Consider the following 114,352-nt stretch of genomic DNA (forward strand, 5'->3'; position numbering starts at 1 on the left):
GCCGGCCTATGGTGCCCCGCGCGGCCCCCGCTGCGGTCCCCCCCGCCTCGCCGGGCCCGCACCCCACGCCACCACGGGGGGGGGGGGGGCCCCCGGGGGGGGGCCCCCCACCCGACCTCCTTCGAACCACTTTCCCTTCCTCTGGAGACGTACTGATGCCTCTACGCGGCCGATTGCTCCATCGGCGCATACCCAAGCGAACATTCGGGCCGATCGTCGTGGGCCTCGCCCTCGCCCTGTCGGCGTCGACCGTCCAGGCGGTGCCCGCTCTCGCGGAACCCGCCGCCGGCACCACCCAGCGGCCCGGCGTCCAGGACTTCGGCGACCCCGTCGAAGGAACCGGGGCCACGGCCAGGAAGCGGCCGGCCAATGCCACGGCGAAGGCCGCGGTCAAGGAGCTGGACAAGCCCGTCTGGCCGGGCGCCGGCAGTGCCGAGGTCGCCGTGCCCGCGACCGGTGCGGCCGCTGCCGTCCGGGTGGGCGGACTTCCGGTCACCGTCACCGCCCCGAAGGCGGCGGCGCAGCGCTCCGCCGCCTCCCCGGCGGCCCGCCAGGGAGCGGACAGCCGGGCCGAGCGGCCGTCGAAGATCAAGGTCGACGTCCTGGAGCCCGGCCGCGCCGCGCGCCTCGGCGCCGGCGCCCTGCTGCGCGTCCAGCGGACCGACCGCGCCGCCGACGGCGGCCAGGTCCGGCTGAGCGTCGGCTACTCCGGCTTCGCCGAGGGCTTCGGCGGCAGCTACGGCTCCCGCCTGCGGCTCGTCGAGCTGCCCGCCTGCGCGGCGGTCGCCGACCCGGGCACCGCCGCCTGCCCCGACCTGCCCAAGCCCCTGAAGACGCTGAACGACACGCGGACCGGGACGGTCTCGGCGGACGTCACCGTCCCCTCGGACGCCCCCCTGTCGGCCGCGAAGACCACCGCGGACGCCGTGAGCGGCACCATGGTGGCCCTGGCCTCCGGGAACTCCTCCGCCCAGGGCGACTACGCGGCCACGCCGCTCGCCCCCTCGGCGAAGTGGAACGTCGCCGCGTCCTCCGGCGGCTTCTCCTGGTCGTACCCCCTGCGCACCCCGCCGACCCCGGGCGGCCTGGTGCCGACCGTCGGACTCGGCTACTCCTCGCAGTCCGCCGACGGACGCACCTCCGACACCAACAACCAGGGCTCCTGGATCGGCGAGGGCTTCTCGTACGAGGCCGGCTACATCGAGCGGCGCTACAAGCCCTGCTCCCAGGACGGCCAGAAGACGTCCGCCGAGCAGTGCTGGGCCTTCGACAATGCCACCGTCATGCTCAACGGCACCTCCACGGAGCTGATCCGGGGCGACGCCGACGGGAAGTGGCGCTTCGCGGCCGACGACGGGGCCACCGTGGAGAAGGCCGTCGGCGCCCCCAACGGCGACGACAACGGTGAGTACTGGAAGATCACCACGACCGACGGCACCGAGTACTACTTCGGCAAGAACCGCCTGCCGGGCTGGACGACCGGCAAGGAGGAGACCTCCTCCGTCTGGACCACGCCGGTCTTCGGCGACGACTCGGGCGAGCCCTGCTACAACGCGACGTTCGCGAGCGCCTGGTGCCAGCAGGCCTGGCGCTGGAACCTCGACTACGTCAAGGACCGCCAGGGCAACGTCATGTCGTACTACTACGGCAAGGAGGTGAACCACTACGCCCTCAACGGCAAGACCGACGTCAACGGCACCCCCTACACCGCCGGCGGCTGGGTCAAGCGCGTCGACTACGGCCAGCGCGAGGCGAGCCTCTACACCACGCCCGCACCCGCCAGGGTCGTGTTCGGCACGAAGGAACGCTGCCTGCCGACCACGGACTTCACCTGCGCGCCGGCCGACTTCAAGCCCGCCAACGCGGCCCACTGGCCGGACGTCCCGATGGACCGGTACTGCGCGCCGAGCACCAAGTGCAACGCCACGCAGGTGGCGGCGTCCTTCTGGACCCGCCAGCGGCTGGTCTCGGTCACCACGCAGATCCGCAAGGACGCCACGACCTACGAGGACGTGGACGCCTGGCTCCTGACCCACCAGTTCACCGACAACGGCGACCAGTCGAAGACCCTCTGGCTGTCCAGGATCGACCACGAGGGCCGCAAGGGCGGCGTGGCCAAGGTCCCCTCGGTCGAACTCATCGGCACCCAGCTGGCCAACCGCGTGGACGGCATCGGCGAGAGCATCGCCCCCTTCCACCGCTTCCGGCTCTCCACGATCCTGAGCGAGACCGGTTCGCAGCTGGACGTCAACTACGCCCCGGCGGATTGCGCCAAGGCGTCCCTGCCCGCTCCCGGCTCGTCCACCCGGCGCTGCTACCCGGTCGTCTGGTCCCCGCCGGGATACATCGACCCGATCACCGACTGGTTCCACAAGTACGTGGTGTACCGGGTCATCGAGACCGACCGCACCGGAGGCGCCCTCGAGCAGGTCACCCAGTACGACTACGAGGGCGACGCGGCCTGGCGCAAGGCCGAGCCCGACGGCCTCACCGAGGACAAGTACCTCACCTGGGGCGGCTGGCAGGGCTACGGCAAGGTCAAGGTGACGACGGGCGGCGCCGACAGCCGGCCCACCCGGATCGACTACACCTTCTTCCAGGGAATGGACGGTGACAAGAAGGCGGACGGGACCGTCCGCTCGGAGACCCTCACCGACTCCGAGGGCGGCACCTACACCGACCACAAGGAGTTCACCGGCCAGGAGCTGGAGGTCGCCACCTACGACGGCGACAAGCTCGTCTCCAAGACCATCAACACCCCGATGCGGCACTACACTGCGACGGACACCAACCCCTGGGGCACCACCCACGCCTCCTTCACCAAGGTCGTCAAGAGCCGCGGCTACACGGTCACCGAAGGGGGTGACGGGCGCCGCGAGACCGAGACGAACACCAAGCACGACCTCGACAACGGCGGCCGGGTGTACGAGTCCGAGGACCTCGGAGACCTGTCCACGACCGCGGACGACACCTGCACGCGGACGTCCTACGTGGACAACGCCACCGCCAACCTCCGCTCCCTGACCTCGCGGGTCGAGACGGTCTCCGTCAAGTGCGCGACCACGCCCGACCGCAGGACCGCGGTGATCTCGGACGAGCGGACCTCGTACGACGGCCTCGCCTTCGGCGCCGCCCCCACGGTGGGCAACGCCACCAGGACCGAGCGGATGACCTCCCACAACGGGACCACCGCCACCTACCAGGTCACGGGCACGACCACCTACGACGGCTTCGGCCGGCCGACGTCCCAGACGGACGCCGCGGGCGCCGAGACGAAGACCGCGTACACCGACGTGAACGGCCTCATCTCCCAGGTGAAGGTCACGAACGCGCTCGGACACGTCACCACCACCGACTACGCCCCCGCCTGGGGCCAGGCACGGGGCCAGACCGACCCGAACGGCCGGCGCACCGACCTCGACCGGGACCCGCTCGGACGGCTCACCTCGGTCTGGCTGCCGGACCGCTCCAAGTCCACGGGCATGACCCCGAGCATCAAGTACTCGTACGCCTTCCGCCTCGACAAGCCGGTCTACGTCAAGACCGAGAAGATCGAGAGCGACGGCTCGTACGGAGCCGAGTACCAGCTGTACGACAGCATGCTGCGCCCCCGCCAGCTCCAGACCGAGGGCCCCGACGGCACCCGCATGGTGGCCGACACCTTCTACACGCCCACGGGCAAGATCGAGAAGGTCAACGCCACGTACAACGCGGCGGGCGCCGCCTCCGGCGAACTGCTGATCGTCCGCAACGGCGACGTCGGCGCGCAGACCCGGTACGAGTACGACGGCCTGGGCCGGACCACGGCGGAGATCTTCGCGGTCTCCGGCGGCGAGCAGTGGCGCACGACGTACATCCACGGCGGCGACCGCGTGCACATCGACCCGCCGGTGGGCGGCACGCCGACCACGACCCTGACCGACGCGCAGGACCGCGCCACGGAGGTGCGCCACTACAAGGGCGCGTCCCCGGTGCCGTCGGCCCCGGCGACGGGCTACGACACGACCAGGTACGCATACACGCCCGCCGGCGCCCTGAGCAAGCTCACCGACGCCGCCGGCAACACCTGGACGTACACCTACGACCAGCTCGGGCGCCTCAAGGAGGCCGTCGACCCGGACTCCGGCAAGCGCTCGACGACCTACGACGCGGTCGACCGCCCGGTGTCCGTCACGGACGCCCGCGGCAAGACGGTGTCGACGGTCTACGACAAGCTCGGCCGACCGGTCACGACCTGGGAAGGCGCTCCGGACACCGGAACCAAGCTGACGGAGCAGCGCTACGACAAGGCCGGCTGGCTCGGCCGGCAGTGGGCCTCGCAGCGCTTCGTCAACGCGACGGAGTACTTCGCCACGATCGTCCAGGAGATGGACGAGTTCTACCAGCCGATGAAGACGGCCTACACGGTCCCCGCGTCCTCGGGCACGGGCCTGGCGGGCACCTACGTCTTCGGCAGCGCCTGGAACCGGGACGGCACCAAGCAGAGCGACTCGCTCCCGGCGGCCGGCGGGCTCACCGCCGAGACGCTGGCCTACGGCTACGACGCCATCCAGCGCCCGACGACCATGACGGGCACGACCCCCTACGTCACCAACACCATCTGGTCCGGCCGGACCCTGCTCCAGCAGCTGGAACTCCACACCGGCGGCAAGCAGACCTGGCAGACCTTCGAGTACGAGGCCGGCACCGACCGCCTCAAGCGGGCGACGGTGGACGTCTACGGCTCCACCACCGGCCCCGCGAAGCTGTCCAACTACTCCTACGACCAGATCGGCAACGTCCGGTCCATCGCCGACACCGCCGGTGCCGGCGCGCCCGACCTCCAGTGCTTCGCCCACGACTACCAGAACCGCATGACGGAGGCGTGGACGCCCGCGACCACCAAGGAAGCGGCGGAAGCGGCGGGCACCGTCGGCAGCCAGGTCCCGGTCTCCGGCTCCGGGCCGGCCGCCTGCGCCCAGGCGCCCGGCAGCACCGCCCTGGGCGGTCCGGCGCCGTACTGGAACTCGTACACCTTCGACGCGGTCGGCAACCGCCTGTCCGAGACCGCGCACCACACCGGTCTCGACGCGACGAAGGACGTGAAGCGCACCTTCACCTACAAGGCGGGCACGCACCAGGTCCAGAGCGTCCTGGAGAAGACCCCGACGGGTGAGCAGCAGTACTCCTACGGCTACGACGCCGCAGGCAACACCACCACCCGCACGATCGGGGGCGACACCCAGACCCTGCAGTACGACGCCTTCGGCAAGGTCATCCGGAACAGCGAGCCGGACGACGTCACCACCCCCGCGCAGAACGAGGCGTCGGAGACGACCTTCCTGTACGGCGCCGACGGCAGCCGCATCCAGCGCAAGGACGCGACCGGCACCACGGTCTACCTGCCGGGCATGGAGCTGCGCCTCGACGCCGGGACCACCACGGCGAAGGCCACGCGGTACTACTCCTTCGCCGGCCAGACCGTCGCGATGCGCGACTCCGCCGGCAAGGTGTCGTTCCTCGCGTCGGACCACCACGGGACGGGCGAGCTGGCGATCGACGCCGTGACCGGCGCGGTCACCCAGCGGCGCAGCGACCCGTACGGCAAGGACCGGGGCACCCCGCAGGGGACCTGGCCGGGGGAGAAGGGCTTCGTCGGCGGCACGATCGACGCGTCGACCGGCCTGACGACCATCGGCGCCCGTGAGTACGACTCGTTCCTGGGCAAGTTCATCACCCCGGACCCGGTCGTCGACACCAACGACGCCCAGCAGCTCAACGCCTACGCCTACGCCCACAACCGCCCGGTGACCTCCAGCGACCCGACGGGCCTGTACGACCCGGAGGAGCGGGCCCACTGTCAGAGGCACCCGAGCAGCTGCTCGGGCGGAAAGGTCAAGACGGACCAGACGCCGGACGAGAAGGAGGAGGCCGACGCCACGGACGACGTCAACAACGCGCAGAAGGACGTCGACGCGGCGGAACAGCAGGTCAGCGGCGCCAAGGAGAAGGTCAAGGGCGCGGCCAAGGAGATCACCAAGATCCTCATGGACCAGCTCGGCATCACCGCCGGTCTGGACTGCTTCGCCAGCGGTGACCTCGGCGCCTGCGGCGAGACGGCCCTCAACATCGCGGGCAGCTTCGCGGGCGGCATCGCCGGCAAGATCCTTGCCAAGTACGGCGCTCCGTGGCAGTGGGGCAAGGCTGCCCAGCTGATCAAGCGCGTGGTCGGCCTCGCGGGCGACCTGGTCGACGGCGCCAAGGCGTGGTGGGACGCTTCGAAGACGGTCAAGAAGGCCAAGGGAGCCCTGGACAAGGCGAGGAACAGGCTCAAGGGCCTGTGTCCCACCCGGCACAGCTTCCTACCCGGCACTGCCGTTCTCTTGGCTGACGGACGTACGAAGAAGATCGAAGACGTCGACGTCGGCGACGAGATCACCACGACGGATCCGTCCACCGGCAAGACGGTGACGCGCACGGTGGTCGGCACCATCGTCACCGAGGACGACAAGGACTTCGTCGACCTCACCGTCACCGCGAAGGACGGAAAGAACTCGTCCCTCGTCTCGACGGTCACCCACCCCTTCTGGGTGGAGAACGAGAAGCGCTTCGTCGAGGCCGGCGACCTGAAGCCCGGCATGCTCCTGCGCACCCCGCAGGGCCGGACCCTCCCGGTGACGGACCTCCGCTTCTTCACGGAACGCCAGCGCACCCACGACCTCACGGTCGACGACGTGCACGCCTACTATGTGCTGGCGGGGCCGATTCCGGTACTGGTCCATAACTGCAACGGAAGGGACCCCAGTACTGGAGGGCTCGATGACGACACCTACGACCGGATAGATGCTGCACACGGCCCGGACGTGGCCGACGGTGTCGATTACCAGGTGCAGAGGATGCATGACGGATCCTCGACTGCCGCAGATCACGATCTCCCTGGTATCGGGCACGACCCTGATGCGCTGGCTTCCTACTTCGCGTCGTGGCGAGGCAAAATGACGCACAAGGATACCAAGACCGGATCGAGTGTGGCGTACGACTCCAGTCGGGGCGTGTTGATTGTGCAGACCGGCCGCAACATCCACGGCTTCAAGTACAGTCAGGGCGCCTTCGAGAGCGGGAGGTATGTGACGCCATGAGGATAAAGGTTGCAGCCACGGTGACTCGCGGCGGAGCCTTCTTGCGGCTGACACCGGTGCAAAAGCAGTTGATCTGCGAAACGCTTATGTTCCACGCGGACCGCCCCGACGGCGATAGTTCTTCGATTGTCCGTATCGGTGTCGATCGGGAAAGCGCCGCGGAGATGATGAAGAAGGTCTCCGGGCCGAATGCAGAGTTCCGGCTCGATGAGATTCACGTGCTGTTTGCGGCACTGACTTCCGCTCCGGTCATGATTCCTTCCGAAGAAGCGTTCCATGAAAGAGTCGGCTTCTTCCGGGAGCAGGCATTCGCTTTGGCCGGCGGGTTGGTGAGTGCCCTCGGGCCCGCGCCCGAGGGGGGCGGAGAGCTTTCCGGGCGCGCTTGACCGGGGGCTCTGTCCCCATGCGGTCCCGTGAGGGCACGTAAACGCACATGGGGAGCCCCGCCAGGCACGCCCTGGCGGGGCTCCCGCGGTTCGCGGCTGCCGCCGCCCGCCACCCCGGTTTGACCTCGTCAAGCCGGGGCCCGTACGGTAGACCGTCGGCGTGTCTGTGATGCGCCGCGCCTCTGAGCATCCCCCTCCCGCCTCGCGGGAGAGGCCGCTCGTCCGATCCGGTTCGCCGTGGGCTCCTGCAGCTCGCGCGTGGGCGGCTGGCGTCAGAGGTCCCCATTACCGAGTGAGAGAGAGATCCGCGTGTACGCCATCGTGCGCAGCGGTGGTCGCCAGCACAAGGTTGCTGTCGGCGACATCGTTGAGGTTGACAAGATTTCCACCGCCAAGCCCGGCGACACGGTCGAGCTCTCGACCCTGCTCGTCGTCGACGGCGACGCCGTGACCAGCGACCCGTGGGTCCTGGCCGGCATCAAGGTCCAGGCCGAGGTCGTGGACCACACCAAGGGCGCCAAGATCGACATCCTGCGCTACAAGAACAAGACCGGCTACCGCCGTCGCCAGGGTCACCGTCAGCAGTACACGGCGATCAAGGTCACGTCCATCCCGACGGCCGCGAAGTAAAGAGGGACTGAGCAATGGCACACAAGAAGGGCGCATCGTCCACCCGGAACGGTCGCGACTCCAACGCCCAGCGGCTCGGCGTGAAGCGCTTCGGCGGTCAGGTCGTCAACGCGGGTGAGATCCTGGTCCGCCAGCGCGGCACCCACTTCCACCCGGGCTCGGGTGTCGGTCGCGGTGGCGACGACACGCTGTTCGCCCTGCAGGCCGGTTCGGTGCAGTTCGGCACCTTCCGCGGCCGCAAGGTCGTGAACATCGTCCCGGTCGCCTGATCGGACGCTTTGCGGAGGCGGACCTCACTTCCCGGCAGGGAAGCGGGTCCGCCTTTCGCGTGTTACTAGATAGACAATCCCGTACATAGCTTTTCTGTACATCGCATTTCTGGAGGCACAGAACCATGACCACCTTCGTGGACCGCGTCGAGCTGCACGTCGCCGCGGGTAACGGGGGCCACGGCTGCGCCTCCGTCCATCGCGAGAAGTTCAAGCCGCTCGGCGGCCCCGACGGCGGCAACGGCGGACGCGGCGGCGACGTGATCCTGGTCGTCGACCAGTCGGTCACCACCCTGCTCGAGTACCACCACTCGCCGCACCGCAAGGCCACCAACGGCAAGCCCGGCGAGGGCGGCAACCGCGCGGGCAAGGACGGCCAGGACCTCGTCCTGTACGTGCCCGACGGCACCGTCGTCCTCGACAAGCAGGGGAACGTCCTCGCGGACCTCGTCGGCCACGGCACGACGTACGTCGCCGCCCAGGGCGGCCGCGGCGGCCTCGGCAACGCGGCGCTGGCCTCGGCCCGCCGCAAGGCCCCCGGCTTCGCGCTGCTCGGCGAGCCCGGCGACCTCGACGACATCGTCCTGGAGCTGAAGACCGTCGCCGACGTGGCGCTCGTCGGCTACCCCAGCGCCGGCAAGTCCTCGCTGATCTCCGTCCTCTCGGCCGCCAAGCCGAAGATCGCGGACTACCCCTTCACCACCCTGGTCCCGAACCTCGGCGTGGTGACGGCCGGTTCGACCGTCTACACCATCGCCGACGTCCCCGGCCTCATCCCCGGCGCCAGCCAGGGCCGCGGCCTGGGCCTGGAGTTCCTGCGCCACGTCGAGCGCTGCTCGGTCCTCGTCCACGTCCTCGACACGGCGACGCTGGAGTCCGACCGCGACCCGCTCAGCGACCTCGACGTCATCGAGGAGGAGCTGAAGCAGTACGGCGGCCTCGACGACCGCCCGCGCATCGTCGTCCTCAACAAGATCGACATCCCGGACGGCCAGGACCTCGCGGACATGATCCGCCCGGACCTGGAGGAGCGCGGCTACCGCGTCTTCGAGGTCTCCGCGGTCGCCCGCACCGGTCTGAAGGAGCTCTCCTTCGCCCTCGCCGACATCGTCGGGAAGGCCCGCGCCGCGAAGCCGAAGGAGGAGGCGACCCGCATCGTCATCCGTCCGAAGGCCGTCGACGACGCAGGCTTCACCGTCACGTACGACGAGCAGGAGGAGGTGTACCGGGTGCGCGGCGAGAAGCCGGAGCGCTGGGTCCGCCAGACCGACTTCAACAACGACGAGGCCGTCGGCTACCTCGCGGACCGCCTCAACCGCCTCGGCGTCGAGGACGCCCTCCTCAAGGCGGGCGCCCGCGCCGGCGACGGCGTCGCCATCGGTTCCGAGGAGAACGCGGTCGTCTTCGACTGGGAGCCCACCCTCATGGCCGGCGCCGAGATGCTCGGCCGGCGCGGCGAGGACCACCGCCTGGAGGCCCCCCGTCCCGCCGCCCAGCGCCGCCGCGACCGCGACGCCGAGCGGGACGAGGCGCAGCGCGAGTACGACGACTTCAACCCGTTCTAGCGGGACCGGCCCCCGGCGGGGGCCCGTTCCCGTCCAGCGAGGAACCCCCGCTCGGCCAGGCCGGGCGGGGGTTCCTCGCTGTGTGTGGGGGGGCGTCAGCCGGCGCGGATGTCGCGGAGCCGGGTGATGCGGGGGGCGCCGTCCAGGCCCATCGTCACCGAGACCGGGGTGCCGGTGCCGACGGTCAGGGCCGCCGCCGTGCCGACCGTGAGCAGGGGCGTCCGGGTGCCCACCGCCGAGGTCCGGCCGCCGGAGATCTCGTACGCCAGGTCCTCCCTGAGACCGGCGGGGACGGCCATGACGCCGCCGCCCGCGGCCGCCGTGCGGCCGTCGACCAGGCTGACCCGGCCGTATCCGGCCATCTGCGGCTTCGCCACGGTGGTCCACCGCTTGGCGCGTCCGGCGGCCAGCCGCTCGATGATCACCTCGTCGCTGGCGACGCTCCGGTAGCCGAGCAGCACCGAGCCGTCCGGCGCGGTGATCGCGTCCGGGACGTCGCCGGGCTGGTGGGCGAAGCGGCGGGTGCCCTTGCGCAGGTCGCCGGACGGGGTGCGCTGGCTCCAGTGCTCGACCCAGTTGGCGGAGGTGCCGAAGAGGTGGATGAGACCGCGCCCGTCGACCGTCGCCGTCAGTCCCTCCTGTATGCGTCCGGCCGGCAGCGTCGTCCAGGGGCTCCACGTGCCGTCGGTCCCCAGGACCCGGGTGCTGACGCTCTTGGCGCCGTTGCGCGCGAAGACGTGGACCCGGCCGTCGGAGCCGAGCACCGCCGTCGGAGGGCCCGTCAGCCGGCTCCGCCACGTGCGGCTCTCGGGGGAACCGAGGCCGACCCAGGAGCTCTCGAACGCGCCGCCCGCGGTCTGCTGGCGCAGCATCACGATCTCGCGCCGGTTCTCCCCGGCGGCCCCCTCCAGGGCGGAGAAGCGCAGGGCGAAGACCAGGTCCCTGCCGTCCTTCGTCCGCACCACGGATATGGAGGGGGCGAGCGGGCCGCCGCCGAGGTCCTCGGGCGGGCTCTGCCGGCCGGAGAGGTCCCCCGTCCAGCGCGCCAGCCGGGTGCCGAGGACGCCGTACACGGTCAGCGCGCCGTCGGTCCCGGCCACCGCCTTGGGGCCGGAGTTGGGGTAGCGCCGGTGGGTGGAGCGCGCCCACCCCTTCATCGACCGGAGGACCGCGTCCTGGCCGAAGGCGTAGTCGCCGCAGCCGGACGCGTTCCCGCACTCCCACGAGGGGTCGCCGCCGTAGGCGTTGAGGTACAGCGCCTTCAGCGCGACGGTCGCCGGCGGCAGGTTCTTCGGCCAGCGCTGGTTGTAGTAGCCCCGGAAGGACTCCGTCTGGAAGGCGGGCGCCTGCGTGCCCCGCCCGGTCCGCCCGCCCCACTCGGCGAGCGCGCGCCAGGCGAACAGGCCGGCCGCGGTGTGGTCCGGGTGGTCGGAGAAGCCGGGCTGGTCGCTGCCGCGCGGATGGCGCTCGTCGTGGACCTGCGTGTCCGGGTCCGGGTCGAGGGTGCGGACCAGGGTGGGCCTGCGCCGGGACAGCAGGAAGACGAGCGTCTCGATGAGGTCCTTGCGCGTGTACGTGTACTTCTGCCGCACCGTGGACTCGGGCGCCGGCTGGGTGGGGAGCGACACGCCCGGGGTGCTCCACAGCTTCGTCAGGTTGACGACCCGGTCGCCGTTCTTGGCGTGCATCCGCAGGTTGAGGAAGATCAGCTCGGCCGACCGGCCGCCGTACTCGAGCCGGTTGACCTCGGCGGACCGGCCGCCCGGCAGGAGGAGCACGGAGCGTTCCCACGGGGTGAACAGCCGGGCTCCCAGCATCAGCGCGTAGGCCTGGCGCAGGCCCTGCTGGCGCGAGGATATGTAGGCCGGTATGTCCGGTTCCGGGGTCGGCCGGCCCGGGACGCCGTTCACGCCGAAGGAGCCGCCGTCCGTCACGTACACGGAGGTCACGGGAATGCCCGCGGAGATGTTCTGGACGACGTCCGGGTTCATGAAGAACAGGTCGTCGTCCGGGTGCGCCACGATCTGCACGACCGCGGGCGCGCCGGCCGTCGCGAAGCCCTCCCGGGTCTCGGCGGCGGCCAGCCGGCGGACCGGCGTGCGGCCCCCGGCGTCCCCCGTCGCCTGGGCCGGGACGCGCGGGGCCGGGGCCGGGGCCGTCGTGCTCCCGCAGCCGCTGACGACTCCGGCCACCGTGGCGGCGGCGGTCGAGGCCAGCAGTGTGCGCCGTGACAGCGTGGCGTCGGCGAACGAACTCCAGCGTCCCATTTCTCCCCGTTGCTTCCTGTGTGGTCCATGGCAAGGATCCCTTGAGGAAGAGGGTGAAAAAGCCATCAGGGGTTCACTTGGGCACGTGATTGCGGTCACGCTGTGATCGCCGGGGGGTGACTTGCCAATGCTTCTGCCCCCTTGACACTATGTGGCGCTGACTGTCAGTCCAGAGTGGAAGCGCGGGATTCGTCGTGAGTGACTCACTGCTGCCCTATGCGGTGGGTGCCGCCAACCGAGCCCGCCGGGTCGCCGTCCGGATGCGCCGCCGCGTCGAACGCCTCCACACGGCCCCCGCCTTCGCCAGCGGGATCCGTCCCCGCCCGGCCCTCAAGGCCGTCCACCTCTCCGTCCTCGGCGGACGGACCCTCAACGTCGCCCTCCTCGCCCCGCCGGCCGTCGACGTCACCGCCGCCCGCCTGGAGTTCGCGCGCGGCGGGCGCCACCACCGGCTCGACCTCGACGTGGAGCCGCAGGGCGACGGCACCCGCCTCCTCACCGCCACCACGGCCCTGCGGTACACGGACCGCACCGACCTCCCCGACAGCCCCGGCGACCACGGCCCCGGCCGCGCCGGCGTGGCCCTCGCGGGAGGCCTCTGGCGCATCGGCGTGGTGCTCACCGGCGCCGACGGGCGCGAGGTGCGCGCCGGAGTCGGCGCCGTCGCGCTTCCCGCGACCGACGGCCCGACGGCCCCCGTCTCGCCCTCCCCCGACAGCGGCGCCCACTTCCGGATCATGCGCTCGGTCGACGGCTTCGCCGTCCTGAAGGTGCGCGCCCCCGTGCACCAGGCCGAGCTCGACCGCTTCGACCTCCGCTGGGACCGCATCGTCGTCCACGGCCGGCTCATCGGCCGCCAGGGACCGACCTCCGCCTACACCGCCCAGGCCGTCCGCCGCGGCGGCGGTACGGTGGTCCAGGCCGCCCCCCTGGAGTGGGAGGGCGACTCGTTCACCTTCGACGTACCCCTGGCCGAGATGGTGGCCGGCGGGCGCTCGTACCGCTGGGACATGCAGCTCCAGCACGGGCGCACCGGCCTCAAGATCGGCCGCAGGCTCACGGACGTGAGGCGGCGCCATCAGGTGATCCGCACCACGTTCAGGATCATCGCCCTGGAAGACGGCACGCTCCTCCGAGCGCATGCCTACATCACGTCGGCCGGAGCGCTCGCCGTTTCCTGCGTCGCGTTCGAAGGCGCCCCCGACGGCGCAGAGGAAGTCGCATGAAGATCACCATCCTGCTCACCTGGGGCGATGCGATGGGCGGCACCGAGATGGCTGCCTACACCCAGGCCGCCCAGCTGATGCCGCGCCACGAGGTCGAGATCCTCAGCGTCTTCAAGACCGCTGAGGAGCCCTTCCTGCCGGAGGCCAAGAGCCTGCCCGTCCGCTACCTGGTGGACCGCACCGGCCGCGCCCCGCGCCCGGTCCGCGAGACCTCCCTCACCCCGGAGGAGTGCGCGGCCCTCGCCAAGCTGCCCAGCGACCTCATCGCGCCGTCCTGGGAGCCCACCTTCGACCGGCTCTCCGACATCGAGATGACGGCCGCCCTCTCGGGCCTCGACACCGACGTCCTCGTGACGACCACCCCGGCCCTCATGGCCGCGGCCGTCAAGCTCGTCCCCTCCTCGGTGGCCACCGTCCACCAGGAGCACCGCGTCTCCCAGCTGCGCGGCGCCACCGGCGAGCCGCTGCTCACCCACGCCCCGCAGCTCGACGCGCTGGTCTCGCTCACCGAACTGACCACCGACTGGTTCGCCGAGTCCCTCGGCGCCTCCGCGCCCAAGCTGGCCACGATCCCGAACGCGATGCCCGACGGCTACCGTCCGCGCTCCGACCTCGGCTCCAAGACCATCGTCGTGGCCGGCCGCATGGTGCCGGAGAAGCAGCTCGACCACGCCGTCCAGGCCTTCGCCGAGCTCGCCGACGCGTACCCGGACTGGCGGCTGCGGCTCTTCGGCGACGGCCCCCAGCTGGTCAACCTGCGCCGCCTCGTCGAGAGCCTCGGCGTGCACGACAGGGTCGAACTCGTCGGCCGCAGCCAGCAGATGGCCGAGGAGTGGGCGAAGGCGGCGATCTGCCTGATGCCGTCCCGCGTCGAGTCCTTCGGGCTCGTCATGCTGGAGGCGTTCACCGCCGGCGTCCCGGTCGTCGCGTACGACGCGCTGACCGGCCCCTCCCAGATCGTCCGCCACGAGGTGGACGGCCTCCTCGTGCCCGCCGACGACGTCGCCTCGCTCGGCGCGGCCATGTCCCGGCTGATGGGCGACGACGAGCTGCGCGCCGCCTACGGCGCCGCCGCCCGCACCGGAGCGCGGGAGCGTTTCGCCCCCGAGGTCGTCAACGCGCAGTGGGACGAGCTGTTCACCGCCCTCCGGGCCGAGCCGGAGGCGGCCCGCGCCGCCGCCCGCGCCGACCGGACGGCCCGCCGCATCGCCGCCGGGGGGAGCAAGAGCTTCGCCGTCTCCGCCCCGATCAGCAAGCTCGCGCCCTCCGCCGACGAGCAGAAGGCCCGTGAGGTCATCCTCCAGGCCCAGGACCGCAAGTCCCTGGTGCGCTCCGCGGGCCGCCTCGCCGAGGTGCGCGACGACGTCCCCGCCTGGCGCATAGGGCAGATCAACCTGGAGATCAGCGCCGAGGCCCTCGAACGGCACGACGTGCCCTTCGTCCTGCTGCACGACCCCTCGACCGTCAGCCACCGCCTCGCCGTCAAGGACACCGACCGCGAGCGCGCGCTGCGGGCCCTCGGCACCGAGCTGCACGGCAAGCCCGTCTACGCCGAGCTGGTCGCGCCGAAGACCGCCGCCCCCGGCGCGCGCCTCGCGGAGACGCTGACCGCCGCCCCCGAGGTCGCCGCCGTACGGATCTTCAAGCCGATCGTCAGCGACAGCCGGATCCTCCGGTACGGCCCGGTCTACGGCTGCAGCGTCGAGTTCTGGCCCCAGGAGGAGGCGGAGCCGCGCTGGTACACCGCGCCCCGCGGCACCACCCTGGTCGGCCCGCGGCTCCCCTCGCTCGACGGCACCGCCCGGATCACCGTCGGCGACCGCGAGTACCCGACGGTCGAGGTCCTGACCAAGCGCCTCATGTGGGACGTCGACTTCCCGATCGACGCCGTCTACACCTGGGTGGACGACACCGACCCGGCGTGGCGCGCGAAGCGCGACGCCGCCCGCCAGGAGGCCGGGCTCGCCACCGACGACGCCCAGTCCGGCGACGTCCGCTTCCGCAACCGCGACGAGCTCCGCTACTCGCTCCGGTCGCTCTCGACGCACGCCCCCTGGATCCGCAAGGTCTTCCTGGTGACGGACGACCAGGTGCCGTCCTGGCTGGACGCCGAGCACCCGGACATCCAGGTGGTCAGCCACCGCGAGATCTTCGGGGACCCGTCCTGGCTGCCGACGTTCAACTCGCACGCCATCGAGTCGCAGCTGCACCGCATCGAGGGGCTCTCCGAGCACTTCCTCTACATCAACGACGACGTCTTCTTCGCGCGTCCGCTCGCACCGAGCAAGTTCTTCCAGTCGAACGGCAACTCGCTCTTCTTCCGCTCGCCGACGGCCGTCCCGCCGGGCGAGGTCACCGAGGAGACCGAGGGCTACTTCGTCGCGGCCAAGAACAACCAGGCGCTCCTGGAGGAGGCGTTCGGCCGGGTCGCCACCCACGGCTTCCTCCACACGCCGCACCCGCTGCGCCGCAGCGTCCTGGAGGAGATCGCCGAGCGGTGGCCCGAGGAGACCGCCCGCACGGCGGCCACGCCGTTCCGCGGCCGGACCGACCTGTCGATCACCTCGTCGCTCCACCACCACTACGCCTACCTGACGGCGAAGGGCTCGCCGGGCGGCATCTCCGCGGCCTACGTCAACATCGGCGACTACAAGCACCACATCGCGCTGAGCCGGCTGCTGGCCGCGCGGCACCGCGACGTCATCTGCATCGGCGAGTCGGCCGAGGCGGAGGTCCCGCTCGACGAGCAGGACCGGGTGCTGCGGGCGTTCCTGGAGGCGTACTTCCCGGTCCGCTCCCCGTACGAGCGCGACTGACCCCTCCCGAGCGCGCACGAAGGGGCGCCCGGACCTCCCCGGTCCGGGCGCCCCTTCGCGCGTCCTGCCGCGCCGCTACTTCTCGTACGGGCTCGGCACCGGGAAGTACGCCTCCAGGAAGGGGGTGATCAGGTCCTTCTGCTCGCCCACCTCCTGCTCCGTGGAGACCGTGTCGTTGACGCAGAAGACGCTCTTGTCCCGCGCCGCGAGGAGCCGGCCGAGCCGGGTCTCGGTCCACGGGTGGGTCAGGTCCAGGTAGGAGTACGGCAGCTGGGAGGGGACCGCGCGGCCGGTGTGGAAGGCGTAGTAGTGGTGCAGCGAGGACGCGATCGAGATGTCGTCGATGCTGCGGAACCTGCTCGCCTCCGTGTGCCGGTACTCGGCGGCGAACTCCGTCTCGATCTCGGTCAGCACGGTCCGGCTCAGCGGATGCGGCATGTGCTTCATCTTCTGGACGAGGACGGCGCCGTACCGCTCCTGGATCAGGCGGCGGTTGTTCTTGCCGGCGGCGGCCACCGGCGGGTCGTCGACGGTCCGCTCGCCGAGCGGCACCAGCGCCGGCGACGGGAAGAACTTGGTGATGCCGTTGGCGTGGAAGAAGTCCCCCGGCGTCACCTCGTTCCCCAGCATCACGTCGTCGTTGAAGTAGAGGAAGTGCTCGGAGAGCCCCTCGATGTGGTGCAGCTGCGACTCGATCGCGTGCGAGTTGAAGGTCGGCAGCACCCCGGGGGAACGGAAGACGTCCTTGTGCGAGACGACCTTCAGGCCCGGGCGGTCCGTGTCCAGCCAGTCGGGGGTCTGGTCGTCGGTCACCAGGTAGACGTTCCGCACCCAGGGGGCGTACATGTGCAGCGAGCGCAGCGAGTAGCGGAGCTCGTCGCGGCTGAGGTAGCGGGCGGCGTTCGCCGCCTCCGCGTGGTAGCCCTCGCCGGAGAACTCGGCGCGCCGCCGCAGCCAGGCCGGGTCCGCGCCGTCCACCCAGGTGTAGACGACGTCGATCGGGAAGGTGACCTCGCCGGTGGGCACGACGGCGGTCTCCGCGCGGGCGGGGACCAGCGGGGCCCCCTCCGTGGAGCGGGGCGCGAGGCTCGTGAAGTACGGCTCCGGGACGGGGACGACCTCGCCGGACGGCGGCAGCACCGTGGCGATCCGCCCGGCGCGCGGGGCGGTCAGCTGCCCCTCCTCCAGCGTCCAGAACTCGACGTCGCAGCCGTACGCGTCCCCGAGCGCCAGCTGGTGCGTGGGGTCCGTGCGGTACCAGGTGAGGCGCACCACGGGGGAGGTGCGCACCCGCTGCCAGCTCGCCTGCTCGAAACCGGGCTCGGACGCGCGGGTGACGGGGTTGTTGCCGCTCACCGGCGCCACGTACCCCGGCAGCCGCCTGCAGGCCTCCGCCAGGGCGGCGAGGACGGCCTCGCGGTCCTCCTCGCGCACGGCCACGGCCGCGGCGGTCTCCGACTGGCCGCGGACGCAGAAGTGCTCGACGCCCGCCGCGGCGAGCGCCTCCAGGACGGCGTCCAGGTTGGCCCGGCGGGCCCGCAGCGGGGTGATGCCCTCGGTGACGAGCGCCACCTTCGGCTCCCGGCCGACGTTGATCACCGCGCGGTCGGCGCCGGCGGTGTAGGCGCCGTAGCGCTTGGCGAGCCGGCCGCCGCGCAGCCGCTCGGCGGCCGCGGTGCCGCTGGCGATGCGCATCTTCACCTTGCGGCGCATGTCGGCGTCGACCTGCGCGACGATGGCCCGCCGCACGCGCTCCGGTACGGCTCGGCGGTAGACCCCAAGCAGCCTGGGTGCCTCGGGATTTCGCACGGGGGTCGGCTCCTTGAACGTGACCGAACGGACGGGTGAACCCGTCCAGTATGACGCGTGGTCCCCACCCCTTCGGGAGCGGTGGCCCCCGGCCGCGCGGGCCAGTCGGTACGGTGGAGTGCCGGTGCAGGGGCACCGCGCGGCCGACCAAGGGGTGTGGTTCAGCATGACCTTTCTGATCACCGGTGGCGCCGGATACATCGGCGCGCACGTGGTCCGGGCCATGACGGCGGCGGGCGAGCGGGTCGTGGTCCTGGACGACCTCTCCACCGGCGACGCGGCCCGGCTCCCGGAGGGCGTGCCGCTGGTGGTCGGCTCCACCCTCGACCGCGAGCTGCTGGACCGGACGCTCGCCGGACACGGCGTCACCGGCGTCGTCCACCTCGCCGGGAAGAAGCAGGTCGGCGAGTCCGTCGAGCTGCCGCTGCACTACTACCGGGAGAACATCGGCGGCCTCACCGTCCTCCTGGAGGCGGTCGCGGCGGCCGGCGTGCGCAGCTTCCTCTTCTCCTCCTCCGCCTCCGTGTACGGCATGCCGGACGTCGACCTCGTCACCGAGGAGACCCCCTGCGTCCCGCTCAGCCCGTACGGCGAGACCAAGCTCGCGGGCGAGTGGCTGGTGCGCGCGACGGGCCGGGCCCACGGCATCGCCACCGCCTGCCTGCGGTACTTCAACGTGGCCGGCGCGGCCTCCCCGGAACTCGCCGACACCGGCGTCTTCAACCTGGTGCCGATGGTCTTCGAGCGGCTCGACGCCGGCGAGGCCCCCCGGATCTTCGGCGACGACTACGCCACCCCGGACGGCACCTGCGTCCGCGACTACATCCACGTCGAGGACCTCGCGGACGCCCATCTCGTCGCCGCCCGCAAGCTCGCCGCGTGGGCCGCGGCCGGGGAGCCGCGCGACCTCACCGTCAACATCGGCCGCGGCGAGGGCGTCTCCGTCACCGAGATGGTCGCCCTGATCAACGAGCTCACGGGGCACACCACCGAGCCCCTCGTCACCCCGCGCCGCCCCGGTGACCCGGCCCGGGTCGTCGCCTCCGCCGACCGCATCGCCGCCGAGCTGGGCTGGAAGGCCCGGCACGACGTACGCGACATGATCGAATCCGCCTGGGCGGGGTGGACCGCCCGCCGCGGCGCGGCCGTCTAGGCTCCGCCGGGCACCGGACGGCCCCCGCGCACGCGCCGCGCGTACGGACACGGGGGCCGTTCGTCGTGCGGGAGCCTCCCCCCGGGCACGTCCCGTTCACCTCCCGGCGATCTGATAGGCCCATGCGAGACCAGCTCGGCCAGATCATCCGCTTCGGCGTGGTGGGCGGGATCAACACCGGCACCTTCTTCGGCTGCTACCTGCTGCTCCACCCCTGGATGCCGTACTTCGCCGCGTACACCCTCGCCTTCCTGCTCAGCATGGTGGGCTCCTTCTTCCTCAACACCTACTTCACCTACCGCACCCGTCCCACCTGGAAGAAGTTCGCCCTCTTCCCCCTCACCAACGTCACCAACTACCTGGTGCAGAGCGCCGGCCTGTACGCGCTCGTCACCTGGGCCGGAACGGACGACCGGATCGCGCCACTCGTGGCCGCCGTCGTCGCCATCCCCTTCACCTACGTGATCTCCCGCCGGATCCTGGTCAGCCGCGGCCCCGGTCCGCAGGACGAAACGGAGGAGCGGCAGCCGTCCCGGCTCGCGTAGATTGCCCCTCGCGACCGTGCCGGGAGCGCACGGAGCCAGAACAGCGAACGAGGACGGCGCAGGTGGCGACGGAGATGGCGACGGTGCAGCAGGACATGAACCGACAGGACGCGACCGCCCCGACCGAGACCGCCCCGTCCGCGACCCCGCCGACCGCGACCGCCCCGTCGGCGGCCCGCCCCTTCGTCACCGAGGCGCGCCGGATCGTCGTCAAGGTCGGCTCCTCCTCCCTCACCACCGCCGCCGGCGGCCTCGACGCGGACCGGGTCGACGCCCTCGTCGACGTCCTGGCCAAGGTCCGCAGCGGCGGCGAGAAGGAGATCGTCCTGGTCTCCTCCGGCGCCATCGCCGCCGGCCTCGCCCCGCTCGGCCTCACCCGCCGCCCCAAGGACCTGGCCCGCCAGCAGGCCGCCGCCAGCGTCGGCCAGGGCCTCCTCGTCGCCCGCTACACCGCCTCCTTCGCCCGCTACGGCGTCCGCGTCGGCCAGGTGCTGCTCACCACCGACGACACCAGCCGCCGCGCCCACTACCGCAACGCCTACCGCACCCTCGACCAGCTCCTCGCCATGGGCGCGCTGCCGGTCGTCAACGAGAACGACACCGTCGCCACCGACGAGATCCGCTTCGGCGACAACGACCGGCTCGCCGCCCTCGTCGCCCACCTCGTCCGCGCCGACCTCCTCGTCCTCCTCTCCGACGTCGACGGCCTCTACGACGGCGACCCCGCCAAGCCCGGCACCTCCCGGATCGCCGAGGTCGGCGGCCCGCAGGACATCGCCCACGTCGAGATCGGCTCGGCCGGCAAGGCCGGAGTCGGCACCGGCGGCATGGTCACCAAGGTCGAGGCCGCCCGGATCGCCGCCGCCGCCGGCATCCCCGTCGTCCTCACCTCCGCCAGCCGCGCCGCCGACGCCCTCGCCGGCCGCGACACCGGCACCTACTTCCAGCGGACCGGCCGCCGCTCCGCCGACCGCCTCCTCTGGCTCGCCCACGCCTCCACCCCGCAGGGCTCCCTCGGGCTCGACGACGGGGCCGTCCGGGCCGTCGTGGAGGGCAAGAAGTCGCTGCTCGCGGCCGGCATCGCCGCCGTCGAGGGCGACTTCGTCGCCGGCGACCCCGTGGAGCTCCGCGACTCCGCCGGCCGCCCCGTCGCCCGCGGCCTCGTCAACTTCGACGCCAAGGAACTCCCCCGGATGCTGGGCCGCTCCACCCACGAACTGGCCAGGGAACTCGGGCCCGAGTACGAGCGCGAGGTCGTCCACCGCGACGACCTCGTCGTCCTCGGCTGAAGCCCGGACCCGGTCGGCGCCGGGCGGCCCCGACCGGGAACCGGAGCGGGAGCCCGGCCGGGTTCCCGGCAGGAAACCCGGCCGGAAACCCCTCCGGAAGCCCTTGCGAAACCGCCGCCGAAACGGCTGAAACTCCTGCCATCCGGAAGGGACCTTTACCAAAACCGCCCCATGCGGCGGCTCGGACTGGTCAACTTTGTCTCGGGGGTAACGAGCAACGCGGGGTACAGCACCACACGCATCACACAGGAGGCCGCCGGTGAGACGAGCGCGCCCAGGGGCACTGCCCCGCGGGACGGCCGAACGCGCCCTGACGAGTGTCGAGGCCGGAGCCGACTTCGACGCCGCACGGGACAGGGCCACGGAGGGCAGGAGCACAGCAGCCGAGCCGGGGACACGGGACGGCGGCGCGGGGGAGCGCCCCCTGTCCAAGCTGTGGCACGTCACCCTCAGCGTGTCCGGCGTCGAGTCACCGCTGAAGGAGGTGCGGCGCGGGCTCGAACAGCTCGCCCACGACCACCCCTTCCTGCTGACCAGCCGCTACGCCAACGACCACGCCGAGATCCGGTACTGGGAGGAGGCCCGCGACCTGCACGACGCGGCCGCCGTCGCCCTCCGGCTCTGGGGCGAGCACCGGCAGACCGCGAAGCTCCCGCCGTGGGAGATCGTCGGCCTGGAGGTCATCGACCGGGAGACCTACCACCAGCGGATCGCGGAGGGCTACGGCCCGCCGCCGGCCGCCCCGGTCGGAGTCCACCCCTACTGACCGGCCGGGGGCCCGGGTCCTGACGGGCCGGGCCCCCGCGGTCCGTACGGTGGCACGGGCGCGTCTCGCACTGCGGGATGCGCCCGTCGTACGTGCGGGCCCGGCCCGCCCGTGCCAGTACCCTGCGGGCATGACCTCGCTCACGCCCCTCGACAACCTGAACCCGGTCACCCGGGCCGCCTACCAGGCCCGTGGCGCCGCCGCACAGATCGCGCCACTGCCGCGCTCGGCCAAGGACGACGCCCTCCTCGCCATCGCGGACGCCCTCGAAGTCCGCACCGCCGAGATCGTCGAGGCCAACGCCGAGGACATCGCCAAGGCCCGCGAGGCCGGCACCAGCGAGTCGGTCATCGACCGGCTCACCCTCACCCCCGAGCGGGTCCGCGCCATCGCCGCCGACGTCCGCCACGTCGCCGCCCTGCCCGACCCGGTCGGCGAGGTCGTCCGCGGCTCCACCCTCCCCAACGGCCTCGACCTCCGCCAGGTCCGCGTCCCCCTCGGCGTCGTCGGCATCATCTACGAGGCCCGCCCCAACGTCACCGTCGACGCCGCCGCCCTCTGCCTCAAGGCCGGCAACGCCGTCCTGCTGCGCGGCTCGTCCTCGGCCTACGCCTCCAACGCCGCCCTCGTCACGGTCCTGCGCGACGCCGTCGGCGGCGCCGGGCTGCCCGCCGACGCGATCCAGCTCGTCCCCGGCGAGTCCCGCGACTCCGTCCGCGAGCTGATGCGCGCCCGCGGCCTGGTCGACGTCCTCATCCCGCGCGGCGGCGCCTCGCTCATCCGCACCGTCGTCGAGGAGTCCACCGTCCCGGTCATCGAGACCGGAACCGGCAACTGCCACGTCTACGTCGACGCCGACGCCGACCTCGACATGGCCGTCGACATCCTGATCAACTCCAAGGCCCAGCGGGTCAGCGTCTGCAACAGCGCCGAGACCCTCCTGGTCCACCGGTCGATCGCCGACGCCTTCCTGCCCCGCGCCCTCGACGCGCTGGCCGAGGCCGGCGTCACCGTCCACGGCGACGAGCGGGTCCTCGCCCACGCCGGGAACACCAAGGCCACCGTCGTCCCGGCCACCGCCGAGGACTGGGAGACCGAGTACCTCTCCTACGACATCGCCGCCGCCGTGGTCGACTCCCTCGACAAGGCCGTCGAACACATCCGCATGTGGACCTCCGGCCACACCGAGGCCATCGTCACCACCTCGCAGGCCGCCGCCCGCCGCTTCACCCAGCTGGTCGACTCCACCACGGTCGCCGTGAACGCCTCCACCCGCTTCACGGACGGCGGACAGTTCGGCTTCGGCGCGGAGATCGGCATCTCCACCCAGAAGCTCCACGCCCGGGGCCCCATGGGCCTTCCGGAGCTCACCTCCACCAAGTACATCGTGACCGGCGACGGTCACATCCGGTAACACCACCCCGCACACCTCCTTTCGGTACGGGCGGGGAGACTTCGCACTCTCCCTGCCCAAAAGCACGTCCCCGGTCTACTCTGAATCCGTGCCGGACGACGTGGGGGGCAGGCCGTCCCCGAACGGCTGGGAGCCCGACGACGAGCGCGGAGGCGCCGACGAGGGCCGCTGGGACGTGGTCCTGGACGAGGAGTTCGTCCGGGCAGCGGCCGTCCACGAGCCGACGGCCGTCGAGCGACTCCTCGCCGCCGCCCAGGCCCGCGCCGAAGCGGAATCCGCCCGCGCCCGCGCGCTCAGGGCCGCCGGCGACGACGACCTCTACGACGAGGGCCGCGACCCCGTCGGCCTCACCTACGAGCCCGACGACGTCGGCGACGACGCCAGCCCCTACGGCCGCCACGGCGGCGCCCTGCGCCCCTACCGGGGCAGTGCCCGCTGGCACCGGCCCGTCGCCTGGCTCCTCGCCCTCCTCATGGGCATCGGCATGGTGGCCCTCGCCTTCAGCGCCGTCTACCGCGGCGCCGCGGCCAACCGGCAGGACCAGGTCCCCCCGGCCTCCACCGGCGTCGACCAGCCCAACCCGGGCCCGCCCGCCGCCTCACCGGTCGCGGGCCCCCCGGCACCCGCCCTCACCGGCACCCCGGCCACCGCCGCCGCCCCGCCGGCCTCCACACGCCCGCCGGCCGTCGGCCGGACGCTCCCGCCGGCCTCCGTCGCGCCCCGCACACCCTGACATCACCCGGGCGGCCGTCCCCGCCGCAGGGGCCGTCACCCCGACGGCGGAAAACTTCCGAACTTGTCGTGTACCTGGGCGTTTACCGAAGCCCCCGCCGACCTACTCTGAAGGTATGGCAGGGCGTGGCGACCCGCCTGAGGGGAATCCCGAGGGGCTCCCCGGCGGTGAGGACGAGTACCGAGCCGTCGTCTTCGACGAGGCGTTCGTCCGCGCTGCCCACCTCCAGGAGTTCTCGGCCCGGGAACGGATGGGCGAGCACGCGCTCGCCGTCCGCGACCGCCCCGGCCCGGCCGGCCGCCGCGCCGGCTCCGGACAGGCCCTCCTCCTGGTCCTGCTGATCCTCCTCGCCTTCGGCACGGCCGCCTATCTCGGCCTGCGCAACCCCTACCAGCCGCCGCTCGACCAGCGCGCCGAGCCGCTGCGCACCACCGTCGTCCCCCTCGCCCCGCAGGGCCCCGTCCCCGGCGGCGACCCCGCCCGGCTCCTCGCCCGCAGCCCCGCCGCCGAGTACCGCACCGGCGCCGCCGGCATCAACCTCCCGGTCGCCGCCCGCACCACCCACTTCTCCGAGGGCCAGGTCGTCACCGCCCTCAGCATCGCCAAGGACTACCTCGTCGCCTCCTCCCTGGAGCCCGAGGTCCTCGCGGGCCGGACGGTCCGGCCCGCCCGCCTGCTGCTCGACCCCGATCAGCTCGCCCAGTTCGACCGCAGCGTCGAGTCGCCCGCCGACGACGGCCGGCACGCCCTCGCCGCCTGGGTCGTCCGCTTCGACCCCCGCCGGGTCTCCGTCGCCGAGCCGGCGCCCCGCGTCCAGGGCACCCTGCGCTTCGCCGAGGTCGCCCCCGACACCCTGGACGTCACCGCCGACCACACCTTCACCTACGCGCTGCGCCCCGCCGCCCAGGGCTCCGGCGAGCCCGCCGCGGCCTCCCTCTTCACGGTCCGCCGCATCCTGCACTTCCGCTTCGACCGCGAGGACCTGCGGATGCACCGGGCCGAACTGCTGACCAGCACCGTCGAGGCCGGACCGCAGGCCTGCGGCGGCGACACCGGCGGCGGACTCGAACCGCTCCTCGCCGGAGCCGAGGCCCCGGCGGGGACGGGACCGGCCCTCACCGACCCCTACGCCGCCGACCGGTCCGGGGCCCCCGCCCTCTGCGGAGCCCTCGCCCCGGCGGCCCAGCCCCGGACCTGACGGCCGGGCTGACGCCCGGGCGCCGACTACCCCTCGGAACCCCCGCCCGGCTCCTTGCCCGCGTCCTTGCCGGGCTCCTTCGGGGCGCCGCCGCCGAACACGGTCCGCAGCCGTCCGCCCAGGTCGCCCGCGAGGTCCCCGGCACCGCCGGCTATGTCCCCGACGAGCTTGAACAGCGGATCCTTGCTGTCCCTCACCGTCTGCGCGTAGTGCCCGGCCGACTCCCGGAAGGAGTCCGTGACCGAGGCGTCCTTGTCCTCCGAGCGCTTCGGGTAGTGCCCGTCCATCAACCGCTGGTGGTCGCGGCTCTCCGACCACTTCTTCAGCTCCGCCGCCCGCACGGTGGTGAACGGGTGCGAGCGCGGCAGCACGTTGAGGATCTTCAGGACCGAGTCCCGCAGGTCACCGGCCTTCTCGTACTCGTCCGCCTGGGCGAGGAACGCGTCCACGTTCATCTCGTGCAGGTGGTTGCCGCCGGCGAGCTTCATCAGCCCCCGCATCGAGGCCCGGAGGTCCTGCCCCACCAGCAGCCCCGCCCGGTCGGCCGACAGCTCCGACTTGCGGAACCACTCGCGCAGCGCGGTCACGATGGCCATCACCGCCACGTTCCCCAGCGGGATCCAGGCCACCTTCAGCGCCACGTTCGTCAGGAAGAGCAGCACCGTCCGGTAGACCGCGTGGCCCGACAGGGCGTGGCCGACCTCGTGGCCGATCACCGCCCGCATCTCCTCCTCGTCGAGCAGCTCGACCAGCCCGGTCGTCAGCACGATCACCGGCTCGTCCAGGCCCACGCACATCGCGTTCGGCACCGGGTTCTGCGTCACGTACATCGGCGGGACCCGGTCCAGGTCCAGGATGTAGCAGGCGTCCCGCAGCATGTCGTTGAGGTGGGAGAACTGCGCGTCGCTCACCCGGACGGAGTCGGAGAGGTAGAGGAGTCTGAGGCTGCGCTCGGGCAGCAGCCCGCTCAGCGCCTTGAACACCGTGTCGAAACCGCTCAGCTTCCGCAGCGCCACCAGCGCCGAACGGTCCGCCGGGTGCTCGTAGGCCCGCGAGGAGATGCCGGGGAACCGCTTGCGCTGCCTGCTCGGCACGCTCCCCCGCTGGTTCCCGCCGTGGTTCTCGGTCATGAACGCCCCCTGCCCATCCGTACGAGTCGGTACTCGTCCCCCTGACGCGTCCCACCCTAGGCGAGGGCGCTACCGTGGGCGGAGGGCCTGTGGACAACTCGGGCCCTGTGGACAACGAGGGAGCACGACCCGCATGCCGGACACCGCCGCAGCCACCGCCGCCCTCACCGGGATCGCCGCAGCCGCGCAGCAGGGCCCGGGCGACACCCTCCGCATCGTCCTGCTGATCTCCATGGTCGGCGGCGCCCTCCTCGCCTGGTTCCTGCTCCGCGGATACCGGAGCGGCGAGAGCGCCGACCGGCCCGCGGACACCCCCGCCCGAGGGGCGTCCGGGGACGCCGGGGACGCCAACGCCTGAGTCGGCGTGAGACAGCCGGGACGGCCCGCATACGATGTGCGCGAAGTCTCCGCTCCCACCCCCGATCGGATAGGTCCCGCCGAAGATGAGCCTCCACAGCACCGCCGCCAACCTCGTCACGCTTGCCTCCGAGGGCGCCGAGCACGGTGGCAACCACGACAGCCTCAACCCGTACGTCACGGGCGGTGGCGCCTTCCTCGCGCTGATGCTGCTGCTCTGGATCACCACCCGCTTCAACCGCGACCGCTGAACCGGACGCCGACCGGGAGGCCGCTGAGCCGGCGTCCACCGCCGTGCCAGTAGGCTCTGCACGCATGGGAGAGCAGGAAGTGCCTACTGGCGGCAGCGGCAAGCGCCGCCTCGGCGTGATGGGCGGGACGTTCGACCCGATCCACCACGGACACCTGGTGGCGGCCAGCGAGGTCGCCGCCCTGTTCCACCTGGACGAGGTGGTCTTCGTACCGACCGGCGAGCCGTGGCAGAAGAGCCACAAGGCGGTGTCGCCCGCCGAGGACCGTTATCTGATGACGGTCATCGCCACGGCCTCCAACCCGCAGTTCTCGGTCAGCCGCATCGACATCGACCGCGGCGGCGCGACGTACACCATCGACACCCTGCGCGAACTGCACTCCCTCAACGGCGACGCCGACCTCTTCTTCATCACCGGCGCCGACGCGCTCTCGCAGATCCTCACCTGGCGCGACGCGGAGGAGTTCTTCTCCCTCGCCCACTTCATCGGCGTCACCCGGCCGGGCCACGACCTCACCGACGACGGGCTGCCCAAGGGCGGAGTCTCCCTCGTCGAGATCCCCGCCCTCGCCATCTCGTCCACCGACTGCCGCGCACGGGTCGCGAAGGGCGACCCCGTCTGGTATCTCGTCCCGGACGGCGTGGTCCGCTACATCGACAAGCGCCAGCTGTACCGCGGCGAGTGAGTCCCGGGGAGGGGCACCGGTGAACGACCAGCAGAACCCGTACGACCCGTACCACCCGCAGCCGCAGATCATCGGCTACGACGCGTACGGGCAGCCGGTGTACCAGCAGCAGCCGGCCCAGGCCCCCCAGCAGCCCGCGTACGACCCGTACGCGGGACAGCAGCAGTCCCCGTACGGCTACGACCCCTACGCCCAGCCCCAGGCCCCCCAGCAGCCCGCGTACGACACCTACGCGGGGCAGGGCCAGGGCTATGCCCAGCAGCCCGGCTACGACCCGTACGAGGCCTACGGAGGCGGGCAGTGTCAGGCCGCCGAGCCCGCGGCGCCCGTCACCGCCGCCCCGGCAGGCGTCCCCGGCCAGCGGCCCGCCCCCGAGCCGCCCGCCGCCGCGCCCGCCGCCCCCGCGGCGCCCCGCCGGGCGGAGGCCGGCGACGACCGGGAGTACCGCACCGAGCAGTTCTCCTTCATCGAGGAGCCCGACGAGGACTCCGAGGACGTCATCGACTGGCTCAAGTTCACCGAGAGCCGCTCGGAGCGCCGCGAGGAGGCCCGCCGCCGAGGCCGCAACCGGGTGATCGCCCTCGTCGTCGTCCTGGTCCTCGCCACCGTCGGCGGCGTCGGCTACCTGTGGTCCGCCGGCATGCTCCCCGGCACCGGCGACTCCGCGCAGAAGGACCAGGCCGCCGCCGGCGGCCCGCAGCGGCGCGACACGATCGTCCTCCACCTCCACGACACCCAGGGCGGCGGCACCTCCACCGCCCTCCTCGTGGACAACTCCACCACCAAGCAGGGCACCACCGTCCTGCTGCCCAACGCCCTCGCCGTCGCCGACACCGAGGGCGCCGCCACCACCCTCGGCAAGTCCGTCGAGGAGGACGGCTCCAGCGGCACCCGCGAGGCCCTCGACACCCTCCTCGGCGCCAAGATCGCCGGAACCTGGCGCCTGGACACCCCGTACCTGGAGAACCTCGTCGAGTACCTCGGCGGCATCGAGGTCGACACCGACACCACCGTCCCCGACCCCCAGGGCAAGAAGGGCGCCGACCCGCTCGTCACCCGGGGGGAGCAGCAGACCCTCACCGGTCGCGCCGCCGTCGCCTACGCCACCTTCCGGGCCGCCGGCGAGGCCGAGGCCAAGCAGCTCCAGCGCTTCGGCCAGGTCGTCAACGGCCTGCTCCGCAAGATGCCCAGCGACGCCGCGAACGCCACGACCGCCGTCGAGTACCTCCAGCAGATCGCCGACCCGTCCCTCCCCGAGAAGGACCTCGGCGCCTCCCTCGCCAAGCTCGCCGAGCACGCCAAGACCGGCGCCTACAAGACGGCGCTGCTGCCCGTCGGCCAGGACGGCGCGCTCGCCGAGGGCACCGGGGACAGCGTGGTCAGGGACATCCTCGGCGGCAAGGTCACCGCCCTCGACGCCAGTGGCGTGCCGCGCGTCTCGATCAAGGACGGAACCGGCGAGGACGCCGTCGAGGCGGCCAAGGTCGTCCTGATCAACGGCGGCTACGCCTTCGTCGGCGGCAGCAGGACCGAGAGCCGGGCGAAGTCCGAGGTCGTCTACGGCGACGACGCCCAGAAGGCCACCGCCGCCGAGGTCGCCGAGACCCTCGGTCTGTCGGCCGGATCCGTCACCAAGGGCAAGCCCGCGGGCACCGCCGCCGTCACCGTCGTCCTCGGCCGGGACTACGAGATTCCGGGCGCCCCGTAATCGTTTGCGGGGTCGTCGGCGGTCCGTGAGACCCTGGAGGGGTACTGGACCGCCGACGAAAGCCTGCTTGTGACCGCCACGGATCGCTCCATCGAGCTCGTCAACGCCGCCGCCCAGGCGGCGGCCGACCGGCTCGCTCACGACATCATCGCGTACGACGTCAGCGACGTGCTGTCGATCACCGACGCCTTCCTGCTCGCCTCCGCGCCCAACGACCGCCAGGTCAAGTCGATCGCCGAGGAGATCGAGGAGCGGCTCCAGAAGGAGCTCGGCGCCAAGCCGGTGCGCCGCGAGGGCGACCGCGACGCCCGCTGGATCCTCCTCGACTACGTCGACATCGTCGTCCACGTGCAGCACAGCGAGGAGCGGGTCTTCTACGCCCTGGAGCGGCTGTGGAAGGACTGCCCCGAGCTGCCCCTGCCCGAGGACGCCCTCAAGACCCGCGGCAAGGCCGCCGAGCACGCCGCGCTGACCGGCGCCGACCTCGACAGGGCGGACGGTGAGCTGAGCTGAGCGCCGCCAAGGGCGGCGCCGGCCGCCGTATCGTCCTGTGGCGCCACGGCCAGACCGCCTGGAACCTGGAGCGCCGCTTCCAGGGCTCGACCGACATCGAGCTCACGGAAGCCGGCGTCCACCAGGCCCGCCGGGCCGCCCGGCTGCTCGCCGCCCTCCGCCCCGACGCGATCGTGGCCTCCGACCTGAAGCGGACGGCGGCCACCGCCGCCGAGCTGGCCGCCCTCACCGGTCTGGCCGTCGCCCACGACGCCGCGCTGCGCGAGACGTACGCGGGGGAGTGGCAGGGGCTCACGCACGACGAGATCGTCGCGCGGTTCGGCGAGCAGTACGCCGCGTGGAAGCGGGGCGAGCCGGTGCGCCGGGGCGGCGGCGAGCTGGAGACCGAGGTGGCCGACCGGGCCGCCCCCGTGATCCTGGAGCACGCCGACAAGCTCCCGCAGGACGGCACCCTGGTCGTGGTCAGCCACGGCGGCACCATCCGCACCGCCATCGGACGGCTCCTCGGGCTGGAGCCCCACCACTGGGAGGGTCTGGGCGGCCTCTCCAACTGCTCCTGGTCCGTCCTGGGCGAGGGCGCGCGCGGCTGGCGCCTCCTGGAGCACAACGCCGGCTCGCTGCCCGAGCCGGTCCTCGGCGACGACACCTGACGCCCCGGACCGGGCCCCAGGGCCCGGATTTCACTTTCCGGCAGGTCACAGGCTAAAGTTCTTCTTGTTCGCAGCGCTGAGCGTGAAGAACACGAGGGGCTATAGCTCAGTTGGTAGAGCGCCTGCATGGCATGCAGGAGGTCAGGAGTTCAATTCTCCTTAGCTCCACAGTCACCGGATCCCGTCCCCCAGCAGGGGGGCGGGATCTGTCGTTTCGTCACTTCTGGGCCGCCGCCCGACCATGGCAGAATCGGGTCCGCCGGAGGGGGGACCGGGTCCGGACGGGAGGGTGGCCTTTGGGTGCGCACAGGCGGAAGTGCGACTGGTGCGGCAGCGGCACGCCCATCGTGCGGGACATGGACCCCGTCAACCCCGACTACCAGTACTGGTGCGAGGAGTGCGCGCGGGCGCTGATCATAAAAGGCGACCCGATCGAGACCTACCGCGAACTCGAGGGGGAGCCGATCTACGGCCGGCTCCTCGACGAGCACTGCACCCTCAAGCGGTTCTACTCCTTCGCCACGGCCTGAGGTGCCACGGTCCGGGGCGCCGCCGACCGTGGCGCCACCCCAGCCCGGGGCTCCCGGTCCGCGACGGCCTCCCGGAGGGCCTCCGGGGCGTCCGCGGCACCCGTCCGGCGCGTCCGCCACACCACCAGCGCGTACCCGGCGAAGACGGCCGTCGCCGTGAGCGGATAGACCGCCGACAGCAGCATCTGGCCCGCGTTCTGGTCGAGTTCGGGACGCCCCGGGTCGTGCGGCACCCACCACAGCGCGAACGACGCGAAGGCGAGCGCCACCGCGCCCGTCACCGGCCACGCGCGCGTGGCGCGGTCGTACAGCAGGATCAGCAGCGGCACGCACCAGACCCAGTGGTGGGACCAGGAGATCGGCGAGACCATCAGCGCCGTGAACGCGGTGACGAGCACGGCCACCGCCTTGTCGCCGCGCACCGCCGCCCGCACCGCGAGCGCCATCGCCGCGCCGCCCAGCAGCACCGCCGCCGCCAGCCACCACGGGCCGGGCGCGTCCGTGTGCATCAAGCGGGCGAGAACCCCGCTGAGGGACTGGTTGGCGGTCTCCTCGGCGTGCCCGACGCGGCCCGTCTCGAACAGCGTCCGCGTCCAGAAGGTCCTCGAGTCCGAGGGCAGCGCCACCACCATGGCCAGCGTGGTGGCCAGGAAGACGCCGGTGGCCGTCAGCGCGGTGCGCAGCCACGGGTTCACGCCCCGGTCCCGCCGCCACAGCAGCAGGCCCGCGGCGAGGAGCAGCACCACGAAGAGCCCCGGTGTGAGTTTCACCGCGGTCGCCAGGCCGATGCCGAGGCCGGCCCAGCGGCTGCCCTCGCGGCGGGTGAAGTCCCACAGCACGGCCACCGCGACCAGCAGGTTGATCTGCCCGTACCGCAGGGTCGTCCACACCGGCTCGCACCAGACCACGGCCGCCGCGACCCACAGCGTCGCGCGCCACAGGTCCGCCCGCCGCGCGGGCGAGGCGAGCGCCGGCCGGACCAGCTGGAGCGAGAGCCGCACCAGGGCCAGCACCAGCAGCAGGTTCCCCGCCGTGGAGAGCGTCCGCATCAGCGGGACGCCCACCAGGGTCAGCGGCAGGAACAGCACGGCGGCGAACGGCGGGTAGGTCATCGCCAGGTTCGCCGAGGTGGCGCGCATCGCGTACAGGTCGCCGCCGGACCGCAGGGTCTCGGCCTCGGCCCGGTAGACCATCACGTCGAGCATGTTCACGTGGGCGACGCGCTGCGCCACCCAGAAGGCCGCGAACGAGACCAGGCAGACCGCCGCGGCGGCGACCAGGGGCCACGGCCGGGCGCGGGACGGGGAGGGGGAAGGTGCGGAGGGGGACACAGGGGGCGACCCTACCCGGAGCCTCCGACGGGACCGCGGAAACGGATTTGGAGTTCTGCCCGGCGGCCGGTTAATGTTCTGTCCGTCGCCGCGAGGAAGCCCGAGAGGGAGCCGGACGGAGACGATCACGAGGGGCTATAGCTCAGTTGGTAGAGCGCCTGCATGGCATGCAGGAGGTCAGGAGTTCAATTCTCCTTAGCTCCACAGAAGGCAGACGGGCCATCCTTACCGGATGGCTCTCCGCGCTTCTGCGGTAGGCTGAACGCCGCACGTGAGGGGCTATAGCTCAGTTGGTAGAGCGCCTGCATGGCATGCAGGAGGTCAGGAGTTCAATTCTCCTTAGCTCCACAGAAGAGAAGAAGCGGGTCATCCGGATCGGATGGCCCGCTTCGTCGTTCCCGGCCGCCCCGTGGACGTCGCTGCGGCCCCTGTGGGCGCTGCGGTACCCTGGCGCCATGCGTGCCGTACGCCTCCTGCTTATCGAGCCGCGCTGACCAGTCCCGACGGGCGGAAGAAACCCCGTCGGAGTCGGCGCGGCGTCCCCTCCTGTGCGAGGGGATTTTTCATTTCGTGGCAGTTCGTGGCAGTGGGCAGAGACGATCGATGGAGCTTCTAGGACCATGACCGAGATCAACACGGCCGCCGAGACGGCGGCCCCGCATCGCTACACGGCGGCCATGGCCGCCGACATCGAGGCACGCTGGCAGGACGTCTGGGACGCCGAGGGCACCTACGAGGCGCCGAACCCCTCCGGCGACCTGGCGGGCGACCCCGAGGTCGCCGCCCGGCCCAAGAAGTTCATCATGGACATGTTCCCGTACCCCTCCGGTGCGGGCCTGCACGTCGGCCACCCGCTCGGCTACATCGCCACGGACGTCTTCGCCCGCCACGCGCGCATGACCGGCCACAACGTGCTCCACACCCTCGGCTTCGACGCCTTCGGCCTGCCCGCCGAGCAGTACGCCGTGCAGACCGGCACGCACCCGCGCGTGTCCACCGAGGCCAACATGGAGAACATGAAGGCCCAGCTGCGCCGGCTGGGCCTGGGCCACGACAAGCGCCGGTCGTTCGCCACGATCGACCCGGACTACTACAAGTGGACCCAGTGGATCTTCCTCCAGATCTACAACTCCTGGTACGACACCGAGGCCGCCAAGGCCCGCCCGATCGCCGAGCTGATCGAGCAGTTCGAGAACGGCACCCGCGAGATCCCCGGCACCACGCGCGCGTGGTCCGAGCTGTCCGCCGCCGAGCGCACCGAGGTCCTGGGCGAGTACCGCCTCGCGTACGCCTCCGAGGCGCCGGTCAACTGGTGCCCCGGCCTGGGCACCGTCCTCGCCAACGAGGAGGTCACCGCCGACGGGCGCTCCGAGCGCGGCAACTTCCCCGTCTTCAAGTCCAAGCTGCGCCAGTGGAACATGCGGATCACCGCCTACGCGGACCGGCTGCTGGACGACCTCGACGGCCTGGACTGGCCCGAGGCCATCAAGCTGCAGCAGCGCAACTGGATCGGCCGCTCCGAGGGCGCCCGCGTCGACTTCCAGGTCGGCGACACCGGTGCCATCACCGTCTTCACCACCCGCCAGGACACCCTCTTCGGCGCCACCTACATGGTGCTGGCGCCCGAGCACGACCTGGTCGAGAAGATCGTCCCGGCCGCCTGGCCCGAGGGCACCCACGACGTGTGGACCGGCGGACACGCCACGCCCGCCGAGGCCGTCGACGCCTACCGCAAGCAGGCCGCCTCCAAGTCCGATGTGGAGCGGCAGGCCGACGCCAAGGAGAAGACCGGCGTCTTCACCGGCGCGTACGCGACCAACCCGGTCAGCGGCGAGCGGGTCCCCGTCTTCATCGCCGACTACGTCCTCATGGGCTACGGCACCGGCGCCATCATGGCCGTCCCCGCCCACGACAGCCGCGACTTCGCCTTCGCCCGCGCCTTCGAGCTGCCGATGCGCTGCGTCGTCGAGCCGAGCGACGACCGCGGCACCGACCCGGCCGCCTGGGACGACGCCTTCGCCTCGTACGAGGCGAAGCTGGTCAACTCCGCCAACGACGAGATCTCCCTGGACGGCCTGGGCGTCGTCGAGGCCAAGGAGCGGATCACCGCCTGGCTGGCCGACCGCGGCATCGGCGAGGGCACCGTCAACTTCCGCCTCCGCGACTGGCTGTTCAGCCGCCAGCGGTACTGGGGCGAGCCCTTCCCGATCGTCTACGACGAGGACGGCGTGGCCCACGCGCTGCCCGAGTCGATGCTCCCGCTGGAGCTGCCCGAGGTCGAGGACTACTCGCCGCGGACCTTCGACCCGGACGACGCCGACACCCGGCCGGAGACCCCGCTGTCCCGCAACGAGGACTGGGTCAACGTCACCCTCGACCTGGGCGACGGGCCGAAGAAGTACCGCCGCGAGACCAACACCATGCCCAACTGGGCCGGCTCCTGCTGGTACGAGCTGCGCTACCTCGACCCGCACAACGACGAGAAGCTGGTCGACCCGGCCGTCGAGCAGTACTGGATGGGCCCGCGCGAGGGCATGCCCACCGGCGGCGTCGACCTGTACGTCGGCGGCGCCGAGCACGCCGTGCTGCACCTGCTGTACGCCCGCTTCTGGTCCAAGATCCTCTTCGACCTGGGCCACATCTCCTCGGCCGAGCCCTTCCACAAGCTCTACAACCAGGGCATGATCCAGGCCTTCGTCTACCGCGACGCCCGGGGCATCGCGGTGCCGGCCGCCGAGGTCGAGGAGCGCGACGGCGCCTACTGGTACGAGGGCGAGAAGGTCAGCCGCGTCCTCGGCAAGATGGGCAAGTCCCTGAAGAACGCCGTCACGCCGGACGAGATCTGCGTCGAGTACGGCGCCGACACCCTGCGCCTGTACGAGATGGCGATGGGCCCCCTGGACGTCTCCCGCCCCTGGGACACCCGCGCCGTCGTCGGCCAGTACCGGCTGCTCCAGCGGCTGTGGCGCAACATCGTCGACGAGGCGACCGGCGAGGTCACCGTGGTCGACACCGCGCCCGACGACGACACGCTGCGCGCCCTGCACAAGGCGATCGACGGCGTCGCCCAGGACATGGCCGGGATGCGCTTCAACACGGCGATCGCCAAGATCACCGAGCTGAACAACCACCTGACCAAGTCGGGCGGCGCGATCTCCCGCCCGGTCGCCGAGCAGCTGGTGCTGCTGGTCGCCCCGCTCGCCCCGCACATCGCGGAGGAGCTGTGGCGCCGCCTGGGCCACGCCGACTCGGTCGTCCACCAGGACTTCCCGGTCGCCGACCCGGCGTACGTGGTCGACGAGACCGTGACCTGCGTCGTGCAGATCAAGGGCAAGGTCAGGGCCCGTCTGGAGGTATCCCCGTCGATCTCCGACGCCGACCTGGAGGCGCTGGCCCTGGCCGACCCGCACGTCGTCGCGGCCCTCGGCGGCGCAGAGATCCGCAAGGTGATCGTGCGCGCGCCGAAGCTGGTGAACATCGTGGCCTGAGTGCCGCGACGGGCCTAGGGGTTTCCCCTACGGGCAGGTTGGGGGTTCCGATGGAACCTCCGGCCTGCCCGTTCCGTTTACCGTGGAAGAACCACAGCCGTGGGAAGCCGACGCAGCCCGAGGAGCGACGCACATGGAAGCCACGATTGTCACGATCCTGGCGCTGCTCTTCCTCTCGTTCGTGGCGCTCGGGGTCTACGCCACGGTGAAGGTGGCCAAGGCGGCCAAGCGCGGCGTCGACCGGACCCTCGACCAGGCCCGCCGCACCGTCGAGGACACCACGCTGCGGGCCAAGAGCTTCGGCCAGGCCGGCGTCGCCGCCGAGCTGGCCAGGCTGCGGCTCTCGCTGCGCACCTCGATGCGGGCCACCCAGGACGCCCTCCAGGCGGGGGCCGTCGAGGACGCCTCGCTGCGGGAGTCCCTCGACCTCTTCGCCCGCCTCAGCGCCCACGGCCGCGAGCTGGACGAGGACCTCAAGCGCCTGGAGCGGGAGCCGGACAGGGCGTACGTGGCCGGCCAGCTGCCGGAGCTCACCAAGCGGACCGAGCGGATCACCGGCTCGGCCGACGCGCTGCGGCAGGCCGCCCGCGACCGGGCCCGGCGCTTCGCCGAGGACGACCTGGAGACGCTGAGCGCCCAGATCGACGTCGAGACGGGCGCGCTGCGCCACTGGACGACCACCGAGGGCCGGGAAGCGACCGGTGCCGGTCCTGAGGCCGCGCAGACGGCCTGGTACGAGTCGGCCCCCGCCCCGCAGGAACGGCCGCAGGCCGGGGAGACGCCGCAGGCCATCACCGCGCCCGACCCCCGGGCGACCCCGTACCCGTGGGAGAAGACGGCCCGTCCCGAGTCCGCCGGCTGACCGCCGGACGACGGACGCCGGGGGCCGAGCGGGTCACCCGAGGGCTCGCAGGGCGGGCTCCGGCCGGGGCCGGGCTGCCGAGCGGCGGTCGCTGCGGGTAACCTCCCGCTCATGTCCCGGCATGTCGCGATCGTCACCGATTCAACGGCCTACCTGCCACCCCAGACGATGGAGCGGCACGCCATCACCGCGGTCCCGCTGACCGTCGTCATCGGCGACCGAGCCCTCCCGGAGGGCACCGAGATCTCGGCCAGATCGCTCGCCGAGGCGCTGCAGAAGCGGCGGGCCGTCACCACCTCCCGGCCCAGCCCCGAGGTCTTCGCCGCCGCCTACCGCGAGGCCGCCGAGGCGGGCGCGCGCGGCATCGTCTCCCTCCACCTCTCCGCCGAGGTCTCCGGCACCTACGACGCCGCCGTGCTCGCGGCCAAGGAGGCGCCCGTCCCCGTACGGGTCGTGGACACCCGCATGATCGGCATGGCCCTCGGCTTCTGCGCCCTCGCGGCGGCGGAGGCCGTGGAGGCCGGCGGCTCGCTGGAGGAAGCGGTCGCCGCGGCCGAGAAGCGCGCCGGGGACACCTCCGCGTACTTCTACGTCGACACCCTGGACTATCTGCGCCGGGGCGGCCGGATCGGGACGGCGCAGGCGCTGCTCGGCTCCGCGCTGGCCGTGAAGCCGCTCCTCGAACTCGACGGGGGCCGCATCGAACTGCGGGAGAAGGTGCGGACCGCGTCGAAGGCGATCGCGCGGCTGGAGGAGCTGGCGGTCGAGCAGGCCGGCTCCGGCCCCGTCGACATCGCCGTCCACCACCTCTCCGCGCCGGAACGGGCCGAGGCGCTGGCCGAACGCCTCCGGGAGCGGGTGCCCGGCATCGCCGAGCTGCACGTCAGCGAGGTCGGCGCGGTCATCGGCGCGCACACGGGGCCGGGGCTGCTCGCGGTGGTCGTCTCCCCGCGCTGAGATCGGCCCTCTCACCCTTGTGGGTGAGGGAGTTGTCCACAGGTGCGGCGCTCTCCCCAGAAGTCGGCGGGCGACGGCACGGGGCTGTGGCGGGTCCTACCGTCGCAGACATGGATCTTCGTACGGCTTCCTCGGCCGCTTCTTCGGCTTCCGGAGCTTCTTCGGTTTCATCGGCTTCTTCGGACGCTTCGGCTTTCCCGGGGGCTTCGGCTGGTCCCGGTTCTTCGGGTCCCTCGGTTCGTTCCTGGGCCAGGCCCGGGGCTGCGGGGCCCCGTCGGGGCGCGCCGCCCGGGAGGGCGCGGCGGCGGGCCCGGGTGCGGCGGGTTCTGGCGCCGCCGGGTGCGGCCGGGGGCGGGGCGGGTGCCGTACGGGAGCGGGGCGACGCGCTGTTTCCGCCGCCGGTCTCGGAGCCGCCGGTCTCGGAGCCGCCGGTCTCGGGGCCGGTGGTCGATGTGCCGGCGGTCGTCGGGGCGGGGGAGCGACGGTGGCGGGCGGCGGTGCGGGAGCGGCTGCCGGTGTGGGTGCAGACGCGGTGCGGGCTGGAGCCGAGGTCGCTGGCGGCGCTCGCCGTGGTGCTGGGGGTGGCGGCCTGCGCGGCGGGCGGCTTCTTCTGGGCGGGGCGGCCGGAGCCGGTGCGGGCGCCGGAGCTCGTCCGGGTCGCGCCGGTGGCGGCTTCGCCCGCCTCGGCGGCGGCCGGTGCCGGTCCTGAGGGGGGCGCTCCCACGAAGGTCGTCGTCGACGTGGGAGGGAAGGTCCGCAGGCCGGGCGTGCTGACCCTGCCGGCCGGGTCGCGGGTCGCGGACGCGCTGCGGGCCGCGGGCGGGGTGCGGGAGGGGGCGGACCTGACGGGGCTCAACCGGGCCCGGGTCCTCTTCGACGGCGAACAGGTGCTCGTCGGGGTGCCCGGAGCGCCGCCTGGCGGGCCGGGGCCGGGCCCCGGGCCGGGTGGGGGTGCGGGCGGGGACGGGGTGCCGTTGAGCCTCAACACGGCGACGGTCGAGCAGTTCGACGGGCTGCCGGGCGTGGGGCCGGTGCTCGCGCGGCGGATCGTGGACCACCGGACGGAGCACGGCGGGTTCCGCGCGGTGGAGGAACTGCGCGAGGTCGACGGGATCGGCGAGAGGCGCTTCGCGGACCTCCAGCCGTTGGTGCGGCCGTGACGCGGGAGGAGGCCGAGGTGGCGGCGCTCGCGGAGGAGGAGGTGTGGCGCGAGGAGCCGGTCGATCTGCGGCTCGTCCCGCCCGCGCTGGCGGCCTGGGCGGCCGCCGCCGTGGCGCTGGGAGTGCCCGGCTGGTGGGTCGTCGCCGGGGTGGGGCTCTGTCTGGCCGGAGCGGCGGTGTCGCTCACGTCGGCGGGTGCCCGGTGGCTGCCCGGCGGACGGGATCCCGCCGCGGGCGGCGGGGGAGGCGGGGGCGGTGGGTCGCCGGGCCGGCGGCTGCGGGCCACCGCGTGGGCGGGGGTGCTGTTGTGCGCCGCGGCGGGCGCCGCCTCGGCCGGGCTGCACGCCGCCGACCTGCGGCGGGGTCCCGTGCCCGTCCTGGCGGGGGAGTACGGCCGGGCCTGGGTGGAGGTGACGGTGACCTCGGATCCCCGGCTCACCAGACCGCGGGTGAGCGGACGGGCCGTGGTGCCGGTGTCGGTGGTGATGGACGCCGAGGTGGTCCGGGTGGAGGGGGCGGGCGGAGCGGTCGTGCGGACCCGTGCGCCGGTGCTGTTGATCGTGCCTCCCGGGGACGGGCGGGACGCCTGGCTGGGGCTGCTGCCGTCCACGCGGCTCCGGGTCGGTGCCCGTTTCGCGCCGCCCAGGGAAGCCGGGGATCCGTACGCGGCCGTGCTCAAGGCCGGGACGGGGCCGCCGCGGATCGTGGGGCAGCCGAGCGGGCTCCAGCGGACGGCCGGCGGGCTGCGGGCCGGCTTGCGCGCGGCGACCGACGGGCTCGCCCCGGACGCGCGTGCGCTGCTCCCCGGGCTGGTCGTCGGGGACACCTCGCGGATCGGCACCGAGCTGCGGGAGGCTTTCGAAGCCACGGACCTCACGCACCTGCTGGCCGTGTCGGGAAGCAACCTCTCGATCGTCCTGCTGCTGCTCGTCGGGCGTCCGGGGCGGGCGCGGCAGGTGGAGCGGGGCGGGCTCGCGCCCCGGGTCGGACTGTCGCTGCGGGGTACCGCACTGGCGGGGGCGGGGCTCACGCTGGCGTTCGTGGTCGTGTGCCGGCCGGAGCCGAGCGTGCTGCGGGCGGCGGCCTGCGGGCTGGTGGCGCTGCTGGCGATCGCCACCGGCCGGAGGAGGTCGCTGCTTCCGGCGCTGGCCACCGTGGTCCTCCTGCTGGTGCTGTACGACCCCTGGCTGGCGCGGAGTTACGGCTTCCTGCTGTCGGTGCTGGCGACCGGGGCGCTGCTGCTGGTGGCGCCCGGGTGGAGCGAGGCGCTGCGGCGGCGCGGGGTGCCGGGCCGGCTCGCGGAGGCGCTGGCCGCCGCGCTGGCGGCGCAGGCGGTGACCGCGCCGGTCGTGGTGGTCTTCGCGGCCCGGATGAGTCTGGTGGCGATTCCGGCGAACCTCTTCGCGGAACTGGCGGTGGCGCCCGCGACGGTGTTCGGCTTCGCCGCGCTCGCGGTGGCGCCGGTGTGGGCGGCGGGCGCGGAGGGCCTGGCGTGGGTGGCGGGCTGGCCGGCCGGCTGGATCGCCGGGACGGCCCGGGCGGGCGCGGCGCTGCCGGGGGCGGAGCTGGCGTGGCCCGGAGGCTGGTGGGGAGGGGCGGCGCTGGCGCTGCTCACGGTGGCGGTGGTGGCCGGGGTGCGGCGGCTGCGGCACCGGACCTGGCCGGTGCTCGCGGTGGTGGTGCTGCTGGTGCTCGTGGTGGTGCGGCCGGTGCCGCTGGTGCGCTGGATCTCCGGCTGGCCGCCGCCGGGCTGGGTGTTCGCGATGTGCCAGGTCGGTCAGGGGGACGCCACGGTGCTCGCGGCGGGCGGGGGCGCGGGGGTGGTGGTGGACGCCGGGCCGGATCCGGCGGCGGTGGACCGGTGCCTGCGCGAACTGGGGGTGAGACGGGTTCCGTTGCTGGTGCTGACGCACTTCCACGCCGATCACGTGGCCGGCCTGCCGGGGGTGTTGCGGGGGCGGTCCGTGGGGGCGGTCCAGGTCACGGGGCTCGACGAGCCGCCCGGGCAGGCGGAGTTCGTCCGGCGCGTGGCGGGTGCGGCGGGGGTGCCGGTGGTGCGGGCGGAGCCGGGGGAGCGGCGCCGGATCGGGGCGCTGGAGTGGCGGGTGCTGTGGCCGCCGGCGGGGCCGGGGCCGGCGGACGGGGGTCCGAACGACGCCAGCGTCACGCTGCTGGTCCGGGGGCCGGGCGGGGTGAGCGTGCTGCTGCTCGGCGACCTGGAGCCGCCGGCGCAGCGGGCCCTGCGGCGGGCGCATCCGGAGCTGGGCGCGGTGGACGTCCTGAAGGTGGCCCATCACGGGTCCGCGCACCAGGACCCCGGCCTGACCGCGACCGTGCGGCCACGGCTGGCGCTGGTCTCCGCGGGCCGGGACAACGAGTACGGCCACCCCTCGGCCCGGACGCTGGAGGCCTTGCGGGCGGGTGGTGCGCGGGTGCTGCGGACCGACCGGGACGGGGCCGTCGCGGTGGCGGGCGCGGGAAGCGGGCTGGTGGCCGTGGCGCGGGGATGGTGAGCGGGGCGCGGGGTGGGAGCCGGGGCGAGGACGGTGACCGGGGCGGCGGCGGGGGGTGGTGACGGGGTGCTGGTCGGGGCGGAGGGGGCTTTCGTCGGGGCGCGGGTTCCTGGCGAGTGCTTCTAAAGGAATGCTTGTAAAGGAACTTTTCTATAGATAGCTTTAGGTCATGCCGGAGAACAGTGCGCCGCACCCCGAGGGCGCGACACCCCACAGCGTCAGGCTGACCGACCCCCGGGCCCTGCGGGCCTACGCCCACCCCCTGCGGATGACCCTGGTCGGCCTGCTGCGCCGGCACGGGCCGTTCACGGCCACCCGGGCCGCCGAGCTGACCGGCGAATCGGTGGCCAGCTGCTCGTACCACCTGCGGATACTCGCCAAGTACGGGCTGGTGGAGGAGGCGCCGGGCGGGCGCGGGCGGGAGAAGCCCTGGCAGGCCACCGCCCGCTACACCGAGTGGCCCGGATACAGCGAGGACCCGTCGGTCGCCCAGGCGACGGACGAGCTCAACGTGGCGGTCGCGGAACGCTACTTCGGGCGGTTCGCCCAGGTCGTGGGGAACCGGACGGGCGTCTCGAAGGAGTGGCGGGAGGCCGAGCTGTTCGGCGACTCCCTGGTGTACCTCACCCCCGGGGAGCTCACCTCCCTCGGGGAGCGGATCGACGACCTGCTCCGGGCCTACCTCGGCCGCGAGGAGGACCCGGAGGCCAGGCCCCCCGGCGCCCGGCCCGTCAGTTTCCTGAAGATCGCCTACCTGGACCCGGACCCCGAAGAGGACGAGGAGTGACACGGATGACCCTCACCGCACGGGTCCCGGAGCTGCTGCGCGAGCGGGCCTTCCGCCGCTACTGGACGGGACAGACGGTCTCGCTCGTCGGCGACCAGATCTCCCTCATGGCCCTGCCCCTCGCCGCCGTGCTGGTGCTCGGCGCCGACGCGGCCCAGATGGGCTGGCTCAAGACCCTCGAACTCCTCCCGGCCCTCCTGCTCAACCTGCCCTTCGGGGCCTGGGCCGACCGCCGGGCGAACCGCCGCCGGATCATGATCGCCACGGATCTCGGGCGGGCCGCGCTGCTGCTCACCCTGCCCGTCGCCCACGCCCTCGACCTGCTGACGCTCGGGCAGCTCTACGTCGTCGCCTTCGGGGTGGGCGCCCTGTCGGTGCTCTTCGAGGTCTGCAACGTCACCCTCTTCGTGGCCCTCGTCCCGACCGAGCGCTACGTGCAGGCCAACTCGCTGGTGAACGGCAGCCGTTCGATGGCCTGGCTGGCCGGGCCCGGCATCGGAGGCGTCCTCGTGCAGGTGCTCACCGCCCCCGTGGCGCTGCTCGCGGACGCCCTCACCTACCTGGTGTCGGCGGGGTACCTGGCGAAGATACGGCCGGCCGAGCCCGCGCCGGCGCCCGTGACCAAGGGCCATTTCACGGAGGGGATGCGATGGGTGCTGCGGGAGCCGTCGATGCGGGCGCTCTTCGCCGCCTCCGGGACCGTCCAGTTCTTCAACTACATGTTCCACACGCTGTTCGTGCTCTACGTGACCAAGGAACTCGGCCTCGGCGCGGCCTTGCTCGGCCTGGTGCTCGGCACCGGAGCCGTCGGCGGTCTGCTCGGGGCGGTGTGCAGCGGGGCGGTCGTCCGCCGGATCGGCATCGGCGGCTCCCTCGTCGCCGGCTTCCTCGGCTTCACCCTGCCGCTGGTCCTCATACCCGCGGCGGACGGGCCGCTGCCGCTCGTCGTGGGCGTGCTCTTCGCCGCCGAGTTCCTGTCCTGCGCCGGAGTGATGATCGTCGACGTGGCCGCCGGCTCCTTCCAGATGGCGCTCATCCCCGACGCCGTGCGCGCCCGGGTCATGGGGGCCTTCCGCACCCTCAACCACGGCTTCCGCCCCCTCGGAGCCCTCGCCGACGGCGTGCTCGGCAGCGCGATCGGTCTCCGCCCCACCCTGTGGATCGCCACCGTGGGCGCCGTCTTCGCCGTCCTGTGGCTGCTGCCCTCGCCCCTTCCGCGGATGCGCGAACTGCCCACCCGGGACCGGGAACCGGCCGAGGCCACCCCGTGAGGCCGGGCGAACCGGCAGACTGCCGTCATGAACGATCATGAGAAGCCCGAGGGGCTGACGGCCGCCTCCGTGGAGCGGTACCTGGAGCGCATCGGCGCCGTGCGGCCGGAGCGGGCGGACGCCGGGGCGTTGCGGGAACTGCACCTGAGGCACCTGCTGGCAGTGCCCTTCGAGAACCTGTCCATCCACCTCGGGCAGGACATCGTCCTCGACGAGAAGGCACTGGTCGACAAGGTGGTCGTGGCCCGGCGGGGCGGGTTCTGTTACGAGCTGAACACCGCGTTCGCCGCGCTGCTCCGGGCGCTCGGCTACCAGGTCGAGCTGCTCCAGGCGCGGGTCGTCGGCCCGGACGGGCGGGTGGGGATCCCGTACGACCACATGGCCCTGCTCGTGGTGGACGCGGACGGCGGGCGGTGGCTGGCCGACGTGGGCTTCGGCGACCACGGCCACCACCCGCTCGCCTTCGACGAGCGCGGCCCGCAGGACGACCCGTCGGGGACCTTCGTGATCCGGGAGGTCCCGGCGAGCGGCGGGGACCTCGACGTGGTGCGGAACGGCAAGCCGCAGTACCGCCTGGAGCCGCGGCCGAGGGCGCTCGCGGACTTCACGGCCGGCGCCTGGTACCACCGGACCTCGCCCGACTCCCACTTCACCCGCGGGGTGATCTGCTCGCTGCTCACCGAGGACGGCCGGGTCAGCATCGGCGGCCGGAAGCTGTACCGGACCGTGGCGGGGGAGCGCACCGAGCGGGAACTCGGCACGGACGAGGAGCTGCGCGGGGCGTACCGGGAGCTGTTCGGCATCGTGCTCGACGAGCTGCCGGCCCCGCCTTCCCCGCCGGCCCCGCCCGCAGAGGAGGAAGTGAAGCGGAATCCATAATTCGGACCCGTCGGTAACAAGGCCGCGTTTGCCTCGAACACCCCAGGGGTGATCGAATGCGAAGTCGTTGCATAGTGAACGAGTCGCACGGGGGTGCGTGGAAGATGTTCGGTGGTCTCTTCGGCAAGCGGGGGAGCGGTGGCGGCGGCAGGGGCGGTGCCCTGGCCGGGTTCACCGTGCCGGCCTCGGCGGGAGTGCTGAGCTGCCGGGTCCTCGACCCCGTCCACGAGCCGCTGCGGCAGGCCGAGTTCGCGCTCACCGACGCCGCCGGGCGCAAGGTGCTGGGCGGGGAGACCGACCCGTACGGCACCCTGCTCGCGACCGTCCCGGCCGGCGAGTACCGGCTCGCGGTCACCTCCGACGGGTACACCCCGCACCACGCCACCGCCGTGGTCGACCAGGGCCTCCACGCGGACCTCGGGGACGTCCTGCTCCAGGTCGCCCCGCAGCCGCCGCTGCCCGAGCCGGGCGACTGGGAGATCGACCCCGCCCACTCCCAGATCGGCTTCACCGCCCGGCACATCGGGCTGGCGCGGATCCACGGCCGGTTCAACAGCTTCGCCGGCGCGGTGCGGATCGCCGACCGCATGGAGCACTCCGCGATGCACGTCGTCATCGACGCGGCCTCCATCGACACCGGGGTGCAGATGCGCGACGACCACCTGCGCTCCGGTGACTTCCTCGACGTCGGCGTCCACCCGACCATCGAGTTCTTCAGCGAGCGCTTCACCCACCGGGGCGGGTCCCGCTGGAGCGTCACCGGCGCGCTCAGCCTCCACGGCGTGAGCCGCACCGTCGCCCTGGACACCCAGTACCTCGGTCTCGGCAGCGGCCTGGAGGGCGAGACCCGCGGCGCCTGCCGTGCCACCACCGAACTCCACCGCGAGGACTTCACCCTCACCTGGCAGACGCTGCTCGCGCGGGGCATCGCGGCCGTCGGCTCCAGCATCGCGATCGACCTGGACATCCAGATCGTGCGGAAGGACGCGGGCCGGGGCGCCTCCTAAGGGGCCTCCAGCCAGCCCTCGTACTCGGCGGCGAAGTCGTCCAGCGCCGCCGGGTCGAGGCGGCCGTCCGGGTCCTCGACCACCACCAGCCACTGCGCGTCCTCGGCGTCGTCCTCGCCGGCCAGCGCGTCCCGGACCAGCTGCGGTTCCTCGGTCACCCCGAAGCGGGCGGACAGCTCCTCGGACAGTTCCTCGGCGGCGTCGCGGTCGGGGAGCACCAGTACGTGTCGTTCACTCACCCGGCCATTCTCGCGCGCGGCCCGTTGTCGGCGGGGCGTGGGATGCTGGACCGCGATGGCCACCAGAAAGACTTCCAGCGACGACCTCCTCGGCCCCGTCACGCTCGCCGTGGGCCAGGAGGACCTGCTCCTCGACCGTGCCGTCCGGGAGGTGGTGGCGGCCGCGCGGGCCGCCGACGCCGACACGGACGTGCGGGACCTCACCCCCGACCAGCTCCAGCCGGGCTCCCTCGCCGAACTCACCAGCCCCTCGCTCTTCGCCGAGCGCAAGGTGCTGATCGTGCGCAACGCGCAGGACCTCTCGGCGGACACCGTCAAGGACGTGAAGGGGTACCTCGACGCGCCCGTCGAGGACATCACGCTCGTCCTGCTCCACGCCGGCGGCGCCAAGGGCAAGGGGCTCCTCGACGCGGCGCGCAAGGCGGGGGCGCGGGAGGTGGCCTGTCCCAAGACCACGAAGCCCGCGGAGCGGCTGACCTTCGTGCGGCAGGAGTTCCGGGCCCTCGGGCGGTCCGCCACGCCCGAGGCGTGCCAGGCGCTCGTCGACTCCATCGGCAGCGACCTGCGGGAGCTGGCCTCCGCGGTGACGCAGCTGACGGCGGACGTCGACGGGACGATCGACGAGGCGGTCGTCGGGCGCTACTACACGGGGCGCGCCGAGGCGTCGTCCTTCAACGTGGCCGACCGGGCCGTGGAGGGGCGGGCGGCGGAGGCGCTGGAGGCGCTGCGCTGGTCGCTGTCGACCGGGGTCGCGCCCGTGCTCATCACGAGCGCGCTCGCGCAGGGCGTGCGGGCCATCGGCAAGCTCTCCTCCGCGCGCGGCGGGCGGCCCGCCGACCTCGCGCGCGAGCTGGGCATGCCGCCGTGGAAGGTCGACCGGGTGCGGCAGCAGATGCGGGGCTGGACCCCCGACGGCGTCGCCCAGGCCCTCCGGGCCGTCGCCGAGGCGGACGCGGGGGTGAAGGGCGGGGGCGACGACCCCGAGTACGCCTTGGAGAAGGCCGTCGTGGCGGTGGCACGCGCCGCGCGCTCCCGCCGCCTGTCCTGACACGCGGAGCCGCCGTTTCCGGCGGGCCGGTGTGAGGCGTGCTCCCGCCCCGGCGGGGCGGGAGCGGTTCCGGGGTGTCACGGCCCGGGCGAGCCGGTGCGGCCCCTGCGGAGCGCCGCCCGGAGGTCTCCCGTTCCGCCTCCTCCCCGAAACCCCGCCGGGCCTGGACCGCCTCGGAGCGGAGGGAGCCGGACGGCCGCCTCGGCCCGGCGGCGCCGGACGGCTTCGCCGCCGGGGCCCGGGCACGCCGAAGGCCCCGCTCGACTCCTGGGGAAGGAGTGGAGCGGGGCCTCCGGGTCACTGCTCGGGAGGCCCGTACACGCGTGGCGAACGCGTCTCGCGTACGGGCCGGGTGGCCGCGGCGGGAGCGGTAGAGAGGGTCCGCTGGGTCCCGTGCGACCGGGTGGTGCCTGAGATCAGGAGATCCGGCTCAGCCCTGGAGGGAGGCGACCTTGACCGCCAGCGCCGACTTCTTGTTGGCGGCGGCGTTCTTGTGGATGACACCCTTCGAGACAGCCTTGTCGAGCTGACGCGAGGCGGCACGGGCGGCCACGGTGGCCTTCTCGAGGTCGCCGGCGGCGACAGCCTCACGGGCCTTGCGGATCGCGGTCTTGAGCGACGACTTGACGGCCTTGTTGCGCAGGCGCGCCTTCTCGTTGGTCTTGTTCCGCTTGATCTGGGACTTGATGTTCGCCACTGAGAGAGCCTTTACAGGTTCGATGTTTCTTCAGGATGCGTCCCGCAGCTGAGAGGGCACACGAGACACAGCTGTCCACGGTATCAGGCGCCCTCCGGGCCGCCCAAACGAGGGCCCGGAAGGCCCGGAGAACGCCCGAACCGGACGCGGCGCCGCGGGCATGGGACGATGGGGGCTACGTATCCGTTCCGAACACCGCCCCGAGACGAGAACCCTGCGTGCCCGCGACTCCTACCAACGTGCCCGAGCCGAGCCGTACCGACCCGGCTCTGATCCGCAACTTCTGCATCATCGCGCACATCGACCACGGCAAGTCCACGCTCGCCGACCGGATGCTCCAGCTGACCGGTGTGGTCGACCAGCGGCAGATGCGCGCCCAGTACCTCGACCGGATGGACATCGAGCGTGAGCGCGGCATCACGATCAAGTCCCAGGCGGTCCGGCTGCCCTGGGCCCCCACCGAGGGGCCGGAGCAGGGACGCACGCACATCCTCAACATGATCGACACCCCCGGGCACGTCGACTTCACGTACGAGGTCTCGCGTTCGCTGGCCGCCTGCGAGGGCACGATCCTGCTGGTCGACGCGGCCCAGGGCATCGAGGCGCAGACCCTCGCCAACCTCTACCTGGCGATGGAGAACGACCTCACCATCGTCCCGGTCCTCAACAAGATCGACCTGCCGGCCGCCCAGCCGGAGAAGTTCGCCGACGAGCTGGCCAACCTCATCGGCTGCCAGCCGGAGGACGTCCTCAAGGTCTCGGCGAAGACCGGCATGGGCGTCGAGGCGCTGCTCGACCGGGTCGTCCAGGACATCCCGGCGCCGGTCGGCGTCGCCGACGCGCCCGCCCGCGCGATGATCTTCGACTCCGTGTACGACTCGTACCGGGGCGTCGTGACGTACGTCCGTGTCGTCGACGGGCAGCTCAACAAGCGCGAGCGCATCAAGATGATGTCGACCGGCGCCACCCACGAGCTCCTGGAGATCGGCGTCTCCTCCCCGGAGATGACCCCGTCCGACGGCCTCGGCGTCGGCGAGGTGGGCTACCTCATCACCGGCGTGAAGGACGTCCGCCAGTCCAAGGTCGGTGACACGATCACCTCCCTGCACAACGGCGCCACCGACGCCCTCGGCGGCTACAAGGACCCGAAGCCGATGGTCTTCTCGGGCCTCTACCCGCTGGACGGCTCCGAGTACCCGGACCTCCGCGAGGCGCTCGACAAGCTCCAGCTCAACGACGCCGCCCTGGTCTACGAGCCGGAGACCTCCGCCGCACTGGGCTTCGGCTTCCGCGTCGGCTTCCTGGGCCTGCTGCACCTCGACGTGATCCGCGAGCGGCTGGAGCGCGAGTTCGGGCTCGACCTGATCGCCACCGCGCCGAACGTGGTCTACCGCGTCGTGATGGAGGACGGCAGCGAGCACACCGTCACCAACCCGAGCGAGTTCCCCGAGGGCAAGATCAGCGACGTGTACGAGCCCGTCGTACGCGCCACGATCCTGGCCCCCAGCGAGTTCATCGGCGCGATCATGGAGCTGTGCCAGACCCGTCGCGGCACCCTGATCGGCATGGACTACCTCTCCGAGGACCGGGTCGAGATCCGCTACACCCTGCCCCTCGCCGAGATCGTCTTCGACTTCTTCGACCAGCTGAAGTCCAAGACGCGCGGGTACGCCTCCCTCGACTACGAGCCCACCGGCGAGCAGGCCTCCAGCCTGGTCAAGGTCGACATCCTGCTGCACGGCGACAAGGTCGACGCCTTCTCTGCCGTCACCCACAAGGACGCCGCCTACGCGTACGGCGTGCGGCTCGTCGCCAAGCTGCGCGAGCTCATCCCGCGGCAGGCCTTCGAGGTGCCCATCCAGGCCGCCATCGGCTCCCGGGTCATCGCCCGCGAGACCATCCGCGCCATCCGCAAGGACGTCCTCGCCAAGTGCTACGGCGGTGACATCTCCCGCAAGCGGAAGCTGCTGGAGAAGCAGAAGGAAGGCAAGAAGCGCATGAAGATGGTCGGCTCGGTGGAGGTCCCGCAGGAGGCCTTCATCGCCGTCCTGTCGAGCGACGAGTCCGGCGGCAAGTCCAAGAAGTAGTCGGTCCGCCGTGTGCGAACGGGTCCGCGTGCCACCGGCGCGCGGACCCGTTCGTTATCCACAGGCCCTTACGTACCGGACGTCGGCGCTCTAATGTGAAGCTCCCCGAAGGTTACTCGTGAGTTAGTTACGCATGCGCACCTGAGTGAGTTCCGCACCCGTAGTTGCACCCCAACAGGCACCGCCGCCGCCCGGAGGACGACGTGAGCGACAACCAGACCCAGATCGACAACCGGCCGCCCTCCGTCGCGGCGCTCTTCCTCGAACGGGTCGAGCGCACCCCCGACGCGGAGGCCTACCGCTACCCGGTGCCCGCCGCCTCCGGCACGGGGGCCGACGACTGGAAGTCGCTCAGCTGGGGCCAGGCCGCGCAGCGGGTCCACGCCATCGCCGCCGGTCTGATCGACCTCGGGGTCCAGCCGGAGGAGCGCGTCGCCCTCGCCTCCTCCACCCGGGTCGAGTGGATCCTCGCCGACCTCGGCGTGATGTGCGCCGGCGCCGCCACCACCACGGTCTACCCGCAGACCAACGCCGAGGAGTCCGCCTTCATCCTCTCGGACTCCGAGTCGAAGGTGCTCATCGCCGAGGACGCCGCCCAGCTCGCCAAGGCCGTCGAGCGCCGCGCCGAGCTGCCCCACCTCCACCACGTCGTGGTCGTCGACCCCGAGGGCGCCGACACCTCCGACGCGTGGGTCCTCACCCTCGCCGACCTGGAGGCGCGCGGAGCCGCGTACCTGGAGAAGCACCCCGAGGCGGTCAAGGAGCGGGTCGCCGCGATCACCGCCGAGCAGCTCGCCACCCTCATCTACACCTCCGGCACCACCGGCCGCCCCAAGGGCGTCCGCCTGCCGCACGACAACTGGTCGTACATGGCCAAGGCGATCGCCGCCACCGGCCTCGTCACCCAGGAGGACGTGCAGTACCTGTGGCTGCCGCTCGCCCACGTCTTCGGCAAGGTCCTCACCTCCGGCCAGATCGAGGTCGGCCACGTCACCGCCGTCGACGGCCGGGTCGACAAGATCATCGAGAACCTGCCGGTGGTCCAGCCGACCTACATGGCGGCCGTCCCCCGCATCTTCGAGAAGGTCTACAACGGGGTCGCCGCCAAGGCCCGCGCCGGCGGCGGCGCCAAGTACAAGATCTTCCAGTGGGCCGCCGGCGTCGGCCGCGAGTACGCCAGGACCACCCAGGACAACTTCCGCCGCACCGGCACCGCCTCCGCGCCCTTCGGCCTCGCCGCGAAGCACAAGGTCGCCGACGCCCTCGTCTTCGCCAAGATCCGCGAGGCCTTCGGCGGCCGGCTGCGCGCCTGCATCTCCGGCTCCGCCGCCCTCGCCCCCGAGATCGGCTACTTCTTCGCCGGCGCCGGCATCCACATCCTGGAGGGCTACGGCCTCACCGAGTCCTCCGCCGCCTCCTTCGTCAACCCCGGCGAGGCCTACCGCACCGGCACCGTCGGCAAGCCGCTCCCCGGCACCGAGGTCCGCATCGCCGACGACGGCGAGATCCTGCTCCGCGGCCCCGGCATCATGGAGGGCTACCACGGCCTGCCCGAGAAGACCGCCGAGGTCCTGGAGGCCGACGGCTGGTTCCACACCGGCGACATCGGCGAGCTGTCCGCCGACGGCTACCTGCGGATCACCGACCGCAAGAAGGACCTCATCAAGACCTCCGGCGGCAAGTACATCGCCCCGGCCGAGGTCGAGGGCCAGTTCAAGGCCGTCTGTCCGTTCGTCTCCAACATCCTCGTCCACGGCGCCGACCGGAACTACTGCACCGCCCTCATCTCCCTCGACGAGCCCAGCATCCTCGGCTGGGCCGCCGAGCACGGCCTGGGCGGCAAGCCGTACGCCGAGGTCGTCGCCGCCCCGGAGACCGTCACGCTCGTCCAGGGCTACGTGGACCGGCTCAACGAGGGCCTCCAGCGCTGGCAGACGATCAAGAAGTTCCGCCTGCTGCCCCGCGACCTCGACATCGAGCACGGCGAGCTCACCCCCTCGCTGAAGCTCAAGCGGCCCGTCGTGGAGCGCGAGTACAAGGCCCTCATCGAGGAGATGTACGAGGGCTCCCGCGAGGCCTGACCGCGCGCGGCCCGCTCCCACCCCGGGCGGTACGGGACAATGGACCCCATGCCTTCCGTACTGCCCGATGGTGAGCCCGTGCCCGAGGACGGGGCGCTGCCCCCGCACGCCCTGGAAGGGGCGGGGGAGCGGCCGCTCGGGTTCTATCTGCACGTGCCGTACTGCGCCACGCGGTGCGGCTACTGCGACTTCAACACCTACACCGCGAGCGAGCTGCGCGGTGCCGGGGGCGTGCTCGCCTCCCGGGACAATTACGCGGGGCAGGTCGCCGAGGAGGTCCGGCTCGCCCGGAAGGTCCTCGGCGACGACCCGCGGCCGGTGCGGACCGTCTTCGTCGGCGGCGGCACGCCGACCCTGCTGGCCGCCGGCGACCTCGTGCGGATGCTGGGGGCGATCCGGGACGAGTTCGGGCTCGCGGACGACGCCGAGGTGACCACCGAGGCCAACCCGGAGTCCGTGAACCCGGAGTACCTCGCCGAGCTGCGCGCCGGGGGGTTCAACCGGATCTCCTTCGGGATGCAGAGCGCCCGGCCGCACGTGCTGAAGATCCTCGACCGGACCCACACGCCGGGGCGGCCCGAGCAGTGCGTCGCGGAGGCGCGGGCGGCCGGCTTCGACCACGTCAACCTCGACCTGATCTACGGGACCCCCGGCGAGAGCGACGACGACTGGCGGGCCTCGCTGGACGCGGCCCTCGGCGCCGGACCGGACCACGTGAGCGCCTACGCCCTGATCGTCGAGGAGGGGACGCAGCTGGCGCGGCGGATCCGGCGCGGCGAGGTGCCGATGACCGACGACGACGTCCACGCGGACCGGTACCTGATCGCGGACGAGGCCTTCGAGAAGGCCGGGTTCTCCTGGTACGAGGTGTCCAACTGGGCCACCTCCGAGGCCGGGCGCTGCCTGCACAACGAGCTGTACTGGCGGGGCGCCGACTGGTGGGGCGCGGGCCCCGGCGCCCACTCGCACGTGGGCGGGGTGCGGTGGTGGAACGTCAAGCACCCCGGGGCGTACGCCGCCGCGCTCGGCGCCGGGAAGTCGCCCGGCGCGGGACGGGAGCTGCTGTCGGACGAGGACCGGCGGGTCGAGCGGATCCTGCTGGAGCTGCGCCTGCGGGAGGGCGTCGAGCTGACGCTGCTCAAGCCCGCGGGGCGGGCCGCTGCCGAGCGTGCGCTGGGGGACGGGCTGCTCGACGCGGAGCCGTACGCCGCCGGGCGGGCCGTGCTGACGCTGCGGGGGCGGCTGCTCGCGGACGCGGTGGTGCGGGACCTGGTGGACTGAGGGCGCGGCGCGCCGGGGCGCGGGTCCGGGCGCCGGAGCCCGGGCTCGGCTCGGCGCGCCGTTCCGTCGCGGGCATCCGTTCCCGCCCGGAGTCACCCCTCCGAGGGAGGAACGGGTGCCCGCGACGGGGGTCAGCCCACCGTCACGAAGTCGATCAGCTCCTCCACGCGGCCCAGCAGCTCCGGTTCCAGGTCCTTGTAGGACGTGACGCGCTTGAGGATGGCCTGCCAGACGGCGCCCGTGTTGTCGGCCGGCCAGCCCAGGGCCCGGCAGGTGCCCGTCTTCCAGTCCTGGTCCCGGGGGACCTCCGGCCAGGCGCGGATGCCGAGGACCGACGGCTTCACCGCCTGCCAGACGTCGACGTAGGGGTGGCCGACGACCAGGACGTGGTCCGAGGCGACCCGGGCGGCGATCCGGGACTCCTTGGAGCCGGGGACCAGGTGGTCGACCAGGACGCCCAGGCGGGCGTCCGGGCCCGGGGCGAAGTCGGCGACGATCTCCGGGAGGTGGTCCACGCCCTCCAGGTACTCCACGACCACGCCCTCGACGCGCAGGTCGTCGCCCCAGACCCGTTCGACCAGCTCCGCGTCGTGGCGGCCCTCCACGTAGATGCGGCTCGCCCGGGCCACCCGGGCCCGCGCGCCCGGGACGGCGATCGAGCCGGAGGCCGTACGGGCCGGGCGGGCCGGGCCGCCCGGCGCGGGGCGGACCAGCGTGACGACCCTGCCCTCAAGGAGGAAGCCGCGCGGGTCCAGCGGGAAGACGCGGTGCTTGCCGAAGCGGTCCTCCAGCGTCACCGTGCCCGCCTCGCAGCGGATCACCGCCCCGCAGAAGCCCGTCGACACCTCCTCGACCACCAGGTCCGGCTCGGCCGGAACCTCCGGGGCGGGGGCCCGCCTCTTCCAGGCGGGCGTCAGATCGGGGTCGTAGCTGCGCATTCCGGGGACGCTACGACACCCGGAAGCGGCGTGCCAGCTCATCGCGCTGGCGTCGGACGAAAGCCGCGTCGACGGCCGCGCCGTGGCCGGGGACGTACAGCGCGTCCTCGCCGCCGAGGGCGAGGAGCCGGTCGAGGGCGTCGGGCCAGCGGGCGCCGAACGCGTCGGGGCCCGCCTGGGGCTCGCCGGACTCCTCGACCAGGTCGCCGCAGAAGACGGTCTCGCGCTCGCCCGGGACCAGCAGGACCAGGTCGTGGCCGGTGTGGGCGGGACCCACGTTGGCCAGGAGGACCTGCCGGCCGCCCAGGTCGAGGGTCCGCTCGCCGGTGACGGTGTGGCGCGGGGCCACCAGGGCCTCCGCCGCCTCGGCCGCCGCCCGCTCCTCGACCCCCTGGCGCACCGCGTCCTCGTACAGCTCCTCCCGGCCCCGGGAGGAGCCGAGGAGCTCGTCCATGCCGACGGCGCCGAAGACCTCCGCGCCGGCGAAGGCGGCGGTGCCGAGGACGTGGTCGAAATGGGGGTGGCCGAGTGCGATGTGCGTCACGCGCCGGCCGCCGGTGATCGCCTCCGCCTGGGCCCTGATCCCGGCCCCCTCGGCGAGCGTGGCACCGGTGTCGTACAGCAGCACGGCCTTGTCCCCCACGACCAGTCCCGTGGTGGCGTCCCAGCCGGGGAGCCGCCGCCGGCCCACTCCGTCCGCCAGCCGTTCCCACCCCTGAGCCGCCCAGACCGCCTGTTCGATGTCCATGCGACCGACGCTAGCGGGTCCGCCTCCTTGCCAGGAGCGACCGGCCCGGCCGTACACTGGCCGGGGGTTTCCTGGCACTCGGGCAGGGCGAGTGCCAAATGCGGAGCAACCGGAACGGCTGGAACGGGAGGTGTGCGCGTGCTGAGCGAACGCAGACTCGAGGTGCTGCGCGCCATCGTCCAGGACTACGTCGGGACCGAGGAGCCGGTCGGTTCCAAGGCGCTCACCGAGCGCCACCGGCTCGGCGTCTCCCCGGCCACCGTGCGCAACGACATGGCGGTGCTGGAGGAGGAGGGCTATATCGCCCAGCCCCACACCAGCGCCGGACGGATCCCCACCGACAAGGGCTACCGCCTCTTCGTGGACCGGCTGGCCGGCGTCAAGCCGCTGTCGACCCCCGAGCGGCGCGCCATCCACAACTTCCTCGACGGGGCCGTGGACCTCGACGACGTCGTGGGCCGCACGGTGCGGCTGCTCGCGCAGCTGACCCGGCAGGTCGCCGTCGTCCAGTACCCGTCGCTGACCCGCTCCTCCATCCGGCACGTCGAGCTGCTGGCGCTGACCCCGGCGCGGCTGATGCTCGTCCTCATCACGGACACCGGCCGGGTCGAGCAGCGGGTGATCGACTGTCCCGCGCCCTTCGGCGAGACCTCCCTCGCCGATCTGCGGGCCCGGCTCAACAGCCGGGTCGGCGGCCGTCGCTTCGCCGACGTGCCGCAGCTGGTGCAGGACCTCCCCGAGTCCTTCGAGGAGCCCGAGGACCGCGCCACGGTCTCGACCGTGCTCGCGACCCTCCTCGAGACGCTCGTGGAGGAGCACGAGGAGCGGCTGATGATCGGCGGCACCGCCAATCTCACCCGCTTCGGACACGACTTCCCCCTGACCATCAGGCCCGTCCTGGAGGCACTCGAGGAGCAGGTCGTGCTCCTCAAGCTCCTCGGCGAGGTCAAGGAATCGGGCATGACCGTACGCATCGGGCACGAGAACGCCTATGAAGGGCTGAACTCCACGTCCGTCGTCTCGGTCGGCTACGGTTCGGGCGGCGAGGCAGTCGCCAAACTCGGCGTGGTCGGACCGACCCGCATGGACTACCCCGGAACGATGGGAGCGGTACGCGCAGTGGCACGTTACGTCGGACAGATCCTGGCGGAGTCGTAAGTGGCCACGGACTACTACGCCACACTCGGCGTACGCCGCGACGCGTCCCAGGACGAGATCAAGAAGGCCTTCCGCCGCCTCGCCCGCGAGCTTCACCCGGACGTCAACCCGGACCCGAAGACGCAGGAGCGGTTCAAGGAGATCAACGCCGCCTACGAGGTCCTGTCGGACCCGCAGAAGAAGCAGGTCTACGACCTCGGCGGCGACCCGCTGTCCAGCTCCGGCGGGGGCGGCGCGGGCGGCTTCGGGGCCGGTGGCTTCGGCAACTTCTCCGACATCATGGACGCCTTCTTCGGCACGGCCTCGCAGCGCGGACCGCGCTCGCGGACCCGCCGCGGCCAGGACGCCATGATCCGCCTGGAGATCGACCTCAACGAGGCGGCCTTCGGCACCACCAAGGACATCCAGGTCGACACGGCCGTCGTCTGCACCACCTGTTCGGGTGAGGGCGCCGCCCCCGGCACCTCCGCGCAGACCTGTGACATGTGCCGCGGCCGCGGCGAGGTGTCGCAGGTGACCCGATCCTTCCTCGGCCAGGTCATGACCTCCCGGCCCTGCCCCCAGTGCCAGGGCTTCGGCACCGTCGTCCCGACCCCGTGCCCCGAGTGCGCGGGCGACGGCCGGGTCCGCTCGCGCCGCACGCTGACGGTCAAGATCCCGGCCGGCGTCGACAACGGCACCCGGATCCAGCTCGCGGGCGAGGGCGAGGTCGGCCCCGGCGGCGGCCCCGCCGGCGACCTGTACGTCGAGATCCAGGAGACCCCGCACGAGGTCTTCCAGCGGCGCGGCGACGACCTGCACTGCACGGTCACCCTCCCGATGACGGCGGCGGCGCTCGGCACCAAGGTGCAGCTCCAGACGCTCGACGGGCTGGAGGAGATCGACATCCGTCCGGGCACCCAGTCGGGCCAGTCGGTCCCGCTGCACGGCCGGGGCATCACCCACCTGCGGGGCAACGGCCGCGGCGACCTGATCGTCCACGTCGAGGTGCAGACCCCGTCGAAGCTCGACCCCGAGCAGGAGCGCCTGCTGCGCGAGCTGGCCAAGCTGCGGGGCGAGGAGCGGCCCACGGGCCAGTTCCAGCCGGGCCAGCAGGGCCTGTTCTCGCGTCTGAAGGACGCGTTCAACGGGCGTACGTGACCGCGGAAGGACGCGTTCGACGGGCGTACGTGATCTCTGGGTGAGAGGGGCGGCACTCTGAGTGCCGCCCCTTTCCCGTGCCCGGGAACGGGCATGACACGATGCCCATATGTCCACCACCGAGCTGAACGATCTCTTCCGGTACCCGATCGTGCAGGCCCCCATGGCGGGTGGCGCTTCCTGTCCCGAACTCGTCGGCGCCGTCTGCGAGGCCGGTGCGCTCGGTTTCCTCGCCGCCGGCTACAAGACGGCCGGCAGCCTCTACCAGGAGATCAAGCAGGTCCGCGGGCTGACCGGAAAGCCCTTCGGCGTCAACGTCTTCATGCCCCAGGGCGGCCCCACCGCCGACCCCGCGGCCATCGAGGTCTACCGCCACCAGCTCGCCGGCGAGGCCGGGTGGTACGAGACCCCGCTCGGCGACACCGACGGCGGCCGGGACGACGGGTACGACGCCAAGCTGGCGATCCTCCTGGAGGACCCGGTCCCCGTCGTCTCCTTCACCTTCGGCTGTCCGAAGCCCGAGACCTTCGAGGCCTTCGCCCGCGCCGGTACGTACACGATCGTCACCGTCACCTCCGCCGAGGAGGCCAGGACCGCACGGGAGGCCGGGGCCGACGCGCTGTGCGTCCAGGGCGTCGAGGCGGGCGGCCACCAGGGCTCGTACCGCGACGACCCCGCCGAGGACCAGTCCGGCACCGGCCTGCTCGCCCTGCTCGCCCAGGTCGGGGAGGCCACCGAGCTGCCGCTCGTCGCCGCCGGCGGCCTGATGCGCGGCGCGCAGATCGCCGCCGTCCTCGCCGCCGGAGCCGGCGCCGCCCAGCTCGGCACCGCCTTCCTCGTCTGCCCCGAGTCCGGCGCCCACCCGCTGCACAAGCGGGCCCTGACCGACCCGCTCTTCCACCGCACCGCCCTCACCCGGGCCTTCTCCGGCCGGCCCGCCCGCGGCCTCGTCAACCGCTTCATGCGCGAGCACGGGCGGTACGCCCCCGCCGCCTACCCGGAGATCCACCACCTCACCGCCCCGCTGCGGAAGGCCGCCGCCACCGCCGGAGACGCCCAGGGCATGGCCCTGTGGGCCGGCCAGGGCCACCGGCTGGCCCGCGAGCTGCCCGCCGCGGAACTCGTCGGCGTCCTCGCCGCCGAACTCGACACCGCCCTCACCGACCTCGCCGACCCGGCCTTCAGGAGTGCCCCATGACCGCCCCCGTCTTCGTCGTCGACGCCGTCCCCGGCGCCGGCACCTTCGTCCTGGAGGGGCCCGAGGGGCGGCACGCCGTCTCCGTGAAGCGGCTCCAGGCCGGCGAGGCACTCGTCCTCACCGACGGCCGGGGCCACTGGGCCGAGTGCGCGGTGCGGGACACCGAGGGCAAGGACCGGCTGACCGTCGAGGTGACGGCCGCGCACGAGGAGCCCGGGGAGGAGCCGCGGATCACCGTCGTCCAGGCCCTGCCCAAGGGCGACCGGGGCGAACTGGCCGTCGAGACCATGACCGAGACCGGCGTCGACGCGATCGTGCCGTGGGCGGCCTCCCGCTGCATCACCCAGTGGCGCGGCGACCGCGGCCTCAAGGCGCTCGCCAAGTGGCGCTCCACCGCCCGCGAGGCCGGAAAGCAGTCCCGCCGCACCCGCTTCCCCGAGGTCGCCGACCTCATGACCACCAAGCAGGTCGCCCAGCTGCTCGCCGGCGCCGACTTCGCGGCCGTGCTCCACGAGGACCGCGACCACCCGAGCGGCGCCCTCGCCACCGCCGAACTCCCCGCGAAGGGCTCGATCGTGCTGGTCGTCGGCCCCGAGGGCGGCGTCTCCCCGGAGGAGCTGGCCGTCTTCGAGGCGGCGGGGGCGAAGCCGTACCGCCTCGGCCGGAGCGTGCTGCGGACCTCCACGGCGGGCACGGCGGCCACCGCCCTCGTCCTCGCCCGCACCGGCCGCTGGAGCTGAGCCCGGCCTCGCGGGGGACCCGCTGTCCAAGCGCCCCGGGTCTTTTCTAGGCTGGCCCCCATGGCCGACGAGTCCCCCCTGATCAGCAGTCTGCGCGCCGCGCTCGCCGCCGCCCCCGGCGACGTGCCCCTGCGCCTCCACTTCGCCGAACTCCTCCTCGCCCAGGGGCGGAACGACGAGGCCGTCGCCGAGGCCGCCGTCGCCCTCCAGCACGCGCCGGGGGACGCGGACGCCCGCGCGCTCATGGTCCGCGCCATGGGGATGCCGCCGGCGGCGCCCGAGCCCCCGGCCGTACGGCCCGAGACCGCGGAGCCGCCCGCGCCCGGTCCCGTACGACCGCCCGCGCCCGGTCCCGGGCCGGCCGAGCCGAAGCCCTCCTTCGACTGGGCCGCCGCCGAGGAGCAGGTTTCCGACCTCGTCGGCCCGCGGTTCCTGGAGGAGCCGCAGGCCGACGGCGGGGACGGGCTCGCCGGGGACGCCGCCGCCTGGGACGTGGACGCCCCCGGGGCGGTGCGCCTCGCCGACGTCGGCGGCATGACCGACGTCAAGGACCGGCTCGAAGCCGCCTTCCTCGCCCCCATGCGCAACCCGGAACTGCGCCGGCTCTACGGCAAGTCGCTCCGCGGCGGGCTCCTCCTCTACGGCCCTCCCGGCTGCGGCAAGACCTTCATCGCCCGGGCCGTCGCCGGCGAACTCGGCGCGAACTTCCTCACCGTGTCGCTCTCCGACGTCCTCGACATGTGGATCGGGGCCTCCGAGAAGAACATCCACGACATCTTCGAGACCGCCCGCCGCCAGGCCCCCTGCGTCGTCTTCCTCGACGAGCTGGACGCCCTCGGCGGCAAGCGCTCCCGCACCCACAGCAACGGGCTGCGCAACGTCGTCAACCAGCTCCTCACCGAACTCGACGGCATCGCCTCCGGCGCCGGCAACGAGGGCGTCTTCGTCCTCGCCGCCACCAACGTGCCCTGGGACGTCGACCTCGCCCTGCGCCGCCCCGGCCGCCTCGACCGCACCCTCCTCGTGCTGCCGCCCGACGCCGCCGCCCGCGAGGCGATCCTCCGCTACCACCTGCGCGAGCGGCCCATCGAGGCCGTCGACCTCGGCAAGCTCGTCAAGGTCACCGAGGACTTCTCCGGTGCCGACCTCGCCCACCTGTGCGAGACCGCCGCCGAGGCCGCCCTCCTGGACTCCGCCCGCACCGGCTCCGTCCGCCTCATCACCACCAAGGACCTGCTCGGCGCCGCCAAGCAGCTCCGGCCGTCCACCGAGCCCTGGTTCGCCGCCGCGCGGAACGTCGCCATGTTCGCCAACGAGGGCGGCCTCTACGACGACCTCCTCGCCTACCTGAAGCGGAAGCGCAAGCTGTGACCACCCCCGCCACGCCCGCCGGACCCGCCACGCCCTCCGCGCTCGCCCGGGCCGAGGCGCTGTACGAGGCCGGGCGGTACGAGCAGGCCGGCGAACTCGCGGCCCGGCACCTCGCCGAGGACCCCGAGGACGCCGACGCGCTCACCCTGCTCGCCCGGTGCCGGCACCGGGCGGGGGACCACACGACCGCCCTCGCCGCCGTCGAGCAGGCCCTGCGCGCCGAGCCCGAGCTGGTCATGGCGCACCTGATGCGCACCCAGATCCTGCTCGCCCTCAAGCGGTACGGGGAGGCCGAGGCCGCCGCCCACCGCACGGTCGAGCTGGCGCCGCGGTTCTGGGGCAGCCACTACGCGCTCGGCACCGCGCTCGCCGAGACCGCCGAGGCCGGCCGCGGCCGCGACCTCGCCAGGACCACCGCCGCCTACGAGGCCGCGCGGACCGCCGTCGCCCTCGGCCCGGAGGAGGACGCCGCCCACTTCCTCGTCGGCCTCACCGCCCAGCGGCGCGGCGACCACGCCACCGCCCGGCGGGCGTACGAGACCACCCTGCGGCTCAACCCGCAGAGCAGCGAGGCCCACAACAACCTCTCCCTGCTGAGGCTCCGCCGCCGCTGGCTGCGGCGCGGCGCCTGGACCCAGGCCGCCGAGGGCTTCGTCGCCTCCGCCGCCCTCGACCTCACCGACCGCAAGGCCCGCTTCAACCTGGAGGCGATGGCCTGGGGCACCGCCGCCGGCGCCCGCTGGGTCGCCCTGCTCGGCTTCCTCGCCTCCGCGCTCGGCTCCGCCCCCGTCCGCACCGGCGCGACCGGCGCCGACGCCGTCGTGCCCTTCGCCGTCGGCGCCGTCGTGCTCGTCGGGGCCTGGGCCGGCTGGGCCGTGTGGATGGCCCGCCGGGTGCCGCCCCGGCTGCGCCGCCCGCTGCTGCTGGTCGCCCGCAACTGCCGGCCGGTGCTCGCCATGGCCGCCGCCGTGGGCCTGCTCGGCCTGTACTCGGCGGTCACCCTGGCGCTCTGGTCCTTCGACGCCGGGGTCGTCGGGGCGCTCGGCACCCCGCTCTTCTGGGCCGTGGTCATCACGTACTGGGTGAGCCGCTCGGCCCTCAACCGGCGGATGCCCAAGGACTGACGGGGCCGCCGGATAGCATGCGCAGGTACTGACCACCCGAGGGCGAGGAGGCCCGGAGCATGGCCGGAGAGCCGCAGAGCGACTGCCTGTTCTGCAAGATCGTGGCAGGGGAGGTGCCGGCGACGCTCGTCCGCGAGACGGAGACCACGCTGGCCTTCCGCGACATCAACCCGCAGGCGCCCACCCACGTGCTCGTCATCCCGCGCCTCCACTACCCGGACGCCGCCTCGCTCGCCGCCGCCGCGCCGAGCGTCGCCGCCGACGTGCTGCGCGAGGCCGGCGAGGTCGCCGAGCAGGAGAAGGTCGACGGCAGCGGCTACCGCATCGTCCTCAACACCGGCGCCGGCGCCGGCCAGACCGTCTTCCACGCGCACGCGCACGTGCTGGGCGGCCGCGGCCTCAACTGGCCCCCCGGATAGGACCGGCCCGTGTCCGTCCGCGAACTCGTCGTCCTCGGCACCGCCAGCCAGGTCCCGACCCGGCACCGCAACCACAACGGCTACCTGCTGCGCTGGGACGGCCACGGCCTCCTCTTCGACCCCGGCGAGGGCACCCAGCGCCAGATGCTGCGCGCCGGGGTCGCCGCGCACGACCTGAACCGGATCTGCGTCACGCACTTCCACGGCGACCACTCGCTCGGCCTGGCCGGGGTGATCCAGCGGATCAACCTCGACCAGGTCCCGCACCAGGTCACCGCGCACTACCCGGAGAGCGGCCGGCACTTCTTCGAGCGGCTGCGGTACGCCACCGCCTACCGCGAGTCCGTCGAACTGGCCGAGGCACCGGTCGCGCGGGACGGCGTCCTCGCCGTCACCGAGGCCTTCACCCTGGAGGCCCGCCGCCTCTCCCACCCCGTCGAGTCCTTCGGCTACCGGCTGGTCGAGCCCGACGGGCGGCGGCTGCTGCCCGCGCGGCTCGCCGCGCACGGCATCGAGGGCCCCGACGTGGGCCGGATCCAGCGCGAGGGCGTCCTCGACGGCGTCACCCTGGACGAGGTGAGCGAGGTCCGGCGCGGGCAGCGCTTCGCCTTCGTCATGGACACCCGGCTCTGCGACGGCGTGCACGCCCTCGCGGAGGGCGCCGACCTGCTGGTCATCGAGTCGACCTTCCTCGACGCGGACGTCCGCCTCGCCGAGGACCACGGCCACCTCACCGCCGGCCAGGCCGCCGCCGTCGCCCGCGACGCGGGCGTGCGGCACCTCGTCCTCACCCACTTCTCGCAGCGCTACTCCGACCCGGAGGAGTTCGAACGGCAGGCCAGGGCCGCCGGATTCGAGGGCGAGCTGAGCATTGCCCAGGACCTCATGCGGGTCCCCGTACCGAAGAGATAGAGCACCACCCATGCCCCTCCCCAAGGCGGAACTGCACCTCCACATCGAAGGCACCCTCGAACCCGAGCTGGCCTTCGCGCTCGCCGAGCGGAACGGGGTGACGCTGCCGTACGCGGACACCGCCGGGCTGCGCGAGGCGTACCGCTTCAGCGACCTCCAGTCCTTCCTGGACCTGTACTACGCCCTGATGGCGGTCCTGCGGACCCCCGAGGACTTCACCGACCTCGCCGACGCCTACCTGGAGCGGGCCGCCGCCCAGGGCGTCCGGCACGCCGAGATCTTCTTCGACCCGCAGGCGCACACCTCCCGCGGCGTCCCGATCGGCACCGTGATCGAGGGCCTGGCGGCCTCCCTCGACCGGGCCGAGGAGCGGTACGGGGTCTCCACCCGGCTCATCCTGTGCTTCCTGCGCGACGAGTCCGCCGAGTCGGCCCTCGCCACCCTGGAGGCCGCGAAGCCGTACCTGGACCGGATCACCGGCGTCGGCCTCGACTCGGCCGAGGTCGGCCACCCGCCGGCGAAGTTCCGCGAGGTCTACGAGGAGGCCGCCCGGCTCGGCCTGCGCCGGGTCGCCCACGCGGGCGAGGAGGGCCCGGCGGCGTACGTCCGCGAGGCCCTCGACGTCCTCGGCGTGGAGCGGATCGACCACGGCCTGCGCTGCATGGAGGACCCGGAGCTGGTCGAGCGCCTCGCCCGCGAGCGGATCCCGCTCACCCTCTGCCCGCTGTCGAACGTCCGGCTCCGGGTGATCGACACCCTCGCCGACCACCCGCTGCGGGAGATGCTGGACGCGGGGCTGCTGGTGACGGTGAACTCCGACGACCCGGCCTACTTCGGCGGCTACGCCGGCGACAACTACGACGGCGTCCGCGACGCCCTGGCGCTGGAACCGGAGCAGCTGCGCACCCTGGCCCGGCACTCCTTCGAGGCCTCCTTCCTGGAGGACGACGAACCCCGCCGGGCCCGCTACCTCGCCGAGGTGGAGGCGTACCGCTTCTAGCGGCGGCGCAGCCCCGCTGCGGACCGTGAACCGGCACGGCGGGCTGTGCCCGGCCGTGGCGGACGCGGGGGCGGAGTCCGGGCGGCCGTCCACCGGGTGCCCTGCGATCCGTCCGCCGAGCGCCTCCGGTGGCTCGCGCCCCTCCGACTTGGGCGCCCGTCAGCCCCGGTCCGACGGGCGGGCCAGACGGAAGGCGGACCGGACGGGACGGCGGCGGGCGGGTGCCGGGGCCGGGATCGTGGCGATCTGCTGCTCCGGGGCGCCGACCTGGGGCAGCAGGGCCGTCGTCGCGGGCGCCGCGCCCGCCACGAACGCGGCGGGGGCGCCGCCCCGGCGGCGGATCGAGCCGGGGACCAGGGGGCGGCCGGAGGCGTGCCGGGCCACCGCCGTCATGGGGACGGCCACCAGCAGCAGGAGACCGGCCAGGACCGCGCCCATGCCCGGGTAGCCGGCCGTCTCGGAGAGGACGCTGCCGGCCAGCGGGCCGCAGGCCGTGCCGAGCGAGGACGCCGAGCCGACCAGGACGGCCCAGCGGCCGCGCGGGTCGAGGGAGGCGGCGAGGCCCAGGAGGTAGGAGAGGACCACCGGGTAGACGGCGTTCCACAGGATCTCGCCGGCCGCGAAGGAGGCCAGGCCGCCGGCGGCCGAGCTGAGCAGCACGCAGGCCGCGATCAGGACCGTGCCGGCGCCGATCGGCACCGCGCGGCCGAGCCGTGAGCCGAGCGCCCCCGCGGCCGTGACCCCGGCGAGGCCCGCGCCGAGCGCCAGCGCGAAGACCGCGCCGACGGTCACCTCGGAGAGCCCCGCCTGGCCGGTGCCGATCCGGCCGCTCACGCCCCAGAGGGCGTTCTGGGCGAGGGACCAGCAGAGGAGGCAGCCGGCCAGCACGGCGCCCGCCCGGCGGTACGGCAGCGGTCCCGCCGCCGGGGCCCGCATCCCGCGGGCGCCCCGGTCCGCCCGGACGGTCCCCGGCAGCCGGCCGGTGACCGGCCAGACCAGCACCGCCGCGCAGGCCAGCGCGAGGAGCGGCAGGGAGTGGCCGCCGCCGAGCCGGGGCAGCGTCAGGTAGAGCGCGCCGGCCGTGGCCGAGACCGACAGCAGGCCCAGGGTGGAGGCCCGCTGCGGGTCGGGCCGCCCGGCGATCCCGGAGGCCGCCACCGCCGTCGCCGTGCCCGAGCCGAAGCCGCCGAGGACCACCCCGGCGACCACCAGCGGCAGGGTGCCGGTCGCGGCGGCGGAGCCGTACCCCAGGGCCATCGCGAGCAGTCCGAGGCGGGCCGTCCGGCGCGGGCCGATCCGCTCCACGCGCGCGGCGAGCGTGAAGCCGGCGGAGGCGGAGCCGAGCAGCAGCACCGAACCGACCAGGCCGGCCTGGGAGGGGCCGAGGCCGAGTCCGGCGGCGAGCCGGCCGACGACGGTCGGCAGCAGATACGGGGCGAGGTAACCGGCCGAGAAGAGGGCGACGAGGGCGGCGAGGGCCCCTCGGGCGCGTGGGCGCGACGGCATGGGCGTTCCAGGAACTGAACGGGGGAATGAGACGGCGCCCGGTGATCCACGGGGTCGCGGCACCATGTGTATCAAGCAACCGAATGGGCGGAGAAGGCACTCTCCCCCGATTCGTCCTGTGATACGGGACACAATCGGTTTGGATGGGGAGATCCGGGGTATCCAGCGGCGATCCGTCGCGTCACCCCTGCCTCCCCGGCCCCATCGGGCACACTGTCCGGATCGGCACCCGGTGCCGATCCCGCCGCACCACGACCGGGGAGTTCGCCGTGAGCACAGCCAGCGGAGACCAGCGCGAGGACGAGCGCGAGGACGAGCGCGGGGGCCGGCGCGCGGAGCCGTACGGCCCCGAGGCCGGCATCGACCCGCTGGAGACCGTCCGCGAGCCCGCCGACCCGGCCTGCGACGTCTTCCTCACCGGCACCGTCTTCCTCGACATCGTCTTCACCGGCCTCGACAGCGCCCCCGTGCGCGGCACCGAGTCCTGGGCCCGCGGCATGGGCTCCAGCCCCGGCGGCGTCGCCAACATGGCCACCGCCCTCGCCCGCCTCGGCCTGCGCACCTCCCTCGCCGCCGCCTTCGGCGACGACCACTACGGCGAGTACTGCTGGGACGCCCTCGAACAGGGCGAGGGCATCGACCTCTCGCTCTCCCGCACCGTCGCCGGCTGGCACTCCCCGGTCACCGTCTCCATGGCCTACGAGGGCGAGCGCACGATGGTCTCCCACGGCCACGAGGCGCCCCGCCCCGACGGCGCCCCGGTCCGCCCGCCGCGCGCCCGCGCCGCCGTCGCCTCCCTCGCCCCCGGCCGCACCGAGGAGTGGGTCGCCCGCGCCGCCCGCGACGGCGCCCGGGTCTTCGCCGACGTCGGCTGGGACGACACCGGCCGCTGGGACCTGGCCGGCCTCACCGACCTGGAGCACTGCGAGGCCTTCCTGCCCAACGCCGCCGAGGCGATGCGCTACACCCGCACCGACTGCCCCCGCGCCGCCGCCCGGGCCCTCGCCGACAAGGTCCGCTACGCCGTGGTCACCCTCGGAGCCGAGGGCGCCTACGCCGTCGACGGCGCCACCGGCGAGACCGCCGAGGTCCCCGCCATCCGCGTCGAGGCCCTCGACCCCACCGGCGCCGGCGACGTCTTCGTCGCCGGATTCGTCACCGGCACCCTCGCCGACTGGCCGCTCGCCGACCGGCTCGCCTTCGCCGGCCTCACCGCCGCCCTCTCCGTCCAGGAGTTCGGCGGCTCCCTCTCCGCCCCCACCTGGACCGAGATCGCCGCCTGGTGGCAGCACGTCCAGCACGACGACCGCCAGGACCCCGAGGCGCTGCGCGCCCGCTACGCCTTCCTGGAGGACCTCCTCCCCGCCCCCGCCCGCCCCTGGCCGCCCCGCCGGGCGGTGCCCACCATCGGCTTCCGGGCGGCGGTCCCGTAAACCGCTTCGGACACGGCGGCCCCAGGTCGTAGGCTGGGGAGCGAGAGGTTGTCGAGCAGCGAGAACCGCGCAGCAGGAGGTAGGCGCAGGCCAGAGGGCCGGCCCATGACGCAGACACCCACAGCTCCCCACGGAACGCCGGGCGAGGCCCGGGCCCACTTCGCGGTGCCCGCCAAGCACCCCATGGTCACCGTCCTCGGTTCCGGCGACTCCCTGCTCCGGGTCATCGAGCAGGCCTTCCCCCGGGTGGACATCCACGTCCGGGGCAACCAGGTCAGCGCGGTCGGCGACGCCGTCGAAGTCGCCCTCGTCCAGCGCCTGTTCGACGAGATGATGCTGGTGCTCCGCACCGGACAGCCGATGACGGAGGACGCAGTGGAACGCTCCATCGCCATGCTCAAGGCGAGCGAGGACGGCGAAGGCACGGACGAGACCCCGGCGGAGGTGCTCACCCAGAACATCCTGTCCAGCCGGGGCCGCACCATCCGCCCCAAGACGCTCAACCAGAAGCGGTACGTCGACGCCATCGACAAGCACACGATCGTCTTCGGCATCGGCCCCGCGGGCACCGGCAAGACCTACCTGGCCATGGCCAAGGCCGTGCAGGCCCTCCAGTCCAAGCAGGTCACCCGGATCATCCTGACCCGCCCGGCGGTCGAGGCCGGCGAGCGGCTCGGCTTCCTGCCCGGCACGCTCTACGAGAAGATCGACCCGTACCTGCGCCCGCTCTACGACGCCCTGCACGACATGCTCGACCCGGACTCCATCCCCAAGCTGATGGCGAGCGGGACGATCGAGGTCGCGCCGCTGGCGTACATGCGCGGACGCACGCTCAACGACGCGTTCATCATCCTCGACGAGGCGCAGAACACGAACCCCGAGCAGATGAAGATGTTCCTCACCCGGCTCGGCTTCGACTCGAAGATCGTCATCACCGGTGACGTGACCCAGGTCGACCTGCCGAACGGCACGAAGAGCGGCCTGCGGCAGGTCCAGGAGATCCTGGACGGGGTCGACGACGTCCACTTCTCGCGGCTCACGTCCCACGATGTCGTCCGGCACAAGCTCGTCGGCCGTATCGTCGACGCGTACGAGAAGTACGACAGCGCCAACGAGCAGCGCACCGGCCGCAACGGGAAGTAGAAGCACCGCACATGTCGATCGACGTCAACAACGAGTCCGGCACCGAGGTCGACGAGCAGGCGATCCTCGACGTCGCCCGCTACGCCCTCGGGCGCATGCGCATCCACCCGCTCTCCGAGCTCTCGGTGATCGTGGTGGACGCGGAGGCGATGGAGCAGCTCCACATCCAGTGGATGGACCTCCCCGGACCGACGGACGTCATGTCCTTCCCGATGGACGAGCTGCGCCCGCCGGCCAAGGACGACGAGGAGCCCCCGCAGGGGCTCCTCGGCGACATCGTGCTCTGCCCCGAGGTCGCCAAGAAGCAGGGCGAGGACGCCCCCACCCGGCACTCCATGGACGAGGAGCTCCAGCTCCTCACCGTCCACGGCGTCCTCCACCTGCTCGGCTACGACCACGAGGAGCCGGACGAGAAGGCCGAGATGTTCGGCCTCCAGGCCGCCATCGTCGACGGCTGGCGCGCCGAGCGGGGCCTCACCGGCCCGTCCCCGGCCCCCACCGTCAACTGACCCCGCGCGCCCGATGAGCATCCAGCTGATCCTCGGCGCGGTCGCCCTGGTCGTCGTCGCCTGGCTCGCCGCCTGCGCCGAGGCCGGGCTCGCCCGCGTCTCCGGCTTCCGCGCCGCCGAGGCCGTCCGTTCCGGACGGCGCGGCGCCGAGAAGCTCGCACAGGTCGCCTCCGACCCCACCCGCTACCTCAACGTGGCGCTGCTCGTCCGCGTCGCCTGCGAGATGGCGGCCGGCGTCCTCGTCACCTACGCCTGCCTGGAGTACTTCCCGGAGACCTGGGAGGCGCTGCTCGTCGCGATCGCCGTGATGGTCCTGGTGAGCTACGTGGCCGTCGGCGTCTCGCCGCGCACCATCGGCCGCCAGCACCCGCTGAACACCGCCACGGCCGCCGCGTACGTCCTCGTCCCGCTGGCCCGGATCATGGGCCCGATCCCGCAGCTGCTGATCCTCATCGGCAACGCGCTGACCCCGGGCAAGGGCTTCCGCAAGGGCCCCTTCGCCTCCGAGGCCGAGCTGCGGGCGATGGTCGACCTCGCCGAGCAGGAGTCGCTGATCGAGGACGAGGAGCGCCGCATGGTGCACTCGGTCTTCGAGCTCGGCGACACGCTCGTGCGGGAGGTCATGGTGCCCCGCACCGACCTCATCTGCATCGAGCGGTACAAGACCGTCCGGCAGGCCCTCACCCTCGCCCTGCGCTCCGGCTTCTCCCGCATCCCGGTGACCGGCGAGAACGAGGACGACATCGTCGGGATCGTGTACCTCAAGGACCTGGTCCGCAAGACGCACATCAACCGCGACGCCGAGGCCGACCTGGTCTCCACCGCGATGCGCGCGGCGGCCTTCGTCCCCGACACCAAGAACGCCGGCGACCTGCTGCGCGAGATGCAGCAGGAGCGCAACCACGTCGCCGTCGTCATCGACGAGTACGGCGGCACGGCCGGCATCGTCACCATCGAGGACATCCTGGAGGAGATCGTCGGCGAGATCACCGACGAGTACGACCGGGAGCTGCCGCCGGTCCAGGAGCTCGGCGACGACCGCCACCGGGTCACCGCCCGCCTCGACATCGGCGACCTGGGCGAGCTGTACGGCTTCGGCCCCGACGAGTTCGACGACGAGGACGTGGAGACGGTGGGCGGGCTGCTCGCCAAGGCCCTCGGCCGCGTCCCCATCTCCGGCGCCTCCGCCGTCGTCGCCCTGCCGGACGGGCGGGAGCTGCGGCTGACCGCCGAGGCCCCGGCCGGCCGCCGGAACAAGATCGTCACCGTGCTCGTCGAGCCGGTCGTCCCGGCCGGCGCGGAGGAGGAGGGCGGGGCATGACCCCCGAGCAGCTGCGCGCCTTCTGCCTGGAGTTCGAGGACGCCGGCGAGGAGTTCCCCTTCGGCCCCGACACCTCGGTCTTCAAGGTGGCCGGGAAGCTCTTCGCGCTGACACGGCTGGACGCCGAGCCGCTGCGGGTCAACCTGAAGTGCGATCCGGAGGACGCCGTACGGCTCCGCGAGGAGCATCCGGCGATCACCCCCGGCTACCACATGAACAAGCGCCACTGGAACACGGTCGAGGTGGCCGGGCTCCCGGACCGGATGGTCCGGGAGCTCGTCGAGGACTCGTACGACCTGGTCGTCGCGGGCCTGCCGAAGGCGGTGCGGCTCCGGCTCGACCGGCCGTAGCTCAGCGGGAGCGGCGCAGGCCCAGGGCGATCAGGACCGCCGCGCCGAGCACGATCGCCGCGTCCAGGGCGATGACCGTGCGCACCCCCTCGTAGAGGCTTTCGCCGGTGGTGGCCAGGACGCCCAGCATCGGGATGCCGACGGTGAGGCCGACCTGCTGGGTGGTGGTGACCAGGCCGGTCGCCAGGCCCTGCTCCTCGTCCCGCACGCCCGAGGTGACCGTCAGGCCGTACGAGATGATCGCGCCGAGGTGGAACATCGAGGCGAGGGTGACCGCGACGGTCGCCACGACCGCGCCGGAGCGCTCGCCGATCCCGAGCAGCCCCGCCGTGAGGACCGCCTGCCCGGCGAGCGAGACGGCGAGGGTGCGGCGGGCGCCGATCCGCCCGACGACCTTCGGCGTGAGCGTCCCCGCGAGGACCGAGAACAGGCCCTGGATCCCGAAGACGACGCCCGTGGCGAAGGCCGACAGGCCCAGCGTGGACTGGAGGTAGAGGGTCAGGACGAAGACGATCGTCGACATCGTCGAGAAGGTGACGAGCCCGCCGAGGTTGCCGAAGGCGACCGTGCGCCGGCGGAGCATCGGCAGCGAGACCAGCGGCGCCGGGTGGCGGGCCTCGACGGCCACGAAGGCGGCCAGCAGGAGCACTCCGCCGGCCAGGGCGACGAGCACGTCGGCGCCGCCGAAGCCGCGCTCGGCGGCGGTGGTCAGGGCGTAGATGAGGGCGAGCAGGCCGCCGGTGACGGTGACCGCGCCGGGCACGTCCAGCCGGGGGCGGTCCGGGGTGCGGGACTCGGTGAGCAGGCCGGGGGCGAGCGGCAGCACGGCGAGCGTGAAGACGGCGAGCAGGCCCATGGTGGAGCGCCAGCCCAGGGTGTCGGTCATGACGCCGCCGAGGACCATGCCGATGGTGAAGCCCAGCGACATCAGGGTGCCGGAGATGCCGAGGGCCCGGTCGCGCAGCGGCCCCTCCGGGAAGGAGGTGGTGAGCAGCGACATGCCGGTGGGCACGATCGCGGCGGCGCCGACGCCCTGGAGGGCGCGGCCGGCGAGGAAGGAGGCCGGGTCCCAGGCGACGGTGGCGAGCACGGACGCGGCGGCGAAGAGCCCGAGGCCGCCGAGGAAGAGCCGCTTGCGGCCGTAGAGGTCGCCGATCCGCCCGAACAGGAGCAGGAAGCCGCCCGAGGGGAGGGCGAAGGCGGTGACGGCCCACTGGAGGGCGGAGCGGTCGAGGCCGAGGTCGGCACCGAGGACGGGGAGGGCGACGTTGAGGACGGAGAAGTCGAGCGCCACGATGAACTGGGCGGCGCAGAGCACGAAGAGGACGAGCCGGGAGCGGCCGGTGAGGGCGGGGGCCGGCGGCGCGGGGACGGCGGGGGCGGGCGGGGGAGAGGACACGGTTGCCATGACCACGACTCTCGTGGTCCGGGAACAACGCCGGGGAGCGGGAACTTATCCTGTTGGTCGCACCACCAGGCGTCCGGGGGAGGAAGCACACGTGGTCACAGCGGCGGAGAGCGCCGGGGGCAAGGCGCACCGGCTGGCGGAGCTGCGCGAGTTCCTGATGAGCCGCCGGGCCCGGGTCACCCCGGCCGAGGCGGGGCTCCCGGACGGCGGCGGCAGACGGCGCACGCCCGGGCTGCGCCGGGAGGAGGTCGCCGTCCTCGCCGGGGTCGGCGTCAGCTGGTACCAGTGGCTGGAGCAGGGCCGGGACATCACCGTCTCCCCGCAGGTCCTGGACTCGGTGGCGCGGGTGCTGCGGCTGAGCCCGGCGGAGCGCCGGCACCTGTACGTCCTGGCGGCGCTGAACCCGCCGGCCCTCGAAGCGGCCCCGGAGGACCGGGACATGTGCGACGGGCTGCGGCGGCTGATCGAGGCGTGGATGCCCTTCCCCGCGCACATCATGGACGTGTACTGGAACACGGTGATGTACAACGACGCGGCGGCGGCCGTGCTCGGGATGCGCCCGGACGTCACCCGGAACTGCCTGATCGACTTCTTCACCGACGAGATGTACCGGGCGCGGATGCGCGGCTGGGAGGAGCTGGCGCCGAGCATCGTGGCGCAGTTCCGGTCGGCCTGCTCGGAGTGCCCGGACGACGACGGCTTCCGCGCGGTGGTCGAGGAGGCGAAGGCGGCGAGCGCCGAGTTCGCGGAGCTGTGGGAGCGCCGGGACATCCGGCCGGGCGGCCAGAACCGCAAGGAGATGGACCATCCGGTGGCCGGGCTGCTGGTCATGGAGGCCACCCAGCTGCGGGTGCCGGCCCGCCCGGACCTGGTGATCGTGCTGCACACCCCGCTGCCGGAGGCCGGCACGGCCGAGAAACTGGAGTGGCTGGTCTCGCCGGAGGGCCGGCGGGGGGCGATGTACCCGCTGGCGGGCTGACCGGCGGTCCCGTACCCGCCGGCGGGCCGACCGGCGGCCCCGACCTATGCTCGGTCCATGACACTCAGCAGTGAGCACGGGGACCTCGGCCCCGAGGACCTGAAGATCATCACGCTGGCGCGCAGCGCCCGCGCCCGCAACGGCGTGCCCGAGGGCGCGGCCGTACGGGACGAGACCGGCCGCACCTACGTCGCGGGCACGGTGGAGCTGGAGTCGCTGAAGCTGAGCGCGCTGCGGACCGCCGTGGCGATGGCCGTGGCCAGCGGGGCGCGGTCGCTGGAGGCGGCGGCCGTGGTGTCCGGCGCCGAGGCCGCGTCGGACGAGGACCGGGCGGCCGTGCGGGACCTGGGCGGACCGCAGACGCCGGTGCTGCTCGCGGGGCCCGACGGGAAGCTGCGCGCGGCGGTCACCGCGGGCTGAGCGCCGCGCGGGGAACGGAAGGGGTCCGGCCACGGCCGGGCCCTTGCGCGTTTGTGAAGGATCTCCGCGACTTCTCTTGCCTTCCCGTGCCGTCTGCGTCTCAATAGGCGGCGGACGGTCCGACGGGCCGTCAGGTCTCCGCCATTCCACGCAGTGCCCGCACCCCTGCGTTCGTCATCGGAAGGGGTACGAACCCGCCATGAGAAGAAGCACCTTAGGGGCGGCCGGGGCGCTCGCCGCGGGCCTCGCCAGCATGTCGCTCGTCTTCGCCCCCACGGCGTCCGCCGCCGTCTCGCCGGGCTCGGCGACGGCCACGTACGACTGCGGCAGCTGGGGCGGCGGCACCGCCACGCTCACCATGACCCACTCCGGGACCACGGGGCAGGTCACGATCGCCGCGCCCGTCACCACGCCGATCGCGGTCGGCGCGGACACGATCAGCTCCACGCTGATCCTGGACAACGCGACGGGCCCCGACCGGGTCTTCACCGGCAAGAAGAACCCGGCGATCCCGGCCGGCGGCACGGCGAAGCTGGGCCCGCTGACCGCCACCAACGTGGTGGCCGGCGACAGCCTCAACTCGTACTTCGCCGGAGTCGCCCTCAAGCTGGTGATCTTCGGCGTCACGGTGAACTGCGACGCGGTGACCTCGCAGTCGCCGGGGCCGTTCGTCGTCAGCTGATCCACCGCACCACCTCCGACCGGTGCCGCCGCGGGCGGCGCCGGTCTTCGGCGTGCCCGGGAACATTCCGGAGAAGTCGGTACATCGACCGATCCTGCCATTATCTGATGGGTCATCAGTCGATGGCGTCCGTCGTTATTGACTTCTCTCGCCCCCCGGCCGTCAATGGCGCCCTCTCGACCCTCAGGAGGGGGCACTCACATGGCACTCACCCGGACCCGGACGGCGGCCCGAAGACGGCGGTGGACCGCCGTTCTCGGCGCCACCGCCCTCGCGTTCGCGGCCGGCGGCGCGCTCGCCGCCCCGGCGACCGCGCTCGGCAGCGCCCAGTCGGTGGACTTCACCACCCGCTGCGTCCCGCCGCCCATCGCCGGCATCCCGCCCATCGAGGGCACCACCACCGCCGTGATCTCGGTCGACAACGCCACCCCCAAGGTCGGCGACACGGTCAAGGTGACCTACTCGGTCACCAAGCCCGCCGCGTCGAACCCGGTCGACCTCGCGCTCCCGGCCGACATCCTCACCCCGAGCGGCAAGGTCGTCCTCGGCGGCGCCCAGACCGGCGCGGTCAGCGTCACCGGACCCAAGAAGAACCCGCCGGTCCCCGGCAAGGGCGCCTTCCCGGGCTTCTCCATGACCGGCTCCTTCACGGTCACCACGGCCGGCGCGATCACCCTCTCGCCGGGCGACTACAACATCCACACCAGCTACCTCATGGAGCTGGACACCCCGTGCACGGTGCTCAACCCGCCCGCGCCCGTCTCCGAGACGGTCCAGGCCGGCGACCAGCCCGTGCCCAACGAGCGGACCCTCGCGCTCGGCGCCGCCTCCGGAGCCCCCGGAGTCCGCGTCACCGTCACGGGTGCCGAGTTCACCCCGCTCACCGAGGTGACCGTGGCCGCCCGCGCCGGGGCCGCGGAGACCGCCGACCGGATGACGGTCACCACCGACAGCGAGGGCGGCTTCGTCGCCCGCCTCAAGGTGAACGACCTCGCCACCACCGGGATCGTCGCCTACGAGGGCGGCTCCTGGAACGCCGAGAAGGGCGCCGGCCCGCTCCCGTACCAGGTGATCGACGACACCCCGACCCCGCCGAACAGCCAGAAGGTCACCGCCACGGTCCGCGCGGGCGAACTGTCCATGACCCAGGCCGGTGACGCCGTCTCGCTCTCCGCGGTCGACTTCGGCCAGGGCGGCTCCGCCACCGGCGCGCTCCAGACGGTGACGGTCAAGGACTTCCGCGGCGGCCCCGCGGGCTGGTCCGTGACCGGCAAGGTCACCGACTTCACCGGCCCGGGCGGCGCCATCGGCGCCGACAAGCTCAGCTGGACCCCGGCCTGCATCGCCAAGGAGGGCAGCCCCAGCGCCTGCGCGGCCGGCTCCGCCGGACCCGTCGGCTCCGGCGCCACCCTCGCCTCCACGGCGAACGGCACGGTCACCGGCGGCGAGTTCACCGTCGACGCCCGGCTCGCGCTGGACGTCCCGGCGTTCACCGCCCCCGGCAACTACGCGGGCGTGCTCACGCTGACCCTGTCCTGACGGCGGCCGACGGGCCGGCCGGGCGCACCCCCGGCCGGCCCCTCGGCGGTCCCCACCCACACGTCCCCACCGCACCCCCGGGGGTTCCGCACCGTGCGACGCAAGCTGTACGTCCTCCTCCTGAGCGCCGCCCTGCTGCTCCTCGGGGCCCCGGCCGCCCAGGCCGCCGAGAACGGCGAGTGGGCCGTCTACCCGGCCGCCGCCCGGCTCGGCGAACGCCCCTACTACTTCCTCACCGCCGACCCCGGCGCCACCCTCCGCGACCGGGTCACCGTCGCCAACAAGACCGCCGCCCCGCTCACCTTCCGGCTCTACGGCGCCGACGCCTACAACACCGAGCGCGACGGCGGCTTCGCCATCCGCACCCTCAAGGAGGAGCAGACCGGCGCCGGAGCCTGGATCAGGCCCGAGCGCACCACGGTCACCGTCCCGCCGCGCTCCTCCGTCACCGTCCCCTTCACCCTCACCGTCCCCGCCGACGCCGACCCCGGCGACCACCCCGGCGCCCTCGTCGCCCTCGACGAGCGGATCAGCCCGGCCGGCGGCGGCTCCGTCGCCATGGGCGTCCAGCGGGCCGTCGCCGCCCGCGTCTACCTCAAGGTCAGCGGCCCCGCCGTGCCCGCGCTCGCCGTCGAGGACGTCACCGTGGAGCAGGACCGGCCGGCCGTCCCCGGCACCCGGGAGAGCACCGCCCTCGTCACGTACACCCTCCACAACCGCGGCAACGTCACCCTCGACCCCCGGGTCGTCCTCACCGCCGAGGGCCTCTTCGGCCGGACCCTGCTCGACCGCGACCTCGACCGGGTGCCGTCCGAGCTGCTGCCCCGGCAGCGGATCCGGCTGACCGAGCGGTGGACCGGCTCGCCGCAGTTCGACTGGGCCGAGATCACTCTCACCGCCACCGCCAAGGACGTCCGCGAGAGCGCCGCCGTCTCCTTCCTCGCCCTGCCCTGGCCGGTCGCCGGAGCGCTCGCGCTCGCCGCCGCCGGGGGCCTCGCCGGCCGGCGGATCCGGCGCCGCCGGGCCCGGCCGGGACACTGAGTGCGTGGCGCGCCCGCTCATCGGGGACAATGGCCCCCATGAGCGTGCGCAGTGATGAGACCGATGAGAACACCGCCCCCCACCGGGCGGGCTTCGCCTGCTTCGTCGGGCGCCCCAACGCGGGCAAGTCCACCCTCACGAACGCTCTGGTCGGCCAGAAGGTGGCGATCACCTCCAACCGCCCCCAGACCACCCGGCACACCGTGCGCGGCATCGTGCACCGCCCGGACGCGCAGCTGATCCTGGTGGACACCCCCGGCCTCCACAAGCCGCGCACCCTCCTCGGCGAGCGGCTCAACGATGTCGTCCGCACCACCTGGGCCGAGGTCGACGTCATCGGCTTCTGCCTGCCCGCCGACCAGAAGCTCGGCCCCGGCGACCGCTTCATCGCCAAGGAGCTCGCCGAGATCAAGAAGACCCCCAAGGTCGCCATCGTCACCAAGACCGACCTGGTGGACTCCAAGACCCTCGCCGAGCAGCTGATCGCCATCGACCAGCTCGGCCGCGAGCTCGGCATCGAGTGGGCGGAGATCGTCCCGGTCTCCGCCGTCGGCGACAAGCAGGTCCAGCTCGTCGCCGACCTGCTCATCCCGCTCCTGCCGAAGTCCCCGCCGCTCTACCCGGAGGGCGACCTCACGGACGAGCCGGAGCAGGTGATGGTCGCCGAGCTGATCCGCGAGGCCGCGCTCGAAGGCGTGCGCGACGAGCTGCCGCACTCCATCGCGGTCGTCGTCGAGGAGATGATCCCCCGCGAGGGCCGCCCCGCCGACCGGCCGCTGCTCGACATCCACGCCAACGTGTACATCGAGCGCCCCAGCCAGAAGGGCATCATCATCGGCCCCAAGGGCAGCCGCCTGAAGGAGGTCGGGATGAAGTCCCGCAAGCACATCGAGGCCCTCCTCGGCACCCCGGTCTTCCTCGACCTGCACGTCAAGGTCGCGAAGGACTGGCAGCGCGACCCCAAGCAGCTCCGCCGCCTGGGCTTCTAGCGGTGCTCGACACCGCGACGGAACGCTTCGCCGACGCGGCGGTCGCCCTGCCGGCCGCCGCCCTCGCCACCGCCTGGGACCGCATGGTCGACGACCGGTCCCGGGGCGGCCGGGAGGCGAGCCGGGCGGCGCGGCCGTCGGCGGCGCAGGACTCGGCGCTGGTGCACCGGGTCCGCTCGGCGCTGCTGCCCCGCGCCGGCGAGCTGAACGGCCACCTCGACGGGCTCCACTCCGACGCCAAGTCCGCGATCTGCATCGCCTCCCGGGCGGTCCTCAAGCGCGGCCGGCTCACCCCGGAGCAGTACGCCCTCCTGACCGCCCCCTTCACCGACCTCGGCGTCCCGGCGCCCCCGCACCCGACCGCGGAGCTGCCCTGAGCCGGTGGGCCGGCCGCCGGGAGGTCAGGCGCCCTCTTCGAGGACCCTCGTCACGAGGGTCCGCTGGGCGTCCGTGAGGTGGGGGTCGGCGCACCTCACGGTGCGCCCGTCGACCGTGATCTCGTAGGAGAAGCCGTCCGGGACGCCCCGGGCGGCCTCCGGGCCGGCGAGGACGGCGGAGGCCAGGGACTCCCACTCGGGGCCCGTGACCTCCACCTCCGCCGACCGCTCGATGCCCGCGAAACCGCCCGTGCGCCGCACTCGAATCCGCATGGGCCCTGTCTACCAGCCGGATCAGTCGGTCGGCAGGCCCACGGCCGCCCAGGCCTTCGCGACGGCCTGGAACTCCGCCGCGTCGCCGTACCGCGCCTTCGCCGCCGCCACCGTCGCCGCCGCGAACTCGGCGAAGCGGGTCTCCGGGGCGAGCGTCCCGCCCGTCATCACGTCGTACCAGATCCGCCCGGCCCGGTCCCAGGCGTGGCCGCCGAGCTCGGTGGCCACCAGGTAGAAGGCGTGGTTCGGGATGCCGGAGTTGATGTGCACCCCGCCGTTGTCCCGGCTCGTGCGCACGTAGTCGTCCATGTGGGCCGGCTGCGGGTCCTTGCCGAGCACGTCGTCGTCGTACGCGGTGCCCGGCGCCTTCATCGAGCGCAGCGCCGTCCCCTCCACGTCCGGGTGGAAGAGGCCCTCGCCGATCAGCCAGTCGGCCTGGTCGGCGGTCTGGCCGAGCGCGTGCTGCTTCACCAGCGAGCCGAAGACGTCCGAGACGGACTCGTTGAGCGCGCCGGACTGGCTGAAGTACTCCAGGTTCGCCGTGTACTGCGTGAAGCCGTGCGCCAGCTCGTGGCCGATGACGTCCACCGGGAGGGTGAAGTCGAGGAAGATCTCGTCGTCGCCGTCGCCGAACACCATCTGCTCGCCGTTCCAGAAGGCGTTGCCGTACTTCTCGTCGTAGTGGACGGTCGCGAGCAGCGGCAGCCCCGCCCCGTCCACCGAGTCGCGGCCGAAGACGTCCCGGAAGAGGGCGAAGGTCGCGCCGAGACCCGCGTAGGCCCGGTTGACCGTGGCGTCGGCCGTCGCCTCCTCGCCCTCCCCGCGGACCTTCGTGCCCGGCAGGTCGGTGCGGTGCCCGGCGTCGTAGATCGTGCGGCGCGGGGCCGCGGGCCCGGCCGGCGGCTCCGCGGGGGCCGCCGCCGCGCGGGGCAGGACCCGGGCGGTCCGGGCCGAGGCGTCGGCGATCAGGGTGCGGCGGGCGGCGGCCGCGACGGCGGGGTTCCCGGAGGCCGCCAGGTGCTCCAGGAGGTGGGGCGGCACGATCGTGCAGAAGGGGGAGGTCATACCCGGCAATGTGGCACCGGGCGACGCCACTGTCACGGGAAGTGACGAGGATTGGCGAAATGGAGTGATGAGTCACCTTTCGCTCTTGACGGCACCCCCGTCCCGCATACTGGAACAGGACGTCCGGCTTCCCCGGCAGTGGGCTATGGTGACGCACATCATGCGTTTCGGGCTGCTTCTCCTTAGCTGCCGCGGCGAGGGCCTGTAGTCGTAGGCCGACCCCCTCCCCGCGGGTTTCGGTGTTGCGTTCGACAGTCGGCCGTCCCCCGTGAAGGACCCGAGGAGCCCTACGCAATGTCCCAGTCTCCGTTCGTCAGCCGTCCGACGCCGATCACCAACGCGACGCACACGCAGAAGCCGTCCGGGATGCCGATCCACAAGTACGGCCGCTACGAGGCCGTCGAGATCCCCGACCGCACCTGGCCCGAGCAGCGGATCACCAAGGCCCCCCGCTGGCTGTCGACCGACCTGCGCGACGGCAACCAGGCCCTGATCGACCCGATGTCCCCGGCCCGCAAGCGCGAGATGTTCGACCTGCTGGTACGCCTGGGCTACAAGGAGATCGAGGTCGGCTTCCCGTCCTCCGGCGAGACGGACTTCGCCTTCGTCCGCTCCATCATCGAAGAGGGCGCGATCCCGGACGACGTCACCATCTCCGTCCTGACCCAGGCCCGCGAGGACCTGATCGAGCGGACCGTGGAGTCCCTGGTCGGCGCCAAGCGCGCCACCGTCCACCTGTACAACGCCACCGCGCCGACCTTCCGCCGGGTCGTCTTCCGCGGCTCCAAGGACGACATCAAGCAGATCGCCGTCGACGGCACCCGCCTGGTGATGGAGTACGCCGAGAAGCTGCTGGGCCCGGAGACCACCTTCGGCTACCAGTACAGCCCCGAGATCTTCACCGACACCGAACTGGACTTCGCCCTGGAGGTCTGCGAGGCCGTCTGCGACGTCTGGCAGCCCGGCCCCGGCCGCGAGATCATCCTCAACCTGCCCGCCACCGTGGAGCGTTCGACCCCCTCCACGCACGCGGACCGCTTCGAGTGGATGTCCCGCCACCTGACCCGCCGCGAGCACGTCTGCCTGTCCGTGCACCCGCACAACGACCGCGGCACCGCCGTCGCCGCCGCCGAGCTGGCCATCATGGCCGGCGCCGACCGCATCGAGGGCTGCCTGTTCGGCCAGGGCGAGCGGACCGGCAACGTCGACCTGGTCACCCTGGGCATGAACCTGTTCAGCCAGGGCGTCGACCCGCAGATCGACTTCTCGCAGATCGACGAGATCCGCCGCACCAGCGAGTACTGCAACCAGATGGAGGTCCACCCGCGCCACCCCTACGCGGGCGACCTGGTCTACACCGCCTTCTCCGGCTCCCACCAGGACGCCATCAAGAAGGGCTTCGACGCCATGGAGGCCGACGCGGCCGCCCAGGGCAAGACCGTCGACGACATCGAGTGGGCCGTTCCCTACCTGCCCATCGACCCCAAGGACGTGGGCCGCTCCTACGAGGCCGTCATCCGGGTCAACTCGCAGTCCGGCAAGGGCGGCATCGCCTACGTCCTGAAGAACGACCACAAACTGGACCTGCCCCGCCGGATGCAGATCGAGTTCTCCCGGATCATCCAGGCCAAGACCGACGCCGAGGGCGGCGAGGTCACCCCGGCGCAGATCTGGTCCGTCTTCCAGGACGAGTACCTGCCCAACCCGGAGAACGCCTGGGGCCGCATCCAGCTGCGCTCCGGCCAGTCCACCTCGGACACGGACGGCACCGACACCCTGCGCGTCGAGGCGGTCGTCGACGGCGTCGACACCGTCCTGACCGGCTCCGGCAACGGCCCGATCTCCGCCTTCTTCGACGCCCTGCAGTCGATCGGCGTGGACGCCCGCCTGCTGGACTACCAGGAGCACACCATGAGCGAGGGCGCCTCCGCGCAGGCCGCCTCGTACATCGAGTGCGCCATCGACGGACGCGTGCTGTGGGGCATCGGCATCGACGCCAACACCACCCGCGCCTCCCTGAAGGCGGTCATCTCGGCGGTCAACCGCTCCGCGCGCTGACCTCGCGCCCCGTACGGCGCCCCGCCCCTCCACGAGGGGGCGGGGCGCCGTTTTTTGTGAGGTGCGTCACGGTTTCAGGCCTGCTTAAGGAAGATCATTCGGACTTGCCCGAAACGGCGCCCTATGCGGTGAGTTGACGGCACATCACGGCGTGACGGATGGTTCAGACCACTCCCCACGGGACCCCCCACACCTTCCCTCCCCTTACTCCCTGACCTGGAGTTCCGCATGCGCACGTCCGCTGCCGTGGCCACCGTCCTCGCGGTGACCGGAGCCGCCCTCGCCTGGGCCCCCGCCGCTTCCGCCGCCCCCGCCGAATGCACCCCGAACCCGCTCGGCACCGCCGGGCTCTACGCGGAGTTCGTCGAGGGCGACTCGGTGCGGCACTCGGACTCCGAGGGCGCGGTCGCGGTCGGCGGCGACGCGGCCTTCGGCGACCCGAAGGCGCCCTCCGGCTTCTCCGTGGGCCACCAGCTCACCCCGGGCGACCTCGGCAAGCTCCCCGGCGGCCACAGCCTCGTCGTCGGCGGCACCCTGACGGCCAACCAGGTCGTCATCACCAAGGGCACCGGCATAGCCGGCAAGGTCGTCAACGCCTCCGGAGGCAGGAACTTCGGCGTCGACGGCCCGATCGCCGAGGGCGCCTCCCCGGTCGACTTCGGCAAGGAGTTCACGGACCTGCGCGCCCGCTCCGCCGGCTGGGCGGCCCAGAAGCCCAACGGCACGGTCGCCGCCTCCGGCGACGGCCTCTTCCTCACCGGCACCGACGGCACGCTCAACGTCTTCGCCGTGGACGCCGCCGAGCTCCAGAAGGCCCGCTCGATCACCCTCGACGTCCCGGTCGGCGCCTCGACCCTGGTGAACGTCCTCGGCACCGCCTACGACATGAACGCCCACGCCACCTACGGCGTCTACTACAAGAACCTCGCCGGCGGCGCGGCCGTCGTCGACGACTACAACGTGCCGGACCCGGCCTACCGGACCATCCGCTCCAAGCTGCTGTGGAACTTCCCGCAGGCCACCATGGTGAAGAAGAACTACACCTCCTGGCCCGGCACCATCCTGGCGCCGAACGCCACCGTCCACATGGGCGGCCCCGGCGTCGGCCCCGGCCACGTCAACGGCGCCGTGATCGCCAAGGAACTCGTCACCGTCCCCGGCGCCGAGACCCACCAGATGACCTTCACCGGCTGCCTTCCCGGCGAGACCGCCCCCGGCCCCGTCGTCACCCCGGAGACGCCGAAGCCGACCGACACCCCGGTCCCCACCCCGCCGGTCACCACAGCCCCGGCCCCGAGCCCCACCACCTCCGCGCCCGGCGCCCCGGAGACCACCGCGCCCGCCACCCCGGCCCCCTCCGCGACGACCTCCGGCGCCCCCTCCGAGAGCCCCGCCCCCGGCGGCACCCCGGAGGAGACCACCGCCGCGCCCGCCCCCTCCGCGACCACCCCGGAGGGTGATCTCGCGACGACGGGTTCGGCCATCGGACCCGGGGTCATCGGGGCGGCCGTCGGCGCCCTGCTCCTCGGCGGAGGCTTCCTGGCCTTCGCGAAGCGCCGCCGCCGGGCCTGAAACCCGGGTGGCGCGTCTCGGCCATCTCCGGTGCGAAGTGGTGACGAGGTGCTGACGCCACATCAAGGATGTGGCTAACATCACGCCAACGCACCGGCAGTGCAGCCGGGCCGTTGAGGAGGTGCGCGTGCGCTCTGCCCGGAAAACGCGTGGTGGGAAGCTGACCGTCTGCGGCATCCGCACCTCCTGGAACACCATCGGCGACGGCGAGTTCTTCTGCGAGGAGTGCGGCGGCGACCGCAACTACCGGCGGCGCACCGGCCGCCGCAGGTTCGCCGTCCTCGGCGTCCCGCTCGTGCCACGGGGCTGTACCGGCCCGGTGGTGGAGTGCGCCGCCTGCCACACCCGCTTCGGCACCGAGGTGCTGGAGCGGCCCACCACCGGCCGCTTCTCCGCGATGCTGCGGGACGCCGTCCACACCGTCGCCCTCGCCGTCCTCGCGGCCGGCGGCACCGGCTCCCGCGAGGTCCTGGACCGCGCCGTGCACGCCGTCCGGTCGGCCGGGTACGACGAGTGCACGGCCGTTCAGCTCGTCGACCTGGTCGAGGCGCTGGAGGCCGACACCGGGCGGTTCATGCCCGAGATCAACCCCGACGGCGCCCTCCTCGCCATCGAGATCCACGAGGCCGTCGCCCCGCTCACCCCGCACCTGGAGCCCGCCGGGCGCGAGGCCCTGCTGCTCCAGGCCGCGCGGATCGCGCTGGCCGACGGCGGCTACAGCCCGGCCGAGCAGGAGGTCCTGGGGACCGTCGGGACGGCGCTCGGCCTCCCGCCCGAGGACGTGCTGCGGCTGCTGGCCTCCGCCCGCACCGTCTCCTGAGCCCGGGCCCACGGCACGGCGTTCCGGTCGATCCGGAAGACGTCGCCGGGGGCGACGACGGCGCCGCCGCGTCCCCCGTACCGCCCGTCCCGGGGACGGGCGGTACGGGCCGTTCAGACCAGGCCGTGCGCGGCGGCCCGGCGGGCGTCGGACCCGGCCCCGAGCCGCTCGAAGCCCTCCCGGGCGAAGGCCAGTTCGAGCCGAGCGGCCTCCTCGTCCCCGGCGGCCCGGTCGGCAGCCGCGACCAGCGTCCGCGTCCGCGCCGCCTCGTACGGCACCCGCAGCCGCAGCCACAGGTCGAGCGCCCGCCGCAGCACGGGCAGCGCCTCGCCGGGGCCCCCGGCCAGGGCCACCGCGCCGGCCGCCGTGTCGGCGAGGGCGCGCAGCAGCGGCACGTCCCCGGCGAGGGCGTCGAGCTCCGCCGCCGCGTCCGCCGCGTCCCGTACGGCTCCGACGGCGAGGGAGACCTCGGCCGAGGCGGCGAGCAGCCGGGCCCGGGCCGACGGGCCGTGGTGGGCGTCCTGGCAGGCCAGCGCGAGCCGCAGCCCGGTCGCCGCCGCGTCGGCGCGGCCCTGCGCGAGCCGCAGCAGGGCGAGCCCCGGCTGGGGGAGCCGGCCCAGCTCGTGGGCGCGGGCGTAGGAGCGGGCGGCCTCGTCGAGGCGGCCCTGGCGGCGCTGGACGTCCCCGGCGGCGCAGTACGCGGACGCCGCCGCCTCCAGGTGGTCCACGGGCACCTCGCGGCAGGCCCGCCGGGCCTCCTCCTCGGCGGCCGTCCACTCGCCGAGCAGGTCCAGGACCTGGACCCGGTGGGCCCGGCACACCCCGCGGAAGGGGTTCTCGCCGGTGCCGTGGGCGGCGCACCACTCCATCGCCGTGCGGGTCCACTCCACGGCCCGGCCGAAGTCGGCCGCCTCCCCGCACCGGGTGAGGGCCAGGCAGTGGACCCGGCCGGTGACGATGTCGCTCAGCTCGCCCACCTCCGCCGCGCCCATCGCCTCGTCGAGGAGCGCGAGCCCCTCCGTCCGGCGGCCCTGGGCGAGCAGGACGGCGGAGGCGGCCTGGCGGCCGAGCGCCAGCAGGTCGGGGCTGCCGGAGCCTTCGGCGAGGCGGGTCATGCGGCCGGCGGCGGCCAGCGCGGCGGGGCCGTCGCCGCGGGCGGTGGCCTCCTCGGCGTCGGCCCAGGCGAGGAAGGACTGTTCGGGGCAGGGCGGCAGCCCGTCGAGGTGGTGGCGGGCGCGGTGCAGCCAGCCGGCGGCGACGGCGGGCCGGCCCAGGTCCGCGTACTCGTGGTGGAGCCACCAGGCGGCGAGTCCGGCGCCCCGGTGGTCGCCGGCCGCGACGTGGGCGGCGTGCGCCCGCAGCCGGGCGGCGACGGACTCGTCGAGGTGCCCGCACCACCAGGCGGCGTCGGAGAGCGCGGAGAGGTCGTCGGCGGTCAGCGGCCGGTCCGGGTGCCGGTCGCGGGCGTGCAGCAGCGCGTACGCCTCGGCCCAGGCCTCGCGGGTCACCGCGTCGCGGGCCCGTCCGGCGCGGTCGATCACGGGTGCGGACACGGCCCTCACCCCTTCCGGTCCTTCCAGCGTAGGACCGGACGCGGGGAGGGGGCACCCGGTGGGCGCCCCCTCCCTCATGCGCGCGGCGCGGTCGCGCGTCAGTCGATGGCGCCGCTCGCGCGGAGCATGTCCTCGCGCTCGACGATCTTCACGCGCTCGCGGCCCTGCGGCTCGCCCAGCGCCTTCTCGGCGGCGTCCAGGGCGTACCAGCCCTCCCACGTGGTGTAGGTGAGGCCCTTGCCCTCCAGGAAGGCGGTGATCGCCTCGGGCTCCGGGCTGGCCGGGGTGAGGAGCCGGCCGGCGGCGAAGTCCTCCAGGAGGTTGCCGACGGTCTCGTTGGCGTCGCCCTTGGTGTGGCCGATGAGGCCGACCGGGCCGCGGCGGATCCAGCCGGTGACGTAGGTGGAGGCCATGTGCTCCTCGCCCTCCATCACCCGGCCGCCCTGGTCCGGGACGGTGCCGCTGACGGCGTCCCAGGGGAGCTTGGGCAGCTCGTCGGAGAGGTAGCCGACGGCGCGGTAGACGGACTGGACGTCCCAGTCGGTGGTGACGCCGGTGCCCTTCACGTTGCCGGTGCCGTCGAGTTCGGTGCGCTCGGTGCGCAGGCCGACGACCTGGCCGTTCTCGCCGAGGATCTCGACGGGGGACTCGAAGAAGTGCAGGAAGAGCTTGTGGGGGCGGTCGCCGACGTCGCGGATCGCCCAGTTCTCCAGGGTCTTGGCGACCATGTCGGTCTGCTTGTTCTTGCGGCGCTCGGCGATCGAGCCCTCGTCGTAGTCGATGTCCTCGGGGTTGACGATGACCTCGATGTTCGGCGAGTGGTCCAGCTCGCGCAGCTCCATGGGGCTGAACTTCGCCTGCGCGGGGCCGCGGCGGCCGAAGACGTGGATCTCGACGGCCTTGTTGGCCTTCAGGCCCTCGTGGACGTTGGCGGGGATCTCGGTGGGCAGCAGCTCCTCGGCGGTCTTGGCGAGGATGCGGGCGACGTCGAGGGCCACGTTGCCGACGCCGAGGACGGCGACCTTCTCGGCGGACAGGTCCCAGGTGCGCGGGACGTCCGGGTGGCCGTCGTACCAGGAGGCGAAGTCGGCGGCGCCGAAGGAGCCGTCCAGCTCGACGCCGGGGATCCTCAGCTCGCGGTCGAACATGGCGCCGGTCGAGAAGACCACCGCGTCGTAGAAGGAGCGCAGGTCGTCGAGGTGGACGTCGGTGCCGTAGTTCACGTTGCCGAAGAGGCGGACCTGCGGCTTGTCGAGGACCTGGTGGAGGGCGGTGATGATGCCCTTGATCCGCGGGTGGTCGGGGGCCACGCCGTAGCGGATCAGGCCGAAGGGGGCCGGCATCCGCTCGAAGATGTCGATGGACACGCCCGGCTCGGCGGCGGTGTCGGACTTCAGCAGCGCGTCGGCGGCGTAGATGCCGGCGGGGCCGGCGCCGACGATCGCGACCCGGAGGGGGCGGGGCATGACTGGGTTCCCTTCGCAAGCGGGGTGCGGCGAGGCCGCCGACACTTAGGCCACCCTAATTAACACCCGGCGCCGAGTGGTACCCGACCCCGGTCTATGCCCCCATAAGGCAGGCTTATGACTTCTCAAAGTCCGCCTGAGGTGAACGAGGTCACGGCCAGCAGCGCGAGCGCGACCGTGCCCGCGATCCCGCAGGCGAGCAGGAAGGCGCCGCCGACCGTGTTCACCAGCCGGGTGAACGGCGGCGAGGGCACGAGCACGTCCGCCGGGTCCTCCCGGGGGTGGAACACGGTGAGGGCCGCACCGGCCGTGCCGTGCACGAAGATCCGGTAGTCGCCGGTCCCGTCGGGGTAGACGTACGCGCCCGGCGACGTGGCCCGGGTGGCGGTCACCGCGACCCCGTGCCGCCGCAGCCACCGCTCGCGCAGGCTGTGCCCGAGGCCGTACGCGCCGAATCCGAGCGCCGCCCAGCTGATGCCGCCCACCGGGATCTCCACGATGACGACGTCCCAGTGGCCCAGGGACCCGGCGACCACCGCGAGCGCGATCAGCGCGAGCAGGTGGAGGAGGGCGCCCCGCACGATCCGGCGGGCGAACCTGTGGCGCCACCCCGGGGCCAGCGAGCGGATCGCGGCGAAGCGGGCGCCGTCGACGTCGTCCCGGTCCGTCCGCCCGGCGAGCAGGTCGTTGATCGTGTCGGCGAAGAGGGCCGCCCCGTCCGGGTCGACGCCGTCGATCCGGTGGACGCGCGGTGTCGCCCCGGTCTTCGCCCGCAGTTCGATCAGGACCGTCCCGCCCTCGGCGCGGAGCCGGCCGAGGCCGTCGGCGGTGAAGACGATCTGTTCCGTCGGGAGGTCGAGGACGAGGCCTTCGTCCTCGGCGGACAGGACGGTTCCGTCCCGGCCCACGAGGACCGGGAGGGAAGCGATGGGTATCGGCATGAGCATGATCGTAGAGCCGGGGGCGGGCCCCGGGTCAGCCCCTTGCGGCGAACACCGCCAGGGCGATCAGCAGGACGGCCGCGGCCACGGCGGCCACGACCGCCTTCCGGGGGACGCCGGAGCCGGCGGCGGGCTCCGGGGCGCGGGGCACGCTGGTGACGACGAGCGCGGCGCCGTCGGGCGCGGGGGTCTCCGGGAGGGCGGAGGTCACGGCGTCCGCGAAGGCGAGCGCGCCGGTCTCGTCGACGTCGGCGACCCGGTAGATCGTCGGCTCGTTGGCCCCGGACGCCGTCAGGACGATCGCCACGGAGCGGCCCTCGGCGTGGACGAAGGAGATCGCCGCCAGCGGTATGAGGTGCTCCTTGTCCGTGCGGTGCAGGGTGACCGGGCCGCCCGCGAAGCGGAGAACCGATTCGCCACCGCGCAGGACCAGAGAGGGGGTGGCCGTCATCGTCCGCGTTCCTCCGCCGCCGTCGGTGCGTCCCGGGGCGCCTCCGGGCGACAGGGCGACGCTCCCTCGCCGATCGTAGGGGCACCGGCACGCCCCGCACCATGCCCGGCCCCGTGCCGCGGCCGTTTCGCGCCCCCTTCATGCGCCCCGGCGTGCGCCGGGAGCGAAATCCGGGGGCGTTTCGTTCCGTCCGGGGAATGGCTCCACGGTGTCCCGGGACGGCCGTTCGAGAATCCCCCGGATTTGCGGTGTCCCGCCGATTCCACGGCCGACCCGACGGCCGCGAATCGAATTATCCGCTCGAACATCCCGGCCCGGGTGGTGTGCGGGAACGGACCGAACTCCCTTGGTGCGTCCGACGATTCTACGGATCGCCGGTCACCCGGGAGTGGGGAAGCGGGAAATGGATTCAGAAAGGCATACGTTGGTGAAGGAAGACACCAGGAGAGAACGACCACGGGGGAAGTCGGAGCGGCACGGCGCGCGGCACCGGAATTGCGCGGTCCCGGAGTGCGGAGGGAATCCCTTCCGCACCCCGGGACCGGCCTCCGGCGCCGCCGCTCCGCCGTCCCCTCGGCCGCTCGTTCGCAAGGGACACCGCACGGTGGCCCGGCCCGGCACCGCCGGCCCGGACCGCCGGGGAGGAGGGCCGGTCATGGCACTGCAGATCGGGGCGTACGTCGTGGAGATCCGCACCGGGCGGGTCGCGAGGGTGATGGGCCACGAGGGCCCCTACGTCCAGATCCGCCCGCTCGGCGGCGGACGCGAGTGGGACGTGGCGCCCGAGGAGGTCCGCGAGGCCACCTCCGCGGAGCGCCTCAGCGCCGCCACCGCCCACGCCAACGCCCGCAGCCGCGGCGAGGTCCCCTGACCCCGGCCCCGCCGCGCCCCGGGGCGGTCGTCCGGGGCGCAGTCGCGGCCGGGCGGCCGGGAGGGGGGCCGCGTGCGGGAGAATGGGGGGCATGAGTCTGTTTCGTGATGACGGGATCGTGCTGCGCACCCAGAAGCTGGGTGAGGCGGACCGCATCATCACGATCCTCACGCGGGGACACGGCCGGGTGCGGGCCGTGGCGCGCGGGGTGCGGCGCACCAAGTCGAAGTTCGGCGCCCGCCTCGAACCCTTCTCCCACGTCGACGTGCAGTTCTTCGCCCGCGGCAGCGAGCTGGTCGGACGCGGGCTGCCGCTCTGCACGCAGAGCGAGACGATCGCCGCGTACGGCGGCGGCATCGTCACCGACTACGCCCGCTACACCGCCGGCACCGCGATGCTGGAGACGGCGGAACGCTTCACCGACCACGAGGGCGAACCGGCCGTCCAGCAGTACCTCCTGCTCGTCGGCGGCCTGCGGACCCTCGCCCGGGGCGAGCACGCCCCCCACCTCATCCTCGACGCCTTCCTGCTCCGCTCCCTCGCCGTGAACGGCTACGCCCCCAGCTTCGAGGACTGCGCGAAGTGCGGACTCGACGGACCGAACCGCTTCTTCTCGGTCGCGGCGGGCGGCGTCATATGCGGCGACTGCCGGGTGCCCGGAAGCGTCGTACCCTCAGCGGAGGCCATCGGCCTGCTCAGCGCGCTGCTCACCGGCGACTGGGCGACGGCGGACGCGTGCGAGCCGCGTCACGTCAGGGAAGGCAGCGGACTCGTGTCCGCCTATCTGCACTGGCACCTGGAGCGCGGCCTGCGCTCCCTGCGGTACGTAGAGAAAAGCTAGGAGAGACCACGCCATGGCCATCGCACGACTGCTCGGGCGCCAGCGCCGGGAGTACGCCACCCCCGAGCCGCACCCGTCCGGCGCCCGTCCGCCGAAGCTCCAGCACGAGCTCGTGCCGGAGCACGTCGCGATCGTCATGGACGGCAACGGCCGCTGGGCCAAGGAGCGCGGACTGCCCCGCACCGAGGGCCACAAGGTCGGCGCCGAGCAGGTCCTCGACGTGCTCCAGGGCGCGATCGAGATGGGCGTCGGCGCGATCTCCCTCTACGCCTTCTCCACCGAGAACTGGAAGCGCTCCCCCGAGGAGGTGCGCTTCCTGATGAACTTCAACCGCGACTTCATCCGCAAGAGCCGCGACCAGCTCGACTCGCTCGGCGTCCGCGTGCGCTGGGTGGGCCGGATGCCCAAGCTCTGGAAGTCCGTCGCCAAGGAGCTCCAGGTCGCCCAGGAGCAGACCAAGGACAACACGAAGCTCACGCTGTACTTCTGCATGAACTACGGCGGCCGCGCCGAACTCACGGACGCCGCGCAGGCGCTCGCCGAGGACGTGAAGGCCGGCCGGCTCGACCCGGCCAAGATCACCGAGAAGACGATCCAGAAGTACCTCTACTACCCGGACATGCCGGACGTGGACCTCTTCCTGCGCCCCAGCGGCGAGCAGCGCACCTCGAACTACCTGATCTGGCAGAGCGCGTACGCCGAGATGGTCTTCCAGGACGTGCTGTGGCCCGACTTCGACCGCCGCGACCTGTGGCGCGCCTGCGTCGAGTACGCCCAGCGCGACCGCCGCTTCGGCGGCGTCGACCCGGCCGACCTGGCCGTCCTCGACAAGGCCTGAGGCCCGGGAGGGCGCACCGGGCGGGTGACGCTACGATCCGGCGCGTGAACGGGACCACGGACGACCCCACGCTCCACGACCGGATCGAACTCACCTACCTCCCCGCCCTCGCCGACGTGCGCGAGGCGGTGCGCGTCACCCTGGACGCCGCCCGCTGGTGGCGGGCGCTGCGCCTGGCCGCGTACGGCGCCGCCGCCCTGGCCTTCCTCATCGCCCTCCTGGAGCTGCTGCTCCCCGGCGAGCCGGACCCGGGGACGGTGGCCGGGATGGCGGGGCTCGGCGCCGCGGCCGTGGTCGTGGTCCGCCTGATGGGGTGGGCCGTCGCGCGGGCGCTCTTCCTCGCCGTCCGCGCGCAGGGCGAGGCCCGGGCCGTCGTCGACGCCGAGGGCGGCCGGTGGGCCGCCCGGGACACCGAGCAGGTCATCCGCTGGGCGATGCTGCCCCGGTACGCGGAGACCGACCGGCTCTTCGTCCTGCTCACGCCCCGGAGGACCGGCTCCGGCTTCGCCTACCTGCCCAAGCACGGCCTCGCCGACCCGGCCGACGCCGACCGGCTGCGCGCCCTCCTCGACCGGCACAGCAGCCGGCTCCGACGGCACGCGTGAGGGCCCGCGCCGGACGGTGTCCGGCGCGGGCCCTCACGTATGTCAGGTCTCAGCTCACTTCGCCGCGCACTCCGCGCAGGTGCCGAAGATCTCGACGGTGTGCGCCACGTTCACGAAGCCGTGCTCGGCCGCGACCGCCTCGGCCCACTGCTCGACCATCGGGCCCTCGACCTCGACCGCCTTGCCGCAGGCGCGGCAGACCAGGTGGTGGTGGTGGTCGTCCGAGGAGCAGCGGCGGTAGACGGTCTCGCCGTCGCTGGTGCGCAGCGCGTCCACCTCGCCCGCGTCCGCCAGCGACTGGAGGGTGCGGTAGACGGTGGTCAGGCCGACGGAGTCGCCGCGGTGCTTGAGCATGTCGTGCAGTTCCTGCGCGCTGCGGAACTCGTCCACCTCGCTCAGTGCCGCCGACACGGCGGCTCGCTGCCGGGTCGAACGACCGCGTACGGGGGGTCCTGCCGTCACCACGGGGGCCTCCTTGATGTATCCGTTGCCCCCGCCATTCTGCCAGTCCCCCCTGCGCCGGGTCAGACCCTGACGTCGTCCGCCGGTCGCCGGGTCTCCGGCACGCAGCGGGCGTCGCACTCCGCCGACGCCCGTTCGGCGGCCCGCGCCCTTCGCCGGGCGAGCGGTGCCGCCAGGACGGCCAGGGCGATGAAGACGCCGATCGCGAGGAGCACGATCGTCGCGCCCGGCGGCACGTCCTGGTAGTACGAGGTGATCGTGCCGGACAGGGTGACGCCGGTGCCGATGAGGACGGCGAGCGCGAAGGTGGCCTTGAAGGACCGGGTCAGCTGCTGGGCCGCCGCGACCGGGACCACCATGAGCGCGCTGACCAGGAGCAGGCCGACGACCCGCATGGCGACGGTGACGGTGACGGCGGCGGTGATCGCGACCAGCAGGTTGAGCAGCCGCACCGGCAGACCGGTGACGCGGGCGAACTCCTCGTCCTGGCTGACGGCGAAGAGCTGCCGGCGCAGGCCGACGGTGACGAGGACGACGAAGGCGGCGAGGAGCGCGATCGCGGTGACGTCCTGCGACGAGACCGTGGAGAGCGAGCCGAAGAGGTACGAGGTCAGGTTGGCGTTGGAGCCGGTCGTCGAGAGGCTGGTCAGCATGACGCCGCCGGCCATGCCGCCGTAGAAGAGCAGCGCGAGGGCGAGGTCGCCGCGGGTCTTGCCGTACGCCCGGATCAGCTCCATCACGACCGAGCCCGCGATGGCGACGAGGGTCGCCATCCACACCGGGCTGGAGTTGAGCAGGAAGCCGAGGCCCACGCCCGTCATCGCCACGTGGCCGATGCCGTCGCCCATCAGCGCCTGGCGGCGCTGGACGAGGTAGATGCCGACGGCGGGGGCGGTGATGCCGACGAGGACGGCCGCGAGGAGCGCCCGCTGCATGAAGGCAGGTTCGAGGAAGTCCATGGTCAGCTCAGCAGTCCCGTGCGGAGCGGCTCTCCGGCCGCGTGGGGGTGGACGTGGTCGTGGCCGGGCAGCGCGTGCTGGCCGAGGGCCTCGGGCGGCGGGCCGTCGTGGACGACGCAGCCGTCGCGCAGGACGACGGCCCGGTCGATCAGCGGCTCCAGGGGGCCCAGTTCGTGCAGGACGAGGAGGACGGAGGTGCCGCCGGCGACCTGTTCGCGCAGGGTGGCGGCGAGGATCTCCTGGCTGCCGAGGTCCACGCCGGCCATCGGCTCGTCCATGATCAGGAGGTCGGGTTCGGAGGCGAGCGCGCGGGCGATGAGGACCCGCTGGTGCTGGCCGCCGGAGAGGGCCGTGACGGCGTCCTTGGCGCGGTCGGCGAGGCCGACCAGCTCCATGGCCCGCTGCACGGCGGCCCTGTCGGCCCGGGTGGTCCAGCCGAACCGGCGGCGGGCGAGCCGGCCCGAGGCGACGACCTCGCGGACGGTGGCGGGCACGCCGCTCGCGGCGGTGGTGCGCTGCGGGACGTAGCCGACGCGGGCCCAGTCGCGGAACCGCTTCCGGGGGGTGCCGAACAGCTCGATGGTGCCGCCGGTCAGCGGCACCTGGCCGATGACCGCGCGGACGGCGGTGGACTTGCCGGAGCCGTTGGCCCCGAGCAGGGCGACGACCTCGCCGCGGCCGACGGTGAGGTCGACGCCGCGCAGGACGGGACGGGCGCCGAGGGCGGCGGTGGCTCCGCGGACGGAGATGACGGGGTCGTCGTTCACTGCGTGTCTCCTACTTGGCGCCGAGCGCGCTCTTCAGGGCGGCGAGGTTGGACTGCATGACCTCGATGTAGTCATCGCCCCGGGACTTGTCCGTGATTCCCTCCAGCGGGTCGAGGACGTCCGTCTTGAGCCCGGTGTCGCCGGCGAGGGTCTTCGCGGTCCTGTCGCTCGCCAGGGTCTCGAAGAAGACGGTGGTGACCTTGTCCTTCGCGGCGATGTCCTGGAGTTCCTTGATGCGGGCGGGGCTGGGCTCCGACTCGGGGTCGACGCCGGAGATGCCCTCCTGGTCCAGGTGGTAGCGCTCGGCGAGGTAGCCGAAGGCGGAGTGGGTGGTGATGAAGGTGCGGGTCTCGGTGTTCTTCAGGCCCGTCTCGAAGGCGGTGTCCAGGTCGCCGAGCTTCTTCACCAGGGCGGCGGTGTTCTTCTCGTAGTCGGCGGCGTGGTCCGGGTCGGCCTTCGCGAAGGCGGCGCCGACGCCCTCGGCGACCTCGGCGTACTTCACCGGGTCGAGCCAGACGTGGGGGTCGGTCCCGGCCTCGGAGCCGTGGTCGTGGCCCTCGTGGGACTCCTCCCCGGCGTGCTCCTCGCCCTCGTGGGCGTGGCCTTCGCCGGCGGTGGTGCCGTGGGCTTCGAGGGTGGTGAGGGTCGCGGCGTCGACGGTGTTCTTCACGCCGGCCTGGGCGATGGCCTCGTCGACGGCGGGCTGGATGCCCTTGAGGTAGAGGAGGACGTCGGCCTCGCCGAGCTCGCCGATCTGCCGCGGCTTGAGCTCCAGGTCGTGGGGTTCGACGCCGGGCTTGGTCAGGGTCTGGACGGAGACGTGGCCGCCGCCTATCTGCTCCGCCAGGTATTGCATGGGATAGAACGACGCGACGACGTCCAGCTTGCCGTCGGTCCCCTTGTCCGCCGCGTCGGAGGTCCCGCCGCAGGCGGTGAGGGTGACGAGGCCGAGGGCGACGGCTCCGGCGACGGCGGTGGCGGGTATCAGACGGCGTACGTTCATGACACTCATTTTCAACAAAACTGGAAACGGTTGTCAATTGCCGAAGCTGTGGTCCGGGCCACGCGCTCCCCGGGGCCGCCGGCCGCCGAACCGATTTGATACAGGGGGTGCGGGCGCCGGTAACCTGTGGCATTCGCCCACCCGTCTCCCGACCACCACCCCCCACCGAGGCGCTCCGCGCCGCAGTTCACATCCACCGTCGTAATGAAGAGAGCACCGTGGCCGCCGACAAGATCGACACCATCGTCAGCCTGAGCAAGCGCCGTGGCTTCGTCTACCCGTGCAGCGAGATCTACGGCGGCCAGCGCGCCGCCTGGGACTACGGGCCGCTGGGTGTCGAGCTGAAGGAGAACATCAAGCGCCAGTGGTGGCGTTACATGGTCACCGCGCGCGAGGACGTCGTCGGCATCGACTCGTCGGTCATCCTGGCGACCGAGGTCTGGGAGGCGTCCGGTCACGTCGCCACCTTCACCGACCCGCTCACCGAGTGCACCTCCTGCCACAAGCGCTTCCGCGCCGACCACCTGGAGGAGGCGTACGAGGAGAAGCACGGCCGCCTCCCCGAGAACGGCCTCGCCGACCTCAACTGCCCGAACTGCGGCAACAAGGGCACCTTCACCGAGCCCAAGAACTTCTCCGGCCTGCTCGCCACGCACCTCGGCCCGACCCAGGACAGCGGCTCCATCGCCTACCTGCGTCCCGAGACCGCGCAGGGCATCTTCACCAACTTCGCCCAGGTCCAGCAGACCTCGCGCAAGAAGCCCCCGTTCGGCATCGCGCAGATGGGCAAGTCCTTCCGGAACGAGATCACTCCGGGCAACTTCATCTTCCGGACCCGCGAGTTCGAGCAGATGGAGATGGAGTTCTTCGTCAAGCCGGGCGAGGACGAGGAGTGGCAGGAGTACTGGATGCAGCAGCGCTGGAACTGGTACACCGGCCTGGGCCTGCGCGAGGAGAACATGCGCTGGTTCGAGCACCCGCAGGAGAAGCTCTCCCACTACTCGAAGCGCACCGCCGACATCGAGTACCGCTTTTCCTTCGGCGGCAGCGAGTGGGGCGAGCTGGAGGGCGTCGCCAACCGCACCGACTACGACCTGAGCGCCCACTCCAAGGCCTCCGGCGCCAACCTCTCCTACCTCGACCAGGAGTCCGGCGAGCGCTACACGCCGTTCGTCATCGAGCCCGCCGCCGGCGTCGGCCGCACCATGCTCGCCTTCCTGCTCGACGCGTACACCGAGGACGAGGCGCCCAACGCCAAGGGCGTCATGGAGAAGCGCGTCGTGCTGCGCCTCGACCACCGCCTGGCCCCGGTCAAGGTCGCGGTCCTGCCGCTCTCCCGCAACCCGCAGCTCTCCCCGAAGGCCAAGGGCCTCGCGGCGGACCTGCGGCAGAACTGGAACATCGAGTTCGACGACGCCGGCGCCATCGGCCGCCGCTACCGCCGTCAGGACGAGATCGGCACCCCGTACTGCGTCACCGTCGACTTCGACACCCTCGACGACAACGCGGTGACCGTGCGCGAGCGCGACACCATGAAGCAGGAGCGCGTCTCCCTCGACCAGATCCAGGGCTACCTGGCCAGCCGCCTGATCGGCTGCTGAACCGGCTGAGCGCGTACCCGGGAGCCCCCGGTCCGGCACTCCGGACCGGGGGCTCCCGCGCACCCGCGTACGGGCCTCAGGCCGTGGCGGCCGTCCCGGCGGCCCCCGCACCGGCCTCCGCCTGCGCCTCCGCGGCCCGCCGGGCCCCCTCGGCCGCCCGGCGCCTGCCGAACCAGGCGGTCCAGACGCCGAGCGCGCCGAGCACGCCGTAGATCATCACCGGGCTGAGCACCACCATGGTGTCGGTCGGCAGGGCGTACGCCAGCGCGATCCGCGCCAGCGCCTCCGCCACGTACGCCACGCCCCACACCAGCGTCATCGTGCGCATCGTGGAGCGGAAGCCCTCGTACCGCCACATGCCGTTCCACCAGGCGGTGCTCGCCGGGGTGCCGTCGGTGGCGAACTTCCGGCCGAAGTAGAACATCAGCGGGCGCGGCGCGAGCAGGGTGCCGAGGCAGAGCAGGCCGAAGAGGCCGGTCACGCCCGAGTCCTTCACCAGCAGCGCGCGGGCGGTGTGCGCGCCGACCAGCGAGACGACGGCCGTGATCACCAGGAAGACCAGGGTGACCACGGCGAACTCGTCGGCCTTCCGCCGCCAGGCCACCATGATCGCGCTGTCCAGGACCGGCCAGGCGCTGCTGAGCAGCAGGGCGGAGAACTCGGACCAGCCGTGGCCCTCCGTCAGCGTGCGGTACGTGACGACCGGCGCGACGACGTTGAGCCCGATGGTCAGGATCCAGCCGAGGGCGGACGCCTTTCCCGAGCGGGCCGGCGGGCCGGGCGGCCGTGCGGTGACGGACATGGTCTCCCCCTGAGTGCGTGCGGTGGGGGAGACGCTAGGGAGGAACGGGACAGGGAAGGGGAAACTCCGCGCCAAATGATCTTCAAGGCCGGCGCAGGGACCTGAGGACCAGCGAGACCACGGCGGCGAAGGCCGCCTCGATGTCCGGCGCGGACCAGTCGGCGGCGTGCGCCGGGTCGTGGAAGCGGTCGGTGGCGTCGAAGACGGCGCGGGCGGTCGTGGTGACCTCCTCGCCCTCGGCGGCGGCGAAGACGCCCTCCCGGACGCCGTCCGCCAGGATGCGGGCGATCTGGCCCACCAGGTGCTCGACGTGCCGGTCGACCACCGCGCTGTTCTCGCCGATGAGGACCTGGAAGGTGGCCATCAGCTCGGGGTCGCCGCCCGCCTTGTTCCGCTTGAGCGCGAAGAGGGCCGTCAGCCAGCCGGTCAGCCGCCCGTCGGCCGGCCCCGTCCCCTCCGCGTACGGGCGGAGCTCGGTGACGGTCCGCTCCAGCCAGCGCTCCGTGACCGCCTCGCGCAGCGCCGCCTTGGTGCGGAAGTGGCGGTAGACGCTGCCGTGGCTCACGCCGAGCACCCGGGCCACGTCCACGACCGTCGCCTTCGCCGGGCCGTAGCGCCGCAGCACCTCCTCGGTGGCTTCGAGGATGCGCTCGGCGGTGAGGGTTTCGGTGGCGGCCATGGAAGGACAGTACCCGTCAGTGCTCGCTGTCCAGGTGGGCCATCTGCGCGGCCGGGTAGCGCTCGCCGGCGGCGGCGCCGGCCGGGACGGCCTCCTCGATCGCGGCGAGGTCGGCCGGGTCGAGCACCACGTCGAGGGCGCCCAGCGCCTCGGCGAGCCGGGCCCGGGTGCGGGCGCCGACCAGCGGCACGACGTCGTCGCCCTGGGCCAGCACCCAGGCGATGGCGGTCTGCGCGACGGAGACGCCCTTGGCCTCGGCGACGGCGCGCAGCCGGTCCACCAGGTCGAGGTTGCGGTGCAGGTTCTCGCCCTGGAAGCGGGGGCTCATGCCGCGGAAGTCACCGGGGGCGAGGGCCCGGTCGCGGGTGAAGTGGCCGCTGATCAGGCCCCGGGAGAGGACTCCGTACGCGGTGACGCCGATGCCCAGCTCACGGGCGGTCGGCAGGATCTTCTCCTCGATGCCCCGGGAGACCAGCGAGTACTCGATCTGGAGGTCCGCGATCGGGGCGACGGCGACGGCCCGGCGCAGGGTGTCGGCGCCGACCTCGGAGAGGCCGATGTGCCGCACGTGCCCGGCCTCGACCAGCTCGGCGATGGCGCCGACGGTCTCCTCGATCGGCACGTCCGGGTCGACGCGGGCGATCCGGTAGACGTCGATGTGGCCGGTGCCGAGCCGCTGGAGCGAGTACGCCGCGAAGTTCTTCACCGCCGCGGGCCGGCCGTCGTACCCGGTGAAGCCGCCCTCGACCGTGCGCAGCGCGCCGAACTTGACGCTGGTCAGTGCCTGCTCGCGCAGGGCGGCGGGCGCGGTGCGCAGGGCCTCGCCGATGAGCAGCTCGTTGTGGCCCATGCCGTAGAAGTCGCCGGTGTCGAGCAGGGTCACGCCGGCCTCCAGGGCCGCGTGGATCGTCGCGAGCGACTCGGCCCGGTCGGCCTCGCCGTACAGCGCGGACATGCCCATGCAGCCGAGGCCGAGCGCGGAGACGGCGGGGCCGGTGGTGCCGAGGGGGCGGGTGGGGAGCATGGCGGTCTCCTGGGGGAGGAAGGAAACGGGGGGTGCTCTTCAACCATGGCATGACCGATGACAGATTTCAATATCTGTCATTCATTGCGCCGGGGGGGCGGGAAAACCGGATGCACCGACCCGAACCGGGCCGGTACGGTGCGGGGCATGTTTGCTCACCTCCCGATCTACGAGTGAGAGCGGCGCGCAGGCCGATCCACCGACCACCGCACACGCACACCTCACCGAAGGGGAGCCCCCCATGGCGAAGAGCCGCAACAACCTCCTGGGCGTCGGCGGACAGCGCAAGAAGCTGTCCCGCGCCGAACAGAACGGCGCCGGCCCGGCCCGCGCCGCCGACCGGAACTCCGCGGAGGCCCGCAAGCAGGACCTCCTGAAGAAGATGCGCGAGCGCACGCAGGGAGCCGCCGACACCTCCGAGGAGTAGTCACCACGGGAAGGGCCCGGGCCGCGACCGCGACCCGGGCCCTTCGCCGTACCCGGCCGCCGTGCCGGGCCGCCGGGTCCGCCGTACCCGGCCTCCGGGGCCGCCGTCGAGGAGTGAAGGGGCGCCGGCGCCCGCCACGGCCCCGTCACCGCCGCGGCACCCTGTGCCATCCGCGCCGCGGGCGGCCCCGCGCCCCGGGACCGGTCCGCCGGGGCGCGGCCGGCGGGGCCCGGGGGGAGTGCCGGCGGTGCGGGACAATGGGGGAATGACCGCGTTCTCTCCCCTCTCCATCGGCCCGCACGTCGTGCAGCCCCCGGTGGTGCTCGCGCCCATGGCCGGCATCACCAACGCCCCCTTCCGCACCCTCTGCCGCGAGTTCTCCGGCGGCAAGGGCCTCTTCGTGAGCGAGATGATCACGACGCGGGCGCTGGTGGAGCGCAACGAGAAGACGATGCAGCTCATCCACTTCGACGAGACCGAGAAGCCGCGGTCGATCCAGCTCTACGGGGTGGACCCGGTCACCGTCGGCAAGGCGGTGCGGATGATCGTCGACGAGGACCTCGCCGACCACATCGACCTGAACTTCGGCTGCCCGGTGCCCAAGGTGACCCGGAAGGGCGGCGGCTCCGCGCTGCCGTACAAGCGGCCGCTGCTGCGCGCGATCCTGCACGAGGCGGTGACGAACGCGGGCGACCTGCCGGTCACGATGAAGATGCGCAAGGGCATCGACGACGACCACATCACCTACCTCGACGCGGGCCGGATCGCGGTCGAGGAGGGCGTGACGGCGATCGCCCTGCACGGGCGGACGGCGGCGCAGCACTACGGCGGCACGGCCGACTGGGACGCGATCGCGCGGCTCAAGGAGCACGTGCCGGAGATCCCTGTGCTGGGTAACGGCGACATCTGGTCGGCGGACGACGCGGTGCGGATGATGCGCGAGACCGGCTGCGACGGCGTGGTCGTGGGCCGCGGCTGCCTGGGCCGGCCGTGGCTCTTCGCGGACCTGGTGGCGGGCCTGGAGGGCACCGGCGGCTACCGGACGCCGGGCCTGCGGGAGGTCGCGGACGTGATGGTGCGGCACGCGACGCTGCTTGGCGAGTGGATCGGCGACGAGTCGCGCGGCGTCATCGACTTCCGCAAGCACGTGGCCTGGTACCTGAAGGGGTTCGCGGTCGGTTCGGAGATGCGCAAGCGGCTGGCGATCACCTCCTCCCTGGACGAGCTGCGCGCTCAGTTGAGCGAGCTGGACCTGGACCAGCCGTGGCCGGCGGGCGCGGACGGCCCGCGGGGCCGTACGTCCGGAAACAACCGGGTCGTCCTGCCGGACGGCTGGCTGAAGGACCCCTACGACTGCGCCGGAGTGGGCGAGGACGCCGAGCTGGACACGTCCGGGGGCTGAGATTCCCGGCCCTCCGGGCGAGTGATCCTCGCCACCCCTGAGGGGGGTGGTGCTCAGATGAGCAGGTTACGGAGGGGTGTACGGCTTGAAGGGGTGGCACTGGGTGCCACCCTTTTTGCGTTCAAGAGTTGAACGCAAATGCGCAGTGAAGCCGCTCATCTGAGCGTGTTGTCCCTGGATTGGGTCAAGCGGGCTTCGGGGCGTGAATGCGGAAGCTTCGCCTCGGTAACTTTCGAAGTGGGGGCGGACGGGTGGTTACGACCGTGTGACCGCTAGGCGTACCTCCCCAGAAGCCTTCGATCTGGGTATGTTCCTCGCCGTCAGGGCAGCCAACCGAGTCGTCGAGGAGTCGAGACCCGTGTCGGAAAACAATGATCAGAAGTTCGTGTACGACTTCACCGAGGGCAACAGGGACCTGAAGGACCTGCTCGGTGGCAAGGGGGCCAACCTCGCCGAGATGACCAACCTCGGTCTCCCGGTGCCTCCCGGCTTCACGATCACCACCGAGGCGTGCAAGGTCTACCTCGAGTCCGGCTCGGAGCCCGTCGCCCTGCGCGACGAGGTCTCCGCCCACCTCGACGCCCTCGAGCGGCAGATGGGCAAGAAGCTCGGCCAGGCCGACGACCCGCTGCTGGTCTCGGTCCGCTCGGGCGCCAAGTTCTCCATGCCGGGCATGATGGACACCGTCCTCAACATCGGCCTCTCCGACGAGTCCGTCGCCGGCCTCGCCCGCCAGGCCGACAACGAGCGCTTCGCCTGGGACTCGTACCGCCGCCTCATCCAGATGTTCGGCAAGACCGTGCTGGGCGTCGACGGCGAGCACTTCGAGGACGCCCTCGACGAGGCCAAGGCCGCCAAGAAGGTCGCCAGCGACACCGACCTGGACGCCGAGGACCTGAAGAAGGTCGTCGAGCGGTTCAAGGCGATCGTGAAGGCCGACACCGGCCGCGACTTCCCGCAGGACCCGCGGGAGCAGATGGACCTCGCCATCGAGGCCGTCTTCAACTCGTGGAACACCGACCGCGCCAAGCTGTACCGCCGCCAGGAGCGCATCCCCGGCGACCTCGGCACCGCCGTCAACGTCTGCTCGATGGTCTTCGGCAACCTCGGCCCGGACTCCGGCACCGGCGTCGCCTTCACCCGCGACCCCGCCTCCGGTCACGAGGGCGTCTACGGCGACTACCTGCAGAACGCGCAGGGCGAGGACGTCGTCGCCGGCATCCGCAACACCGTGCCGCTGGCCGACCTCGAGTCGATCGACAAGAAGTCGTACGACCAGCTCATGCAGATCATGAACACGCTGGAGACCCACTACAAGGATCTCTGCGACATCGAGTTCACGATCGAGCGCGGCCAGCTCTGGATGCTCCAGACCCGCGTCGGCAAGCGCACCGCCGGTGCCGCCTTCCGCATCGCGACCCAGCTCGTGGACCAGGGCCTGATCGACGAGGCCGAGGCGCTCCAGCGCGTCACCGGCGCCCAGCTGGCCCAGCTGATGTTCCCGAAGTTCGACGAGACCGCGAAGGTCGAGCAGATCGGGCGCGGCATCGCCGCCTCCCCGGGCGCGGCCGTCGGCAAGGCCGTCTTCGACTCGTACACGGCCGTCAAGTGGTCCCGCTCCGGCGAGAAGGTCATCCTGATCCGCCGCGAGACCAACCCGGACGACCTGGACGGCATGATCGCCGCCGAGGGCATCCTGACCTCGCGCGGCGGCAAGACCTCGCACGCCGCCGTCGTCGCCCGCGGCATGGGCAAGACCTGTGTCTGCGGCGCCGAGGAGCTGGAGGTCGACACCAAGCGCCGCCGCATGACCACCGCCTCCGGCACGGTCATCGAGGAGGGCGACGTCGTCTCCATCGACGGCTCCACCGGCAAGGTCTACGTCGGTGAGGTACCCGTCGTGCCGTCCCCGGTCGTCGAGTACTTCGAGGGCCGCATGCACGCCGGCGCCGACGACGCCGACGAGCTGGTCCAGGCCGTCCACCGGATCATGGCCTACGCCGACCGCGTCCGCCGGCTGCGCGTCCGCGCCAACGCCGACAACGCCGAGGACGCCTCCCGCGCCCGCCGCTTCGGCGCCCAGGGCATCGGCCTGTGCCGCACCGAGCACATGTTCCTCGGCGAGCGCCGCCAGTACGTCGAGCGCCTGATCCTCGCGGACACCGACGCCGAGCGCGACGAGGCCCTCAAGGCGCTCCTCCCGCTCCAGAAGAACGACTTCGTCGAGCTCTTCGAGTCGATGGACGGCCTGCCGGTCACGGTCCGCCTGCTCGACCCGCCGCTGCACGAGTTCCTGCCCGACATCACCGAGCTGTCGGTGCGCGTCGCCCTCGCCGAGTCCCGCAAGGAGCCGCACGAGAACGACCTGCGCCTGCTCCAGGCCGTGCACCGGCTGCACGAGCAGAACCCGATGCTGGGTCTGCGCGGCGTCCGCCTCGGCCTGGTCATCCCCGGCCTGTTCACCATGCAGGTCCGGGCGATCGCCGAGGCCGCGGCCCAGCGCATCGAGGCCAAGGGCGACCCGCGCGTCGAGATCATGATCCCGCTCGTCGGCACCGTCCAGGAGCTGGAGATCGTCCGCGAGGACGCCGAGAAGGTCATCGCCGAGGTCGTGGCGGAGACCGGCGTGGAGCTGAAGCTGGCGCTCGGCACCATGATCGAGCTGCCCCGCGCGGCCGTCACCGCCGGCCAGATCGCCGAGGCCGCCGAGTTCTTCTCCTTCGGCACCAACGACCTCACGCAGACGGTCTGGGGCTTCTCCCGCGACGACGTGGAGGCCAGCTTCTTCACCGCGTACCTGGAGAAGGGCATCTTCGGCGTCAGCCCCTTCGAGACCATCGACAAGGACGGCGTCGGCGCCCTGGTGCGCTCCGCGGTCCAGGCCGGCCGGGCCACCCGCCCCGACATCAAGCTCGGCGTCTGCGGCGAGCACGGCGGCGACCCGGAGTCGGTGCACTTCTTCCACGAGGTCGGCCTCGACTACGTCTCCTGCTCGCCGTTCCGGATCCCGGTGGCGCGCCTGGAGGCGGGTCGCGCGGCGGCCGAGTCGAAGGGCAGCGACAGCCGCTGACCCGAGGGGCCCGCGGGCCCCGTGAAGCCCCCGGGACCGCCGTCGGTCATCCCTTCCGAACCCTCACCGGCGGACGGCGGTCCCGGATCCGAAAGAGGCGGGACGGACACCTTGTGCGGAGGTGTCCGTCCCGTCGTTTTCACGTCAGATTCATGCGCAATTACGGCAGCATTGAATTATTGGAAATTGAACGTCTTTGTTTGCGGACGTTTCGGTCGCGGCCCCCGGATCCCCACCCGGGGGCCGCTTCCTTTTTCCGGTGTCGGGCAGGTGAGCCGCAACCCTCGCCGACCGCCGCCGGACGGGCAAAGCCCCCCACGGTCTTCACCACGTCACCTCGGTCCTGAAGGTTTCCTGCCCGACCCGCACAGCATTTCCGTTGGGCCCTGTTCGCCGCGATGCTTTTCATCTGTGGCTGAAACACCCTGGTAACGTGCTGTGATGGTGTGCATACTCGATCGCGGGGTGGTTGCGAGTGCACAGGTGGGGACTTCATGCTTCGTATTCATTTCACCGCGGACGATCTGGCGGGGGTGCGGATCGCCGCCCGTCCTGACGTCCTGTGGGAAACGATTCTCAGCTTTCACCGTTTAAGGGACCGGCGCGGTCCGGTGGTGTTCGGCGGGTGGCGCACGGAAACGAGGGCACGGCTCGGCGGGGAGACCCGGCTGCTCGCCGCCCTCGTTCCGAGCCGCGGCTATTTCCCCGACTTCCTCACCCCGGCGGAGGGCCTGCACGGTCTGGACGACGGGCTCGCGGCGGTCCGCGCGACTGCCCCCGGCCGGCTCCGCTCCGAGCTGTCCCTGCTGGCCGCCGACCGGAGCGGCGGCCGCACCGTGCCGCACTCGCTGCGGGCCCTCGCCGACGGCGGCCCGGAGCCCTTCGACCGGCTGCTCGGGGCGCTGCGCAGCTACCACCGGGCGGCGGTGGAGCCGTACTGGCCGCACATCCAGGCCCGGGTGGAGGCCGACCGGGCCCGCCGGGGCCGGGCGGTCCTGGACGGCGGCGCGGAGGAGCTGCTCGGCTCGCTGCCGCCGATGCTGACCTGGCGGGCGCCGGTCCTGGAGGCGGCCTACCCGGTCGACCGGGACGTGCACCTGGACGGGCGGGGGCTGCTGCTCCAGCCCTCGTACTTCTGCCGGGGCACGCCGGTGATGCTGCGGGACCCGGCGCTGCCGCCGGTGCTCGTCTACCCGGTGACGCACGGGGAGGCGCCGACGGTCCGCCCGCCGGGCGTCTCCTCGCTGGCGAAGCTGGTGGGCCAGACCCGCGCGGAGGTGCTGCGGGCCATAGGGGACGGCGGGACGACCAGCGAGCTGGCCCGCCGGGCCGGGGTCTCGCTCGCCTCGGCCAGCCAGCACGCGGGCGTGCTGCGGGACGCCGGGCTGGTGGCGACCCTGCGGCACGGGAACGCGGTCCTGCACACGCTGACGCCGCTGGGCGCCGCGCTCCTCGGCGGAGGAGGCGGGGCCCAGCGGCCGGCGGAGGAGCGCTGCTACGCGCGGAACGGTCCGGTCACCTCGTAGGTGATGCCGCCCGAGGAGCTGCCCGTGGTGCCGCGCTGGCTGGAGAAGTACAGCCGCGTGCCGTCGGGCGAGAAGGCCGGTCCGGTGATCTCGGAGCCGGACTGGCCGGTGATCCGCAGGAAGGGGGCGACGGTGTCGTCCGGCGCGATCAGGCAGATCTCCATGTTCCCGCCGTCCTCGGCGACGTACAGGTCGCCGGAGGAGGAACCGGTGACGTTGTCCACGCCGGTGAGCGGGGCGGCGCCGCCGGGCACCAGCGAGTCGTCGTAGGCGAGCTCGTAGGTGTTGTTCGTGAGGTTCAGCTGCCAGAGGCGGTTGTCGCCCTTGGTGGTGAACCAGACCTTGTCGTCGGCGTAGTGGCAGCCCTCGCCGCCGCTGAACTTCTTCGCGCCGGAGACCTGGGTGCGGGTGGTGGTCGGGGAGCCGTCCGGGTCCGGCACGTTCTGCCAGGTGAAGGAGCCGGAGGTGGCCGTGCCGGCCTTGAGGACCTGGAGGGTGCCGGAGGAGAGGTTCCCCCAGGTGGTCGGGACGAAGCGGTAGAAGCAGCCGTCGGTCTCGTCCTCCGTCAGGTAGACCACCTTGCGGACCGGGTCGGCGGCGGCGGCCTCGTGCTTGAAGCGGCCCATGGCGTCCCGGCGGACGGCCGCGTTCACGCCGTACGGGTCGGTCTCGTAGACGTAGCCGAGGCTGACCTCCTCGCAGGACAGCCAGGTGTTCCACGGGGTCTTGCCGCCCGCGCAGTTCTGCCGGGTGTTCGCCAGGATGCGGTAGGCGCCGGTGATCGTGCCCGCCGAGGAGAACCGCACGGCGCTCGCGCCGCCGCTCGGGTTGATCTCGGAGTTGGAGACGTAGATCCAGCCGGTGCCGTCGGCGTAGCAGGCGCCGCCGTCGGGGGCGTTGTGCCAGGTGTACGAGGTGCCGGGGACGGTCTGTCCCGAGCGGGCGACGACCCGGCTGCTGAACCCGGCCGGCAGCATGATGCCGTTCGCGTCCGCCGCGCCGAGCGCGCCGTAGGGGCCGGCGCCGGGCTGGGCGGGGGCCGCGTGGACGGCGCCCGCCATCAGGGTGCCGCCGAAGGCGGCGGCCGACGTGCCGATGACCGCTCCGCGCAGGAAACTGCGTCGCTCCACGTGTTCTCTCCAGGGGTGTGGTGACCGCCCGCCGCACGGTCAGCGGCGGGGCCGCGCGGAGAGTGAACCTAGGGGCCGGGAGTTGACTGGGCGTCAACGGCCGGTGACGGGGAGGGGGCGGCTGCGGGGCGGGGGAGTCGGCGGCGGGGCGCGGGCCCGGCACGAGCCCGCGGGCATGGTCTAGGTTGCGGGCCATGGACGTCGCGGCGCGGTTGATCGGATCGGTACGGCTGCCGGGGGCGGCGGCCCTCGTGACGGGGGCGCCCCACGGGGCCCCGGCGGGACGGCTCACGCTGCGGCGCGGCGACCGGCTGGAGGTGTACGGGGTGGCGGAGCTCTTCGCGGACGCCCCCCGCCCCGAGGCGGCCTTCCCCGCCCCCTGGCCCGGCTGGGACCGGGGCGTCGACGCGGTCGCCCCGGACGGGAGCTTCGCCGTCTTCTCGGGCCAGCGGGCCGTGCGGGCGGTCGCCGCCGACGGACGCGCCCTGTGGGAGCACCGGCACGGCTGCTGGGGCCCGGTCGTCGGCCACCCGCACACCGGCGACGAGCAGGAGGTCTGCGGGGGGCTGGAGCACGGCTCGGTGCACGTCCCCGCGGACGGGCGGTCCGTCTGGGCCCACGTGGTCGACGCGGACGGGCCGGAGCACTGGGTGGTGCTGGACGCCCGGGACGGGCGGGAGACCGCCCGGTTCCCCCTGGAGGACAGCGCGGCCTCCGGCTCGCACCAGTTCTCGCTGCCGGGCGGCGGGACCGTGCTGCTGTGCGTCGGCATGGGGCAGGACGGCGTCCTGCTCTACGGGGCGGACGGGGCGGGCACACCGGACGGGACGGGCCCGTCCGGTGTGCGGGACCTGGGGGAGGACCTCGACCGGATCCTGCTCGACGTCCATCCCGACCGGCCCGTCTACCTGACCGTCGAGCACTCCTGCGACGACCTCCGGGTGCACGCCCCCGACGGCACCGTCCTCGCCGGGCGGGACGCCGCCGAGCTGGGCGAGGACCGGTGCTGGGACTACGCGGCCGGGTTCGCCGACGCGGACACGGTCGTCGCCGTCGCCGAGAACGGCGAGGACGACGGGCCGGGGCACTGGCTGCTCGACGCGCACTCCCTCGCGGTCCTCGGCCCCGTCGCCTACCCGCACCCCGTCACCGGCTCCCTCCGGGCCCTCGGCGACGGCACCTGGCTCACCCACGACCGGGCGACCGACACCCTCAGCCGCTGGCGGCGAGCGGGGGCCTGAGCGGACGCGGGACCTTCGGCACTGGGGGAGGCGGGGCGCGGCGGGGAGACTGGACGCATGCGCGAGACCCGGGAGCTCACCGACATCGGCGGCCGCGACGACCTCGACGTGCTGCTGCGCCGCTTCTACACGGCGGCCTTCGCCGACCCCCTCATCGGCCCGTTCTTCACCGAGATCGCCGGCACCGACCTGGAGGTCCACCTGCCGCGCATCGCGGACTTCTGGGAGCGCGCCCTCTTCCGTACCGCCGACTACGCCCGGGACGCCTTCGCCCCGCACGCCGCGCTGCACTCCGCCCGCCCCCTGGCCCCCGCCCACTTCGGGCGCTGGGTCCAGCTGTGGCACGCCACCGTCGACGGGCTCCACCGGGGGCCGCTCGCGGACCGGGCCAAGGCGACGGGGGAGCGGATCGCCGTCTCGATGATGAAGCGGCTGGGCGGCCCCGGCGCGGAGGCCGAGGCGGCCACCGGCGGAACGGGCGGCTTCGTCCCGCTGGCGGCGCTCACCCTGCGCGCGGCGGCCTGAGCCGGAAGAATTCTCCGGCGGAGCGATGAGTTCTGGCCGGCGGGTCCGTCCTACTCCTCGACGGCACCGCACGACGGCACCGCACGACGGCACCGCACGACGGCACCGCACGACGGCACCGCACGACGGCACCGCACGACGGAGAAGAGAGACCACGCCATGGCCCCGCAGATGATCTTCGTGAACCTGCCCGTGAAGGACCTCGCCACGAGCCGCGCCTTCTACGAGAAGCTCGGGTACGCGATCAACCCGCAGTTCAGCGACGACAGCACGGCCTGTGTGGTGATCGGCGACACCATCTTCGTCATGCTGCTCACCGAGGAGAAGTTCCTCTCCTTCACCGCCCCCGGCAAGAAGGTCGCCGACGCCTCCGCCACCACGCAGGTGCTGCTGACGCTGAACGCCGAGAGCCGCGAGAAGGCCGACGAGCTGGCCGACCGGGCCCTGGAGGCCGGCGGCGGCCCGGCGAAGGAGCCGATGGACATGGGCTTCATGTACGGCCGCTCCTTCGCCGACCCGGACGGCCACCACTGGGAGGTCTTCTGGATGGACCCGGCCGCGATGGAGGGCTGAGCGCCCCGGCCCCGCCCGGGGGCTCAGGCGGAGACGCCGCCGTCGACCACCAGGTCCGTGCCGACGGCGGAGCCCGCCGCGTCCGACGCGAGGTAGAGCACCGCCGCCGCCACCTCGGCCGCCGAGGTGATCCGGCCGAGCGGCGACTGCTCCTTCATCCGGACCTCCCGCTCGGCCTCCGTCTCGCCGGGCAGCAGCGACATCGCGGACTCCGAGGCGCCCGGGCTGACCGCGTTGATGCGCACTCCGTCGCCGATGTGGTCCCTGGCCGCGGCGCGGGTGAGCGCCGAGACGGCCGCCTTGGACACCTGGTAGCCGAAGACGCCCGGGATCCGGACGTGCGGGCCCAGGTTGGACGAGATGTTGACGATCGCGCCGCCGCCGTGCGCCCGCATGTGGGCGACCTCGGCCTGGAGGGCGTTCAGGACGCCGGTGACGTTGGTGTCGAGCAGGGCCCGCCAGTCGTCGAGGGGGAAGTCGGCGGCGCTGTGGCCGCCCCGGAAGATCCCCGCGTTGTTCACGGCGACGTCGAGGCCTCCGTACGTCTCCACCGCGCGCCGCACCAGCTCGCGGGTGGAGTCGGGGCTGGTGACGTCGGCGGTGACGGCGGTGGCGGTACCGCCGTCGGCCCCGATCAGGGCCACGGTCGCGTCGAGCGCCGCGGCGGTGCGCCCCGCGGCCACCACCTTCGCGCCCTCGGCGGCGAAGGCGCGGGCGATCTCCCGGCCGAGGCCGGAGCCGGCGCCGGTGACGAGGACGACGCGGCCGGTGAAGCGTGCGGACATGGGAACTCCCCCTGGGAAGGTGTGGCCGCCCGGCGGGCCGGGCGACGAGAAGGGCCGGGGTGGCGCGGGGGCGCCCCCGGAGTGCTGTACTTGACCGTACGTTCCAGAATCAGGTCCGAGAAAAGGCGCCCACCAGGGGCGTCCGTCCGCGGGGCCGCTCAGTCGAGCAGCCGCAGGGCCTCCTCCGCCGCGTCCCGGACCCTGGCCGGGTCCGCCGACGCCTTGCCCACCACCCGGATCCCCTGGAGCAGGACCAGGAGCATCCGGGAGAGGGCGCGCGGGTCGCGGTCCGCCGGGAGCTCGCCCTGGGTGCGGGCCCGGGCGAGCGCCGCGTGCAGCAGGGTCTCGACCTGCTCCCAGCTCAGCTCGACCCGGCGCGCCACCGCCGGATCGCGCGGGGCCAGCTCCGCCGCCGAGTTGGTGACGAAACAGCCGGTCAGGCGCTCGCCCTCGGTCGACGCCTCGGTGGCGAAGCGGCGGACCAGCGCCCGCACGGCCGGCAGGGCCGGCCCCGGCGCGGACAGCTCCTCGACGAGGCCGGGGTCCCGGGTCTCCAGGTAGCGGTCCAGCGCCTTGAGGTACAGCTCGTGCTTGTTGCCGAAGGTCGCGTAGATGCTGGCCCGGCCGATGCCGAGGTGCTCCACGAGGTCCGCCATCGACGTCGCCTCGTAGCCGCGCGCCCAGAACAGGTCGAGCGCCGCCCGGAGCGCGGCCCCGGGGTCGAATTCCTTGGTCCTGGCCATGTCGGGGAGGCTATGCCTTTCTGGAACGACCGGTCAAGCTAGACCGTCCGGACCGGGTAGACCTCCACCGCCACCCCGTCGTCGTCCAGGCACCGCCCGGTCTCCAGGTCGAAGCGCTGCTTCAGGAGCGGCGAGGCCACGTACGGACGCCCGTCCGCCGTGCCGATCAGCCCCCGGGACAGCACCTGCGCCCCGGTGAACGGATCGCGGTTGTCGATCGCGTACGCCCGTCCCGCCCGGTCCCGGAAGACCGCCGCCTGCCGGCCGTCCGGCAGCAGCGCCGCCAGGCCCCGGCCCGGGGTCAGCCGGGCCTCCTCGCAGACCGCCATCCAGGAGTCGGGGGCCGGGGAGAGTTCGAGGGTCGTCGTGGTCATCGGGACAGGGCTCCTTCCAGGGTGCCGATCGTCAGGATCGTGAGGTCCGGCTTGATCTGGTCCCGCTCGGGGACGAACCGCACCGTCGGGTCGGGCGTCTCCGGCGCGTTCACGAAGGAGACGAAGCGCCGCAGCCGCTCCGGGTCGTCCAGGGTCTGCGCCCACTCGTCCCGGTAGCCGGAGACGTGCGCCGCCATCAGCGCCTCCAGCTCGTCGCAGAGGCCCAGCGAGTCCTTCACGATCACGTCCCGGAGGTGGTCGAGGCCGCCCTCCAGGCGCTCCAGCCACACCGACGTCCGCTCCAGGCGGTCCGCCGTCCGGATGTAGAACATCAGGAACCGGTCGATCAGCCGGATCAGTTCGGCGTCCGACAGGTCCTGGGCGAGCAGGTCGGCGTGGCGCGGGGTCGCGCCGCCGTTGCCGCCCACGTACAGGTTCCAGCCGTTCGCCGTGGCGATCACGCCGAAGTCCTTCGACTGCGCCTCGGCGCACTCGCGGGCGCAGCCCGAGACCGCCGACTTCAGCTTGTGCGGGGCGCGCAGGCCCCGGTAGCGCAGCTCCAGCCGGATCGCCATCTTCACCGAGTCCTGCACGCCGTAGCGGCACCAGGTCTGCCCCACGCAGGACTTCACCGTGCGCAGCGCCTTGCCGTAGGCGTGCCCGGACTCGAAGCCGGCGTCCACCAGCCGGGTCCAGATCGCCGGGAGCTGGTCGACGCGGGCGCCGAAGAGGTCGATCCGCTGGCCGCCGGTGATCTTCGTGTAGAGGCCGTAGTCGCGGGCCACCTCGCCGATCACGATCAGCTTCTCCGGGGTGATCTCGCCGCCGGGGATGCGGGGCACGACCGAATAGGAGCCGTTGCGCTGGAGGTTGGCGAGGTGGTGGTCGTTGGTGTCCTGGAGGGCGGCCTGCTCGCCGTCGAGGATGTAGCCGTTGTTGAGGGAGGCGAGGATGGAGCCGACGGTCGGCTTGCACACCTCGCAGCCCTCGCCGCCCTTCGCGGACTCCCGCCCGTGCGAGTCGAGGAGCGCGGCGAAGGAGGTCACCCGCAGGGTGCGGGCGATCTCGTACAGCTCGGTGCGGGTGTGGGAGAAGCAGCCGCACAGCCCCTGGTCGGCCGCCTTCGGCAGCAGCTTCTCGATGACCTTCACGCAACTGCCGCAGCCCGTGCCGGCCTTGGTGCACTTCTTCACCTCGGCCAGCGAGGAGCACTGGCCGATCGCGTGCTTGGTGACGTTGTGGCAGGAGCAGATGACGGCGTCGTCCGGCAGCGCGGACGGCCCGAGCGCCACCGGCGCCCCGGCGCCCGCCGGCAGGACCAGCTGCTCGGGGGAGACCGGCGGCCTGGTGCCGGTCAGCGGGCGCAGCAGGCCGTACGACTCGGCGTCGCCGACCAGCACGCCGCCGAGCAGCCGGCCCTCGCCGTCCACCACCAGCTTCTTGTAGACGCCCGCGCGGGAGTCCGAGTAGACGACGTCGAGGCAGCCCTCGGCGGTGCCGTGGGCGTCGCCGAAGGAGGCCACGTCGACCCCGAGCAGCTTCAGCTTGGTGGAGAGGTCGGCGCCGGTGAAGCCGGTGGAGTCGTCGGCCTCCCCGGCGAGCACCCCGGCCACCGTCTGCGCCATCTCGTAGCCCGGCGCCACCAGTCCGTAGACCCGCCCGTCGGAGGCGAGCGCGCACTCGCCGATCGCGAAGACCGCCGGGTCGGAGGTGCGGCAGTGCTCGTCGACGGCGATGCCGCCGCGCTCGCCCACGTCCAGGCCGCAGTCGCGCGCCAGCTGGTCCCGGGGGCGTACGCCCGCCGAGAACACCACCAGGTCGACGGCGAGTTCGGAGCCGTCCGACAGCCTCATGCCCGTCACGGCCCCGTCGGCGGTCACGACCTCCTGGGTGCCCGTGCCGGTGTGCACGGTCAGCCCCATCTGCTCGATCGTCCGCAGCAGCGCGGCGCCGCCCCCCTCGTCGACCTGCACCGGCATCAGCCGGGGCGCGAACTCCACGACGTGCGTGGCCAGTCCGAGGCCCTTGAGCGCGCCGGCCGCCTCCAGGCCGAGCAGCCCGCCGCCGACCACCGCGCCCGTCGTCGCCGTCTTCGCGTACTCCTCGATCGCGAGGAGGTCCTCGATCGTCCGGTAGACGAAGCAGCCGGCGGCGTCCTTGCCGGGCACCGGTGGCACGAAGGGGTACGAGCCGGTGGCGAGGACCAGGTGGTCGTAGGCGACGACCCGCCCCGACCGGCCGGTCACCGTCCGCGCCGCGCGGTCGATCGCCACTACCGGCTCGTCCGTGTACAGCTCGATGCCGTGCCGCTCCATGAAGCCGTCCTCGACCATCGACAGGTCGTCGGGCGTCCTCCCGGAGAAGTACGAGGTCAGCTGGACGCGGTCGTAGGCGGGGCGCGGCTCCTCGCAGAGGACCACGACCCGGGCCCGCTCGGTGACGCCCCGGTCGGCGAGCGCCTCCAGGAACCGCTGGCCGACCATTCCGTGGCCGACCAGGACGATGGTGGGGGTGGTCATGAGGAGCCTCCGTCGTGGGTGAGCAGGTGCAGCAGAGGGGCCTCCGGGAGGGCTTCGTCGCCCTCCCAGGCCCGGGCGAGCGCGCCGACCGCGGCCAGGTCGCCGAGGAGGACGCCCCCGACGAGCCGGTTGTCGCGGACGACGACCTTGCGGTAGGCGCCCCTGGTCGCGTCGGCCAGCTGGACGACGTCGTCGCCCGGACGCGGGGTGGCCTCGCCGAAGGCGGCGAGGTCCAGCGGCTGCGCCCCGCCGAGGGTGAGCCGGGTGAGGGCCCGGGTGCCGGTGTAGCGGGGCCCGGCGGTGCCGGACAGCACGTCCGCGAGGACGTCCGCCTGCTCCAGGGCCGGGCCCGCCAGGCCGTAGACCCGGCCGTCGTGCTCGGCGCAGTCGCCGATCGCGTGGACGTACGGGTCCGAGGTGCGCAGCTCGTCGTCGACGACGACGCCGCTCCGCACGTCGAGCCCCGCCTCGCGGGCCAGCGCGACCCGCGGCCGCACCCCGCAGGCCAGGACGACGACCCGCGCGTCGAGGACGAAGCCGTCGGCCAGCTCGACCGCCGTCACCGCCCCGTCCCGCTGCCGCAGTCCGCTGACCCGGCACTCGGTGTGGGTCTCGACGCCGAGCCCGTCCAGGTGCTCCCGCAGCAGCGCGGAGGCGTGCGGGTCCAGGTGGCGCTCCATCAGGCCCTCGCCCTGCTGGGTGAGGACCACCTCGGCGCCGAGCGCGGCCAGCGCCCGCGCCGCCGAGACCCCGAGGAGGCCGCCGCCGACGACGACCGCCCGCACCCCGGGCCGGACGGCCTCCCGCAGGGCGAGGCAGTCGTCGAGGGTGCGGAAGGAGTGCACGCCCTCCGGGAGCTCCGGCCCGCGCAGTCCGCGCAGCGGCGGCAGCACCGGGTTGGAGCCGGTGGCCAGGACCAGCCGGTCGTAGCCGACGACCTCGCCGTCGGAGCAGGTGACCGTCCGGGCCGCCCGGTCGATCCCCACCACCCGCACCCCGCGACGCACCGGCTCGCACGGCTCGGGCAGGGCGGCGACCTCGGGGGCGTACCGCCCGGCGAGGACGTCGGCGAGCAGCACCCGGTTGTACGGGGCGTGCGCCTCCTCGCCGAGGAGGGTGACCGGCAGGCGCTGGGCGAGGCGGAGGCCCGCCGTTCCGCCTCCGACCACCACGATCCGTGTACTCATACCCGGAAGGGTGCGGGCCCGGTGTTTCCCGGTGGCATCCCGGCTGTTTCCCGTACGGAACGCTGATCTCCGACGGGCGCGGCGCGGGCTGTGAGGGCGGCGGGCCGGGCGCCGGGGCGGCGGCCGGGCCCGCCGGGTTAAGCCGTGATCAGGCTCGCCTCAAGACGGGCTTAAGGATGGCGGCGGCGGGCCCGCGCCCGGGGTTCCCGCCCGCGGGCCGCCCTAGGGTGCCGAAGGTGACCACCGAGGCCCGCCCCCACCCCCTCTACACCCCCGTCGCCGTCCCGTTCGACGCCGTACGCCCGGCCCCGCCCGCACCGCCCTCCCCGCCCGCACCTCCCTCCCCGACGGCCCTGTCCTTCCCGGCGGCCCCGCCCGCGCCCCGCCCCGCGGGGGCCGCGCCGCGGCTCGCGCCCGGGCGGCTGCGGGAGGGGATCCTCGGCGGGGCCGGGGCCGTCGCGCTGCTGTGGGGGGTGCAGGCCCGGCCCTCCGCCCGCCTCGACGCCTTCTTCGCCACCGGCGCCCACCTCACCGGCCTGCTCGCCGGGTACGGGGTCCTCGTCCTGCTCCTGCTGATGGCCCGGGTCCCGGCCGTCGAGCACGGCGTCGGCGCCGACCGGCTGGCCCGCTGGCACGCGCTCGGCGGCCGGTACGTCCTCGGTCTGATCGCCGCCCACACGGCCCTCGCCCTCTGCGGCCACGCCGTACACACCCGCACCGACCTCGTCACCGCCGCCGGCGGCCTCCTCGCGTACGGGGCGATCGCCGCCGCCGGCCTCGGCACCCTCCTCCTCACCGCCGTCGGCGTCACCTCCGCCCGGGCGGTACGGAGCCGGATCCGCCACGAGACCTGGCACGCCGTCCACCTCGGCGCCCTGCTCGCCGCCGCCCTCGGCTTCGTCCACCAGCTCGCCGGGCCCGACCTCGCGGGCGGCCTCCTCACCCGCTGGCTCTGGTCGATGGCCCACGCCACCGTCGCCGTCCTCCTCCTCTGGTACCGCTTCGCCGTCCCGGTCCGCACCGCGCTCCGCCACGGACTGCGGGTCACCGAGGTCCGC

Annotated in this window: 100 protein-coding genes and 3 tRNA genes (1 of these 103 cut by a window edge); 74 read left to right on the top strand and 29 right to left on the bottom strand. The window is 73.1% G+C overall.

Annotation, left to right across the window (positions count from 1 at the left end):
- The first annotated feature begins 218 nt into the window (after positions 1–218).
- The 5 genes from ACFW6A_RS12610 to obgE all read left to right on the top strand — a co-directional run bounded on the left by ACFW6A_RS12610 (position 219) and on the right by obgE (position 9,968).
- The gene (locus ACFW6A_RS12610; RefSeq protein WP_386640381.1) at positions 219–7,118 is read left to right on the top strand and encodes a polymorphic toxin-type HINT domain-containing protein; all 6,900 of its coding nucleotides are present in this window, start codon (positions 219–221) and stop codon (positions 7,116–7,118) included.
- On the top strand, positions 7,115–7,504 hold the full coding sequence (locus tag ACFW6A_RS12615) for a hypothetical protein (protein ID WP_386640385.1): 390 nt from the start codon (positions 7,115–7,117) through the stop codon (positions 7,502–7,504). The genes ACFW6A_RS12610 and ACFW6A_RS12615 overlap by 4 nt, the downstream gene beginning before the upstream one ends.
- A gap of 309 nt (positions 7,505–7,813) precedes the next feature.
- Positions 7,814–8,134 (top strand): 50S ribosomal protein L21, encoded by a 321-nt coding sequence (gene rplU, locus ACFW6A_RS12620; RefSeq protein WP_030494089.1) that lies wholly within the window; start codon positions 7,814–7,816, stop codon positions 8,132–8,134.
- Between the two features lie 14 nt (positions 8,135–8,148).
- A complete protein-coding gene (rpmA, locus tag ACFW6A_RS12625; RefSeq protein ID WP_030494090.1) occupies positions 8,149–8,403 on the top strand; it encodes a 50S ribosomal protein L27 in 255 nt (84 codons plus the stop codon).
- A 125-nt stretch (positions 8,404–8,528) separates the two neighbouring features.
- Positions 8,529–9,968 carry a GTPase ObgE gene (gene obgE, locus ACFW6A_RS12630; RefSeq protein ID WP_351851135.1) on the top strand — a complete coding sequence of 480 codons (1,440 nt, stop codon included), beginning with the start codon at positions 8,529–8,531 and terminating at the stop codon, positions 9,966–9,968.
- Between the two features lie 95 nt (positions 9,969–10,063).
- Here the strand turns inward: obgE and ACFW6A_RS12635 are convergent, their stop codons facing one another.
- A complete protein-coding gene (locus ACFW6A_RS12635; protein WP_386640388.1) occupies positions 10,064–12,235 on the bottom strand; it encodes a PIG-L family deacetylase in 2,172 nt (723 codons plus the stop codon).
- 194 nt (positions 12,236–12,429) lie between these two features.
- Here ACFW6A_RS12635 and ACFW6A_RS12640 point away from each other — a divergent pair, with 194 nt between their 5' ends.
- Complete coding sequence (locus ACFW6A_RS12640) at positions 12,430–13,461, top strand: hypothetical protein (protein ID WP_351851130.1); 1,032 nt, start codon at positions 12,430–12,432, stop codon at positions 13,459–13,461.
- Positions 13,458–16,277 (top strand): stealth conserved region 3 domain-containing protein, encoded by a 2,820-nt coding sequence (locus ACFW6A_RS12645; RefSeq protein WP_351851128.1) that lies wholly within the window; start codon positions 13,458–13,460, stop codon positions 16,275–16,277. Before ACFW6A_RS12640 ends, ACFW6A_RS12645 begins: the two co-directional genes overlap by 4 nt.
- A 75-nt stretch (positions 16,278–16,352) precedes the next feature.
- Here the strand turns inward: ACFW6A_RS12645 and ACFW6A_RS12650 are convergent, their stop codons facing one another.
- Positions 16,353–18,086: a stealth family protein gene (locus ACFW6A_RS12650; protein WP_386640392.1), complete on the bottom strand. Its 1,734-nt coding sequence runs from the start codon at positions 18,084–18,086 to the stop codon at positions 16,353–16,355.
- A gap of 166 nt (positions 18,087–18,252) precedes the next feature.
- Here ACFW6A_RS12650 and galE point away from each other — a divergent pair, with 166 nt between their 5' ends.
- The 7 genes from galE to ACFW6A_RS12685 all read left to right on the top strand — a co-directional run bounded on the left by galE (position 18,253) and on the right by ACFW6A_RS12685 (position 25,184).
- Positions 18,253–19,239, top strand: coding sequence for a UDP-glucose 4-epimerase GalE (gene galE / locus ACFW6A_RS12655; RefSeq protein ID WP_386483732.1), 987 nt, complete (start codon positions 18,253–18,255; stop codon positions 19,237–19,239).
- A gap of 122 nt (positions 19,240–19,361) precedes the next feature.
- Positions 19,362–19,784, top strand: coding sequence for a GtrA family protein (locus tag ACFW6A_RS12660; protein ID WP_351851120.1), 423 nt, complete (start codon positions 19,362–19,364; stop codon positions 19,782–19,784).
- Positions 19,785–19,846: 62 nt separating this feature from the next.
- Positions 19,847–21,073 carry a glutamate 5-kinase gene (gene proB, locus ACFW6A_RS12665; RefSeq protein WP_351851117.1) on the top strand — a complete coding sequence of 409 codons (1,227 nt, stop codon included), beginning with the start codon at positions 19,847–19,849 and terminating at the stop codon, positions 21,071–21,073.
- 259 nt (positions 21,074–21,332) lie between these two features.
- Positions 21,333–21,839, top strand: a complete 507-nt coding sequence (locus ACFW6A_RS12670; RefSeq protein WP_386640395.1) for a hypothetical protein — start codon at positions 21,333–21,335, stop codon at positions 21,837–21,839.
- 130 nt (positions 21,840–21,969) lie between these two features.
- Positions 21,970–23,253: a glutamate-5-semialdehyde dehydrogenase gene (locus ACFW6A_RS12675; protein WP_351851112.1), complete on the top strand. Its 1,284-nt coding sequence runs from the start codon at positions 21,970–21,972 to the stop codon at positions 23,251–23,253.
- Between the two features lie 88 nt (positions 23,254–23,341).
- Positions 23,342–23,986: a hypothetical protein gene (locus ACFW6A_RS12680; RefSeq protein ID WP_386640398.1), complete on the top strand. Its 645-nt coding sequence runs from the start codon at positions 23,342–23,344 to the stop codon at positions 23,984–23,986.
- A gap of 115 nt (positions 23,987–24,101) precedes the next feature.
- Positions 24,102–25,184 carry a hypothetical protein gene (locus ACFW6A_RS12685; protein WP_386640401.1) on the top strand — a complete coding sequence of 361 codons (1,083 nt, stop codon included), beginning with the start codon at positions 24,102–24,104 and terminating at the stop codon, positions 25,182–25,184.
- A 26-nt stretch (positions 25,185–25,210) separates the two neighbouring features.
- Here the strand turns inward: ACFW6A_RS12685 and ACFW6A_RS12690 are convergent, their stop codons facing one another.
- On the bottom strand, positions 25,211–26,314 hold the full coding sequence (locus ACFW6A_RS12690; protein WP_386483724.1) for a M48 family metallopeptidase: 1,104 nt from the start codon (positions 26,312–26,314) through the stop codon (positions 25,211–25,213).
- Between the two features lie 133 nt (positions 26,315–26,447).
- Between ACFW6A_RS12690 and ACFW6A_RS12695 the strand changes: the two genes are divergently transcribed.
- From ACFW6A_RS12695 to ACFW6A_RS12730, 8 genes are all read left to right on the top strand, one after another.
- Positions 26,448–26,672: a hypothetical protein gene (locus tag ACFW6A_RS12695; RefSeq protein ID WP_351851147.1), complete on the top strand. Its 225-nt coding sequence runs from the start codon at positions 26,448–26,450 to the stop codon at positions 26,670–26,672.
- 85 nt (positions 26,673–26,757) lie between these two features.
- Positions 26,758–26,922: a hypothetical protein gene (locus ACFW6A_RS12700; RefSeq protein ID WP_030494103.1), complete on the top strand. Its 165-nt coding sequence runs from the start codon at positions 26,758–26,760 to the stop codon at positions 26,920–26,922.
- 64 nt (positions 26,923–26,986) lie between these two features.
- Positions 26,987–27,607, top strand: coding sequence for a nicotinate-nucleotide adenylyltransferase (gene nadD / locus ACFW6A_RS12705; protein ID WP_351851102.1), 621 nt, complete (start codon positions 26,987–26,989; stop codon positions 27,605–27,607).
- A gap of 19 nt (positions 27,608–27,626) precedes the next feature.
- Positions 27,627–29,315, top strand: coding sequence for an LCP family protein (locus ACFW6A_RS12710; protein WP_386640404.1), 1,689 nt, complete (start codon positions 27,627–27,629; stop codon positions 29,313–29,315).
- 69 nt (positions 29,316–29,384) lie between these two features.
- On the top strand, positions 29,385–29,828 hold the full coding sequence (gene rsfS, locus ACFW6A_RS12715; RefSeq protein WP_043221510.1) for a ribosome silencing factor: 444 nt from the start codon (positions 29,385–29,387) through the stop codon (positions 29,826–29,828).
- A complete protein-coding gene (locus tag ACFW6A_RS12720; RefSeq protein ID WP_351851145.1) occupies positions 29,825–30,478 on the top strand; it encodes a histidine phosphatase family protein in 654 nt (217 codons plus the stop codon). The genes rsfS and ACFW6A_RS12720 overlap by 4 nt, the downstream gene beginning before the upstream one ends.
- Positions 30,479–30,573: 95 nt before the next feature.
- Positions 30,574–30,646, top strand: a tRNA-Ala gene (locus ACFW6A_RS12725).
- A gap of 188 nt (positions 30,647–30,834) precedes the next feature.
- Positions 30,835–31,008, top strand: coding sequence for a hypothetical protein (locus ACFW6A_RS12730; protein WP_158718759.1), 174 nt, complete (start codon positions 30,835–30,837; stop codon positions 31,006–31,008).
- Here the strand turns inward: ACFW6A_RS12730 and ACFW6A_RS12735 are convergent.
- Entirely contained in the window at positions 30,987–32,339 is a 1,353-nt protein-coding gene (locus ACFW6A_RS12735; protein ID WP_351851095.1) for a glycosyltransferase 87 family protein, read from the bottom strand. The two genes, ACFW6A_RS12730 and ACFW6A_RS12735, sit on opposite strands and share 22 nt — an antisense overlap.
- A gap of 131 nt (positions 32,340–32,470) precedes the next feature.
- Here ACFW6A_RS12735 and ACFW6A_RS12740 point away from each other — a divergent pair.
- The 11 genes from ACFW6A_RS12740 to ACFW6A_RS12790 all read left to right on the top strand — a co-directional run bounded on the left by ACFW6A_RS12740 (position 32,471) and on the right by ACFW6A_RS12790 (position 45,263).
- A tRNA-Ala gene (locus tag ACFW6A_RS12740) sits at positions 32,471–32,543 on the top strand.
- Between the two features lie 71 nt (positions 32,544–32,614).
- Positions 32,615–32,687, top strand: a tRNA-Ala gene (locus ACFW6A_RS12745).
- 272 nt (positions 32,688–32,959) lie between these two features.
- Positions 32,960–35,827 (top strand): leucine--tRNA ligase, encoded by a 2,868-nt coding sequence (gene leuS / locus ACFW6A_RS12750; RefSeq protein ID WP_386640409.1) that lies wholly within the window; start codon positions 32,960–32,962, stop codon positions 35,825–35,827.
- Positions 35,828–35,960: 133 nt separating this feature from the next.
- The gene (locus tag ACFW6A_RS12755; RefSeq protein ID WP_351851089.1) at positions 35,961–36,689 is read left to right on the top strand and encodes a hypothetical protein; all 729 of its coding nucleotides are present in this window, start codon (positions 35,961–35,963) and stop codon (positions 36,687–36,689) included.
- A gap of 111 nt (positions 36,690–36,800) precedes the next feature.
- Positions 36,801–37,646 carry a DegV family protein gene (locus tag ACFW6A_RS12760; protein WP_386640412.1) on the top strand — a complete coding sequence of 282 codons (846 nt, stop codon included), beginning with the start codon at positions 36,801–36,803 and terminating at the stop codon, positions 37,644–37,646.
- 443 nt (positions 37,647–38,089) lie between these two features.
- On the top strand, positions 38,090–38,806 hold the full coding sequence (locus tag ACFW6A_RS12765) for a helix-hairpin-helix domain-containing protein (RefSeq protein ID WP_386640415.1): 717 nt from the start codon (positions 38,090–38,092) through the stop codon (positions 38,804–38,806).
- Entirely contained in the window at positions 38,803–41,319 is a 2,517-nt protein-coding gene (locus tag ACFW6A_RS12770) for a ComEC/Rec2 family competence protein (RefSeq protein ID WP_386640418.1), read from the top strand. Before ACFW6A_RS12765 ends, ACFW6A_RS12770 begins: the two co-directional genes overlap by 4 nt.
- Before the next feature lie 169 nt (positions 41,320–41,488).
- Positions 41,489–42,106, top strand: a complete 618-nt coding sequence (locus ACFW6A_RS12775) for a winged helix-turn-helix domain-containing protein (RefSeq protein ID WP_386640421.1) — start codon at positions 41,489–41,491, stop codon at positions 42,104–42,106.
- Between the two features lie 5 nt (positions 42,107–42,111).
- Positions 42,112–43,377, top strand: coding sequence for an MFS transporter (locus ACFW6A_RS12780; RefSeq protein ID WP_386640424.1), 1,266 nt, complete (start codon positions 42,112–42,114; stop codon positions 43,375–43,377).
- Positions 43,378–43,404: 27 nt separating this feature from the next.
- Positions 43,405–44,256 carry an arylamine N-acetyltransferase gene (locus tag ACFW6A_RS12785; protein WP_351851072.1) on the top strand — a complete coding sequence of 284 codons (852 nt, stop codon included), beginning with the start codon at positions 43,405–43,407 and terminating at the stop codon, positions 44,254–44,256.
- A gap of 104 nt (positions 44,257–44,360) precedes the next feature.
- On the top strand, positions 44,361–45,263 hold the full coding sequence (locus ACFW6A_RS12790) for a YceI family protein (protein WP_351851069.1): 903 nt from the start codon (positions 44,361–44,363) through the stop codon (positions 45,261–45,263).
- On the opposite strand, the gene ACFW6A_RS12795 is transcribed toward ACFW6A_RS12790, so the two are convergent.
- Positions 45,260–45,502, bottom strand: a complete 243-nt coding sequence (locus tag ACFW6A_RS12795) for a hypothetical protein (RefSeq protein ID WP_351851066.1) — start codon at positions 45,500–45,502, stop codon at positions 45,260–45,262. The two genes, ACFW6A_RS12790 and ACFW6A_RS12795, sit on opposite strands and share 4 nt — an antisense overlap.
- A 55-nt stretch (positions 45,503–45,557) precedes the next feature.
- Between ACFW6A_RS12795 and holA the strand changes: the two genes are divergently transcribed.
- Positions 45,558–46,550 carry a DNA polymerase III subunit delta gene (holA, locus tag ACFW6A_RS12800; protein WP_386478128.1) on the top strand — a complete coding sequence of 331 codons (993 nt, stop codon included), beginning with the start codon at positions 45,558–45,560 and terminating at the stop codon, positions 46,548–46,550.
- A 430-nt stretch (positions 46,551–46,980) separates the two neighbouring features.
- Here holA and rpsT read toward each other — a convergent pair whose 3' ends face one another.
- Entirely contained in the window at positions 46,981–47,247 is a 267-nt protein-coding gene (rpsT, locus tag ACFW6A_RS12805) for a 30S ribosomal protein S20 (RefSeq protein ID WP_043221497.1), read from the bottom strand.
- 218 nt (positions 47,248–47,465) lie between these two features.
- Between rpsT and lepA the strand changes: the two genes are divergently transcribed.
- From lepA to hemW, 3 genes are all read left to right on the top strand, one after another.
- On the top strand, positions 47,466–49,334 hold the full coding sequence (gene lepA / locus ACFW6A_RS12810) for a translation elongation factor 4 (protein ID WP_351851516.1): 1,869 nt from the start codon (positions 47,466–47,468) through the stop codon (positions 49,332–49,334).
- A 203-nt stretch (positions 49,335–49,537) separates the two neighbouring features.
- Complete coding sequence (locus tag ACFW6A_RS12815) at positions 49,538–51,415, top strand: AMP-dependent synthetase/ligase (protein WP_386478124.1); 1,878 nt, start codon at positions 49,538–49,540, stop codon at positions 51,413–51,415.
- 39 nt (positions 51,416–51,454) lie between these two features.
- Complete coding sequence (gene hemW / locus ACFW6A_RS12820) at positions 51,455–52,696, top strand: radical SAM family heme chaperone HemW (RefSeq protein ID WP_351851522.1); 1,242 nt, start codon at positions 51,455–51,457, stop codon at positions 52,694–52,696.
- A gap of 131 nt (positions 52,697–52,827) precedes the next feature.
- Here hemW and ACFW6A_RS12825 read toward each other — a convergent pair whose 3' ends face one another.
- Together ACFW6A_RS12825 and ACFW6A_RS12830 are read right to left on the bottom strand one after the other, a co-directional pair.
- On the bottom strand, positions 52,828–53,634 hold the full coding sequence (locus ACFW6A_RS12825) for a DUF3097 domain-containing protein (protein WP_351851524.1): 807 nt from the start codon (positions 53,632–53,634) through the stop codon (positions 52,828–52,830).
- A gap of 10 nt (positions 53,635–53,644) precedes the next feature.
- The gene (locus tag ACFW6A_RS12830; RefSeq protein WP_386478118.1) at positions 53,645–54,382 is read right to left on the bottom strand and encodes an MBL fold metallo-hydrolase; all 738 of its coding nucleotides are present in this window, start codon (positions 54,380–54,382) and stop codon (positions 53,645–53,647) included.
- Positions 54,383–54,520: 138 nt separating this feature from the next.
- Here ACFW6A_RS12830 and hrcA point away from each other — a divergent pair, with 138 nt between their 5' ends.
- The 9 genes from hrcA to ACFW6A_RS12875 all read left to right on the top strand — a co-directional run bounded on the left by hrcA (position 54,521) and on the right by ACFW6A_RS12875 (position 63,444).
- Positions 54,521–55,540, top strand: a complete 1,020-nt coding sequence (gene hrcA / locus ACFW6A_RS12835; protein WP_043221611.1) for a heat-inducible transcriptional repressor HrcA — start codon at positions 54,521–54,523, stop codon at positions 55,538–55,540.
- Positions 55,541–56,680: a molecular chaperone DnaJ gene (gene dnaJ / locus ACFW6A_RS12840; RefSeq protein WP_351851530.1), complete on the top strand. Its 1,140-nt coding sequence runs from the start codon at positions 55,541–55,543 to the stop codon at positions 56,678–56,680.
- Positions 56,681–56,789: 109 nt separating this feature from the next.
- On the top strand, positions 56,790–57,878 hold the full coding sequence (locus ACFW6A_RS12845; RefSeq protein WP_351851533.1) for a nitronate monooxygenase: 1,089 nt from the start codon (positions 56,790–56,792) through the stop codon (positions 57,876–57,878).
- Positions 57,875–58,618: a 16S rRNA (uracil(1498)-N(3))-methyltransferase gene (locus ACFW6A_RS12850; RefSeq protein ID WP_351851535.1), complete on the top strand. Its 744-nt coding sequence runs from the start codon at positions 57,875–57,877 to the stop codon at positions 58,616–58,618. The genes ACFW6A_RS12845 and ACFW6A_RS12850 overlap by 4 nt, the downstream gene beginning before the upstream one ends.
- Positions 58,619–58,678: 60 nt before the next feature.
- The gene (locus tag ACFW6A_RS12855; RefSeq protein ID WP_351851537.1) at positions 58,679–59,989 is read left to right on the top strand and encodes an ATP-binding protein; all 1,311 of its coding nucleotides are present in this window, start codon (positions 58,679–58,681) and stop codon (positions 59,987–59,989) included.
- Positions 59,986–61,113 (top strand): tetratricopeptide repeat protein, encoded by a 1,128-nt coding sequence (locus ACFW6A_RS12860; protein ID WP_351851539.1) that lies wholly within the window; start codon positions 59,986–59,988, stop codon positions 61,111–61,113. Before ACFW6A_RS12855 ends, ACFW6A_RS12860 begins: the two co-directional genes overlap by 4 nt.
- A 59-nt stretch (positions 61,114–61,172) precedes the next feature.
- A complete protein-coding gene (locus ACFW6A_RS12865; RefSeq protein WP_351851541.1) occupies positions 61,173–61,532 on the top strand; it encodes a histidine triad nucleotide-binding protein in 360 nt (119 codons plus the stop codon).
- A 9-nt stretch (positions 61,533–61,541) separates the two neighbouring features.
- Positions 61,542–62,444 carry a ribonuclease Z gene (locus tag ACFW6A_RS12870; RefSeq protein WP_351851544.1) on the top strand — a complete coding sequence of 301 codons (903 nt, stop codon included), beginning with the start codon at positions 61,542–61,544 and terminating at the stop codon, positions 62,442–62,444.
- A gap of 10 nt (positions 62,445–62,454) precedes the next feature.
- The gene (locus ACFW6A_RS12875) at positions 62,455–63,444 is read left to right on the top strand and encodes an adenosine deaminase (RefSeq protein ID WP_351851547.1); all 990 of its coding nucleotides are present in this window, start codon (positions 62,455–62,457) and stop codon (positions 63,442–63,444) included.
- 159 nt (positions 63,445–63,603) lie between these two features.
- Here ACFW6A_RS12875 and ACFW6A_RS12880 read toward each other — a convergent pair whose 3' ends face one another.
- On the bottom strand, positions 63,604–64,950 hold the full coding sequence (locus ACFW6A_RS12880; RefSeq protein WP_386478109.1) for an MFS transporter: 1,347 nt from the start codon (positions 64,948–64,950) through the stop codon (positions 63,604–63,606).
- A 359-nt stretch (positions 64,951–65,309) separates the two neighbouring features.
- Between ACFW6A_RS12880 and ACFW6A_RS12885 the strand changes: the two genes are divergently transcribed.
- The 5 genes from ACFW6A_RS12885 (at position 65,310) to ACFW6A_RS12905 (ending at position 69,706) form a co-directional block, all read left to right on the top strand.
- Positions 65,310–66,383, top strand: a complete 1,074-nt coding sequence (locus ACFW6A_RS12885) for a PfkB family carbohydrate kinase (protein WP_351851603.1) — start codon at positions 65,310–65,312, stop codon at positions 66,381–66,383.
- A 105-nt stretch (positions 66,384–66,488) separates the two neighbouring features.
- Positions 66,489–67,526, top strand: coding sequence for a PhoH family protein (locus tag ACFW6A_RS12890; protein WP_351851549.1), 1,038 nt, complete (start codon positions 66,489–66,491; stop codon positions 67,524–67,526).
- A gap of 11 nt (positions 67,527–67,537) precedes the next feature.
- The gene (ybeY, locus tag ACFW6A_RS12895) at positions 67,538–68,035 is read left to right on the top strand and encodes an rRNA maturation RNase YbeY (RefSeq protein WP_351851552.1); all 498 of its coding nucleotides are present in this window, start codon (positions 67,538–67,540) and stop codon (positions 68,033–68,035) included.
- Positions 68,036–68,048: 13 nt separating this feature from the next.
- Positions 68,049–69,356, top strand: coding sequence for a hemolysin family protein (locus ACFW6A_RS12900; protein ID WP_351851555.1), 1,308 nt, complete (start codon positions 68,049–68,051; stop codon positions 69,354–69,356).
- The gene (locus tag ACFW6A_RS12905; protein ID WP_351851557.1) at positions 69,353–69,706 is read left to right on the top strand and encodes an MmcQ/YjbR family DNA-binding protein; all 354 of its coding nucleotides are present in this window, start codon (positions 69,353–69,355) and stop codon (positions 69,704–69,706) included. The genes ACFW6A_RS12900 and ACFW6A_RS12905 overlap by 4 nt, the downstream gene beginning before the upstream one ends.
- A 1-nt stretch (position 69,707) precedes the next feature.
- Here the strand turns inward: ACFW6A_RS12905 and ACFW6A_RS12910 are convergent, their stop codons facing one another.
- Positions 69,708–71,114 carry an MFS transporter gene (locus ACFW6A_RS12910; protein WP_351851559.1) on the bottom strand — a complete coding sequence of 469 codons (1,407 nt, stop codon included), beginning with the start codon at positions 71,112–71,114 and terminating at the stop codon, positions 69,708–69,710.
- Positions 71,115–71,205: 91 nt separating this feature from the next.
- On the opposite strand from ACFW6A_RS12910, the gene ACFW6A_RS12915 reads away from it, so the two are divergent.
- The 7 genes from ACFW6A_RS12915 (at position 71,206) to ACFW6A_RS12945 (ending at position 77,141) form a co-directional block, all read left to right on the top strand.
- Positions 71,206–72,093 (top strand): helix-turn-helix transcriptional regulator, encoded by an 888-nt coding sequence (locus tag ACFW6A_RS12915; protein ID WP_351851561.1) that lies wholly within the window; start codon positions 71,206–71,208, stop codon positions 72,091–72,093.
- 57 nt (positions 72,094–72,150) lie between these two features.
- On the top strand, positions 72,151–72,513 hold the full coding sequence (locus ACFW6A_RS12920; RefSeq protein WP_351851563.1) for a cytidine deaminase: 363 nt from the start codon (positions 72,151–72,153) through the stop codon (positions 72,511–72,513).
- 199 nt (positions 72,514–72,712) lie between these two features.
- Positions 72,713–73,195, top strand: coding sequence for a hypothetical protein (locus ACFW6A_RS12925; protein WP_351851564.1), 483 nt, complete (start codon positions 72,713–72,715; stop codon positions 73,193–73,195).
- Between the two features lie 201 nt (positions 73,196–73,396).
- On the top strand, positions 73,397–74,734 hold the full coding sequence (locus ACFW6A_RS12930; RefSeq protein ID WP_386479275.1) for a beta-xylosidase: 1,338 nt from the start codon (positions 73,397–73,399) through the stop codon (positions 74,732–74,734).
- Between the two features lie 93 nt (positions 74,735–74,827).
- Positions 74,828–75,775, top strand: coding sequence for a WxL protein peptidoglycan domain-containing protein (locus tag ACFW6A_RS12935; protein ID WP_386640433.1), 948 nt, complete (start codon positions 74,828–74,830; stop codon positions 75,773–75,775).
- Between the two features lie 29 nt (positions 75,776–75,804).
- Positions 75,805–76,764 (top strand): GTPase Era, encoded by a 960-nt coding sequence (gene era, locus ACFW6A_RS12940; RefSeq protein WP_043221464.1) that lies wholly within the window; start codon positions 75,805–75,807, stop codon positions 76,762–76,764.
- A gap of 2 nt (positions 76,765–76,766) precedes the next feature.
- Positions 76,767–77,141 carry a hypothetical protein gene (locus ACFW6A_RS12945; RefSeq protein ID WP_386479282.1) on the top strand — a complete coding sequence of 125 codons (375 nt, stop codon included), beginning with the start codon at positions 76,767–76,769 and terminating at the stop codon, positions 77,139–77,141.
- Positions 77,142–77,165: 24 nt separating this feature from the next.
- Here ACFW6A_RS12945 and ACFW6A_RS12950 read toward each other — a convergent pair whose 3' ends face one another.
- Positions 77,166–77,414 (bottom strand): protealysin inhibitor emfourin, encoded by a 249-nt coding sequence (locus ACFW6A_RS12950; RefSeq protein ID WP_351851573.1) that lies wholly within the window; start codon positions 77,412–77,414, stop codon positions 77,166–77,168.
- Between the two features lie 21 nt (positions 77,415–77,435).
- Positions 77,436–78,479: a M4 family metallopeptidase gene (locus ACFW6A_RS12955; protein ID WP_386640437.1), complete on the bottom strand. Its 1,044-nt coding sequence runs from the start codon at positions 78,477–78,479 to the stop codon at positions 77,436–77,438.
- A 294-nt stretch (positions 78,480–78,773) separates the two neighbouring features.
- Between ACFW6A_RS12955 and leuA the strand changes: the two genes are divergently transcribed.
- From leuA to ACFW6A_RS12970, 3 genes are all read left to right on the top strand, one after another.
- On the top strand, positions 78,774–80,537 hold the full coding sequence (gene leuA, locus ACFW6A_RS12960; protein ID WP_351851578.1) for a 2-isopropylmalate synthase: 1,764 nt from the start codon (positions 78,774–78,776) through the stop codon (positions 80,535–80,537).
- A 228-nt stretch (positions 80,538–80,765) separates the two neighbouring features.
- Positions 80,766–82,109, top strand: a complete 1,344-nt coding sequence (locus ACFW6A_RS12965) for a choice-of-anchor A family protein (RefSeq protein WP_386479288.1) — start codon at positions 80,766–80,768, stop codon at positions 82,107–82,109.
- 127 nt (positions 82,110–82,236) lie between these two features.
- Positions 82,237–82,929: a TerB family tellurite resistance protein gene (locus ACFW6A_RS12970; RefSeq protein ID WP_351851584.1), complete on the top strand. Its 693-nt coding sequence runs from the start codon at positions 82,237–82,239 to the stop codon at positions 82,927–82,929.
- A gap of 113 nt (positions 82,930–83,042) precedes the next feature.
- Here the strand turns inward: ACFW6A_RS12970 and ACFW6A_RS12975 are convergent, their stop codons facing one another.
- The 4 genes from ACFW6A_RS12975 to ACFW6A_RS12990 all read right to left on the bottom strand — a co-directional run bounded on the left by ACFW6A_RS12975 (position 83,043) and on the right by ACFW6A_RS12990 (position 87,340).
- Positions 83,043–84,482: a LuxR family transcriptional regulator gene (locus ACFW6A_RS12975; RefSeq protein ID WP_386640440.1), complete on the bottom strand. Its 1,440-nt coding sequence runs from the start codon at positions 84,480–84,482 to the stop codon at positions 83,043–83,045.
- A 98-nt stretch (positions 84,483–84,580) separates the two neighbouring features.
- Positions 84,581–85,948, bottom strand: coding sequence for an FAD-dependent oxidoreductase (locus ACFW6A_RS12980; RefSeq protein ID WP_386640443.1), 1,368 nt, complete (start codon positions 85,946–85,948; stop codon positions 84,581–84,583).
- A gap of 125 nt (positions 85,949–86,073) precedes the next feature.
- Complete coding sequence (locus tag ACFW6A_RS12985) at positions 86,074–86,889, bottom strand: hypothetical protein (protein WP_351851591.1); 816 nt, start codon at positions 86,887–86,889, stop codon at positions 86,074–86,076.
- Positions 86,890–86,923: 34 nt separating this feature from the next.
- On the bottom strand, positions 86,924–87,340 hold the full coding sequence (locus ACFW6A_RS12990) for a hypothetical protein (protein WP_386479295.1): 417 nt from the start codon (positions 87,338–87,340) through the stop codon (positions 86,924–86,926).
- A gap of 655 nt (positions 87,341–87,995) precedes the next feature.
- Here ACFW6A_RS12990 and ACFW6A_RS12995 point away from each other — a divergent pair.
- The 4 genes from ACFW6A_RS12995 to ACFW6A_RS13010 all read left to right on the top strand — a co-directional run bounded on the left by ACFW6A_RS12995 (position 87,996) and on the right by ACFW6A_RS13010 (position 90,495).
- Complete coding sequence (locus tag ACFW6A_RS12995) at positions 87,996–88,211, top strand: hypothetical protein (protein WP_169084979.1); 216 nt, start codon at positions 87,996–87,998, stop codon at positions 88,209–88,211.
- Between the two features lie 91 nt (positions 88,212–88,302).
- On the top strand, positions 88,303–89,052 hold the full coding sequence (gene recO / locus ACFW6A_RS13000; protein ID WP_351851596.1) for a DNA repair protein RecO: 750 nt from the start codon (positions 88,303–88,305) through the stop codon (positions 89,050–89,052).
- A 13-nt stretch (positions 89,053–89,065) separates the two neighbouring features.
- The gene (locus tag ACFW6A_RS13005; protein WP_351851598.1) at positions 89,066–89,890 is read left to right on the top strand and encodes an isoprenyl transferase; all 825 of its coding nucleotides are present in this window, start codon (positions 89,066–89,068) and stop codon (positions 89,888–89,890) included.
- Between the two features lie 44 nt (positions 89,891–89,934).
- The gene (locus ACFW6A_RS13010; protein WP_351851600.1) at positions 89,935–90,495 is read left to right on the top strand and encodes a YcxB family protein; all 561 of its coding nucleotides are present in this window, start codon (positions 89,935–89,937) and stop codon (positions 90,493–90,495) included.
- 54 nt (positions 90,496–90,549) lie between these two features.
- Here ACFW6A_RS13010 and ACFW6A_RS13015 read toward each other — a convergent pair whose 3' ends face one another.
- From ACFW6A_RS13015 to ACFW6A_RS13030, 4 genes are read right to left on the bottom strand one after another with little or no spacing between them, the layout of a single operon-like run.
- Positions 90,550–90,960 (bottom strand): Fur family transcriptional regulator, encoded by a 411-nt coding sequence (locus tag ACFW6A_RS13015; protein ID WP_351847920.1) that lies wholly within the window; start codon positions 90,958–90,960, stop codon positions 90,550–90,552.
- Positions 90,961–91,019: 59 nt separating this feature from the next.
- A complete protein-coding gene (locus ACFW6A_RS13020) occupies positions 91,020–91,916 on the bottom strand; it encodes a metal ABC transporter permease (RefSeq protein WP_351847923.1) in 897 nt (298 codons plus the stop codon).
- A 2-nt stretch (positions 91,917–91,918) separates the two neighbouring features.
- Entirely contained in the window at positions 91,919–92,683 is a 765-nt protein-coding gene (locus ACFW6A_RS13025; protein WP_351847926.1) for a metal ABC transporter ATP-binding protein, read from the bottom strand.
- Between the two features lie 10 nt (positions 92,684–92,693).
- Positions 92,694–93,686, bottom strand: a complete 993-nt coding sequence (locus ACFW6A_RS13030) for a metal ABC transporter substrate-binding protein (protein ID WP_386479301.1) — start codon at positions 93,684–93,686, stop codon at positions 92,694–92,696.
- 218 nt (positions 93,687–93,904) lie between these two features.
- On the opposite strand from ACFW6A_RS13030, the gene ACFW6A_RS13035 reads away from it, so the two are divergent.
- On the top strand, positions 93,905–95,287 hold the full coding sequence (locus tag ACFW6A_RS13035) for a glycine--tRNA ligase (RefSeq protein WP_386479304.1): 1,383 nt from the start codon (positions 93,905–93,907) through the stop codon (positions 95,285–95,287).
- A gap of 76 nt (positions 95,288–95,363) precedes the next feature.
- On the opposite strand, the gene ACFW6A_RS13040 is transcribed toward ACFW6A_RS13035, so the two are convergent.
- From ACFW6A_RS13040 to ACFW6A_RS13050, 3 genes are all read right to left on the bottom strand, one after another.
- Positions 95,364–96,089 (bottom strand): VC0807 family protein, encoded by a 726-nt coding sequence (locus ACFW6A_RS13040; RefSeq protein WP_351847934.1) that lies wholly within the window; start codon positions 96,087–96,089, stop codon positions 95,364–95,366.
- 82 nt (positions 96,090–96,171) lie between these two features.
- Entirely contained in the window at positions 96,172–96,768 is a 597-nt protein-coding gene (locus ACFW6A_RS13045; RefSeq protein WP_351847937.1) for a TetR family transcriptional regulator, read from the bottom strand.
- Between the two features lie 16 nt (positions 96,769–96,784).
- A complete protein-coding gene (locus tag ACFW6A_RS13050) occupies positions 96,785–97,792 on the bottom strand; it encodes an aldo/keto reductase (RefSeq protein ID WP_386479308.1) in 1,008 nt (335 codons plus the stop codon).
- Between the two features lie 241 nt (positions 97,793–98,033).
- On the opposite strand from ACFW6A_RS13050, the gene ACFW6A_RS13055 reads away from it, so the two are divergent.
- From ACFW6A_RS13055 to ACFW6A_RS13070, 4 genes are all read left to right on the top strand, one after another.
- The gene (locus ACFW6A_RS13055; protein ID WP_351847942.1) at positions 98,034–98,219 is read left to right on the top strand and encodes a DUF6243 family protein; all 186 of its coding nucleotides are present in this window, start codon (positions 98,034–98,036) and stop codon (positions 98,217–98,219) included.
- 265 nt (positions 98,220–98,484) lie between these two features.
- Positions 98,485–99,621 carry a tRNA dihydrouridine synthase DusB gene (gene dusB / locus ACFW6A_RS13060; RefSeq protein WP_386479312.1) on the top strand — a complete coding sequence of 379 codons (1,137 nt, stop codon included), beginning with the start codon at positions 98,485–98,487 and terminating at the stop codon, positions 99,619–99,621.
- Positions 99,622–99,979: 358 nt separating this feature from the next.
- Entirely contained in the window at positions 99,980–102,691 is a 2,712-nt protein-coding gene (gene ppdK, locus ACFW6A_RS13065) for a pyruvate, phosphate dikinase (RefSeq protein WP_386479315.1), read from the top strand.
- Between the two features lie 494 nt (positions 102,692–103,185).
- On the top strand, positions 103,186–104,217 hold the full coding sequence (locus ACFW6A_RS13070) for a winged helix-turn-helix domain-containing protein (RefSeq protein ID WP_351847950.1): 1,032 nt from the start codon (positions 103,186–103,188) through the stop codon (positions 104,215–104,217).
- On the opposite strand, the gene ACFW6A_RS13075 is transcribed toward ACFW6A_RS13070, so the two are convergent.
- A complete protein-coding gene (locus tag ACFW6A_RS13075) occupies positions 104,187–105,347 on the bottom strand; it encodes a PhoX family protein (protein ID WP_386640447.1) in 1,161 nt (386 codons plus the stop codon). The two genes, ACFW6A_RS13070 and ACFW6A_RS13075, sit on opposite strands and share 31 nt — an antisense overlap.
- A 194-nt stretch (positions 105,348–105,541) precedes the next feature.
- Between ACFW6A_RS13075 and ACFW6A_RS13080 the strand changes: the two genes are divergently transcribed.
- The 3 genes from ACFW6A_RS13080 (at position 105,542) to ACFW6A_RS13090 (ending at position 107,686) form a co-directional block, all read left to right on the top strand.
- Positions 105,542–106,588, top strand: a complete 1,047-nt coding sequence (locus tag ACFW6A_RS13080; protein WP_351847957.1) for a hypothetical protein — start codon at positions 105,542–105,544, stop codon at positions 106,586–106,588.
- Between the two features lie 57 nt (positions 106,589–106,645).
- Positions 106,646–107,113, top strand: a complete 468-nt coding sequence (locus ACFW6A_RS13085) for a group III truncated hemoglobin (RefSeq protein WP_351847960.1) — start codon at positions 106,646–106,648, stop codon at positions 107,111–107,113.
- 159 nt (positions 107,114–107,272) lie between these two features.
- Positions 107,273–107,686 carry a VOC family protein gene (locus tag ACFW6A_RS13090; RefSeq protein WP_351847963.1) on the top strand — a complete coding sequence of 138 codons (414 nt, stop codon included), beginning with the start codon at positions 107,273–107,275 and terminating at the stop codon, positions 107,684–107,686.
- 23 nt (positions 107,687–107,709) lie between these two features.
- Here ACFW6A_RS13090 and ACFW6A_RS13095 read toward each other — a convergent pair whose 3' ends face one another.
- From ACFW6A_RS13095 to ACFW6A_RS13115, 5 genes are all read right to left on the bottom strand, one after another.
- On the bottom strand, positions 107,710–108,471 hold the full coding sequence (locus ACFW6A_RS13095) for an SDR family NAD(P)-dependent oxidoreductase (protein WP_386640450.1): 762 nt from the start codon (positions 108,469–108,471) through the stop codon (positions 107,710–107,712).
- Between the two features lie 158 nt (positions 108,472–108,629).
- Positions 108,630–109,214 carry a TetR/AcrR family transcriptional regulator gene (locus ACFW6A_RS13100; protein WP_386640453.1) on the bottom strand — a complete coding sequence of 195 codons (585 nt, stop codon included), beginning with the start codon at positions 109,212–109,214 and terminating at the stop codon, positions 108,630–108,632.
- 38 nt (positions 109,215–109,252) lie between these two features.
- Positions 109,253–109,588 (bottom strand): nitrite reductase small subunit NirD, encoded by a 336-nt coding sequence (nirD, locus tag ACFW6A_RS13105; RefSeq protein WP_351847969.1) that lies wholly within the window; start codon positions 109,586–109,588, stop codon positions 109,253–109,255.
- Positions 109,585–112,107: a nitrite reductase large subunit NirB gene (gene nirB / locus ACFW6A_RS13110; RefSeq protein WP_351847971.1), complete on the bottom strand. Its 2,523-nt coding sequence runs from the start codon at positions 112,105–112,107 to the stop codon at positions 109,585–109,587. Before nirB ends, nirD begins: the two co-directional genes overlap by 4 nt.
- Positions 112,104–113,294 (bottom strand): FAD-dependent oxidoreductase, encoded by a 1,191-nt coding sequence (locus ACFW6A_RS13115; RefSeq protein ID WP_351847973.1) that lies wholly within the window; start codon positions 113,292–113,294, stop codon positions 112,104–112,106. Before ACFW6A_RS13115 ends, nirB begins: the two co-directional genes overlap by 4 nt.
- 227 nt (positions 113,295–113,521) lie before the next feature.
- Between ACFW6A_RS13115 and ACFW6A_RS13120 the strand changes: the two genes are divergently transcribed.
- On the top strand, positions 113,522–114,352 hold the 5' portion of the coding sequence (locus ACFW6A_RS13120) for a ferric reductase-like transmembrane domain-containing protein (protein ID WP_386640456.1). The gene runs 660 nt beyond the window's last position; 831 of the gene's 1,491 nt are visible here — the first part of the coding sequence; the start codon lies at positions 113,522–113,524; its stop codon lies off the right edge, out of view.

Source organism: Streptomyces sp. NPDC058758, assembly GCF_042746075.1.
Classification (GTDB): Bacteria; Actinomycetota; Actinomycetes; order Streptomycetales; family Streptomycetaceae; genus Streptomyces.

Coding starts and splice junctions, on each gene's coding strand:
- ACFW6A_RS12615 (WP_386640385.1), top strand. CDS start 7,115: ATGAGGATAAAGGTTGCAGCCACGGTGACTCGCGGCGGAGCCTTCTTG.
- rpmA (WP_030494090.1), top strand. CDS start 8,149: ATGGCACACAAGAAGGGCGCATCGTCCACCCGGAACGGTCGCGACTCC.
- obgE (WP_351851135.1), top strand. CDS start 8,529: ATGACCACCTTCGTGGACCGCGTCGAGCTGCACGTCGCCGCGGGTAAC.
- ACFW6A_RS12635 (WP_386640388.1), bottom strand. CDS start 12,235: ATGGGACGCTGGAGTTCGTTCGCCGACGCCACGCTGTCACGGCGCACA.
- ACFW6A_RS12645 (WP_351851128.1), top strand. CDS start 13,458: ATGAAGATCACCATCCTGCTCACCTGGGGCGATGCGATGGGCGGCACC.
- galE (WP_386483732.1), top strand. CDS start 18,253: ATGACCTTTCTGATCACCGGTGGCGCCGGATACATCGGCGCGCACGTG.
- ACFW6A_RS12660 (WP_351851120.1), top strand. CDS start 19,362: ATGCGAGACCAGCTCGGCCAGATCATCCGCTTCGGCGTGGTGGGCGGG.
- ACFW6A_RS12675 (WP_351851112.1), top strand. CDS start 21,970: ATGACCTCGCTCACGCCCCTCGACAACCTGAACCCGGTCACCCGGGCC.
- ACFW6A_RS12685 (WP_386640401.1), top strand. CDS start 24,102: ATGGCAGGGCGTGGCGACCCGCCTGAGGGGAATCCCGAGGGGCTCCCC.
- ACFW6A_RS12690 (WP_386483724.1), bottom strand. CDS start 26,314: ATGACCGAGAACCACGGCGGGAACCAGCGGGGGAGCGTGCCGAGCAGG.
- ACFW6A_RS12695 (WP_351851147.1), top strand. CDS start 26,448: ATGCCGGACACCGCCGCAGCCACCGCCGCCCTCACCGGGATCGCCGCA.
- ACFW6A_RS12700 (WP_030494103.1), top strand. CDS start 26,758: ATGAGCCTCCACAGCACCGCCGCCAACCTCGTCACGCTTGCCTCCGAG.
- nadD (WP_351851102.1), top strand. CDS start 26,987: ATGGGAGAGCAGGAAGTGCCTACTGGCGGCAGCGGCAAGCGCCGCCTC.
- ACFW6A_RS12730 (WP_158718759.1), top strand. CDS start 30,835: ATGGACCCCGTCAACCCCGACTACCAGTACTGGTGCGAGGAGTGCGCG.
- leuS (WP_386640409.1), top strand. CDS start 32,960: ATGACCGAGATCAACACGGCCGCCGAGACGGCGGCCCCGCATCGCTAC.
- ACFW6A_RS12755 (WP_351851089.1), top strand. CDS start 35,961: ATGGAAGCCACGATTGTCACGATCCTGGCGCTGCTCTTCCTCTCGTTC.
- ACFW6A_RS12760 (WP_386640412.1), top strand. CDS start 36,801: ATGTCCCGGCATGTCGCGATCGTCACCGATTCAACGGCCTACCTGCCA.
- ACFW6A_RS12775 (WP_386640421.1), top strand. CDS start 41,489: ATGCCGGAGAACAGTGCGCCGCACCCCGAGGGCGCGACACCCCACAGC.
- ACFW6A_RS12780 (WP_386640424.1), top strand. CDS start 42,112: ATGACCCTCACCGCACGGGTCCCGGAGCTGCTGCGCGAGCGGGCCTTC.
- ACFW6A_RS12785 (WP_351851072.1), top strand. CDS start 43,405: ATGAACGATCATGAGAAGCCCGAGGGGCTGACGGCCGCCTCCGTGGAG.
- ACFW6A_RS12790 (WP_351851069.1), top strand. CDS start 44,361: ATGTTCGGTGGTCTCTTCGGCAAGCGGGGGAGCGGTGGCGGCGGCAGG.
- holA (WP_386478128.1), top strand. CDS start 45,558: ATGGCCACCAGAAAGACTTCCAGCGACGACCTCCTCGGCCCCGTCACG.
- hemW (WP_351851522.1), top strand. CDS start 51,455: ATGGACCCCATGCCTTCCGTACTGCCCGATGGTGAGCCCGTGCCCGAG.
- ACFW6A_RS12825 (WP_351851524.1), bottom strand. CDS start 53,634: ATGCGCAGCTACGACCCCGATCTGACGCCCGCCTGGAAGAGGCGGGCC.
- ACFW6A_RS12830 (WP_386478118.1), bottom strand. CDS start 54,382: ATGGACATCGAACAGGCGGTCTGGGCGGCTCAGGGGTGGGAACGGCTG.
- ACFW6A_RS12845 (WP_351851533.1), top strand. CDS start 56,790: ATGTCCACCACCGAGCTGAACGATCTCTTCCGGTACCCGATCGTGCAG.
- ACFW6A_RS12850 (WP_351851535.1), top strand. CDS start 57,875: ATGACCGCCCCCGTCTTCGTCGTCGACGCCGTCCCCGGCGCCGGCACC.
- ACFW6A_RS12855 (WP_351851537.1), top strand. CDS start 58,679: ATGGCCGACGAGTCCCCCCTGATCAGCAGTCTGCGCGCCGCGCTCGCC.
- ACFW6A_RS12865 (WP_351851541.1), top strand. CDS start 61,173: ATGGCCGGAGAGCCGCAGAGCGACTGCCTGTTCTGCAAGATCGTGGCA.
- ACFW6A_RS12875 (WP_351851547.1), top strand. CDS start 62,455: ATGCCCCTCCCCAAGGCGGAACTGCACCTCCACATCGAAGGCACCCTC.
- ACFW6A_RS12880 (WP_386478109.1), bottom strand. CDS start 64,950: ATGCCGTCGCGCCCACGCGCCCGAGGGGCCCTCGCCGCCCTCGTCGCC.
- ACFW6A_RS12890 (WP_351851549.1), top strand. CDS start 66,489: ATGACGCAGACACCCACAGCTCCCCACGGAACGCCGGGCGAGGCCCGG.
- ybeY (WP_351851552.1), top strand. CDS start 67,538: ATGTCGATCGACGTCAACAACGAGTCCGGCACCGAGGTCGACGAGCAG.
- ACFW6A_RS12900 (WP_351851555.1), top strand. CDS start 68,049: ATGAGCATCCAGCTGATCCTCGGCGCGGTCGCCCTGGTCGTCGTCGCC.
- ACFW6A_RS12905 (WP_351851557.1), top strand. CDS start 69,353: ATGACCCCCGAGCAGCTGCGCGCCTTCTGCCTGGAGTTCGAGGACGCC.
- ACFW6A_RS12910 (WP_351851559.1), bottom strand. CDS start 71,114: ATGGCAACCGTGTCCTCTCCCCCGCCCGCCCCCGCCGTCCCCGCGCCG.
- ACFW6A_RS12920 (WP_351851563.1), top strand. CDS start 72,151: ATGACACTCAGCAGTGAGCACGGGGACCTCGGCCCCGAGGACCTGAAG.
- ACFW6A_RS12925 (WP_351851564.1), top strand. CDS start 72,713: ATGAGAAGAAGCACCTTAGGGGCGGCCGGGGCGCTCGCCGCGGGCCTC.
- ACFW6A_RS12930 (WP_386479275.1), top strand. CDS start 73,397: ATGGCACTCACCCGGACCCGGACGGCGGCCCGAAGACGGCGGTGGACC.
- era (WP_043221464.1), top strand. CDS start 75,805: ATGGCCCCCATGAGCGTGCGCAGTGATGAGACCGATGAGAACACCGCC.
- ACFW6A_RS12950 (WP_351851573.1), bottom strand. CDS start 77,414: ATGCGGATTCGAGTGCGGCGCACGGGCGGTTTCGCGGGCATCGAGCGG.
- ACFW6A_RS12955 (WP_386640437.1), bottom strand. CDS start 78,479: ATGACCTCCCCCTTCTGCACGATCGTGCCGCCCCACCTCCTGGAGCAC.
- leuA (WP_351851578.1), top strand. CDS start 78,774: ATGTCCCAGTCTCCGTTCGTCAGCCGTCCGACGCCGATCACCAACGCG.
- ACFW6A_RS12965 (WP_386479288.1), top strand. CDS start 80,766: ATGCGCACGTCCGCTGCCGTGGCCACCGTCCTCGCGGTGACCGGAGCC.
- ACFW6A_RS12980 (WP_386640443.1), bottom strand. CDS start 85,948: ATGCCCCGCCCCCTCCGGGTCGCGATCGTCGGCGCCGGCCCCGCCGGC.
- ACFW6A_RS12985 (WP_351851591.1), bottom strand. CDS start 86,889: ATGCCGATACCCATCGCTTCCCTCCCGGTCCTCGTGGGCCGGGACGGA.
- ACFW6A_RS12990 (WP_386479295.1), bottom strand. CDS start 87,340: ATGACGGCCACCCCCTCTCTGGTCCTGCGCGGTGGCGAATCGGTTCTC.
- ACFW6A_RS12995 (WP_169084979.1), top strand. CDS start 87,996: ATGGCACTGCAGATCGGGGCGTACGTCGTGGAGATCCGCACCGGGCGG.
- recO (WP_351851596.1), top strand. CDS start 88,303: ATGAGTCTGTTTCGTGATGACGGGATCGTGCTGCGCACCCAGAAGCTG.
- ACFW6A_RS13005 (WP_351851598.1), top strand. CDS start 89,066: ATGGCCATCGCACGACTGCTCGGGCGCCAGCGCCGGGAGTACGCCACC.
- ACFW6A_RS13020 (WP_351847923.1), bottom strand. CDS start 91,916: ATGGACTTCCTCGAACCTGCCTTCATGCAGCGGGCGCTCCTCGCGGCC.
- ACFW6A_RS13030 (WP_386479301.1), bottom strand. CDS start 93,686: ATGAACGTACGCCGTCTGATACCCGCCACCGCCGTCGCCGGAGCCGTC.
- ACFW6A_RS13040 (WP_351847934.1), bottom strand. CDS start 96,089: ATGTCCGTCACCGCACGGCCGCCCGGCCCGCCGGCCCGCTCGGGAAAG.
- ACFW6A_RS13045 (WP_351847937.1), bottom strand. CDS start 96,768: ATGGCCGCCACCGAAACCCTCACCGCCGAGCGCATCCTCGAAGCCACC.
- ACFW6A_RS13050 (WP_386479308.1), bottom strand. CDS start 97,792: ATGCTCCCCACCCGCCCCCTCGGCACCACCGGCCCCGCCGTCTCCGCG.
- ACFW6A_RS13055 (WP_351847942.1), top strand. CDS start 98,034: ATGGCGAAGAGCCGCAACAACCTCCTGGGCGTCGGCGGACAGCGCAAG.
- dusB (WP_386479312.1), top strand. CDS start 98,485: ATGACCGCGTTCTCTCCCCTCTCCATCGGCCCGCACGTCGTGCAGCCC.
- ACFW6A_RS13070 (WP_351847950.1), top strand. CDS start 103,186: ATGCTTCGTATTCATTTCACCGCGGACGATCTGGCGGGGGTGCGGATC.
- ACFW6A_RS13080 (WP_351847957.1), top strand. CDS start 105,542: ATGGACGTCGCGGCGCGGTTGATCGGATCGGTACGGCTGCCGGGGGCG.
- ACFW6A_RS13085 (WP_351847960.1), top strand. CDS start 106,646: ATGCGCGAGACCCGGGAGCTCACCGACATCGGCGGCCGCGACGACCTC.
- ACFW6A_RS13090 (WP_351847963.1), top strand. CDS start 107,273: ATGGCCCCGCAGATGATCTTCGTGAACCTGCCCGTGAAGGACCTCGCC.
- ACFW6A_RS13095 (WP_386640450.1), bottom strand. CDS start 108,471: ATGTCCGCACGCTTCACCGGCCGCGTCGTCCTCGTCACCGGCGCCGGC.
- ACFW6A_RS13100 (WP_386640453.1), bottom strand. CDS start 109,214: ATGGCCAGGACCAAGGAATTCGACCCCGGGGCCGCGCTCCGGGCGGCG.
- nirD (WP_351847969.1), bottom strand. CDS start 109,588: ATGACCACGACGACCCTCGAACTCTCCCCGGCCCCCGACTCCTGGATG.
- nirB (WP_351847971.1), bottom strand. CDS start 112,107: ATGACCACCCCCACCATCGTCCTGGTCGGCCACGGAATGGTCGGCCAG.
- ACFW6A_RS13115 (WP_351847973.1), bottom strand. CDS start 113,294: ATGAGTACACGGATCGTGGTGGTCGGAGGCGGAACGGCGGGCCTCCGC.